The 115,343-nt window shown below is 55.3% G+C and carries 96 protein-coding genes and 1 tRNA gene (2 of these 97 running past the window's edge); 63 read left to right on the top strand and 34 right to left on the bottom strand.

The window, feature by feature from the left end:
- Together ACP7AJ_RS13180 and tgt are read right to left on the bottom strand one after the other, a co-directional pair.
- Positions 1-619, bottom strand: partial view of an LptF/LptG family permease gene (locus ACP7AJ_RS13180; RefSeq protein WP_426060676.1) — the 5' portion only. It extends 461 nt beyond the left edge of the window; 619 of the gene's 1,080 nt are visible here — the first part of the coding sequence; it begins with the start codon at positions 617-619; the stop codon falls past the left edge of the window.
- 79 nt (positions 620-698) lie between these two features.
- The gene (gene tgt, locus ACP7AJ_RS13185) at positions 699-1,829 is read right to left on the bottom strand and encodes a tRNA guanosine(34) transglycosylase Tgt (protein WP_426060677.1); all 1,131 of its coding nucleotides are present in this window, start codon (positions 1,827-1,829) and stop codon (positions 699-701) included.
- A 171-nt stretch (positions 1,830-2,000) separates the two neighbouring features.
- Here tgt and ACP7AJ_RS13190 point away from each other — a divergent pair, with 171 nt between their 5' ends.
- The 3 genes from ACP7AJ_RS13190 to rsmG all read left to right on the top strand — a co-directional run bounded on the left by ACP7AJ_RS13190 (position 2,001) and on the right by rsmG (position 4,523).
- The gene (locus ACP7AJ_RS13190) at positions 2,001-3,155 is read left to right on the top strand and encodes a glycosyltransferase (RefSeq protein WP_426060678.1); all 1,155 of its coding nucleotides are present in this window, start codon (positions 2,001-2,003) and stop codon (positions 3,153-3,155) included.
- Entirely contained in the window at positions 3,146-3,769 is a 624-nt protein-coding gene (locus ACP7AJ_RS13195; protein WP_092675865.1) for an RNA polymerase sigma factor, read from the top strand. Before ACP7AJ_RS13190 ends, ACP7AJ_RS13195 begins: the two co-directional genes overlap by 10 nt.
- Before the next feature lie 136 nt (positions 3,770-3,905).
- A complete protein-coding gene (gene rsmG / locus ACP7AJ_RS13200) occupies positions 3,906-4,523 on the top strand; it encodes a 16S rRNA (guanine(527)-N(7))-methyltransferase RsmG (protein ID WP_426060679.1) in 618 nt (205 codons plus the stop codon).
- Positions 4,524-4,537: 14 nt separating this feature from the next.
- Here the strand turns inward: rsmG and ACP7AJ_RS13205 are convergent, their stop codons facing one another.
- On the bottom strand, positions 4,538-5,524 hold the full coding sequence (locus tag ACP7AJ_RS13205) for a YheT family hydrolase (RefSeq protein WP_426060680.1): 987 nt from the start codon (positions 5,522-5,524) through the stop codon (positions 4,538-4,540).
- A 300-nt stretch (positions 5,525-5,824) separates the two neighbouring features.
- Between ACP7AJ_RS13205 and rpsT the strand changes: the two genes are divergently transcribed.
- Entirely contained in the window at positions 5,825-6,076 is a 252-nt protein-coding gene (gene rpsT / locus ACP7AJ_RS13210; protein ID WP_046245794.1) for a 30S ribosomal protein S20, read from the top strand.
- Between the two features lie 342 nt (positions 6,077-6,418).
- Here rpsT and pyk read toward each other — a convergent pair whose 3' ends face one another.
- Together pyk and ACP7AJ_RS13220 are read right to left on the bottom strand one after the other, a co-directional pair.
- Positions 6,419-7,858, bottom strand: coding sequence for a pyruvate kinase (gene pyk, locus ACP7AJ_RS13215; protein ID WP_426060681.1), 1,440 nt, complete (start codon positions 7,856-7,858; stop codon positions 6,419-6,421).
- 227 nt (positions 7,859-8,085) lie between these two features.
- On the bottom strand, positions 8,086-8,514 hold the full coding sequence (locus ACP7AJ_RS13220) for an IPExxxVDY family protein (RefSeq protein WP_426060682.1): 429 nt from the start codon (positions 8,512-8,514) through the stop codon (positions 8,086-8,088).
- A gap of 173 nt (positions 8,515-8,687) precedes the next feature.
- Between ACP7AJ_RS13220 and ACP7AJ_RS13225 the strand changes: the two genes are divergently transcribed.
- The 7 genes from ACP7AJ_RS13225 (at position 8,688) to lgt (ending at position 15,466) form a co-directional block, all read left to right on the top strand.
- Positions 8,688-8,924, top strand: a complete 237-nt coding sequence (locus ACP7AJ_RS13225; protein WP_035564218.1) for an acyl carrier protein — start codon at positions 8,688-8,690, stop codon at positions 8,922-8,924.
- A gap of 166 nt (positions 8,925-9,090) precedes the next feature.
- Positions 9,091-10,341, top strand: a complete 1,251-nt coding sequence (gene fabF / locus ACP7AJ_RS13230) for a beta-ketoacyl-ACP synthase II (protein ID WP_426060683.1) — start codon at positions 9,091-9,093, stop codon at positions 10,339-10,341.
- Positions 10,342-10,567: 226 nt separating this feature from the next.
- Positions 10,568-11,239, top strand: a complete 672-nt coding sequence (gene rnc, locus ACP7AJ_RS13235; RefSeq protein ID WP_426060684.1) for a ribonuclease III — start codon at positions 10,568-10,570, stop codon at positions 11,237-11,239.
- An 86-nt stretch (positions 11,240-11,325) separates the two neighbouring features.
- Positions 11,326-13,248 (top strand): NAD(+) synthase, encoded by a 1,923-nt coding sequence (gene nadE / locus ACP7AJ_RS13240; protein ID WP_426060685.1) that lies wholly within the window; start codon positions 11,326-11,328, stop codon positions 13,246-13,248.
- Between the two features lie 158 nt (positions 13,249-13,406).
- On the top strand, positions 13,407-14,048 hold the full coding sequence (locus ACP7AJ_RS13245; RefSeq protein ID WP_426060686.1) for an RNA polymerase sigma factor: 642 nt from the start codon (positions 13,407-13,409) through the stop codon (positions 14,046-14,048).
- A complete protein-coding gene (locus ACP7AJ_RS13250) occupies positions 14,041-14,346 on the top strand; it encodes a hypothetical protein (RefSeq protein WP_426060687.1) in 306 nt (101 codons plus the stop codon). The genes ACP7AJ_RS13245 and ACP7AJ_RS13250 overlap by 8 nt, the downstream gene beginning before the upstream one ends.
- 151 nt (positions 14,347-14,497) lie before the next feature.
- On the top strand, positions 14,498-15,466 hold the full coding sequence (lgt, locus tag ACP7AJ_RS13255; RefSeq protein ID WP_426060688.1) for a prolipoprotein diacylglyceryl transferase: 969 nt from the start codon (positions 14,498-14,500) through the stop codon (positions 15,464-15,466).
- Between the two features lie 59 nt (positions 15,467-15,525).
- On the opposite strand, the gene ACP7AJ_RS13260 is transcribed toward lgt, so the two are convergent.
- The 3 genes from ACP7AJ_RS13260 to ACP7AJ_RS13270 all read right to left on the bottom strand — a co-directional run bounded on the left by ACP7AJ_RS13260 (position 15,526) and on the right by ACP7AJ_RS13270 (position 17,602).
- Positions 15,526-16,440 carry a hypothetical protein gene (locus tag ACP7AJ_RS13260; protein ID WP_426060689.1) on the bottom strand — a complete coding sequence of 305 codons (915 nt, stop codon included), beginning with the start codon at positions 16,438-16,440 and terminating at the stop codon, positions 15,526-15,528.
- 133 nt (positions 16,441-16,573) lie between these two features.
- Complete coding sequence (gene yidD / locus ACP7AJ_RS13265; RefSeq protein ID WP_426060690.1) at positions 16,574-16,795, bottom strand: membrane protein insertion efficiency factor YidD; 222 nt, start codon at positions 16,793-16,795, stop codon at positions 16,574-16,576.
- Positions 16,796-16,867: 72 nt separating this feature from the next.
- Positions 16,868-17,602: a M48 family metallopeptidase gene (locus ACP7AJ_RS13270; RefSeq protein ID WP_426060691.1), complete on the bottom strand. Its 735-nt coding sequence runs from the start codon at positions 17,600-17,602 to the stop codon at positions 16,868-16,870.
- 167 nt (positions 17,603-17,769) lie between these two features.
- Here ACP7AJ_RS13270 and ACP7AJ_RS13275 point away from each other — a divergent pair, with 167 nt between their 5' ends.
- Both ACP7AJ_RS13275 and ACP7AJ_RS13280 read left to right on the top strand, forming a co-directional pair.
- A complete protein-coding gene (locus ACP7AJ_RS13275; protein ID WP_426060692.1) occupies positions 17,770-18,642 on the top strand; it encodes a hypothetical protein in 873 nt (290 codons plus the stop codon).
- Between the two features lie 186 nt (positions 18,643-18,828).
- On the top strand, positions 18,829-20,871 hold the full coding sequence (locus ACP7AJ_RS13280; protein WP_426060693.1) for a hypothetical protein: 2,043 nt from the start codon (positions 18,829-18,831) through the stop codon (positions 20,869-20,871).
- A 314-nt stretch (positions 20,872-21,185) separates the two neighbouring features.
- On the opposite strand, the gene ACP7AJ_RS13285 is transcribed toward ACP7AJ_RS13280, so the two are convergent.
- The 6 genes from ACP7AJ_RS13285 to ACP7AJ_RS13310 all read right to left on the bottom strand — a co-directional run bounded on the left by ACP7AJ_RS13285 (position 21,186) and on the right by ACP7AJ_RS13310 (position 30,402).
- A complete protein-coding gene (locus ACP7AJ_RS13285) occupies positions 21,186-23,135 on the bottom strand; it encodes a DUF3857 domain-containing transglutaminase family protein (RefSeq protein ID WP_426060694.1) in 1,950 nt (649 codons plus the stop codon).
- 92 nt (positions 23,136-23,227) lie between these two features.
- A complete protein-coding gene (locus ACP7AJ_RS13290; protein ID WP_426060695.1) occupies positions 23,228-25,276 on the bottom strand; it encodes a DUF3857 domain-containing protein in 2,049 nt (682 codons plus the stop codon).
- Between the two features lie 111 nt (positions 25,277-25,387).
- Positions 25,388-27,451 (bottom strand): hypothetical protein, encoded by a 2,064-nt coding sequence (locus ACP7AJ_RS13295; protein ID WP_426060696.1) that lies wholly within the window; start codon positions 27,449-27,451, stop codon positions 25,388-25,390.
- 231 nt (positions 27,452-27,682) lie between these two features.
- On the bottom strand, positions 27,683-28,918 hold the full coding sequence (locus ACP7AJ_RS13300; protein ID WP_426060697.1) for an MFS transporter: 1,236 nt from the start codon (positions 28,916-28,918) through the stop codon (positions 27,683-27,685).
- Between the two features lie 115 nt (positions 28,919-29,033).
- Positions 29,034-29,606 carry a hypothetical protein gene (locus tag ACP7AJ_RS13305; protein WP_426060698.1) on the bottom strand — a complete coding sequence of 191 codons (573 nt, stop codon included), beginning with the start codon at positions 29,604-29,606 and terminating at the stop codon, positions 29,034-29,036.
- A gap of 586 nt (positions 29,607-30,192) precedes the next feature.
- Positions 30,193-30,402, bottom strand: a complete 210-nt coding sequence (locus ACP7AJ_RS13310) for a hypothetical protein (protein ID WP_426060699.1) — start codon at positions 30,400-30,402, stop codon at positions 30,193-30,195.
- A gap of 394 nt (positions 30,403-30,796) precedes the next feature.
- On the opposite strand from ACP7AJ_RS13310, the gene ACP7AJ_RS13315 reads away from it, so the two are divergent.
- Positions 30,797-31,930, top strand: a complete 1,134-nt coding sequence (locus ACP7AJ_RS13315) for an acyltransferase family protein (protein ID WP_426060700.1) — start codon at positions 30,797-30,799, stop codon at positions 31,928-31,930.
- A 211-nt stretch (positions 31,931-32,141) separates the two neighbouring features.
- Positions 32,142-34,790 (top strand): MGH1-like glycoside hydrolase domain-containing protein, encoded by a 2,649-nt coding sequence (locus ACP7AJ_RS13320; RefSeq protein ID WP_426060701.1) that lies wholly within the window; start codon positions 32,142-32,144, stop codon positions 34,788-34,790.
- A gap of 27 nt (positions 34,791-34,817) precedes the next feature.
- Here the strand turns inward: ACP7AJ_RS13320 and ACP7AJ_RS13325 are convergent, their stop codons facing one another.
- From ACP7AJ_RS13325 to ACP7AJ_RS13335, 3 genes are all read right to left on the bottom strand, one after another.
- A complete protein-coding gene (locus ACP7AJ_RS13325) occupies positions 34,818-35,246 on the bottom strand; it encodes a hypothetical protein (protein ID WP_426060702.1) in 429 nt (142 codons plus the stop codon).
- A 94-nt stretch (positions 35,247-35,340) separates the two neighbouring features.
- A complete protein-coding gene (locus ACP7AJ_RS13330; protein WP_426060703.1) occupies positions 35,341-35,505 on the bottom strand; it encodes a DUF3606 domain-containing protein in 165 nt (54 codons plus the stop codon).
- A 264-nt stretch (positions 35,506-35,769) separates the two neighbouring features.
- The gene (locus ACP7AJ_RS13335; RefSeq protein ID WP_426060704.1) at positions 35,770-36,114 is read right to left on the bottom strand and encodes an NINE protein; all 345 of its coding nucleotides are present in this window, start codon (positions 36,112-36,114) and stop codon (positions 35,770-35,772) included.
- 619 nt (positions 36,115-36,733) lie between these two features.
- On the opposite strand from ACP7AJ_RS13335, the gene ACP7AJ_RS13340 reads away from it, so the two are divergent.
- The 3 genes from ACP7AJ_RS13340 (at position 36,734) to ACP7AJ_RS13350 (ending at position 40,089) form a co-directional block, all read left to right on the top strand.
- The gene (locus tag ACP7AJ_RS13340; RefSeq protein ID WP_426060705.1) at positions 36,734-38,608 is read left to right on the top strand and encodes an ABC transporter ATP-binding protein; all 1,875 of its coding nucleotides are present in this window, start codon (positions 36,734-36,736) and stop codon (positions 38,606-38,608) included.
- A 59-nt stretch (positions 38,609-38,667) separates the two neighbouring features.
- Positions 38,668-39,279 carry a DUF4136 domain-containing protein gene (locus tag ACP7AJ_RS13345; protein WP_426060706.1) on the top strand — a complete coding sequence of 204 codons (612 nt, stop codon included), beginning with the start codon at positions 38,668-38,670 and terminating at the stop codon, positions 39,277-39,279.
- Positions 39,280-39,528: 249 nt separating this feature from the next.
- Positions 39,529-40,089, top strand: coding sequence for a DUF4136 domain-containing protein (locus ACP7AJ_RS13350; protein ID WP_426060707.1), 561 nt, complete (start codon positions 39,529-39,531; stop codon positions 40,087-40,089).
- Positions 40,090-40,101: 12 nt separating this feature from the next.
- Here the strand turns inward: ACP7AJ_RS13350 and ACP7AJ_RS13355 are convergent, their stop codons facing one another.
- On the bottom strand, positions 40,102-41,115 hold the full coding sequence (locus ACP7AJ_RS13355; RefSeq protein WP_426060708.1) for an XdhC family protein: 1,014 nt from the start codon (positions 41,113-41,115) through the stop codon (positions 40,102-40,104).
- A gap of 221 nt (positions 41,116-41,336) precedes the next feature.
- Positions 41,337-42,743 (bottom strand): urate hydroxylase PuuD, encoded by a 1,407-nt coding sequence (locus ACP7AJ_RS13360; RefSeq protein WP_426060709.1) that lies wholly within the window; start codon positions 42,741-42,743, stop codon positions 41,337-41,339.
- A gap of 268 nt (positions 42,744-43,011) precedes the next feature.
- Between ACP7AJ_RS13360 and allB the strand changes: the two genes are divergently transcribed.
- The 6 genes from allB (at position 43,012) to ACP7AJ_RS13390 (ending at position 48,922) form a co-directional block, all read left to right on the top strand.
- Positions 43,012-44,349 carry an allantoinase AllB gene (gene allB / locus ACP7AJ_RS13365; RefSeq protein ID WP_426060710.1) on the top strand — a complete coding sequence of 446 codons (1,338 nt, stop codon included), beginning with the start codon at positions 43,012-43,014 and terminating at the stop codon, positions 44,347-44,349.
- Positions 44,350-44,353: 4 nt separating this feature from the next.
- Positions 44,354-45,607, top strand: coding sequence for an allantoate amidohydrolase (locus tag ACP7AJ_RS13370; RefSeq protein WP_426060711.1), 1,254 nt, complete (start codon positions 44,354-44,356; stop codon positions 45,605-45,607).
- Position 45,608: 1 nt separating this feature from the next.
- A complete protein-coding gene (gene allE / locus ACP7AJ_RS13375; RefSeq protein ID WP_426060712.1) occupies positions 45,609-46,355 on the top strand; it encodes a (S)-ureidoglycine aminohydrolase in 747 nt (248 codons plus the stop codon).
- A 157-nt stretch (positions 46,356-46,512) separates the two neighbouring features.
- Entirely contained in the window at positions 46,513-47,022 is a 510-nt protein-coding gene (gene uraD, locus ACP7AJ_RS13380) for a 2-oxo-4-hydroxy-4-carboxy-5-ureidoimidazoline decarboxylase (protein ID WP_426060713.1), read from the top strand.
- Positions 47,019-47,357, top strand: a complete 339-nt coding sequence (uraH, locus tag ACP7AJ_RS13385; protein ID WP_426060714.1) for a hydroxyisourate hydrolase — start codon at positions 47,019-47,021, stop codon at positions 47,355-47,357. Before uraD ends, uraH begins: the two co-directional genes overlap by 4 nt.
- 125 nt (positions 47,358-47,482) lie before the next feature.
- Positions 47,483-48,922 carry a DUF6986 family protein gene (locus tag ACP7AJ_RS13390; RefSeq protein WP_426060715.1) on the top strand — a complete coding sequence of 480 codons (1,440 nt, stop codon included), beginning with the start codon at positions 47,483-47,485 and terminating at the stop codon, positions 48,920-48,922.
- Positions 48,923-49,035: 113 nt separating this feature from the next.
- Here ACP7AJ_RS13390 and ACP7AJ_RS13395 read toward each other — a convergent pair whose 3' ends face one another.
- The 5 genes from ACP7AJ_RS13395 to ACP7AJ_RS13415 all read right to left on the bottom strand — a co-directional run bounded on the left by ACP7AJ_RS13395 (position 49,036) and on the right by ACP7AJ_RS13415 (position 55,312).
- Complete coding sequence (locus tag ACP7AJ_RS13395) at positions 49,036-49,593, bottom strand: hypothetical protein (RefSeq protein ID WP_426060716.1); 558 nt, start codon at positions 49,591-49,593, stop codon at positions 49,036-49,038.
- A 91-nt stretch (positions 49,594-49,684) separates the two neighbouring features.
- Positions 49,685-51,997, bottom strand: coding sequence for a xanthine dehydrogenase molybdopterin binding subunit (locus tag ACP7AJ_RS13400; protein WP_426060717.1), 2,313 nt, complete (start codon positions 51,995-51,997; stop codon positions 49,685-49,687).
- Positions 51,998-52,077: 80 nt separating this feature from the next.
- Positions 52,078-53,601, bottom strand: coding sequence for an FAD binding domain-containing protein (locus ACP7AJ_RS13405; protein ID WP_426060718.1), 1,524 nt, complete (start codon positions 53,599-53,601; stop codon positions 52,078-52,080).
- Between the two features lie 153 nt (positions 53,602-53,754).
- Positions 53,755-54,264, bottom strand: a complete 510-nt coding sequence (locus ACP7AJ_RS13410) for a nucleoside deaminase (protein WP_426060719.1) — start codon at positions 54,262-54,264, stop codon at positions 53,755-53,757.
- A 112-nt stretch (positions 54,265-54,376) separates the two neighbouring features.
- Positions 54,377-55,312 (bottom strand): hypothetical protein, encoded by a 936-nt coding sequence (locus ACP7AJ_RS13415; RefSeq protein ID WP_426060720.1) that lies wholly within the window; start codon positions 55,310-55,312, stop codon positions 54,377-54,379.
- Positions 55,313-55,560: 248 nt separating this feature from the next.
- On the opposite strand from ACP7AJ_RS13415, the gene ACP7AJ_RS13420 reads away from it, so the two are divergent.
- Together ACP7AJ_RS13420 and ACP7AJ_RS13425 are read left to right on the top strand one after the other, a co-directional pair.
- Positions 55,561-56,646 (top strand): MJ1255/VC2487 family glycosyltransferase, encoded by a 1,086-nt coding sequence (locus ACP7AJ_RS13420; protein WP_426060721.1) that lies wholly within the window; start codon positions 55,561-55,563, stop codon positions 56,644-56,646.
- A 194-nt stretch (positions 56,647-56,840) separates the two neighbouring features.
- Entirely contained in the window at positions 56,841-58,910 is a 2,070-nt protein-coding gene (locus ACP7AJ_RS13425; RefSeq protein WP_426060722.1) for a peptidylprolyl isomerase, read from the top strand.
- Between the two features lie 193 nt (positions 58,911-59,103).
- On the opposite strand, the gene ACP7AJ_RS13430 is transcribed toward ACP7AJ_RS13425, so the two are convergent.
- Entirely contained in the window at positions 59,104-59,445 is a 342-nt protein-coding gene (locus ACP7AJ_RS13430; protein ID WP_426060723.1) for a cupin domain-containing protein, read from the bottom strand.
- A gap of 181 nt (positions 59,446-59,626) precedes the next feature.
- Here ACP7AJ_RS13430 and ACP7AJ_RS13435 point away from each other — a divergent pair, with 181 nt between their 5' ends.
- Both ACP7AJ_RS13435 and cysK read left to right on the top strand, forming a co-directional pair.
- Positions 59,627-60,460, top strand: coding sequence for a serine O-acetyltransferase (locus ACP7AJ_RS13435; RefSeq protein WP_426060724.1), 834 nt, complete (start codon positions 59,627-59,629; stop codon positions 60,458-60,460).
- 108 nt (positions 60,461-60,568) lie between these two features.
- Positions 60,569-61,492, top strand: a complete 924-nt coding sequence (gene cysK / locus ACP7AJ_RS13440) for a cysteine synthase A (RefSeq protein ID WP_426060725.1) — start codon at positions 60,569-60,571, stop codon at positions 61,490-61,492.
- Between the two features lie 68 nt (positions 61,493-61,560).
- On the opposite strand, the gene ACP7AJ_RS13445 is transcribed toward cysK, so the two are convergent.
- From ACP7AJ_RS13445 to ACP7AJ_RS13460, 4 genes are all read right to left on the bottom strand, one after another.
- Positions 61,561-61,634 (bottom strand) — tRNA-Ala (locus ACP7AJ_RS13445).
- Positions 61,635-61,817: 183 nt separating this feature from the next.
- The gene (locus tag ACP7AJ_RS13450) at positions 61,818-65,279 is read right to left on the bottom strand and encodes a carboxypeptidase regulatory-like domain-containing protein (RefSeq protein WP_426060726.1); all 3,462 of its coding nucleotides are present in this window, start codon (positions 65,277-65,279) and stop codon (positions 61,818-61,820) included.
- A gap of 284 nt (positions 65,280-65,563) precedes the next feature.
- Positions 65,564-68,773, bottom strand: a complete 3,210-nt coding sequence (locus tag ACP7AJ_RS13455; RefSeq protein ID WP_426060727.1) for a TonB-dependent receptor — start codon at positions 68,771-68,773, stop codon at positions 65,564-65,566.
- A 146-nt stretch (positions 68,774-68,919) separates the two neighbouring features.
- Complete coding sequence (locus ACP7AJ_RS13460; protein WP_426060728.1) at positions 68,920-69,546, bottom strand: C40 family peptidase; 627 nt, start codon at positions 69,544-69,546, stop codon at positions 68,920-68,922.
- A 53-nt stretch (positions 69,547-69,599) separates the two neighbouring features.
- Here ACP7AJ_RS13460 and ACP7AJ_RS13465 point away from each other — a divergent pair, with 53 nt between their 5' ends.
- On the top strand, positions 69,600-71,009 hold the full coding sequence (locus tag ACP7AJ_RS13465) for an FAD-binding oxidoreductase (protein WP_426060729.1): 1,410 nt from the start codon (positions 69,600-69,602) through the stop codon (positions 71,007-71,009).
- A gap of 180 nt (positions 71,010-71,189) precedes the next feature.
- Here ACP7AJ_RS13465 and ACP7AJ_RS13470 read toward each other — a convergent pair whose 3' ends face one another.
- Together ACP7AJ_RS13470 and ACP7AJ_RS13475 are read right to left on the bottom strand one after the other, a co-directional pair.
- Positions 71,190-72,836 carry an amidase gene (locus ACP7AJ_RS13470; RefSeq protein ID WP_426060730.1) on the bottom strand — a complete coding sequence of 549 codons (1,647 nt, stop codon included), beginning with the start codon at positions 72,834-72,836 and terminating at the stop codon, positions 71,190-71,192.
- Positions 72,837-73,041: 205 nt separating this feature from the next.
- The gene (locus ACP7AJ_RS13475; RefSeq protein WP_426060731.1) at positions 73,042-73,545 is read right to left on the bottom strand and encodes an acyl-CoA-binding protein; all 504 of its coding nucleotides are present in this window, start codon (positions 73,543-73,545) and stop codon (positions 73,042-73,044) included.
- A gap of 193 nt (positions 73,546-73,738) precedes the next feature.
- Between ACP7AJ_RS13475 and asnB the strand changes: the two genes are divergently transcribed.
- The 8 genes from asnB to ACP7AJ_RS13515 all read left to right on the top strand — a co-directional run bounded on the left by asnB (position 73,739) and on the right by ACP7AJ_RS13515 (position 83,050).
- Positions 73,739-75,643: an asparagine synthase (glutamine-hydrolyzing) gene (gene asnB, locus ACP7AJ_RS13480; protein WP_426060732.1), complete on the top strand. Its 1,905-nt coding sequence runs from the start codon at positions 73,739-73,741 to the stop codon at positions 75,641-75,643.
- A 52-nt stretch (positions 75,644-75,695) separates the two neighbouring features.
- Positions 75,696-76,406, top strand: coding sequence for a glycosyltransferase family 2 protein (locus ACP7AJ_RS13485; RefSeq protein ID WP_426060733.1), 711 nt, complete (start codon positions 75,696-75,698; stop codon positions 76,404-76,406).
- Positions 76,407-76,436: 30 nt separating this feature from the next.
- Positions 76,437-78,035, top strand: coding sequence for a hypothetical protein (locus ACP7AJ_RS13490; RefSeq protein ID WP_426060734.1), 1,599 nt, complete (start codon positions 76,437-76,439; stop codon positions 78,033-78,035).
- Between the two features lie 151 nt (positions 78,036-78,186).
- The gene (locus ACP7AJ_RS13495) at positions 78,187-79,530 is read left to right on the top strand and encodes a UDP-glucose dehydrogenase family protein (RefSeq protein WP_426060735.1); all 1,344 of its coding nucleotides are present in this window, start codon (positions 78,187-78,189) and stop codon (positions 79,528-79,530) included.
- Between the two features lie 121 nt (positions 79,531-79,651).
- Positions 79,652-80,599, top strand: a complete 948-nt coding sequence (locus ACP7AJ_RS13500) for a UDP-glucuronic acid decarboxylase family protein (protein ID WP_426060736.1) — start codon at positions 79,652-79,654, stop codon at positions 80,597-80,599.
- A gap of 4 nt (positions 80,600-80,603) precedes the next feature.
- Positions 80,604-81,014 carry a sugar 3,4-ketoisomerase gene (locus ACP7AJ_RS13505; RefSeq protein ID WP_426060737.1) on the top strand — a complete coding sequence of 137 codons (411 nt, stop codon included), beginning with the start codon at positions 80,604-80,606 and terminating at the stop codon, positions 81,012-81,014.
- On the top strand, positions 81,011-81,952 hold the full coding sequence (locus ACP7AJ_RS13510; protein WP_426060738.1) for a hypothetical protein: 942 nt from the start codon (positions 81,011-81,013) through the stop codon (positions 81,950-81,952). The genes ACP7AJ_RS13505 and ACP7AJ_RS13510 overlap by 4 nt, the downstream gene beginning before the upstream one ends.
- Before the next feature lie 132 nt (positions 81,953-82,084).
- Positions 82,085-83,050, top strand: a complete 966-nt coding sequence (locus tag ACP7AJ_RS13515) for a glycosyltransferase family 2 protein (protein WP_426060739.1) — start codon at positions 82,085-82,087, stop codon at positions 83,048-83,050.
- Positions 83,051-83,316: 266 nt separating this feature from the next.
- Here ACP7AJ_RS13515 and ACP7AJ_RS13520 read toward each other — a convergent pair whose 3' ends face one another.
- Positions 83,317-83,448 carry a hypothetical protein gene (locus ACP7AJ_RS13520; RefSeq protein ID WP_426060740.1) on the bottom strand — a complete coding sequence of 44 codons (132 nt, stop codon included), beginning with the start codon at positions 83,446-83,448 and terminating at the stop codon, positions 83,317-83,319.
- 91 nt (positions 83,449-83,539) lie between these two features.
- Here ACP7AJ_RS13520 and ACP7AJ_RS13525 point away from each other — a divergent pair, with 91 nt between their 5' ends.
- The 24 genes from ACP7AJ_RS13525 (at position 83,540) to ACP7AJ_RS13640 (ending at position 111,561) form a co-directional block, all read left to right on the top strand.
- Positions 83,540-84,721, top strand: coding sequence for an acyltransferase family protein (locus tag ACP7AJ_RS13525; protein ID WP_426060741.1), 1,182 nt, complete (start codon positions 83,540-83,542; stop codon positions 84,719-84,721).
- A gap of 1,382 nt (positions 84,722-86,103) precedes the next feature.
- Positions 86,104-87,000 (top strand): ABC transporter permease, encoded by an 897-nt coding sequence (locus tag ACP7AJ_RS13530; RefSeq protein ID WP_426060742.1) that lies wholly within the window; start codon positions 86,104-86,106, stop codon positions 86,998-87,000.
- 64 nt (positions 87,001-87,064) lie between these two features.
- Complete coding sequence (locus ACP7AJ_RS13535; protein WP_426060743.1) at positions 87,065-88,330, top strand: polysaccharide ABC transporter ATP-binding protein; 1,266 nt, start codon at positions 87,065-87,067, stop codon at positions 88,328-88,330.
- 114 nt (positions 88,331-88,444) lie between these two features.
- Positions 88,445-89,434 carry a glycosyltransferase family 2 protein gene (locus ACP7AJ_RS13540; protein ID WP_426060744.1) on the top strand — a complete coding sequence of 330 codons (990 nt, stop codon included), beginning with the start codon at positions 88,445-88,447 and terminating at the stop codon, positions 89,432-89,434.
- 41 nt (positions 89,435-89,475) lie between these two features.
- Positions 89,476-90,084 (top strand): acyltransferase, encoded by a 609-nt coding sequence (locus ACP7AJ_RS13545; protein WP_426060745.1) that lies wholly within the window; start codon positions 89,476-89,478, stop codon positions 90,082-90,084.
- Between the two features lie 35 nt (positions 90,085-90,119).
- A complete protein-coding gene (locus tag ACP7AJ_RS13550; RefSeq protein WP_426060746.1) occupies positions 90,120-91,277 on the top strand; it encodes a glycosyltransferase family 4 protein in 1,158 nt (385 codons plus the stop codon).
- A gap of 136 nt (positions 91,278-91,413) precedes the next feature.
- On the top strand, positions 91,414-92,517 hold the full coding sequence (locus ACP7AJ_RS13555; RefSeq protein WP_426060747.1) for a glycosyltransferase family 4 protein: 1,104 nt from the start codon (positions 91,414-91,416) through the stop codon (positions 92,515-92,517).
- A gap of 46 nt (positions 92,518-92,563) precedes the next feature.
- On the top strand, positions 92,564-93,424 hold the full coding sequence (locus ACP7AJ_RS13560; RefSeq protein ID WP_426060748.1) for a glycosyltransferase: 861 nt from the start codon (positions 92,564-92,566) through the stop codon (positions 93,422-93,424).
- Between the two features lie 26 nt (positions 93,425-93,450).
- Complete coding sequence (locus ACP7AJ_RS13565; RefSeq protein WP_426060936.1) at positions 93,451-94,590, top strand: glycosyltransferase family 4 protein; 1,140 nt, start codon at positions 93,451-93,453, stop codon at positions 94,588-94,590.
- Positions 94,591-94,765: 175 nt separating this feature from the next.
- Positions 94,766-95,755 carry an NAD-dependent epimerase/dehydratase family protein gene (locus ACP7AJ_RS13570; RefSeq protein ID WP_426060749.1) on the top strand — a complete coding sequence of 330 codons (990 nt, stop codon included), beginning with the start codon at positions 94,766-94,768 and terminating at the stop codon, positions 95,753-95,755.
- 143 nt (positions 95,756-95,898) lie between these two features.
- Positions 95,899-96,954: a glycosyltransferase family 4 protein gene (locus ACP7AJ_RS13575; RefSeq protein WP_426060750.1), complete on the top strand. Its 1,056-nt coding sequence runs from the start codon at positions 95,899-95,901 to the stop codon at positions 96,952-96,954.
- A 64-nt stretch (positions 96,955-97,018) separates the two neighbouring features.
- Positions 97,019-98,131 carry a DegT/DnrJ/EryC1/StrS family aminotransferase gene (locus ACP7AJ_RS13580; protein ID WP_426060751.1) on the top strand — a complete coding sequence of 371 codons (1,113 nt, stop codon included), beginning with the start codon at positions 97,019-97,021 and terminating at the stop codon, positions 98,129-98,131.
- Between the two features lie 30 nt (positions 98,132-98,161).
- Positions 98,162-98,947: an enoyl-CoA hydratase/isomerase family protein gene (locus ACP7AJ_RS13585; protein ID WP_426060752.1), complete on the top strand. Its 786-nt coding sequence runs from the start codon at positions 98,162-98,164 to the stop codon at positions 98,945-98,947.
- Between the two features lie 105 nt (positions 98,948-99,052).
- Positions 99,053-99,823 carry a DapH/DapD/GlmU-related protein gene (locus tag ACP7AJ_RS13590; protein WP_426060753.1) on the top strand — a complete coding sequence of 257 codons (771 nt, stop codon included), beginning with the start codon at positions 99,053-99,055 and terminating at the stop codon, positions 99,821-99,823.
- Between the two features lie 145 nt (positions 99,824-99,968).
- On the top strand, positions 99,969-100,949 hold the full coding sequence (locus ACP7AJ_RS13595) for a glycosyltransferase (protein ID WP_426060754.1): 981 nt from the start codon (positions 99,969-99,971) through the stop codon (positions 100,947-100,949).
- 28 nt (positions 100,950-100,977) lie between these two features.
- Positions 100,978-102,525 carry a lipopolysaccharide biosynthesis protein gene (locus ACP7AJ_RS13600; RefSeq protein ID WP_426060755.1) on the top strand — a complete coding sequence of 516 codons (1,548 nt, stop codon included), beginning with the start codon at positions 100,978-100,980 and terminating at the stop codon, positions 102,523-102,525.
- Positions 102,526-102,664: 139 nt separating this feature from the next.
- Positions 102,665-103,867, top strand: coding sequence for a glycosyltransferase family 61 protein (locus ACP7AJ_RS13605; RefSeq protein ID WP_426060756.1), 1,203 nt, complete (start codon positions 102,665-102,667; stop codon positions 103,865-103,867).
- A gap of 50 nt (positions 103,868-103,917) precedes the next feature.
- On the top strand, positions 103,918-104,301 hold the full coding sequence (locus ACP7AJ_RS13610) for a hypothetical protein (protein WP_426060757.1): 384 nt from the start codon (positions 103,918-103,920) through the stop codon (positions 104,299-104,301).
- Positions 104,302-104,334: 33 nt separating this feature from the next.
- Positions 104,335-105,504, top strand: a complete 1,170-nt coding sequence (locus tag ACP7AJ_RS13615) for a glycosyltransferase family 61 protein (RefSeq protein ID WP_426060758.1) — start codon at positions 104,335-104,337, stop codon at positions 105,502-105,504.
- The gene (locus ACP7AJ_RS13620) at positions 105,505-106,722 is read left to right on the top strand and encodes a glycosyltransferase family 4 protein (RefSeq protein ID WP_426060759.1); all 1,218 of its coding nucleotides are present in this window, start codon (positions 105,505-105,507) and stop codon (positions 106,720-106,722) included.
- Positions 106,719-107,993 carry a glycosyltransferase gene (locus tag ACP7AJ_RS13625; protein WP_426060760.1) on the top strand — a complete coding sequence of 425 codons (1,275 nt, stop codon included), beginning with the start codon at positions 106,719-106,721 and terminating at the stop codon, positions 107,991-107,993. Before ACP7AJ_RS13620 ends, ACP7AJ_RS13625 begins: the two co-directional genes overlap by 4 nt.
- Positions 107,994-108,049: 56 nt before the next feature.
- Complete coding sequence (locus ACP7AJ_RS13630; protein ID WP_426060761.1) at positions 108,050-109,216, top strand: acyltransferase family protein; 1,167 nt, start codon at positions 108,050-108,052, stop codon at positions 109,214-109,216.
- Complete coding sequence (locus ACP7AJ_RS13635) at positions 109,197-110,396, top strand: glycosyltransferase family 4 protein (RefSeq protein ID WP_426060762.1); 1,200 nt, start codon at positions 109,197-109,199, stop codon at positions 110,394-110,396. The genes ACP7AJ_RS13630 and ACP7AJ_RS13635 overlap by 20 nt, the downstream gene beginning before the upstream one ends.
- Positions 110,397-110,490: 94 nt before the next feature.
- Positions 110,491-111,561, top strand: a complete 1,071-nt coding sequence (locus ACP7AJ_RS13640; protein ID WP_426060763.1) for a glycosyltransferase family 4 protein — start codon at positions 110,491-110,493, stop codon at positions 111,559-111,561.
- Positions 111,562-111,572: 11 nt separating this feature from the next.
- Here ACP7AJ_RS13640 and ACP7AJ_RS13645 read toward each other — a convergent pair whose 3' ends face one another.
- Both ACP7AJ_RS13645 and ACP7AJ_RS13650 read right to left on the bottom strand, forming a co-directional pair.
- Positions 111,573-112,910, bottom strand: coding sequence for a hypothetical protein (locus tag ACP7AJ_RS13645; RefSeq protein WP_426060764.1), 1,338 nt, complete (start codon positions 112,908-112,910; stop codon positions 111,573-111,575).
- 2 nt (positions 112,911-112,912) lie between these two features.
- Positions 112,913-114,166 (bottom strand): tetratricopeptide repeat protein, encoded by a 1,254-nt coding sequence (locus ACP7AJ_RS13650; RefSeq protein WP_426060765.1) that lies wholly within the window; start codon positions 114,164-114,166, stop codon positions 112,913-112,915.
- 114 nt (positions 114,167-114,280) lie between these two features.
- Here ACP7AJ_RS13650 and ACP7AJ_RS13655 point away from each other — a divergent pair, with 114 nt between their 5' ends.
- Both ACP7AJ_RS13655 and ACP7AJ_RS13660 read left to right on the top strand, forming a co-directional pair.
- Entirely contained in the window at positions 114,281-115,195 is a 915-nt protein-coding gene (locus ACP7AJ_RS13655; RefSeq protein WP_426060766.1) for a M20/M25/M40 family metallo-hydrolase, read from the top strand.
- Between the two features lie 70 nt (positions 115,196-115,265).
- Positions 115,266-115,343: the 5' portion of a sodium-translocating pyrophosphatase gene (locus ACP7AJ_RS13660; RefSeq protein WP_426060767.1), read on the top strand. 2,187 nt of this gene lie beyond the right edge of the window; the window shows 78 of its 2,265 coding nt (coding positions 1-78); the start codon lies at positions 115,266-115,268; its stop codon lies off the right edge, out of view.

Genomic DNA, 115,343 nt, shown 5'->3' on the forward strand with positions numbered 1-115,343 from the left:
GCGGCGACATCCGCCACACCTGCTTGGTCGAATCCCAATTGATGGCATCAGCCGTGAGGCGTCGGCGCAGGACGGTGCCGTCCACCGTTTCGAGCGCAAAGTGAAAGCCGACATTGTTAATGTTATCGTAGCTCTCCATGTACACGTAGTGCTTAGGCCCAATCTTGATGTGCACGTTGCGCCCCTGAAAGCGGTAAGGCAACTTGATATAAGCCCGCTCAAACGCCACCCTCGATTTATTACCAATGGGCAATACCCAGCCAATGAGCCCGAATATCAGCAGCCCCACCACCGCCCCGCCCGCAGCATAAGGCAGCATCAGACGCTTAAAACTCACCCCGCTGGCCAGAATGGCCACAATTTCGGTTCGTGCTGCCAGCTGTGCTGTTACAAAAACGACGGCAATGAAAATGGTTATTGGCGAAAGAAGGTTGGCGAAATAAGGGAACAGATAAACGTAGTAGCCGAAAATAATCTGCGACATCGACAGATTATGCTGGATAAAATCGTCGTTTTTCTCCGTGAAATCAATGACGCAAATAACCGACACCAGAATAACCACCGAGAAGAAAAACGCGGCGAGAAACTTCTTGATAATGTATTTGTCGAGGATATTCATTTTCAGAATTATAAGTTATGAATCATGAGTGTTGAGTTAGTCGAGTCGGGTACCCAAACTCATAATTCACAATTCATAATTATAACCGGGTCATCACCTGCTTCACCATCCGGTCTTTCCAGGGCCCAAACGTGCCGGCCACGATTTGCTTGCGTGCTTCCTTCACCAGCCACAGATAAAAAGCCAGATTGTGCGCCGAAGCAATTTGCGGGCCCAGCATTTCCTGGCACTGAAACAGGTGGCGCAGGTACGCCCGCGAGTAGAACGTGCTGGCATGCCCGCCCAGTTCGGCGTCGATGGGTGAAAAATCGGTGGCCCACTTCTTATTCGTCACGTTCATAATGCCCTGCGTAGTAAACAGCATGCCGTTGCGGGCGTTGCGGGTCGGCATCACGCAGTCGAACATATCCACGCCTAAGGCAATGTTTTCCAGGATGTTGGCCGGCGTGCCCACGCCCATCAGGTAGCGGGGCTTGTCCTTGGGCAGAATGTCGCAGACCAGCTCGGTCATTTCGTACATCAGCTCGGCGGGCTCGCCCACGCTCAGGCCGCCAATGGCATTGCCCTCACGCCCCTGAGCCGCGATAAACTCCGCCGACTTGATGCGCAAATCCCGGAACGTGCTGCCCTGCACAATAGGGAAAAGCGTCTGTTGGTAGCCGTAGAGGCCCTCGGTGCTGTCGAAACGCTGAATGCAGCGCTGCAGCCAGCGGTGCGTCATGTCCAGGGAGCGGGCGGCGTAGTCGTACTCGCAGGGCCAGGGCGTGCACTCGTCGAAGGCCATGATGATGTCGGCCCCAATCACGCGCTGAATGTCCATCACGCCCTCGGGCGAAAACAAATGCTGGCTGCCGTCGATGTGCGAGCGGAATTTTACGCCCTCCTCCTTGATTTTGCGGGTGTTGCTGAGCGAGTACACCTGGTACCCGCCGCTGTCGGTAAGAATGGGCCGGTCCCAGCCATTGAACTTATGCAAGCCTCCGGCGGCACGCAGCACGTCGAGGCCCGGGCGCAGGTACAAGTGGTAGGTATTGCCAAGAATAATCTGGGCGTTGATGTCCTCTTTGAGGGTTTGTTGCGACACCGCTTTCACGGTGCCGGCCGTGCCCACGGGCATAAAAATGGGCGTTTCAATAGCGCCGTGCGCAGTTTCGAGGCGGCCAGCGCGGGCTTTGGTGGTGGGGTCTTGAGCGAGAAGGTCGAAAGTCATCCTAGAAAAATACGTAGCGCAGTAGCGCAACTTTGTAGTTCGCGTCCCCAAGCCATTTGTTTGTTCCAGTGGCACGAAGACGCGAACTACAAAGTTCGCGCTACAGTACACAAAGATACCCACCCGCCTCGCGTCCCGTACTTTTGCCGGCTCCTTCACGCTGCTTCGCCGTTGCCGTTACCCATACCCACGTCCCCTTTCTTTTGGCTTCTGCTTGCGAGCGTGGTGGTGCAGCTGTTTTATGCGGCGTATTTCTTCTGGCCCTTTGCCCGCCGCGCCCCCGAGGCACCCGCCCACGCCCCGGGTCCCGATACTGAGCCCGTTTCCGTCATCGTCTGCGCCCGCAACGAGCTTCTCAACTTGCGCCGCCTGCTGCCCCTGTTGCTGAAGCAGGACTACCCCGCCGGTTTCGAAGTCATTCTCATCGACGACCGCAGCGAAGACGATACCTACCTCTACGCCCAGCAGCTGGCCCAGTACTACCACGAAAAGGTGCGCCTCGTGAGCGTGGCCCGCACCCCCCGCGGGTTTGCCCCCAAAAAATATGCCCTCACCCTCGGCGTAAAAACGGCCCGGTATCCCCGCATGCTTTTCACCGATGCCGACTGCATCCCGGTCACCAATCAGTGGCTCCGACTGATGCAGCGCGGCTTTGCCCAGGGGGGGGGGAAGCCGACATCCGATTTAGTCGTCGGATTTTCGGCCTATGCCGAAGCCCCGGGCTTTCTCAACCAGCTCATTCGCTTCGAAACCCTGCTCACCGCGGCTCAATACCTGAGCTTTGCCTGGCGGGGCTGGCCCTACATGGGCGTGGGCCGCAACCTGGGCTACACCCGCGCCTGCTTCACGGCCACCAAGGGCTACGCCTCGCACATTCGCCAGCTCAGCGGCGACGACGACCTGCTGGTGCAGGACGCCGTGCGCCAAGGCCTGCAAGTAGCCGTGGTGGCTGACCCTGCCGCCCACACTTTAAGCGAACCCGCCGCAACTTGGGCCGTATGGTGGCATCAGAAACGACGGCACTTGTCGGCCGGCCGGGCCTACCGATTGGCCGACCGTTTGCGGGTGGGCACCTTCTTAGCAGCCAACATGTTGTTCTATTTGGCTGTAGTTGTGCTAGTATTTTCCCCAAACAATTGGATACCTTTGGCGGTCGTATGCACCCTCCGAACATTGTTTGTGAGTGCCGTGTATGCCCGACTAAGCAGGCGCCTCCAACAGTCCGTAATCGTCGGATTGCTCCCCGTGCTGGACTTAGCCTATTTTGTTCAATATCTGGCCTTGGGAATTTCTTTATTCCTTAATCGCACCCTTCGATGGAAGTAAACAATCAAGATATTCAGAAGCAGTTTTCAGTTAAAGCCAAGCATGACTTTAAGCTGATTCGCGCCGCCGTGGACAACGGCGATGAGAAGGCTTATGCTGAACTGATGCAAATTTACAAGAAGCCCGTTTACCACGTGGTTCTCAAGATGGTGCGCAACCAGGACGATGCCGAAGACCTTACCATTGAGGCCTTTGCCAAAGCCTTCCGCAACCTGCACAAGTTCAACCCTGAGTATGCTTTCAGCACTTGGCTGTTCCGCATTGCCACGAACAACTGCATTGATTTTATCCGCAAGAATAAAATCAAAACGATGTCGATTGATTCCGCCATTAAAGTGGACAACGGCGACGAAATCACCATCGATTTCCGCGACAACGACCTGAACCCGGCCGAGCACGCCGTGCGCAACCAGAAGATTGAAATCATGCGCCACGTGGTGTCGCGCCTGCCCGATAAGTACCAGCGCCTCGTGTCGCTGCGCTACTTCGATGAGCTTAGCTACGAAGAAATTGCCACCGAGCTGAAAGCTCCGCTCGGCACCGTGAAAGCTCAACTGCACCGGGCCCGGGAGCTGCTCTATGACATGGTGAAGCACACCAAGCAGATTATTTAATCGTGAAAAAGCCCCGGCGCAAGTCGGGGCTTTTTTTATGCTATTGGTAATAGAAAAGAACGTCATTCAGAACGCAGCGCAACGTTCTTTTAGCAGCAAGCATGGCATTAAAGTCGCACCGTGCACCTTTGCACCCATGAACCTCCTGCAGCACTACTTCCCCGAACTCACCACTAAGCAGCTCCAGCTATTTAAGCAGCTGGAAACCGAGTTCCGGGCTACCAACGAAGCCATCAACCTGGTGTCGCGCACCGACATGGACAACTTTGTGGAGCGGCACCTGCTGCATTCGCTGGCCATTGCCAAGGTGATAAAGTTTCCCAAGGACAGCGCGGTGCTCGATGTAGGCACGGGCGGCGGCCTGCCGGGCTTGCCGCTGGCCATCATGTTTCCCGAAGTTCATTTTCACCTTGTCGACAGCATCGGCAAGAAAATCCGGGCGGTGCAGTTCATGGCCGCGGCCCTGGGGCTGGATAATGTCACGGCCGAGCAAACCCGCGCCGAGCAGGTGCGCCAGAAGTTTGATTTTGTAGTGAGCCGGGCCGTGGCGCGCTTGGCCACTTTCCATCCCTGGATTACCCACCGCTACAAGTCCCAAGGAGCGGCCGGCTCAGGGCTGTACTATTTGAAAGGTGGCGACCTGACCGAGGAAATAGCCGAGTCTGGCCTCAAAGCCAAGGTGACGAACCTCAGCGACTTCTTCAGCGAAGAATTTTATGAGACGAAAAAGATAGTATTTGTCGCAGCCAAATAGCCGGCAAGTCTTGGCTACGCTGGCACCTCAGCCGTGAGAAACTCCACGGCCCGTCGCTCCGAGTAGTATTCGCCATCGGGTGAACCTTCGGGGAAACCGACGTGCCCACCCTCGGGCGGCGTTTCCAGAAACACAAAAGGAGAATTGGCCGCTACTTCCCGTGGGAAGCAGGACGCTGGGAGAAATGGGTCGTTCTGCGCGTTTACCAATAGCGTGGGCACCTGAATGCCGCTTAGGTAACGTCCAGAACTGGCGTGTTGGTAGTAGGCATCGGCTGAGTCGAAGCCATGCATGGGCGCGGTGTAGCGGCTGTCGAACTCCTGGAAATCACGCAGGTCTTCGATGCCATCCAAATCAACTTGGCCCGGCAGCAGCTCTGCCTTGGCCCGCACTTTCAACCTCAGTGATTTCAGAAAGCGGCGCAGGTACACTTGGTTCTGAGGCCGGCTGATGTGCACGGAGCTAGCCTGCAAGTCGGTCGGGACAGAGAATACGGCGGCTCGTTTTACTTCGGCGGGCACGCGGGCAGGCTCCTCGCCCAGGTACTTCAAGGTAACGTTGCCACCGGCGCTGAACCCTACCAAATAAACGCGCTGGTAGCGTCCGGTGGCCACCGCGTGGCGCACTACCAGGTCCAAGTCGTCGGTATCGCCGAGGTGGTAGGAGCGGAGCAATCTATTCATTTCGCCGCCGCAGCTGCGGTAGTTCCAGGCCAGAGCGTCAAAGCCGGCGCGGTTGAGGGCCCGCACCATGCCGCGCATGTAAGGGCGGGACGCATCTCCTTCGAGGCCGTGCGAGACGATGACCAGGGCATCGGTAGGCGGCATTTCGGGGAGTCGGCTCCAGTCCAGGTTAAGGAAGTCACCGTCGGGTAGTTCTACTCGTTCGCGCTGGTAGGCTACGCCGGACACGGTGCGCCAAAGACTGGGTATGATGGTTTGCAGGTGGCCGTTGAATAAATAAAACGGCGGCTGATAGCGGGAGTTAGATACCAGAGGCATGGCGCGTAATTAATAATGGAGCAGCAGCGCTATGATTTGGAGTAGTGCAAGTAGTAAAGTTCGCACATAATCGGCATGCATACTAATTAGTTATCTAACTTGCTTGGGAGCACTCATGCCAGACATATTATGAACGTTATGCTTCGCGCCGTTCTACATGGCCATTCAGTGAATCGTTGGGTCTCCATCCTGCTTGTCCTCAATATTTTTGCAAACATGGTTTGATTTTACCGTGTAGGTTTGTACCTTTGCCCTCCCAAACACAGAACTCAAGCATAACGCTCCTATATATCCCAACTCATGGCAAACCATAAGTCGGCCCTCAAACGCATCCGCAGCAACGAAGCCAAGCGCGTGTTGAACCGTTACCAGCACAAATCCACCCGCACGGCCATCAAGCGCCTGCGCGAAGCCACCGACAAAACAGCCGCTCAGGAGTTGCTGAAGAAGGTGTCGTCGATGCTGGACCGTTTGGCCAAGAAGAACATCATCCACAAGAATAAAGCTGCTAACAACAAGAGCAAGCTGACAAAGCTCGTCAACGCGCTTTAGTGCGAGACGAGTTTAGTAGGGCCAGACTGCGCCGCCCCAAGGTCTGGTTCTACGCTCCTTACAGAAGCCTCACTCCGCAACGGGTGGGGCTTCTTGCGTTTGGCTTAAGCTAAATCGATTGCCTGCTGAGCCTATCGACTCGTCAACGCTCCTGCGGCTGCTCAGAAGTCCCGCATGCGCCGGCCACCTCCTCCGCGCGGGTGAGGTTGTAGCATTTATTGAGGCATATGCAAAGGAAGCGCAGATGGCAGGCTATGGCACAGCAACGCAAACAAAAGGGCTTCCCACACGTGGGGAAGCCCTTTTGTTTGTGGCAATTAATTTCCAGAGCACAGCAAGAGTTTACGCCACGCTTACCTTCACCATGTTGGCTTTGCCTTTGTCCTGAATCGGCATTGAGCCGGTGTTGATGAACACGTCGCCGACCTCCAGGTGACCCGTGGTGGTGAGCACGTAGCGAATGTCGGCTACGGTGCTGTCGGTGCTGATGAGGCGGTCGTAATAGAAGCTGCGTACGCCCCACACCAGGCTCAGGGCCGTGAGCAAGGGCCGGTTGTCGGTGAAGATGAAAATGTTGGCCTTGGGGCGGTACTTGGCCAGTTGGAAGGCCGTGTAGCCATGGTGCGTCATGCCGGTGATGGCTTTCGAGCCCGTGTTTTTGGCCAGGTGGCAGGCTGCTGAGATGACGCTGTCGGCCATGAAGTTGGGGCTAGCCGGGTCGATGGGCCACCAATGGTGGAAGAGCTGTGGGCTGCGGCTTTCCACGCTCAGAATGGTGCCCACCATGGAGCGGATTACCTCGGCGGGGTAGGCACCCACAGCAGTTTCGGCGGAGAGCATCACGGCATCGGCCCCGTCGAGCACGGCGTTGGCGACGTCGCTGGTTTCGGCGCGGGTGGGGCGCGGGGCCGTAATCATGCTCTCCATCATCTGAGTGGCTACGATTACGGGCTTGCCGGCCGCGTTGCACTTGGCAATAATCATCTTCTGGGCCATCGGTACCTCTTCCATCTTCACTTCCACGCCGAGGTCACCGCGGGCCACCATGATGGCATCGGTAACGGCAATGATTTCATCGATGTTGCGCAGGCCATCGGGGGTTTCAATCTTGGCCACCACGCGGGTCTTTTTGCCAGCATCGGCAATCAGTTTCTTGATAAACAAGATGTCATCGGCTTTGCGGGCAAAGCTGAGCGCTACCCAGTCCACATCGTTGTCCATGCCAAATTGCAGGTCTTCGATGTCCTTCTCGGTCATTGAGGGCGCCGACACTTCGGAGTCGGGCAGGTTGATGCCCTTGCGGGGCTTCACAAGGCCACCGTACACCACTTCCACGTCTACTTCCTGGTCGCGGTCGGTAGCCAGTACTTTGAGCTCGATTTTGCCGTCGTCAATCAAAATCATGTCGCCGGCTTTCACGTCGCGGGCCAGGCCCAGGTAAATCGTGCTCAGGCGCGTGGCCGTGCTGATTTCCTTCTCGCCGCACACCAGCTTGATTTTGTCGCCGGCCTTGATTTCAACGCCACCGCCTTCCACTTCGCCCAGGCGGATTTTGGGTCCCTGCAAGTCCTGCAACAAACCCACGGAGGTTCGCATGTCTTTGTTCAGCCGCCGCACGGTGTTGATGACGGACAGGTGGTCTTCGTGGGAGCCGTGCGAAAAATTAAGGCGGAATACATCGACTCCTTCGCGGATGAGTGTGCCGAGGCGTTCGTAGGTGTTCGAGGCAGGGCCTACAGTGGCCACAATTTTAGTCTTGTTGAAAGTGGGACGGTTTTCCATCTATTGGGGGATTGATTACAAAAAAACTCCCCTCCTTTTTTAAGGAGGGGACGCTGGCGCCAAGCGCCAGCTGGGTAGTGAGGTCGTTGAACCGAAGGTCGGCGTGGCCAACGACGCCGGAAAGAATCATAGGCGCATCGTTCAGGTGTCGTGCTACTAGTTCAACCACTTTGAGCCCTTAGCTCAAACATCCCCTCCCTGTCTAAGGAGGGAAATTTATTCATTCATTACAGAATCAAGTTTTCCTTGTATTTCAAAGTATTTGGGTCAAACTGACACACGTACTGCACGGCGTCGAGAGCCGTGAGTTGTTGCATTAATTCTTCGTCGGCGAGGTCTCCGCTGCCATTGCTTACGGCCAGCAGATAGTCGTACTCCTTGATATCGGGAGCTAAGAACGGCTTTTTTAAATTAGAGGGCGCAATGGACCGATTTCGCAGCAGGCGAAAAGTAAGCGTTTCGGTAGCGTACAGGTAGTGCGTGAATACCAGGCGGCCCCGACTGAGCAGGTTGAGCAGCAGCTCGGGCTGCTTAACGAGGCGCAGGCGCAGGGCCCGGTTCAGGGTCCAGGCAAGGGTATAGTCGCGGGTGCTGCTGACCAAGCCAAACAGGGCAAAGTCGCACTCGTAATCAACGTCTAGGGTGAAGGTCTTCATATAGCCACGTGTAGGGCACCCGGCGAGCGGGCAAGGGCAAAGCTAACGCTTGCAGCGGGCAGCTGCCAGGGCTGCCGCCATAATCTTGTACTCGTAATTAGGAAGCACGGGCATGGGTTAGTTGGAAAATCTCTCGTTACTTTGCGCCGTAGTTTTCCTTAAACCCCACGGAAATGTCTGAAATCGCAGAAAAAGTAAAGGCCATTATTATTGATAAACTGGGCGTTGAAGCCTCGGAAGTTACCACTGAAGCTAGCTTCACTAACGACCTGGGTGCTGACTCGCTGGACACCGTCGAGCTGATTATGGAGTTCGAAAAGGAGTTCAACGTAAGCATTCCCGACGACCAGGCTGAGAACATCGGCACCGTGGGCCAAGCCATCAGCTACCTCGAAGAGCACGCTAAATAGTTAATTCACGTTTCGGAGCGCATCAGATAATTTGAGCGGACCATCTTACCCGTCCTTTTTATTAAGCCCGGAATGAACAGTTAGTCCTGCAAATACCGGCTGGCCCGCCGCCGGCCGGTTTTGCTGTTTTATCCCGCTTCACCTTTCGCGCCATTGGCGTTTGCTTATGTCGTCCATCCGACGGGTTGTCGTTACCGGCCTTGGGGCCATCACACCGCTGGGCAATACTGCCCCGGCATACTGGGAAGGCCTGCGTACGGGCACTAGCGGCGCTGCCGCCATCACCCGCTTCGACCCGGCCAAGTTCAAAACCCGCTTTGCCTGCGAAGTCAAAGGCTATGAGCCTGACAATTTTTTCGACCGCAAGGAGCACCGTAAAATGGACCTCTTCACCCAATTTGGGGTGGTAGCAGCCGACGAAGCCATTGCTGATTCCGGCATCCTGGAAAGCGGCGTTAATAAAGACCGGGTTGGCGTAATTTGGGGCTCCGGTATCGGTGGCCTGAAGTCGTTGCAGGAGGAGTGCATCTCCTTTGGTCGTGGCGACGGTACGCCTCGCTACTCGCCCTTCTTCATCCCGCGTATGATTGCCGATTCTTCGTCGGGTAACATCTCCATCAAGAACGGTTTCCGCGGTCCCAACTTTGTTACGACATCGGCCTGCGCCTCGTCGAACGACTCCATCATCGCGGCGTTCAACAACATTCGCCTCGGCTTGGCTGATGTGATGGTGACCGGCGGCTCCGAAGCAGCTATTACCGAATCGGGCGTAGGCGGCTTCAATGCCCTCAAGGCCATGAGCGAGCGCAACGACGACCCGGCTTCGGCCTCGCGGCCCTACGACAAGGACCGCGACGGCTTTGTGCTGGGCGAGGGCGCCGGTGCACTGGTGCTCGAAGAGTACGAGCACGCCAAGGCCCGCGGCGCCAAAATGTACGCCGAGTTGATTGGTGGCGGTATGTCATCGGATGCGTACCACATTACCGCGCCTGACCCCAGTGGCAGCGGCGTAGTGCTGGTGATGCATAATGCTCTGCGCGATGCCGGCATTGAGACCACCGAAGTTGATTACATCAACACCCACGGCACGAGCACGCCGCTGGGCGACGGTGCCGAAATCAAAGCCATTGAACAGGTTTTTGGCGAGCACGCTGAGAAAATCAACATCTCCTCAACCAAAAGCATGACCGGCCACTTGCTGGGCGGTGCGGGCGGGGTGGAGGCGGTGGCGAGCATCTTGGCCATGCACCACGGCTTGGTGCCCCCCACCATCAACCTGCACACGCCCGACCCGGAAATCAACCAGGCGCTAAACTTCACCCCGAACGTGGCGCAGGAGCGCGACGTGCGCGTGGCGATGAGCAACACCTTCGGTTTTGGCGGCCACAACACATCGGTCATTTTCCGCAAGCTGTAGGGCATCAAAGCCTAGGTAAAGCCATTAGGAACGTCATGCTGAGCTTGCCGAAGCATCTCTACCGCGCAACTAATTAAAGTTAGTTTTGAGGTAGAGATGCTTCGGCAGGCTCAGCATGACGTTCTTGCTTGCTGGGTATCAAATAATCAATTACGCATTAGCACCTTCCACTTTGCTCGGTTTCGTTTCCCGTTTTTTTGGTTCTGATAAGGCATTCCGGCAGGCTGTGAGCACGGTCACGGGCCTCACGCCAACCAATGTGAAGCTGTACCGGCTGGCTTTCACGCACTCCTCGGCCGTGCGGCAACAGCCGTCCATCGGCCGGCACCAGACCAACGAGCGATTGGAATTTTTGGGCGATGCGGTACTGGGCACGGTAGTAGCCGAATACCTCTTCAAAAAGTATCCTTACGAACAAGAGGGCTTCCTGACGGAGATGCGTTCGCGCATTGTGAACCGCGAAAGCCTGAACAACATCGCGCTGAAACTGGGGCTGGACCAATTGGTGCAGTTGGATGCCGGCCAAGGCCGTGCCGCCCGCTCGCGCTCCGTGAACGGCAACGCTCTGGAGGCGCTAGTGGGCGCGGTGTATCTGGACTTGGGGTACAAAGCGGCCCGCAAGTTTGTGCTGACGCGCCTCGTCAAAGGCTTTGTGGATGTGCACACGCTGACCACTACCACGGCCAATTTCAAGAGCAAACTGGTGGAATGGGCCCAGCGCCAGGGCAAGACTCTGCGCTACGACATTACGGGAGAAGCACGGCCCGGCGGTATGATGGAATTTACCGCCACGGTGCTGCTGGATGAGGAAGTAGTAGCCACCGGGATGGGGCTGAGCAAGAAGCAGGCAGAGCAGCTGGCAGCCGACCGGGCGCTGCAGGCACTGGGCGTTTCGTAAAGCTCCTGGAAAGCCTTCAAGCGGCAAAGGGCAACCTGATGAGCTAAAAAGGAGTTGATTTGTAGAAATACTCCTTCTTCTTTCTTATGAGAATAGCCGGCGCCGCCCTCAACCAGATTCCCATCGACTGGGAGCACAACCTTCGCAACATCCGCATTGCCATTGAGATGGCGAAGGAAAACGGCGTGGAGCTGTTATGTTTGCCAGAGTTGTGCCTGACTGGCTATGGCTGTGAAGACCTGTTTCTGAGCGACTGGATGCCCGAGGCGGCGCTGGCTTACTTGCAGCAAGTGCGACAGTGGTCCGAGGGCATTTGCGTGGTGGTGGGCCTGCCGGTGCGGCTGCACAAGCGCACCTATAACACGGCCGCCGTGTTGCGCAATGGCGAGATTCTGGGCTTTGCAGCCAAGCAATTTCTGGCCAACGATGGGGTGCATTACGAAACCCGGTTTTTTACGCCCTGGCCAGCTGGTGAAACCACGACAGTGGAATGGGAAGGGGAGCAGTGGCCACTGGGCGACCTAATTTTCGAGCACAACGGCGTGCGCTTCGGCTTCGAGATATGCGAAGATGCGTGGCACCCCGATGACGTGCGCCCGGCCAGCCGCCTGGTGGGCAAGGTTGACTTGATTGTGAACCCCTCAGCCAGCCACTTTGCCATGAGCAAAACCGACGTGCGCTACCAGCTGGTGATGAAGGCGTCGCGCACGTTCAACTGCACCTACCTCTACGCCAACCTGCTGGGCAATGAGGCGGGGCGTGTAATTTACGACGGCGAGATTCTAGTGGCCCGCAACGGCCATTTGCTGTTGCGCAACCAGTTGCTGAGCTTCAAAGAAGTTGATTTGGAGTGGATGGACGTGGATTTTGAAATCGAGCTGGCGCCGGCGGCAGATATAGTGCCCTTGGCCGAGCCGGATGAGTACAAAGAGCTGAACCAGGCAATGAGCCTGGGACTGTTTGACTACATGCGCAAGTCGCGTACCCGGGGCTTTGTGCTGAGCCTTAGCGGTGGGGCTGACTCCTGCTTTTGCGCCGTGGGCGTGGCCGAAATGGTGCGGCTGGGCGTGGAAGAGTTGGGCGCAGAAGAGTTTAAGCGCCGCTGCGGCTGCTTTCCGGTAGCCGCCAAAACGGTGGTGCAGCAGGAAGGCGCTGGCGGCAAAGCAGCCCAGGTAGTGGCAGAGGAAGATACTGTGGCTCCAGCGGAACTCAGCACCAAGCAGGAACTGGTGGCCCACCTGCTCACGTGTGCATACCAGGGCACCGTGAATTCGTCGAACGACACCTTTAACTCGGCCAAAGAACTGGCCGACAGCATCGGCGCCCGCTTTCATAACTGGGAAATTGACGAGGAAGTGGCCGGCTACGTGGGCAAAATTCAGCGGGCGCTGGACCGGGAGCTGACCTGGAAAACCGATGACTTGGCCCTGCAGAACATTCAGGCACGGGTGCGGGCCCCGGCCATTTGGCTGCTGGCCAACGTGCAGAATGCCTTGCTCATCACAACGTCGAACCGCTCGGAGGCCAGCGTGGGCTACTGCACCATGGACGGCGACACGGCGGGCAGCATCTCGCCCATTGCGGGCGTCGACAAGGACTTTGTGAAAAAGTGGCTGCGCTGGGCTGAAACCGAGTTGGGCTACTCCGCTCTGCGCCACGTGAATGCCCTGCAGCCTACCGCCGAACTGCGGCCCTTGGAAGAGAAGCAAACCGACGAGCGGGACCTCATGCCCTACACGCTGCTCAACCGCATCGAGCGGCTGGCATTCTACGACCGCCTCAGCCCGAGCAAGGTGCTGGCAGCGCTCGAAACCGAAGACACTGGCTTCGACCGCGAGGAGCTTAAAACGTTTGTGCGCCGCTTCTACACGCTCTGGAGCCGCAACCAGTGGAAGCGGGAGCGGTATGCGCCCAGCTTCCACCTCGACGATTATAACGTGGACCCGCGTTCGTGGCTGCGCTTTCCTATTCTCAGCGGTGGGTTTGCCGAGGAGCTGGCGGCGTTGTAGCAGCCGCTCTGGCTGGTGTAAAGCGGCAGGAATTCAGATAACGGAAATAAAAAGCTGAAATCCGCGCAAGGTTGTCAGGCAAATGGGGCCTAAGGCATTGTAGTTCCTGCTTAGTTGATGCTCGGGCAGTTCTTTGCCAGCATTTTCGCTCCTAATTTGTGGCTTACTCTCTCCCCTTGCTGCTGACTGACGACCCACCGGCCGCGCTCTGTCTGAACAGCCCAGCGGCTGCAGCCGAGGCTGAACTGGTGTCGCAGTTGCAGCAGGGCAGCGAAGCTGCTTTTCGAATCTTGGTAGAGCGCTATCAAGACCGCATCTATCGCACGGTGCTGTCGCTGCTCCGGTCACCGGAAGAGGCAGAAGACGTAGCGCAGGAGGTGTTTGTGGAGGTGCATCAGACTATCGGTCGGTTTCGGGGCGAGGCGGCCCTGAGCACTTGGCTGTACCGGCTGGCAACGTCACGGGCACTGAAACAACTGCGGCGGGCCCAGGCAAAAAAACGGTTTGCTTATTTCACCAGTTTGTTGGGTTTCGGCAATGAAGTGCTGCACGACCTGCCCACCCACGAGCACCCGCTGGCCCTGCTGGAAGGGCAACAGCAACTCGGACTGTTGCTAGACCACCTGGCCCGCTTGCCCGACCAGCAGAAGGTGGCCTTCACCCTGCGCCACGAGCAGGAGCTGAGCTACGAAGAAATCGCGGCCGTGCTTGCCACCACCGTGCCCGCCGTGGAGTCGCTGCTGTATCGGGCCCGCAAAACCCTTCGTTACCACTTGCAACCCCATTTCCGCCATGGCTAATTCCTCCGTTCGCCCCGATTCGGACCCGGCATGGGACGACTTGTTGCACCAGCTCCGCCACCAGCCACTAGCCCGGCCCCGGCCGTTTTTCTACAGTCGGGTGCAGGCCCGCCTCGTTGCCACAGCCGCAGAGGATAAGAATTTGCTGCCCGGCTGGCTGCGCCGGCCGGCTTATGCCGCGCTGCTGGGGGTGCTGGTCCTCAGCCTGAGCGGCGACGGTTCGGGATTCCGGGGAGGCGGCACCGCTACGGGAAGCACCAGGCCCAACCAGCAACTGCCGCAGCAGTTGCAACGCTGATTTCTCTCGCCCGCCGGGCCTGCTGTGGGGGCAGATCATGCCCTTCCAACCGCCCGGCTCTTCTGAAACCAATTGGAGCAGTTGCCTCGTGCGCAAGGCGGCGAGCACAAGCGGCTGAGTACCTTTGAACCCACATTTCATTTTTGTTCGCATGCTGCCTTTCCTCGCCGCCATTTACTGGAACGTTGACCCCATCATTCACGCCTTTGGCCCATGGTCGGTGTTTGGCACCCAGCTAGGGCCGATTACGTTGCGCTGGTACGGGCTGTTTTTTATGCTGCCCTTCGTGTTGGGCACATTTGTGCTGACGCATATCTACCGCTCGGAGCGCACCTCCCCGCAGTGGGTCGATGTAATTACCATCTATATGCTGATTGGTACCATAGTAGGCGCACGCCTGGGTCACATGCTATTCTACGACCTCGACGCACTGCTGGCCGACCCCATGGTGGTGTTCCGCATCTGGCAGGGCGGCTTGGCCAGCCACGGCGCCACTATTGGCATTCTGCTGGCCTGCTGGCTGTTTGCCCGCAATAACAAGTTCGATTACCTATGGGTGCTCGACCGCATTGTGATTGTGGTAGCATTGGGCGGTGCCTGCATCCGCACTGGCAACTTGATGAACTCTGAAATTGTGGGCAAGCCCACGGATGTGCCGTGGGCCTTCATTTTTCCGCGCGACATCGAACACCTGGTAGACGGCGTGGCGGTGCCTCGCCACCCCACGCAGCTTTACGAGGCGCTGTTTTGCGTGTTTCTGCTCATCCTGCTTTACTCCATGTGGAACCGCACCAAGGAGCGCACTCCCCGCGGGCAGTTGTTTGGCCTGTTTGTGGTGTTGCTGTTCACCCAGCGCTTTTTGGGCGAATTCCTGAAGGAAAACCAAGTGGCTTTTGAAGATGGCAACCTCTTCAATCAAGGCCAGCTATTGAGCATTCCGCTGATAATTATCGGAATCTGGGTGCTGTGGCGGGCTGGCAAAGACCCCCAAAACCCGTATGGCTACGCTCCGCGCGACCTAGGTTTGGAAGAGGGAGCGCAGCCCTCGGGGCAGGTGCCACCCCAGCCCCAGGCGGGCCCAGTGCCTACTTACAACCAGCCGCGCGGGCAGAAAAAATAAGCGCTTCGCTGCGCGCTGCATCACGTGTAAGAGAGTGCTGCTTACCTTCCTGTGCTCTTTCAGGGCAGCTTGAACTCGTAGAACCCGCCTTCTTCGGTGCTGATTAGAAGGGTGTTTTCATCCTGAAAGACGGACCCTTCCGTTTGGCCGGTACCGGCGAGGTCTAGCCGACGAGGCTTGGCCTTGAGAATTTCGGCCCAGGAACTGCCATCCAGAATGAACAGCTCGCCCCGACCCAGCAGCACAAGGCGGCGCCCACTGGGACTGAGCGCCGCGTCGGTGACGCGGCCAGGAACAGCGATGCTGCCCACACGTTTGGCAGTGTGGGTGCCGGGCTGGTCGGGCACGGTATACACGTTGCTGGCTTGCTCCTGCTGGTCTTTGGTGAAAAGCCAGACCTTACCGTCTTGCCACACAATGGCTTCGCAGTCGAAGTTGCGCTGCTTTTTCTTGGGTGGAAACTCGTTTTGGTCGGGGTAGGTGAACTTGATGACGCCAATTTGCTGCGGGCTGGCGGGGTTAAAACGCAGCAGGCGCAGGTCGGTGCGGTCGGAGTTGTTGTTGCCGCAGTCGCCGATGAAGTAGGTGCCCTGCGGGTCGCGGGTTAGGCTTTCCCAGTCCTTGTTTTTGGCCCCGATGTTCAGTTGATTGGTCACCTTGCCCGTGCCATCAATTTGGTAAATGATGGGCGGGTTGCCATTATCACCAAAAGTGTAGTAGGTGCCGGGCTGAGGGCCAGGGGCCAGGCCCGAGCTTTCGGAAACGCCCTCGAGGGTGCCCAGGCGACGCAGGCCGGGCACGGCAGCATCAATCATGCGGTTCTCTAGTGATTCCTTGTCTTTCTTCTTTTTCTTACCGGTTTTGCCCTCAGGCGCATCGGTTGATGCTGCGGTTTCGTCGGAGTTGGCTTGTGAGCAAGCGGCGGATGAGAGTAGAACGGCGAGTGCTGCGGGCAACAATGGGAATAAGCGCATCGAAAGAATCAAGCAGAGGGTGAATGCAGCCTATACGAAAGCCACCTGCTATGGTACGGGCAAGCGAAGAACTGGCCGGTGGCAGGGGCTATTAAATCGGCAATAAGCCCCGGACTGCTAACTCTTCCCGGAACTACGGAACGGGGTCGAAGCCGTGGCCACCCCAGGGGTGGCAGCTGGCTATGCGGCGCAGGGCCATGCGCCCGCCGCGCCACGGGCCGTACTTGGTGATGGCCTCGGCCGCATACGCCGAGCAGGTGGGCGTGTAGCGGCAGCTCGCCGGGGTGAGCGGCGAAATAAAATTCCGGTAAAACCAGACGAGTGCAAGAAAAAGGGCGCGAAACAGCCGGGACATAGGAGTGAAGGTAAATGCCGAGCGGCTGATGAATGTGTAGGTAGTAGCCCGATGGTGCAGGTTTGGAACGGGCTACTTCGGCAGCGCATTCAGCTCTGCCTTCCACTGTTTCCAATCGGGCATAAGCCGCGTTTGCAGGTCATAAAAGGCTTTGGAGTGGTCGCCCACCAGCAAGTGGCAGCACTCGTGCAGCAGCACATAGTCGAGGCATTCGGGCCGGGCCCGTACAAGCTCCGGGCTGAGACGAATGCGGGCCGAGCGGGGTGTGCAGCTGCCCCAGCGGGTGCGCATGGCGCGCACAAACAAGGCGGGACGGGTCAGGTTGAATTCCGCAAAGCGTGGCCACACCCGCTCCAGCGAATCGGCGAAGTGAGCGCTGGCCTGGCGGGCGTACCAGGCATGGAGCAGGGCTTCGGCCTGGGCAGGCGTGGGGGTAGTGGGAGTGGCAAGCACCAGCTCTTCGCCGGCGAGGGAGACGGTAGCGCGGGGGGCTGATTCGAAGCGCAGCCGGTAAGGCTGGCCTTGGTAATATTGGGTGCTGCCGGCTTCAAAGCGGCGGGAAGGAGCGGGGGCCGGGCGGCTGGCAAAGGTGGCCTGGTGCTTCAGAATCCAGTCGGCTCTTTTAAGAACTTGCTGGGCCACCCACTCGGCCGAAATTCCGGCTGGGGCGCTTACGTGCACGCTGCCATCGGGCCGAACGGCAAAGCCGATGGTGCGGCGCGACCGAAAGACAAGGGTGTAGCTAAGGGGTTGGTTTTTATAAAGAAGCGTTTCGCGGCGCGGCGCGGCAGAGAAGGAGCGGGGCATAAGGCGGCAAGTTCGGCAATGGGGCCGAATAGCATAACCACAAACCCCAACAAAATAATTTCGGCAGCAAGCTCAGCCATTTGCCAGCAGCGTGTTACCTTCCCGGCATGGTGTACTGTGGGCCTCGGGTTCTTTTATTTTTTAGCTTTTTTTTAGGATGTTTCAACTTGGTGCCGGTTGGCTCGGCAGCGGCTCAGGGCAATGGCCCCGGCGTGCGGGGCGCCCGGGCGGCCTCGTTGGGCAATGCCTCGGTGGCGCTGGCGGGAGAGGTCTGGAGCATGGGCAACAACGCGGCGGGCCTGGGCGAGATTCAGCAGCCCACAGTAGGCTTTTATGCTGAAAACCGCTACTTCAGTCCGGCCCTGAACGTGGGCGCCCTCACGATTGCGTTGCCTGTTGGACGCACGCCGGGCGCGTCGTTTGCCACTGATGGCACGGTTCCAACGCAGGCCCTGGTTGCTCCGGCACAAGGCTGGGCCCGCCACGGTGTGGTGGCCTTCGAGGCTGTGCGCTTCGGCGGCCAGCTTTATAACGAAACCCGGCTAGGGGTTGGCTACGGCTACCGCTTCGGGCAAATCAGCCTGGGCGGACGCGTCGATTTATTGCAGGTAAGCATCGAGGGCCTGGGCAGCCGGCGCGTGCTGCTGGGCACGTTGGGCGGGCAAATTGAAGTAGTGCCCCAGCGGCTAACCTTCGGCGCCTCGCTCTACAACTTCAGCCAAACCCGGCTGGCCAGCTACCAGGACGAGCGGGTGCCCACCGTACTCAAAGCCGGCCTGGCTTACCGCCCCAGCACGCAAGTGCTGCTCGTGGTTGAAACCGAGAAAGATGTGGAGCGAGACGCCAATTTCAAAGCCGGGATGGAATATCGGCCCGTGCCCGTACTGGTGGCCCGAATGGGGCTGGCTACTCTCACCGAACAAGCCAGCGCCGGCATTGGCGTGCTGGCCGGCGCTTTCCAGATAGACTACGCTGCCGCATTTCAGCAAGCGCTGGGCTTTAGCCAGCACCTGAGCGTGAGCAAATCGTGGGGCAAGTGATTTTTAATTACTAATTCTCAATTATTAATTAAAAAATCAGAGATGATAAAACGCGCTACTTTTAATCTAAGTCAATACTTAGAGCGAATTAATTATTTGTTTAATAAATGCAGGATTCTGATTGTCGGGTTATTAATTATTAACGGCCAATTATTAATTAATAACCCGGTTTCCGCTCAGGAATATGTGCGCCGGGCCCCCGACCTGGACCGACTTACGCAGGAGTTATTTGCCGAAATACAGTCGGACCAGGTGCCTTACGAGGACCTCTACGAAACGCTGCTGCAGTATTATCAAACCCCCATCAACCTCAACACTGCTACCCGCGAAGAGCTGCGGTCGTTGCTGCTGCTGAGCGAAAACCAGATAACCACCCTGCTTCGGCACCGCGAGGCCAACGGCGACCTGCTGAGCGTGTATGAGCTACAAAGCATTGAAGGCTACGAACTGCGGACTATCAACCGCATTCTGCCCTTTATGAGCGTGCTGAGTAGCAATCAAAATGCCTCGCGGGGCTCGCTGTGGCAGCGCATTGCCAGAGAAGACAACAATGCCCTATACCTGCGCTACGAACGGGTGCTGCAGCAGCGCCGGGGCTACACGCCGCCCACCTTGTTTCAGGGACGACCCACCACGCGCTACCTCGGCTCGCCCGATAAGATGCTGATTCGCTACCGGATGAGCCACACCAAGGATTTCAGCTTGGGCTTTGCGATGGAAAAAGACGCCGGTGAGCCCCTGACCTGGAACCCGAAAAACGGGCAGTTTGGCGCCGATTATGTGTCGGCGCATTTGCTGCTGCAAGAGCGGGGGCGGCTGAAAACCCTGGCGCTGGGCGACTACCAGCTGCAGTTCGGCCAGGGCCTGCTGCTATCGTCGGGCCTGGGCGTGGGCAAGGGTGCCGAAACCATTACCACCCTGCGGCGTTCGTCGGTGGGCGTGCGGGCTTATTCCTCGCTGCTCGAAAACTCGTTTTTTCGGGGAGGCGCGGCCACGGTGCAGGTGACGCCCATGGTGCAGGCCACGGGCTTCGCCTCGCATAAGAACGTGGATGCCAACCTGCAGCAAGCACAGGATTCCTTGGCGCAGTTCGATGAATTTACGTCTGGGCTGCTCTACACGGGGTTTCATCGCACGGCCTCCGAAATAGCAAACCGTCACCAATTGGCCGAAACGGTTGGGGGCGGCAACTTGGGCTACACCAGCCGCAATGGCAACCTGGCCGTGGCGGCCACCGGCGTATTTACTCACTACGGCACTCCGCTGCTGAAGCGCGCCGAGCCTTACAACCGGTTTGAGTTCAGCGGCAAGCAAAACCTGGCGCTGTCCCTGAACTACAGCTATGTGTGGCACAACCTGTTGCTCTTTGGCGAAACAGCCCGGAGCAGCAGCGGCGGCCTGGGCACCGTGAACGGCCTGCTGGCCAGCCTGGGCCCCACCGTGGATGCGGCAGTGCTGGCGCGGCACTACGACGCCAATTTTCACACCATCTACGGTAATGCTTTTGGCGAAAACACCCGCAATATCAACGAAACCGGCGTTTACCTGGGCCTGAAAGTGCGGCCCGTGGCTAGGTGGGAAATATCGGCCTACTACGACCAATTTAGTTTTCCCTGGCTGCGCTACCGGGCCAGTGCCCCCACCCATGGCCACGATGCCTTGCTACGCCTGGCCTTTACGCCAGCCAAAGCCAGCCTGCTTTACATGCAGCTGCGCCAGCGCCTCAAGCCCCGCGACCTGCCAACGGATGGCCAGACCCGCCCCATTCCGTTGCCCGGCCAGCAGCTGCGGCAGAGTGTGCTGATGTATTACAACGTGGCGTCCACCACTTCCCTGGAATTGCGCACCCGCGTGCAGGCCTCGCGCCTGCGCGACGACGACGGCCGGGCCTGGCGGCGTGGCTACGTGCTGGCTCAGGACGTGAGCTACCGCCTTAGCCCGTCCCTCAAGCTCACGGCCCGCTACTCTCTTTTCGACTCCGACGACTACGATACCCGCCAGTACGTGTATGAGCAGGACGTGCTGCTGGCCGTATCCATCCCAGCCCTTTATGGCCAGGGCACACGGATATATGGCATTGCCGAACTACGCGTTAATCGCGCCATCAGCTTCTGGCTGCGGTACGCGGAGACGCGGTATCGGTACCAGAACACGGTGGGAACTGGACTGGAAACCATCCAGGGGCCGCTGCGCGGGGAAGTGAAGGCCCAGATGCGGGTGAAGTTTTAAGCAGACTAGATGCTGCCTTGTCATTGCGAGGAGGCACGACGAAGCAATCCGTCCTCTCAGAGCGACCAACCCTGAGAGGTGAAAAGCCCCAGCATTGCTCAGTGCTTGGTCTTTACCCACATTTTACGGTTGTCGGGCAGCGGATTGTTGGGCGCCGGAAATCGTTGCTCCGACAAGCGGTCAGATCGGAGCAACGACCTAAAAAGTAAAAAGCCCCGGCACTGCGCAGTGCCGGGGCTTTTTACTTTTTAGGGTTGGTCGCTCTGAGAGGACGGATTGCTTCGTCGTGCCTCCTCGCAATGTCGGATACGGTCCTAGCTCTCGGTCTTGAGCAGCACCGCTTGTGCCTTATCAGCAATGCTGATTTTGCGGCGGAAGTCCAGGTAGCCGGCGTAGGCGGTGCGGGGCAGTTGGGCGCGCTTTAGCTCCAGGCGGCGGGTGTACTGCACGGTGCCATCGGGCAGGGACTGGTACTGGCAGGCGTAGGTGCCATAATCGGTGCTGAACTGAACAGCGACGGGCAAGGTCTCGGCCCGGAAGCCGGCAGGCAGGTGCAGGCGCACGGTGTCGGCGTGCAAGCTGGCGCGGGGCAGCCACACGGCGGCCTGGCGCTCGCCTACCTGCGTGGGCAGGGCGGGCAAACGGCTCAATAAGTTAGCATTGATGAACACGCGCTTGCCGCTGGGCACGGCAAAGCCCGGCAGGGAAAGGCCTAGCGTTTCAACTACGCCCGGGGTAGGGCTGGCCGGCGTGGCCGCCAGGTTGAATTTGGTGAGGGTGAACGTGGGTAGCCGAAGGCGGTCGGTTACGTACTTTTTCTGTTCAGCGGGCCCCAGCTCGTGCAGCAGCTGAGAGTAGAAGTCTTGCTCCTGGCCGGTGCGCAGAGTGCGGGCCGTGGCGGTAGCCCCGCCCACAGCGTCTAAAAACAAGTCGATGCGGCGTACTTGGCGGTTTTCGGCGGCGCCGTAGCGCGGGGTAGCTACCAACTGGCCGCCCTGAGGCGTGAGCAGCAGCGCATGGCGGTTGCCGGTGAAGCTACCCATGTAGCCGAACGGGTTGGTTTGGCTGGTGCATTCCAGCCACAGCGTGTCGGGCCGGCCGGCTTGGGCCATGGGCACGCACAGTATGGCGTGGTTGAACTGGGAGCTGGGAAAATCCGGGCGCAGGTCGGGGCGGTCAGAGCCGGCACCCACCAGGGCCACGTAGGACGGCACGCCGGCCGCGGCCAGCAGCGCCTTGGTGTAGTTGCTCAGCGCCTTGCAGTCGCCGTAGCCGTTGCCGGCCACCGAGCTAGCAGGGAAGGTTTGCCAACCGCCCAATCCAAGCTGCACCGAAATGTAGCGCGTGCTGCCCTGCAGCATGCTGTAGATGCGCTGGGCGCGGGTGCGAGCATCGGGGGCGTCCTTAACCAAAGCAGCCACTTTGGCCAGGATGGCCGGCGGGAGCTGGTCGCGGCCCGCATTCAGCTCATAGTTCCACTGCCCAAAGCTTTGCCAGCTGGCGGCGGTGCCTTTGTGCCCTTGCACCTCGAAAGCGGCCGGGGCCAGCACCACGGCCGGGGAGGTGTAGGCCAATGGCGGCGCAACCTCCTCGTCGTCAAGGGCGGGCAGGTTGGCCAGCTGCCACTGGTATATTTCCTGGTTGCCGGCGGTGGTGTGCGCTACGGTAGTGCCCCCGGGCAACTGGCGCTCCTGGTAGCGCAGGGGGAGGGTAGTGGGGGTACTCACGCGGAGGGTCGCGCTTTGCACAGCAAGGCCTTCTTCTTCCTGCGGTTGCCAGTCAGGGTAGAACAGGGTGTTGTCCGATACTATTTCGTAGTCGAATTCCACCGTATACGGCCCCTGGGGCTGGCGCAAGTCGGCATAGCGCACCCGCACATCGGTCATGAAGCTGCCGCCGGCGTCGCCCATGCCCTGGTCGTGGACTTCGGCAGCGCGGAGTTGGTGCAGCAGGCGGCCGCTGGCATCGTACACGGCGCCGCGCAGGTAGCTCACGGTATTGAGGGCGTCGTAGCCTACAGAGTGGCGGCCGAAGTTGTCGCCAGCCGCGTCAAGCACGGTTATCACTCGGTGCACGGTGTGTACCAGCCGCCCCGGCGATTTAATGGTAACTACTTCGTCGTCGGCGCGGAGCACGGCGTGAGCTCCTTCGCGTAGCGACGCTGGAATGTCTTCTACGGCGTACTTCGGGGCGGGAGGGCTGGAGTTTAGTAACAGGAAGCTGCTGAGTGGCAGCGCAGCAATGAGGGGTAGCAGTGCTTTCACGGATAGGTAAGTCTTGACTATAAAAGATAGGGCCGAAAGAAAGGCGTGCTGCGCAAAGCCTAGCCCGGCGTTTGGTCTGTTTATGCAGGCAGCTATACCTTTTTCTTAGCCACCAGCTTCTCGCCATGCTTTTCTAGCATCAGGCGATAAAACTCGCGCAAATGAGTGTATTCTTCGGCCGAATAAACCGGTTTCCGCAGGTTCAGGCGGCTGGTGAGCTGCACCGTGCCGGGCGTAGTGGCCGTGACGTTGTAGAGGAAGCGGCCGCCCCCATTGGGCAGCTCAACCACGGTGGCCTTAGGCGTTTCGGCCAGCTCGTAGCCTTCGGGCAGGTTCAAGGTTATCATGGTGGTTTCGTCCCGCAGGGCACCGAAGTCGATGGGGAAGAGGCGCTCGTCGTGCCGGAACGGATTCTGCTCGCTGCTGAAATCACGCAGCGGGCTCAGGTACAAGGTGCCAGCCGTAGCGTTGTCATCGGCGGGCTGGACAAACTCATAGTCCAAAGCCAAGGGCTTGGCCACGTTGTCGCGCTCGACCACTGCAAACTTGGGCAAGGTCCAGCCGGTGTGGTGGCTGGTGAGCTCGGCGAAGTATTTTTTCTCGCCCAGGCGGCTAATCTCCTTGCGCACATCGGCGGCGGCGTAGCCGCCATGTTCTTCGTGCACCTTGCCCGCTAGCCCGCCCTCGGCGTCCAGCGTCAGATTTATTTGCTGGTAATGCACGTAGCGCTGGGTAGGGGTAAGGTCGACCCAACGCCCTTCGTTGGCGTTTTTCATGATGAGCCGGCCGGTTTGGTTGAGGCAGCGCTCGGGCAGCACACCGCAAGGCAGCAGCGGCTCGGTGGCATCCACCAGCAGCTCCTTGCCGTCGGGCATCGGCACCAGGGCTACCACGTAATTGAAGCGGTCGAGCATGGGCAGCGACTGGTTGACGCGGCCGTGGCTGCGGGTGCTCAGCAACAGGGGGTGGGCCGGGACTCCGGCAGTGCGCAGGGCCGCGATGAGCAACAGGTTGACATCGGCCGAAGTACCCCGGTGGGCTTCCAGGGCCTTGCGGAGCGGGCTCGTGGTTTTGTATCGGTCGGTGCCGTCGTAGCGCACGGCGGCCATCACCACTTGGCGCACGGCCGCAGCCCGAGCTTCGGTATCGGGATATTTCGCCACCAAGGTCACCACTTGGTCCTTGAGCAAACTGCCGCGGTCGAGCTGCATGCCAAAATCGTCGTCGCTCAGCAGCTCTGTGTTAATCTTTTCCCAGGTGCCGGCCACGTTGTTATAGGCCTGGCCCGGAAACCGCACGCCCGCCAGCTGAAAATTGAGCCGGGCCACGTAGTCTTCCGACGTGGTCATGTAGGGCTCGTTGCGGAACCCGGGCACGTCCTTCATGGCCCATTTGTAGCTCATGACGTGGGCCGTGGCAGTGGCGCTGCTGGGGCCTTCCCGGGAGGTGCTGAAGCCACCGCCAGTAGTGGTGCCCGCGTAGCGCTCCGTGAACTGCGTTAGGTTTTCTTCCTTTGTTTGCACGGCCAGGGAATGATACCCCTGCAGCAGCATCTTGTAGTCAAAATACTCCGGAATCGAGGCCCGAAACTCGCTCCAGCGCGTGGGGATATCGCGTTGAAAAGACCAGTCCTGGAAGTTAAAGAAGAAGTCCGACGTCACCGTGTAGGCGTACTCAATCACCGAGCCTTCGCGCACATCGGGCAGCGTGAACTTGCGCACCCGCACGTTTTGGGTGCGCTCCTCGGTGAAGGTGTTGCTGCTTTCCAGCTTCGTTTTCTGCACCTGCCCGTTTACCAGGTTGTAAGTAAAGCCGCGCAGGGCAGAGAGTTTTTCCTCGTTGGTGGCCCGATGATAGAGCGGCACCTGCACGGTGGCCACATCGTAGCCCGATTTTTTTAGGATTTTGATGCGGGTAATGCGTTCCGACACCAGCTTGAAGTCGTTGCTGATGTATTGGAAGGTGGCGGTGCCGTAGTCACAGAGCACCACGGCAGAGGCCGCGCTGTCGGCCACAAAGGGCGCGTTGGTGAGGTCTTTGGGGTCGGGCTTGCCAAACTTAATGGGCTCGGACTGGGCCTGTGCAGCAAAGCTGCTCAGCAGGGCTGCCAGGGTTGCGGGGTAAAGTAGAGGTACTTTCATGCAAAAGGAAAAGAAGGAGTGAGGGAATAGAAGTAAGGCGCCTAAAGCTAGGGGCAGCATGCTGAATGGCAAGCACTAAACAAAGCGTTTTCCTGCTTTTGCGGCGCGGGCTCAGCGGCTAGCTTTTTTCTGAATAGCGAGTTTTTCGCTCTGGCGGGCCAGTAGCAGGCGGTACAGCTCGCGCAGGTTGGCGTAGTCTTCGGCCGGATACACGGCATTGGGCAGGGTGAGGCGGCTAGAAAGATGCACCACCCCGGGCAAGTTGTTGCTGACACTGTAGCGGAACCGACCACCTTCCCGGGGCAGGTCGACCACGGCAGCCTTGGGCATTTCGGCCAGCTCATAGCCCTCGGGCAGGGTGAGGTTCACGATAAGTATTTCATCCTGCGCCGCGCCAAAATCGACGGCGAAGGCCCGGGATTCTCGCCTGAAAGGATTTTGCCCCGAGCTAAACTCACTAAGTGGGCTTAAGTAGAGGGGACCAGTGGCCGGCTCTCCGACCACTGGTTGGCGAAACTCGTAGTCCAGTGTCAGGGGCTTATCGGGGTTGTCGACCTGGCCCAGGGTCAGGGTGGGCAGGGCCCAGCCTTCGTGGCGCTGCCGCACTCCCGCCAGGTATTTTTTCTCTCCCTGCGTGGCCAGCTCGGTGCGGGCATCGGAGGCAGCGTAGCCCCCAAACTCCTCGTGGACCTTGCCGCTGAGGCCACCCTGGGCATCCAAGGTCATGTGCACTTGCTGAAAATGCACGTGGCGCTGGCCAGGCACCACGTCTACCCAGCGGGCCTGGGCCGGCACCTTGCTCACGAGGCGACCCACGCGGTTGAGGCAGCGCTCGGGCAGTACGCCGCAGGGCAGCAGCGGCTCGGTGGCATCCACCAGCAGGTCTTTGCCATCGGCCAAGGGTACCAGCGCCAGCACGTAGTTGAAGCGGTCGAGCAGCGGGTATTCTTTGTTCACGCGGCCGTGCTCGCGGGTGCTGAGCAGGAGCGGATGCGCCGCGATGCCTGCCTGCTGCAGAGCCGAAAGCAGCAACAGGTTCACGTCGGCGGAAGAGCCGCGATGCGCGTCGAAAGCCTTGCGCAGGGGCTCCAAGGCATAAAGGCGGTCGTGGCCGTCGTAGCGCACGGCGGCCATTACCACCTGGCGCACGGCGGCGGCCCGGGCTTTGATGTCGGGGTACTGCGTACTCAGGCCCTGCAACTGGTCTTGCAAGAAGCCGACCCGGCCAATGCGCCCGCCAAAGTCTTCCATGCCCAGCAGCCGCTCGTTTATTTTATCCCAGCTGCCGGTCAGGTCGCGGTAGGGAACGTCGGGCCACTGCTCGCCGGTCAGCTCAAAGTCCAGCCGGGCCGTGTAGTCCCGGGCGGTGGTCATGTAAGGCTCCGGCTGAAACGCGGGCACGTTTTTCAGCACCCACTGGTGGTCTTCGGTGGTGGCGCTGAGGGTCATGTTGCCCGCGCTCTGGCCGGTGCCCAGGCCTCCCTGCACGGTTCGGTCGAGGAGCAGGCTGACCGAGCCCACGCTCATCAAGTTGACATCGGGTGGCCTAATGCCTTGGTACAGGATGTTGTACTTGTAGAACGTGGGAATGCTGGACCGGTACTCGCTCCAGCGCACCGGAATGTCGCGCTGAAAGGTCCAGTCCTGAAAATTGAACAGGAAGTCCGAAGTCAGGGTGTATGCATACTCAATCACGGAACCCTCGCGCACGTTGGGCAGCGTGAATTTCTGCACCTGAAGGTGGGCCGTGCGCTTTTCGATGAAGGCACCGCTGGCCTCCAGCTTGGTTTTCTCCACGTTGCCATTCACCAGGTTGTAGGTGAAGCCGCGCAGGTTGAAGACCTTCTCCGAGTTTCCGTCGCGGTGGTACAGCGGTATTTCTACGGTAGCTTCCTCGTAGCCCGACTTTTTCAGGATTTTGATGCGCGTGACCCGCTCAAATACCACTTCCAGGCCATCGCGCTTGCCCCGCATGCGCGAGCGGCCAAAGTCGCACAGCACCACGGCAGCCGCAGCACTGTCGGCCACGAAGGGCGTGGCCGTTAGGTCCTGCTTGTCAATCTGGCCGTATTTGATGGGTTCGGGCTGGGCCCACGCGGTTCCGGCCGCCAGCCAGCATCCGAGCAGCGCGGGCAAGCTCCGCCACCAAAGGCGGAGCAGTAAAGATGCTTGCATCAGCAGAAAAAGAGAGGGGTAGACAGTCTTTGAAATGCTAAAAGTAATCTTCGAAATCCTAAAAACAAACGGGTTTTGGGCTCGATAATCATAGAAAGCAGTTATTTATTCAAGACTGAAAATAAATAACATTCGCGGCCATTGGCCAACGGGCTGCCGTGCTGTGCCACTAAGCACAACAGGCGCGGGATGGACGTGCTAATGGGTAGGCCCTAAGCCAAAGGCTTGCAACTAGACCACCTCCTCGGGCGACGGCTCGGGGGCAGGCTGCGGAATGATTTCCGCCACCATTGGCCCCGTCGATTTCACACTGTATAAGTACACCACAGCCACGAGCACGCTCGCCAGGCTCATGCCGTGTACATAGGGCAGACGGCCCGGCTTGTTGGCAAACAGCCACCCCGCCAGCAGCGCCCCCACGCCAATGCCAATTTCGAGGGCGATGTACATGGTGGCCACGCCGCGGCCGCGGCGCTCGGGGTGGCTCAGGTCGATGGTCCAGGCGTAGAGCGAGGGCGAGTTGAGGCCCATGCCCACGCCCATCACCACCGACGCCGCCAGAAACCACTCCACCGTGGGCGACCAGACCAGCAGGGCCAGCCCCACTGCCAGTATGCCCGCCGATACCCGTAGCACCGGCACCCGCCCGTGGATATCGGACGACTTGCTAGCCACGAGTCGCACCGCCAGCGAAGCCACGGTGAGAAAAACGTAGAACAAGCCCTTGGTAGACCCCTCGAGCCCTAGCAGCCGGCTCTGGTCGGGCACCACGGTGAGCATGGCGCCGTAGGGAAACAGGCACAGCATGGTGACAATGGCCGGCGACATCACGCGCGGCTCCAGAATCTCGCTCCACTTCAGCTTTAGCAAGCCTAGGCTGAAACGCTGCCGCTGGGCCTCGGGCAGGGTTTCGGTGAGGGTGCCCTGCACCAACAGCGAGAGCAGCGCCACGGCACTCGAGCAATAAAACATCGTGTTCAGGGTGAACGTCTGGGCTATCCAGGAGCCCAGGGCGGGCCCGAAGGCCAGGCCCAGTGCGCCGGTCACGCCCAGCAGTCCCATGGCCTCACCGCGCCGCTCCAGGGGCACTATGTCGGCGATGAAGGCCGCCGTGCCCGTGGGCTTGAAGCCCGTGCTGAAGCCGTGCAGCAGCCGCAGCGTAAGAAACCCCGTCACGGTAAGGGCCCAGGGGTAGAAAAACCCGCACAGAAAGCACACCAGCGAGCCGAATATCATCACCGGAATGCGCCCCACGGTGTCGGCCAGCTTGCCCGAATACGGCCGCGAAATAGCCGCCGTGAGCGTAAACAAGGCAATGATGTAGCCCTTATACTCGCCGCCGCCCAGCCGCGACAGGTGGTCGGGCAGCTCGGGCAGCAATAGGTTGAAGCTAAGAAAAAAGAGGAACGACGAAAAGCACATCAGCCAGAAGCCGATGGAGTAGGGTCGGGAAGCAGAAGTGGCCATAAGAGGCCGCAAAGGTCGGCATTTTGCCGGTGCCAATAGTATTGGAATATTATCCTGCAGGCGCAGGTTTAGCGCAGCGTGACCCGGGCCAAATGGGGGAAAGCAGAGCAGTGGGTCAGTCTTCGTCGCTAGTAGTATTGCCGTCAGACGCTTGCGCTGTACCGGGAGCTGGCTCATCGGTGGGGTTCTGGCTATTCATGCCGATGCGCTGGGCGATGCCTTCATCCGGCGGGCCGTAGTCGCCACCGCTGTAGCCCCCGGTGAAGGGGTTGCCCTCGGCATCGAAGTGCCGGCCCGACAGGTCTTCGCGTCCGCCGCTGGTGCCCAGGCCACCGCGGTGCCCGCTCTGGTCGTAGCCGCGGTCTTCGTCGCCGTTGAAGCCTGCCCGGCCCAGTCCTTCGCTTTGACCTACTGCACCGTAACCGTCGGCGGAGCCGCTGGCCCCTTGGCGGCGCAACTTATCAAATTCAGACCCCAGTTGCCCTCCCGCCTCCATATTCCCGGAGTTATTGTCGGGGGTGTGCGGGCGTGGGCCCTCGCCGTTGGGGTTGCCGTCGGCCTGGGCCATTACCGAAGAAAAATCCTTGGGGTCGTCCTCCGGCGCGGAGCCGGGGCCTTGGTCAGCCCCCAGCCGGGCCGGGTCCGTGGGGCGGTGTAGTTCGTCGTTGGGGTCCGAGGAAGCCGTCATGCTCACGCAGGAGTTAAGTGATGGAAAAAGTCGCCGTCAGAGATACTTGTCGTGCGCGGAAAGGTTATGCCGAGCTTGTGCCGGACATGTGGCGTTCAGATACGCAGCTCGTTGGTGGTGCAGCGGTGACTACACCGGGTGTGCAGAAAGTAGCCCCAATGGTGCCTCACTTTTCAGGGTTTAAGCTCAATCGTTTTCAATCTCTTTTGTAAATAAATCAAAGAAGGAATGTGCAAACTGAGCTGTGCCGGTGGAACACAAAGCGTATTTCGGTTTCATTTACCCATCGTTATCATTGACCCATCCTTGCCTGCTGCCGAATAGGCAGCCCGCGCCAAGCGCCAACGTCACGCCGAATGGGGCTTGGCGGTTGCACCGTTGGGGCAGTGAGCCCATGCGCTTACTGCTCGAGGAATTGCAGCAGTACATCGACGGAGACGTCGGGCTGGACGAACTGGCGAAGCAGAGCGTCGCGCAGGGACGGCCCAGCAAGTTTTGCAGCCGTGGCCCAGCGGGAGCAGTTTGCCGGCTAAGCCGGTGCCGAAGCGGAGTGTTTCTGGTTCACACCCACTGGCTCGGACAATAATCAGGCGTATAAGCTGCGGTGAATGTGCTCTACCTCGGCAATCACCTGCGGCAGGCTCAGGTCGCCGGCGATGTAGCGTTGGCAAAGCTCTTTCGCAAATGGCCCCAGCTCCCGGTTTTGCTTTGTGTTCCAAGCAAATGCGCGGTCCATTAGGGCTTTGCGCTGGGCACGGGTTTTTTCTTGCGGACCAAATTGAGGGGTAGTAGACATGCCTTCAAATGTTGGTAAGCGCCCACATACGGATTGTTGTGGATACTAGTTTTCGGACCGTGCCCTCTCGTTGCGCTCCGGCTACTAGGTTTCTACTGGGTGATGCTGATGCCTTCGGCAGGGCTATGGCAACGGCATCCGGCGTTAGCGTGCCCGCAGGATGATGGCCGATTTGTGCTGTTCCGTGGGGGTGCTGCCAGGCGAATCGCCCGGGCCACCACGGGCTTTTCGGTACGCCAGCAGTCTCCAAGCTGCCCTGTTAATAATGAAATATTTCCAGAGAATAGGTGAAATATCTATAAGAATTTAGAATTTATAAACTTAGTTTTAGTATATTCAAATCCCTGAACTAACCCTTTCTGCCTATTTCGCACCTATACCATCTCGCGCCTACATGAAATATATCAAGCAACTGGATGCGATGAGAGCAATCGCCATCCTGTTTGTGCTCTGCAATCATTCGCTGCCGAAGGAGCACATCCTGTTTCGCATTTCAGACAGGGTGTCCGGGCCCGACGTATTTTTTACCATCAGCGGATTTCTAATCACGGCCCTGTTGCTGAAAGACCGCAAAGCCCTGGACTTGCAACAGTACCGCAAGCGCGACGTGTTCAGGAATTTCTTTCTGAAAAGAGCGTTCCGAATATTCCCGGCCTACTATCTCATTGTGCTGCTGGATTGCCTGCTGCAAGGGGCACCCGCCGCTGACTACCGGAGCTACCTGAACTTCACCAGCAATTTTGTAATCTATCAGAACCAGCAGTGGGGACGCTTATCGCATTTGTGGACCATGGCAGTCGAGCAGCAGTTCTACCTGCTGTGGCCGTTTGCCATGGTGCTGATGCCCCGGAAGTGGCTGCTGCACACCATTATTATTTTCATTGCGGTAGGGTGCTACAGCCGGCACGTGTTGCCACCTTCCGACTTTAGACACGTGCTGCCGCAGACCTGTTTCAACGCCCTGGGCATTGGGGCCCTGCTGGCCTGGGTGATTGTGGAGAAACCCGAGTGGTTTGGCAAGGTGTATCTGGGGCTATGCGGATTGGCTGTGGCGTGTGCGGGCCTGATGGTGGGAAAAATAGCGTTTGCTATTCACCTGCCCTTTTTGAGCCAACGCACCCTGGTGGCGGTGCTCGTTACGTGGCTGATTGGCTACTTCGTGGCCCATGGCGATAAGGAAGGCGGCGCTTTGGGCGTGGTGTTCAACAACAAGTTTCTCATCCTGATTGGCAAAATGAGTTATGGCATCTATCTATACCATTTGTCAATTCTTTATATGGCGTTTCCGCTTTTAACCTGGCTGAATCGGCACCTGCCGTTTTCTGAAAATGCAGCCGTGAGCCACCGGCTGCTTTTGGCGGAGTGCATGACGCTGATTTTTGTGCTGGCGTGGTGTTCGTGGAAGTATTTTGAGATGCCAGTCAATGCGCTGAGCAAGCGCTTGGTAGTGCCGAAGAAGAAGGAGGCTGCGCCTGTACTGGTAACGCTCGAGGCAGTTCCGCCGCTGCTGGAAGGTGCCGTGGTTTAAAAGCAGAGGGTGCTGCGTTTTGCCCAATTCAGGCACGTACTTGCCAGCCCGTGGGCAGTCATGGCCCCAAAGTCCGCAAGGCTAACCGTTGGGATATGATGCCCTTGGGCAGTGCTGGCCCCGGCTGGTGCGCTAAAACCGCGGGTTGGGGTATCGCAAAGGCCCTATGCCCCGTACAGTCCCTGCACCCCAGCCGCGAACTGATTACTCAATGACCCAAGAACAACTACGCCTAGCCGAAGACCACGCCCAAACCGCTGCCTGGAAAAAATTTGGACCTTACCTGACCGAACGCCAGTGGGGCACCGTACGCGAAGACTACAGTGCCGACGGCAACGCCTGGGACTATATTACCCACGACCTGGCCCGCAGCTACGCCTACCGCTGGGGCGAAGAAGGCATTGGAGGCATCAGCGATGCCCGGCAGCGGCTCTGCTTTTCCGTGGCCCTCTGGAACGGGAAAGACGAACAGCTGAAAGAGCGCCTGTTTGGCCTGACTAATGGCGAGGGCAACCACGGCGAGGACGTGAAAGAGCAGTACTACTACCTCGACAGCACGCCCACGCACTCCTACATGAAGCTGCTGTATAAGTACCCGCAGCAGGCGTTTCCCTACGAGCAGCTGCGCACCGAAAACGCCCGGCGCACGCGCGAAGACCCCGAATTCGAGTTGCTCGACACGGGCATCTTCAACGAGAACCGCTACTTCGACGTGTTCGTGGAATACGCCAAAGCCGGTCCCGAAGACCTGCTGATTCAAATAACCGTGCACAACCGGGGGCCGGAAGCGGCCACCCTGCACGTGCTGCCGCAGGCTTGGTACCGCAACACCTGGGCCTGGGGCTACGAGAACTACCGGCACCGGCCCCAAATGCAGTCCGTGCGCTCCGGGGTGGTGGAAATGGCCCACCAGGAGATGGGCGAGTATCGCCTCTACTGCGACCATCCCCTGCCGGGCACCGCGCCGGACCTGCTTTTCTGCGACAACGACACCAATGGCGTGCGGCTCTACGACCTGCCCCGCGAGGGCCGCTACTTCAAAGACGGCATCAACGACTACCTCGTGAAGGGGCAGCGGCAGGCCATCAACCCGGCGCAGCGCGGCACCAAGGTGGCCGCGCACTACCCCCTGACCGTGCCCGCCCGTGGGTCGCAAACGGTGCGGGTGCGCCTGAGCCACGCCTCCCACGCCCACGCCGCGCCCTTTGCCGACTTTGCCGCAGTAGTGGCGCAGCGCCGACAAGACGCCGACGAGTTTTACCACTGCCTGCAGGAGCACCTGCCCAGCCCCGACGCCCGCAACGTGCAGCGGCAGGCCTTCGCGGGCATGCTTTGGAGCAAGCAGTACTACTACTACGACATGGCGCAGTGGCTCGACGGCGACCCCGACTTCGTTGCCCCGCCCAGCGAGCGCCGCCAGGGCCGCAACAGCGAGTGGCGCCACCTCTACAACGCCGATATCATCTCCATGCCCGACAAGTGGGAGTACCCCTGGTACGCGGCCTGGGACCTGGCTTTTCACTGCCTGCCGCTGGCCATGGTGGACGCGGAGTTTGCCAAAAGCCAGCTGCGCCTGCTCACCCGTGATTGGTACATGCACCCCAACGGCCAGCTGCCGGCTTATGAGTGGAACCTGAACGACGCCAACCCACCCGTGCACGCCTGGGCCACGTGGCGCGTATACCAGATGGACCAGAAGCTGAACGGCGGCAAGGGCGACCTGCACTTTCTGGAGTCAGTGTTCCACAAGCTCAACCTCAACTTTGCCTGGTGGGTAAACCGCAAGGACCGCAACGGCCGCAACATCTTCGAGGGGGGCTTCCTGGGCTTGGACAACATTGGGGTGTTCGACCGCAGCTCCCCGCTGCCCACCGGCGGCTTCATCGAGCAGTCGGACGGCACCAGCTGGATGGCCATGTACGCCCTCAACCTCATGCGCATGGCCCTGGAGCTGGCTCGCACCAACCCCGTGTACCAGGAAATTGCGGGCAAGTTCTTCGAGCACTTCCTCTACATTGTGGAGGCCATGACCAAGGGCGGCGATGGCTCCTTCAACCTGTGGGACGAGGAAGATGAGTTCTACTACGACGTGCTGCACACGCCCGACGGCACCCGCACCAAGCTCAAGGTGCGCTCTATTGTGGGCCTGATTCCGCTATTCGCCGTGGAAGTGCTCGACGAGGAAATTCTCGACGCCCTGCCCGAGTTCACGCAGCGCCTACGCTGGCTGCTCGACCACCGGCCGCACTTGGCGGCGCTGGTGTCGCGCTGGCAGGCGCCGGGCGAAGGCGAGCGCCACCGCCTCTCGCTGCTGCGCCGGCACCGCCTCACGTGCCTGCTCTCCCGCATGCTCGATGAGAAGGAATTCCTCTCGCCCTACGGCATCAGGGCCCTGTCGCGCTACCACCACGAGCACCCCTACCGCTTCCCCTCCGACGAGGCCGATTTCAGCGTGGCCTACGTGCCCGGCGAGTCCGACTCCGGCATGTTTGGGGGCAACTCCAACTGGCGCGGCCCCATCTGGTTTCCCATCAACTACCTCATCATCGAGTCGCTGCAGCGCTTCTATGCCTACTACGGCGACTCCTTCCAGGTAGAGCACCCCACGGGTTCGGGGCAGCTGTGCACCCTGCAGGAAATTGCCGCCGACTTGGCTGACCGCCTCAGCAAGCTGTTTTTGCGGGGCGCCGACGGCCACCGGCCTGCCTTTGGCACCGATGAGCGCCTGCAGACCGACCCGCATTTCCGCGACTACCTGCTGTTTCACGAGTACTTCCACGGCGAGGACGGCCGTGGCCTCGGCGCCAGCCACCAAACCGGCTGGACGGGCCTGCTGGTGCGCCTGTTTCCGCAGCCGTAGGGTTGCCGCAGCGAGGGAAGGGGTGGGCTAGGGAAGCTCTGCCAACCAGGCCTCGGCAGCGGCCTGGTTGTCGAAGAACCGGTAGGTCATGGCGGCTTCTTGGCCTTCGTGCAGGGCCAGCTCCGGTGGCAGCTGGGCAAAGACCTCCGGCGACAGCAGCACCGCCCCGTAGAGCCGGCGGCTGCGCTGCTGGGCCATCTGCAGCCAGTACTGAGTCAGCCATTCCGACTGCTCGGGCGTGAAAGTGGGATACAAACGCTGGTCGCCGAGCACCTTGTGCCAGCCACGGCGTGCCAGCAGCTGCTTGGTGTGGCCGAGCATGGTTTGCAGGTCGGCCAGCCGGTGTGGGCCGGCTGCGTACTCCACCACTACGTGACCGCCCTTGCGCCCGACGGCCTGTTCGGACACCTGACCTACAGAGCTCTTAAAGTGTAAACGAATTGGGACACCAGCCATACGCAGAAAGCAAAACGAAGCGACGAGAAATGATTCTTTCCCGCAAAGGTGGGCCAGCGCGGCAAAATGGCCCGGCTCGCTTCTCTGGGTAAGGTTAGCGGTCCAGGTAAGTTCGCACGTCGGCAGGCAGGGGGCCCACGGCCAGCACGGCGTTGCGGAGCTGGGTTTCGGAACACCTCAAGACTTGGCACCAGTAGTTCACGGCGATGGTGGACTGCAGGTTGATGCGGGTAGGGTCGACGGTGGCGGGTGGCTGCACAGGTAAGGAAATGGGTGAACGGGAAAGCAGGAGCGGGGGCAGGCTGGGACACGCCAAGCTCTTTCTCCCCACAATAATAAGGCCCACCCGCGGGTAGTAGTTCCGCTGGGGGCGCGCTGTTCGTGTACTTGCCTGCCCAACAGAGGTATCGGCGTCCTACAGTTTCTGCTGGTCCGCCCTCATTCTCACGTCTGTGCGAAGAAGTGGTTGGCCAATTGGTACCAGATGCAGGGCACGCTACTCGCCTCTGGCTACTCAGCTGAATTACTGAGCCAGTAGCCGGGCCTTGCGGGCATTGTATTCCTGCTCGGTGATGGCGCCATTTTCTTTCAACATGAATAGTTTGGCCAATTCATCACTCACACTGCTGCCCGGAGTATGGTTATAGCCCGAAGCCGGCCGCATGCCGAGGTTGTATTCGTTGTTAAAATCCTCATCCGACATCATCAGAAAAATGATGGTGTGGTACAGGCCAATGACCGAGGGAATAAATGTCCAGAAGAGCAGCAAGCAGGCGATGCCCCTGCCGGTTTTGCCCAGGTAGAAGTATTGGCCGCCGAAGCTGCCGAGGAAGAAGGCAATGAACATTGCCGTGATGCGGTCTTTCATGCAGGTAAAGGAAAAGGGTGGAGGTTAGCCGAAGTTACTTGTACGCGACTGTTGCAAGGTTTTAGGAAAACGATAGATGCAGTACGTCTGCTTGCAATTATATCAATACAAAGCTCCTTGCGCCATGTAGGCTTGCTTTGCGCATGTAGTAGGTAGCAGTATCCGACGAAAAACGAATGGAGCTACGTGCACGCTTCACAATAAGCCAGTTGTTATTAAGCGTTCCGCGAATAATGACGTACCTGCTGCTGCGTAGGGCCTGGGTGGTGCGGCTGCTTGTTGTATCCTGTAGCTGCCGATAAAGCTTGGCCGGAGCCGTAAGCTTGTGAATGGTCACATTGGCAGAGCCAGCCAATTGCGCCCACGCTGCCATCGGTAGCATTAGAAGCGATAACGGCAGTAGAGCCTTGAGCATGAGCCTTTGTTTTTGGTAGAGATTAGCGCATGAACGCGTGCAAAGCCAATAATTGAGCTCGCCGAGTACAATAATAGTTAGTGGGTCGAAACAAAAAATCAGGCTGCAAAAAGCCGAAGTAAAAAGCCTGGTTGTTAGGCAAGCACCTTCTGCCAAAACGGCCGCTTGCCGCCTTCCGGCCCCAACCTTGCCTGGCCTTCCCCCATGTTTAATTTCCTGAAAACCATCTCTGCCAAGCGCCCCGACCGCGCCGACAAGCCACCCGTGAGCGTGCGCGAGCGGGTGTCGGCGTTGCGCCACCTGCCCGCGTTTCTCAAGCTCATCTGGCAGACCAGCCCCGCGCTGGCCATGGCCAACGTTTTCCTGCGGCTGCTGCGGGCGGGCCTGCCGCTGGCCATGCTCTACGTGGCCCAACTGATACTCGACGCCGTGGTGGGCCTCACCCGCTTGCCCGCTCCGGAGCGGGTGCTCACGCCTGTATTCACGCTCGTGGCGCTGGAGTTCGGCCTCGTGCTGCTCACCGATGCCCTGGGCCGGGGCGTGGCCCTGCTCGATTCCTTGCTCGGCGACCTGTTTGCCAACCAGTCGTCCATCCGCATCATGGCCCATGCTGCTGAGCTCGATTTGGACCAATTCGAGGACAGCACCTTTTACGACAAACTGGAGCGCGCCCGCCGCCAAACCCTCTCGCGCACTGTGCTCATGAGCCAAGTCCTCAGCCAGGGCCAGGACTTCGTGACGCTGGTGCTGCTGGCTGGTGGGCTGGTGGCCTTCCAGCCTTGGTTGCTGGGGCTGCTGCTGCTGGCCGTGGTGCCCGCCTTCCTGGGCGAGTCGCACTTCAACGAGCGCAGCTATTCCCTCTCGCATTCCTGGACGCCCGAGCGCCGCGAACTCGACTACCTCCGCCAGACCGGCGCCTCCGACGAAACGGCCAAGGAAGTGAAGATTTTCGGGCTCTCTGATTTCCTCATCGGCCGCTTCCGCGAACTGTCCGACGACTTCTACCGCCAAAACAAAAGCCTCGTGCTGCGCCGCGCCGGCTGGGGCACGTTGTTCGCGGCAATAGGGGCGGCGGGCTACTATGGCGCCTACGTTTACATCATTGCCCGCGCCGTGGCTGGGCAGATTTCGCTGGGCCAGCTCACCTTTCTGGCCGGGTCGTTTGCCCGCCTGCGCGGCCTGCTCGAAGGCATCCTCAGCCGCTTTAGCTCCGTGGCCGACGGCGCCTTGTATTTGCAGGATTTCTTCGACTTCTTTGCCTTGCGGCCCCGCATTGTGCGGCAGGAAGTGAAAGGCGAAACGGCGCGGCCCTTCCCACGCCCCATTCGGCAGGGTTTTGAGTTTGAAAACGTCGGTTTCCAGTACAAGAATGGTACAAAATGGGCCATTCGGAATCTGAGTTTTAAGCTAGAAGCCGGCGAAAAGCTAGCCTTAGTGGGGGAGAACGGTGCGGGCAAAACCACCCTGGTCAAGCTGTTGGCCCGATTGTACGACCCCACCGAGGGCCGCATCTTGCTCGACGGGCACGACCTGCGCGAGTATGACCCCGCCGAGCTGCGCCAGGAAATCGGCGTCATCTTTCAGGATTTTGTGCGCTTCCAGCTGCCGGCCGGCCAGAACCTGGCCGTGGGGCGCATTGAGGAGCGCGACAACCAGCCCCGCATCGAAACGGCTGCCCAGCAAAGTCTCGCCGATTCGGTCATCGCCAAGCTGCCCGGCGGCTACACCCAAATGATAGGTCGCCGCTTCAACGGCGGCGTGGATTTGAGCGGCGGCGAGTGGCAGAAAATTGCCCTTGGCCGCGCCTACATGCGCGACGCCCAGCTGCTCATTCTTGACGAGCCCACCGCGGCCCTCGATGCCCGCGCCGAGCACGAAGTTTTTCAGCGCTTTGCCGAATTAACAAAAGGAAAAACGGCGGTGCTTATCAGCCACCGTTTCAGCACGGTACGCATGGCCGACCGCATCCTGGTGATTGAAAACGGGCATTTTGTTGAAATCGGCTCGCACGAAGCGCTGCTGGCCCGGGGCGGGCGCTACGCCGAGCTGTTTGCCCTGCAGGCCGCCGGCTATCGATAAGCTTTGATGGACAGGGAGGTTTACGTAACTTAGTAGAGTACATCCTCGTCCAACTATCCATGACTCAACTATTACGCATATTACTGACCCTCACCGTTTGTGCGGGTTTCGGCGGCTGCATGACCGCCCGTGAATCCCGCACCGAATCAGACTACAGCTACAGCGGCAATTTCCGTCGCTACCGCACCTATAACTTCATGCAGAGCCAGGGCCTCGTCGGCGACACCAGTCGCTTGGGCCAGGTGCTGCGCGAGGCCATTCACCAGCGCCTGCAGGTGCAGGGCTACCGGGAGTCGACCAAGCGCCCCGATTTGCTGGTTAACTACCGCGTGTTTGAAGGTGCCATTAACCTGCGCGGCTACAACCAGGAGGAACTTGAGCGCTGGGTGGCTGAGCACGAAGGGGACGATGAAAGCACCCCCCCCGAAAGCCGCCAGACCTACCAGCCGGTGCGTCGGCTGCTCACCGACGGAACCCTGTTTGTGACCCTGGTAGACGCCCGCTCGCAGCGGGCCATCTGGAACGGCTACACTTCCGGGGTCGACGTGCCCGACAATGCCCGCGCCGAAGCCGTGCTGCGCCGCTCCGTGCGCTCCATTTTCGACCGCTACCGCATTCTGGCCAAAGGCTACCTCCTCACGCCCGAAGCCATGGACGGCGGCGGGCACTAGTCCCGGCTGTCGGGCTCGGTTCTCCAGGCGCTTATCAGGCGCTGCTCTGAACAAAGCAGCTGTGCTGTTGGCATTCATTTTCTGGCCCACTGCGCTGCCGTTGCCTGTTATCGGTGAACTCCACACCTCGTCTTAGATTACCACACAACCTAGGCTGCTTGCTGCCGCTCAACCTTAATTCCCACCACCATGTGCCGCATTATTACCCTCCTGTGTATTGTCTGCTTCGCATCGTGCCTATCGGCCTGCATGACCACCCGCGAAGCCCGGGTAGATTCTGACTACAGCTACCGCGGCAACTTCCGCCAGTACCGCACCTACGATTTTGTGTCGGGCACTGGCCTTACCTCCGATACCAGCCGCCTGGGCCAGTCGGTGCGCGAAGCCATTCAGCAGCGCCTGCAGGTGCAGGGCTACCGCCTGGCCCGCCGCCGGCCCGATATGTTGGTCAACTTCCGGGTATACGAGGGCGACATGAGATTCCACGGCTTCGTGCAGGAAGACCTCAGCCAGTGGATAAAGCGCAACATTGAAGAAAACGACGACACGCCCAAGGAATTCCGCCAGGGTTACCAGCCCGTGCGCCTGCTGCTGGCCGAGGGCACGCTGCTGCTCACCCTCATCGACGTAAAAAGCAACCGTGCCGTCTGGAACGGCTACGCGTCGGGCGTGAGCGTGCCCGAAGGCCCCATGGGCGAAGTGGTGCTGCGCCGCTCCGTGCGCTCCATCCTCGACCGGTACCGCGTTTTCACCCAGGAATTTGCCAATGGAAAGCTGCCGCAGAGCGAAGCCATCGAAACCGAACGGTAGCCGTCGCCAGCACTACCCCGCGTGCCGCGCTTGAATGAGCTCGGCCGCCACGCTGATGGCAATTTCTTCGGGCGTCTGGCTGCTGATGGGCAAGCCAATTGGCCCGCGCAACCGGGCAATGGCCGCAGCAGAGAAGCCAGCTTCGGCCAGGCCCCGGCGGAGCTCGGCCACCTTCGCGCTGCTCCCCATCACGCCCAGGTAGCGGCAGGGCTCGAGCCCGGCACGGACCAGCAGCTGGCGCAGCACCAGGGCATCGGTGCGGTAGCCCACGGTCATCACCACCACGTACTGGTTTGGGCCGCTGGGGATTTCGGTAGTTATGTCGTCGTAGCTAACGACGCGCCGGTGGTGAGCCGCGTTGTTGGCCGCTAGCGTGGGCAAATCGGGGCGGTCGTCCAGCACGGTTAGTTCGAAGTCGAGCAAAGCCAGCACCTTCGACAAAGCCAGGCTCACGTGCCCGCCCCCTACAATGGTGACGTGGTCGCGAAAGCCCAACTGCTCGCGGTAGCGCCACGGCGGGCCTGGTTCGTAGCTGTAAAATGGAAAGCCGCCCGTAGGCATAGTGGGGCTGGCCGAGGCGACAGGCTCTGCCAGCTGCACTTGTAGTCCCGCGTCAAGGCTCAGTGACCACCGGCCATGAGTGCCAGTGCGCAAGGCCTTTTCGATGGCAGCAACCGCTGGGAGGTCGGCCGCAGTGAGGGGCCAGAGCAGGACGTCCTGCTCGCCAGAGCACATCATGCCCGAGCGGTCGGCGGGCGCTTCACGGCGATGAACCTGGGAGCGCAGCACGGGGCTGCTGTCGCCGGTCTGCAGCCGTTGCCGGGCCAGCTCGATGAACTTGTGCTCCATGATGCCCCCGCCAATGGAGCCTGCCAGGGCGGTGGCCGTCACGCCCATCTTGAAACTCTGGCGGCCCGGGCTGCTGCCGCTGCTGCTCACCACGCACAGCAACGCCACCGGCGTGCCCGCCCGGAGGCTGGCCGATGCTAGGGCCCAAACGGGTAAGTCGCGAGGAGAGGCGGGCATGCGAAGTGGTTAAGCGAAAGCCCCCTCCTTGGATAAGGAGGGGACGCGGCCGCACAGCGGACGCTGGGGTGGTTGGATTCGTTGAACGATGTTAGAACGATTTCCGAATCTATCAAGCGCGAGTCGTTCGGGTGTTGTTCAACGAATCCAACCACCCCCGTTTGAGCCGTCGGCTCAAACATCCCCTCCTTAGCTAAGGAGGGGAGTTGATGTTTTTCTTTCTATATTTTCTTCCCGCCCTGCTCAATCCAGCATTTGATGATGTCCCGCTCTTCCTGAGTCATATCGGTTTTGTTGTTCTGGGGCATGGTTTTGGTCACCACCACGCGCTGCATGATTTTGTCTTTTAGGCGAATGATGTCTTCCGGTGTGTCGTAGACTACGCCGTTGGGAGGGGATTTGAACACATCGTCGGTGGGGGAGGAGGAATGGCACTGCACGCAACGGGTCTGCACTATCATGTTCACCCGGCTCATGGTTACCTCCTCGGTGCAGGCGGCTGCGGCGGTGCCGGTTTCGGCCTTGGGGGCCGTCACGAACACTACGGCCAGCAGCAGCGCTACCGAGCCCGGCAGGACCCAGGCGTTGGACTGGTGCTTTTCGCGCAGGTTCAGCCAGTGCTTTACGCCTGCCGTGCCCAGCGTGATAACCGCCAGAATGGCCCATGGGTAAGCATGGCTGAAGGTGCTGGGGAAGTGGTTGCTCACCATCACAAACAGCACGGGCAAGGTCATGTAGTTGTTGTGCAGCGAGCGGGCCAAGGCGTTTTTGCCCAGCGTAGGGTCGAGGGGCGTGCCCTCGGTGGCGGCCTTCACCATGGCCTTCTGGGCCGGAATGATGGTGAAGAAAACGTTGCCCACCATGAGCGTGCCCAGCATGGCGCCGAAGTGGATGTAAGCGGCCCGGGCGCTGAAAATCTCGGCGTAGAAATAGGCAAACACCGTAGCAATCGCAAAGCCCACTACCATAAACCACTTGCTGCGCACCAACGACGTGCGGCACAGCCCGTCGTAAATCAACCAGCCTGCGATGAAGGAGCCTACCCCGATGCCCACGCCGGCCAGCGGCGAGATGTCCAGCACGCGCGGGTCAATCAGCATAGAGCTAGCGTTGAAGTAGTACACCACAAACAGCAAACTGAAGCCCGAGAGCCAGGTGAAATAGGCCTCGTACTTAAACCAGTGCAGGCTTTTGGGAATTTGCTTGGGTGCCAGCTTGTACTTCTCGAGGTAATAAAAACCGCCACCGTGCACGGCCCAGAGGTTGCCGGCCAGCTCGTCGCGCACGTTTTCGGTGCGGTTGAGGGCGTTTTCGAGGAATACAAAGTAGAAGGAAGCCCCAATCCAGGCGATGCCGAAGGTGATGTGCATAAGGCGCACCACGATGTTCATCCACTCCATGAGGTGGCCGGCCCAGGCCGTGTCGCGCACCAGCACGTAGCAAATGCCCACTGCCGCCACCACGGCCAGCAGAATAAGCGCGTAGGAGTAGCCTTCGAGCGTGAAACCGCTGTCGCCTACCACGCCACCATCGGGCCGGGTTTTGGCCACGCGCTGCAAGACGAAAATGACACTCAGCAGCAGCAGGAACGCCAGTAGTAGGGAAAGAAGGGTAACGTATTGAATCATAGTAACGCAGTAGGAGGAAAGAGGAGCAGTAGGGTTAGGGTGGCGAAGGGGAACACCCTTCATGCAGCTCTCGGCTGTCATGCTGAGGCGCGAAGCATCTTATCAGTTAGGAATAAATCGTGCAACTGAAATAAAATGCTTCGCGCCTCAGCATGACGGATGGCGTTTAGCATCATTGGCTACTTTGGGATGCAACCAGACGCTTCACCTCCTTGGCAATTAATTATCCCAGGAAAAAGTCCCGAATTTAGCGCCAAACTTCTCCTCCATGCCACACCTTGCCTTGCGCAGCCAACGGGTAGTCACGCCCGAAGGCGTGCGCGCCGCCACCATCCTCGTCCAAAACGGCCAAATTGCAAGCCTATTGCCTTTCGACGCGGAGGTAGGTGACGCGCCTTTAGTGGACGTAGGCACCCACGCCATCCTGCCCGGCGTGATTGACCCGCACGTGCACATCAACGAGCCTGGCCGCACCGACTGGGAAGGATTCGACACGGCTACTCGCGCCGCACTGGTCGGCGGCCTCACCACGCTGGTTGATATGCCGCTGAACTCAGCACCGGTTACTACTTCCGTGGCTAACCTTGAGATAAAGCGGGCCGCTGCCCAAGGCCAGTTGCACACCAACGTGGGCTTCTGGGGCGGCATAGTGCCTGGCAATGCGGCGGAAGTGGAAGGTCTGATTGCGGCCGGAGTAATTGGATTTAAAGCTTTCCTGACGCATTCGGGGATTGATGATTTTCCAAATGCTACCGAGGCCGACCTGCGCGAAGTGATGCCCATTCTGGCCCGTCACCAGCTGCCGCTACTGGTGCACTGTGAGCTGTCGGTAGAAGACGATAGCTGGAAGCAAAACGACCACCGCTCGTACACCAACTACCTCGCCTCCCGTCCTAAAAGCTGGGAAGACGAGGCCATAGCGCTGATGATTCGCCTGTGTGAGGAATTCCGTTGCCCCGTGCACATCGTACACCTGTCGTCGGCCAATTCTATTGCGCCCATCGCCGCTGCCAAAGCCAAAGGTTTGCCCCTGACCGTGGAAACCGGCCAGCATTACCTGTATTTCAACGCCGAGGACATTGCCGATGGCCAAACGCAGTTCAAATGTGCCCCGCCCATCCGCGCAAAAGCCAATAACGACCAGCTCTGGGCAGCTTTGCAGGCCGGCATCATCGACTTTGTGGCCACCGACCACTCGCCCGCGCCGCCTGACTTGAAGCAATTGGCCAGCGGCGACTTTACCACGGCCTGGGGCGGCATTGCCTCCCTACAATTTGCCCTGCCCGTGCTCTGGACCGCTGCCCGACAGCGCGGCGCCAGCTTGCCCGACTTGGCGCGCTGGCTCAGTGAAAACCCCGCTAAACTTATCGGCCAAAGTCATAAGAAAGGCCGCATTGCCGCCGGCTATGATGCTGATTTGATTGTGGTGGATACCGAAAAGTCCTTCGTGCTGCAGCCGGAAATGATTCTACACAAACACAAAGTGTCGCCTTACATTTGCCAGGAGTTGTGGGGCGTAGTGGAGCAAACTTTTCTGGCCGGAAAGCAAGTGGTGGAGCACGCTGCCATCACCCACCTCAACCAAGGCAACATATTAACCCGGTAGCTGAATGCAGCACGAATACCTAGCACGCGCTGAGCGTATCATGCAGCGCATTCAGCAATTGGCAGCCATCAGCGAAGACCCGGATGGGGTGACGCGCACCTTCGGCACGCCGGCTTTCTTGGAAGGCCGCGACCTGGTGCAGCACTGGCTGGAAGCCGCCGGGCTGGTTACCCGCGTGGATGGCATCGGCAACCTGCGCGCCCGGCTCGAAAGCCACAATCCCGGCGCCAAAACCTTTGTGCTGGCTTCGCACATCGACACCGTGGTGAACGCCGGCAAGTTCGACGGCCCTTTGGGTGTGCTCATGGGACTCGATTTGCTCGAGCAGCTCATTGCCCGACAGGCTGACCTGCCGTTTCACATCGAGCTGATTGCCTTCAGCGACGAGGAAGGGGTGCGGTTTCATACTACCTACCTGGGCAGCGAAGTGGTTACCGGAAGCTTCAACGACGCGCTGCTTGCGCGGACAGACGCGGCCGGCGTTACCCTAGCCGACGCCCTGGTAGCCATGGGCGCCGATGCTTCGCAGCTGGCTGCCGATGCCATTCCGGCCGCGGAGTGGCTGGGGTATTTTGAGATGCACATCGAGCAGGGACCGGTGCTGTGGGAGCGCAACGTGCCGGTGGCGTTGGTCACGGCTATTGCCGGCCAGCAACGTGTGGAGCTGGTGTTTCGGGGCATGGCCGGGCACGCCGGCACCGTGCCCATGAACATGCGCCAGGACGCCCTGTGCGCCGCCGCCGAGTTTGTGCTCACCGCCGAGCAGTTTGCCCGGACGCACGGCCAGGGCCTGGTGGCCACAGTGGGCAAGCTGGCCATCAGCCACTCGGCCAGCAACGTTATTCCCGGCGAAGTGACCTGCACCCTCGACCTGCGCAGTCCCAACGAAGCCCAGCTCGCCGATGCGTATCGTGCCCTAAGCTCCTTTGCTGAAGACCTGGCCGCCCAGCGCCACGTGGCGCTGGAGTGGAAGCAGGTGCAGCAAACCGCTCCCGTAGCCTGCGATGCCGGCCTGAACAGCCTGCTATCTCAAGCCATTGCCGAGTGCGGCCACGAAGCCATTGAGCTGGTAAGCGGCGCCGGGCATGACGCTGTGCCGGTATCGGCCGTGGCGCCGGCAACCATGATGTTTATCAGCTGCTACAAAGGCATTAGTCACAACCCCCTGGAGGACGTGGAAGTGGCCGACCTGGCCGCCGCCATCGCCGTGGCCGACCAATTTATGCACCTCCTCCGCACCCAAAATCCCACCCGCTAATATGGAAATGTCCGCCCTGACCCGTTCGGTCGTGAAGCGCAATCACGCCATCATCGCCCCCGATGGCTACATCAACAGCAACGTGCCCGGCTGGACTGGCTGCACCGTCAACGTCATCATCAACGAGCAGATGGGTGCCCGCCTCTGCCAAACCCTGATTACCCTCACCGACGCCGGCCGGTTGGTAGGGGAGACCCAGGCTTCGCAGATTTTCTTCTATGTGGTGCAGGGCAACGTTCAGGTAGCCGTTGGCGGCGAAACACGCACGCTGGGCGTGGGTCAGTACGTGTACGTTCCGGTGGGCCAGTCTTATGAGTTCACCGGCCCGGAAGCCGGCTCGCAGCTGCTCACGTTTCATAAAGTGTACGAGCCGCTGGCGGGCCACGCCACGCCGGGCGTGTTTTTTGGCGAGCGGGACTACCGCAAAGCGCCCATCTACATGAACGACGAGGCCCTGCGCATTCAGGAGCTGCTGCCAAACGAGCTGGGCTTCGATATGGCCGTCAACATCTTCACCTACGGCGTCGGGGGCAACCTGCCCATGGTCGAAACGCACATCATGGAGCACGGCCTCATGTACTTAGAAGGCCAAGCCATCTACATGCTCGACCAATGCTGGTACCCCGTGAAAAAAGGCGATTCTATCTGGATGGCGCCCTACTGCCAGCAGTGGGCCACGGCCATGGGCCAGGAGCCATCGGTGTACATTTATTACAAGAACGTCAACCGGTTCCCGACGGTGATATAGCGCAGACTTTGTAGTTCTCACTGCGCCTCTGCCATTTGTTGACGACTCTCTTCACGACTGTTATGCTGAGCTTGCGAAGCATCTTCTCACGCCTGAGCTAATCGTTTTCACGTCAGAGGATACTTCGCAAGCTCAGCATGACAGTCGTAATTAAATTATGACTCTGACCGAATTGAATTCCCTTGAAAAGCCTGCTTTAACTGAAGCATTGAGCAAATGCTGCGGCTCTACCGCATGGGTGGAAAATATGCTTGCCATATTTCCCGTCGATAATGCCGTAACACTAATGAATGAGGCCACAGCCCAGTGGAACAAATCAAGTGAATCCGACTGGCGCGAAGCCTTCACGCACCACCCCAAAATAGGCGGGGATGTGGCCGCGTTGCGCGAAAAATTCGCCAGCACCAGCACCTGGGCTGAAGGCGAGCAGTCTGCAGTGAAACAGGCTTCCCAAGCTACTTTAGAGGCTTTAGCAGCAGGAAACACGGAGTACGAGCAGAAATTTGGCTACATCTTCATCGTCTGCGCTACTGGAAAATCTGCTGAGGAAATGCTGGCATTATTGCAGGCGCGACTACCCAATAAGCCTGAAGATGAAATAATGATTGCCATGGGTGAGCAGGATAAAATCACCCGCATACGCCTCGAAAAACTATTAGCCGCATGAGCCAAATAACTACTCATATCCTCGACACTACCAAAGGCAAGCCGGCCGCGGGAGTAACCATTGCGCTATGGCAGCAGTCGGGTGATAATTGGCAGGAAATTGCGCGTGGCGTCACGAACAACGACGGTCGAATTGCAGATTTATTGCCTAAGGAAAGACAATTAGAATTGGGCGTTTATAAAATGAAATTCTTCACGAAAGAATATTTCGCGCAGGACGACACCGCTAATTTTTATCCCCTGGTAGAAATAATTTTTGAGGTAGCCACCACTGAACATTACCACGTGCCGCTGCTTCTGAATCCATTTGGCTACGCCACTTACCGCGGCTCTTGATTGCCGAACGATGTAGAGACGCGACACTTCGCGTCTCGGCGTCCGCGCCGTTGAGAATTCGTTCGCATCCCACCGTTCAACGCCAAGACGCGAATTGTCGCGTCTCTACATCCTAAATTCCCACAATGAAACTCAGCTTACCAGATTCCGATAAAGCCGCCCTGCTCGACCAATTAGGCGAGGCCAACCTGCGCTTTCAGCAAACTTACCCCGGCGATAAACCCGACCGCCAGCCCGTGCACACCGTGTATGGCGGCGCCAACCTCTTCAAGGCCGATACCTGCGTGCGCATGGGCGACATCGCCCTCAACAACCTGCAGACTTACGCCCCCAACTTCGTGGAGCTGGCCCGCGTGCTGCAGCTCAAAAACTACGAGCACCTGCCCACCCTGGCCGCCGACATCGCCGCCCTCACCGCTCGCCTCGACGCCATGACGCCCGACGAGCGCAAGCAGGAGCCCGCCTGGCTGGCTTATTCGGTTTACAACAAGATTGTGCAGAAGCTGAAGCGCGAAGCCGTGGAAGACTTCCGCGTGGACTTTGAAGACGGCTTTGGCAACCGCCCCGATGCCGAGGAAGACGAAACCGCCGTGCGTGCCGCCAAGGAAGTAGCCAAGGGCATGCAGCAGGGCACGCTCTCGCCGTTCATCGGCATCCGCATCAAGCCCTTTACCGAGGACATGAAGGCACGCGGCGTGCGCACGCTCGATATTTTCCTGACCACGCTGCTGGCCGAAACCGGCGGCAAGCTCCCCGATAATTTCGTGGTGATGCTGCCCAAGGTGACCATCCCAGAGCAGATGACGACGATGGTGCGCCTGTTTGAGCTGCTGGAAAAGGCCAACGGCCTCGCCCCCGGTGCCCTCAAAATGGAGACCATGGTGGAGGCCACTCAAATTATTATGGACGAGGAGGGGCGCAACCCCCTCATGCGCATCATCCGGGCCAGCGAGGGACGTTGCATTGCCGCGCACTTCGGCACCTACGACTACACCGCCAGCTGCGGCATCACGGCTAAGTACCAAACCATGGCGCACCCCGTGTGCGACTTCGCCCACCACATGACCAAGGTGGCGCTCGGCGGCACCGGCATCTTCCTGTCCGATGGTGCTACCAACGTTATGCCCATCGGCCCGCACCGTGGCGACAACCTGACGTTTGCCCAGCTGCGCGAAAACCAGGAATCGGTGCACAATGCCTGGCGCCAGGCCTACCACCACACCACACACTCGCTGATAAACGGCATGTACCAAGGCTGGGACCTGAACCCCGCGCAGCTGCCGATGCGCTACGCGGCCACCTACAACTTTTTCCTGAGCAGCTACGACGACGCCGTGAACCGCCTGCGCACCTTCGTGGAGCGGGCCGCCATTTCCACCCTCACCGGCGATATTTTCGACGACGCCGCCACCGGCCAAGGTCTGCTCAACTTCTTCCTGAAAGCCCTGAACTGCGGCGCCATTTCGGAGGAGGAAATCGAAGCTACGGGCCTCACGCGGGATGAAATCAACACTCGCTCGTTCTTCCGCATACTGGAAGGGCGGCGCAAGCAGGCAATAGACTAAAAAATGGAAGCACCGTTAAAAGCCGCGGCTGCCGAAATTATGGATTCAACAGCCGCGGCTTTTAACGGTGTTCCCGTGAGAACCTGTAGCTAGGTGCTTAATGCAGCTGGGTATTACATACGACGTATGCAATTCAACTCGGTCCAATGAATGAGTGGGTTATTGGCAAGCTCCGATACCCAGTGCCGCTCAGAGCCCGCTGGCACTTTAAGCATTACAGCTTTGCAGCCTTGGCAGCGGGCTTCGTCAGTAAGTTGGAGCACTTGCAGGGTTTGTAGCCAATCGGCTTGATTCGTTGGGGTCATGTCGAACAGCTTGTCGACAACGTGGATTCTTTGGTCAGCAGAATGTATACTGACGTTGCCGCTCGTAAACCCTCGCGTGTTCAGGTAAGGCTTGCTCAATAGCACGCGCTTGACGTACGCTAGGCTGTCAGTGGGTAGGCCCGATACGTAGAAGAAGCCACTCATATTATCGACACGAAAATTCAGCGAATTGGCCAGTGCAAATACTTGGGCTGCTCCCACTTCCGACTTGACGCCGATGGCCAGGTCACCTAGCACGTAGCTCCAGCAGCGTGGCCGGTCATTGGGAGAAACATCCTTATTGCTGCACGCAGCGAGCGAAAGCCCACAAAGCAGCGTGGCAGCGAACAAGCAGAGGCGGTACATAGCAATTTGAAAATAGGGGTGTGAAGCCTTGACCGGCACCTTCGGCCAAAGGTTGCGCCGTAGTTGGTGAACAAGCCAATTGTTAGTCCAACTAAAATGAAGCGGAGGTAACAGCGGTAGCTGTTGAAATCCAGGTATTCCTGTTGGCTAAAAACTCCGGATACAGCCCCTTTAGCACCTTTTCCGGCGTCATTGGCGCAGAGAAAGGCAGCTGCACCTCCGGCTGAAACGCCCGCACAGCGCCGCGCAGCGCGAAGTAGGTGCCGATGCCGTACATGAGCGGCGGCTCGCCCACGGCTTTGGACCGCAGGATGGCTTTGGGGTGGCCGGGCGTGTCAAGAAAGTGCACGTCGAGCACCTTGGGCGCGGCGTAGATGTCCGGGATTTTGTAGCTGTTGAGCGAGTTACTAAGCAGGCGGCCTTCTTCGTTGTAGGCAATTTCTTCCATGGTCATCCAGCCGATGCCCTGCACGGCGCCGCCTTCAATTTGCCCGCGGTCAATCACCTCGTTGAAGCTCTGGCCGAAATCGTGGGCAATGCGCATGGCGTCCACGGTGTAGGTGCCGCGCAGGCAGTCGACGGTGACGGTGGTGAAGGCCGTGCCGTAGACGTGGTAGGCAAAGGGGTGACCGGTATTCGTCGTGGCGTCGAAGTGCAGGTCGGGCGTGGCGTAATGCGCGTTTTCAGTGAGGCACACCCGCTTCCAAAAGGCGGAGGACACCAGCTTCTCCCAGTTGGTTTCGGTGGGAATGCCAGCCGCCAGCACTTCCTCCCCCTTTATTTCAATGCCTTCGTAGTTGAGCGTGTATTCTACTTCGGCGTGGCGCAGGAGCCGTTCGCGCAGGGCCGCGCAGGCCATTTCGGTGGCTTTGCCGTTGAGGTCGGCGGTGGCGCTCGCGGCGCTGGGGGAAGTGTTGGCCACGCGGGTGGTGTTGGTGCTTTCCACCTTCACGCGGTTGATGGAAATGCCCAGGGTGCGGGCCGCTACGCTGGCAATTTTGGTGTTCACGCCCTGGCCCATCTCCACCGCGCCGGTGCTGATGCCCACTGAGCCATCAGAGTAGATGTGCACCAGCGCCCGGGCCTGGTTCATGGGCGTTTTGGTGAAGGAAATGCCGAAACAGATGGGCATCACCGCAAAGCCTTTTTTGAACAGCTTGTTCTGTTGATTGAATTGCTCCACCTCAGCCCGCAAACTGGCCAAGTCATACTGCTGGGCGGCCGTGTCCCAGGCTTGCTCGGCGTGGCACATTTCGGCGGGCTGGCGGTAGGAAAACAAGTCGTTCTCGCGCAGCAAGTTTTTGCGCTGAATCTCGCAGGCAGGAATGCCTAATTCTTCTGCCGCTTTGGCAATGGCCGACTCAATGACAAACATGCCCTGCGGCCCGCCGAATCCCCGGAAGGCCGTGTTGGGCGGCAAGTTGGTGCGGCAGCTAAAAGCCGTAGCCGTCACATTGGGTACGAAGTAGGAGTTGGTGGCGTGGAACAGCGTGCGCTCCATCACGGCCGGCGAGAGGTCGGCGGCAGCGCCCGCGTTCTGAAAGAAGGTGACTTCGTAGGCTACGATTTTCAGGTGCTCATCGAAACCGATTTTGAAGTCGGACGAGTAGGGGTGGCGCTTGCCGGTCATGCGCATGTCGGCCATGCGGTCGAGCACCAGCTTCACTGGTTTCTTAGTCACAAAAGCCCCTAGAGCTGCCAAGGCCCCCCACGGTGTGGCCTGGTCCTCTTTGCCCCCAAAACCGCCACCGAGGCGGGTCACGTCGACCTCCACCCGGTGCATGCCCAGGCCCAGCACGTGCGCCGTGTGGCGCTGCACCGCCGTAGGCCCTTGGGTGGATGAGATAACGCGCACGCCGCCCATTTCGGTCGGGAAGGCATAAGCACCCTGCGTTTCGATGTACAAATGCTCCTGCCCACCCGACTCGGCTACGCCCTCAAACACATGCGCGCACGAGGCCCAGGCCGCTCCAGAATCACCTATTTTAAAGGTGCGTGGCGGCACAATCAGTTCGCCTTGCGCGGCAGCTACCCGCGGGTCGGTGATGATGGGCAGCGGGTCAAGCTCAACCTTGATGAGCTTGAGCGCGGCGTGCGCCTGGTGCTCATGGCGCGCTAACACCAGTGCCAGCGGCTGGCCCCTGAAATGCACATGGCCCTCGGCGAGCAGCGGCTCATCGGGCACAATGCCTCCGATTTGGTTGTAACCCGGAATGTCCTCGGCCGTGAGGATGCGCACCACGCCCGGCGCAGCCAGCGCCGCGCTCAAATCCAGGTTAAGCAGCTTGCCGTGCGCCAGCGGACTTTCAAACACGGCCGCGTACAATGTGCCCTGCTGGGTGGGCACGTCGTCGAGATACTGCGATTCGCCGCGCACGTGGCGTTGAGGGTCGAGGTGGTTCATGTAGTTGGCTGGCTAAGTAGCCGAATTATTCTTGGCCGTCATGCTTCGCTGCGCTCTGCATGACGGCCAATTTGATTCACTTAAATTAATTCGCCCAACGTCATCGACGGCGCAAACTTCAGAAAGTGCGCCAGCAGCAACTGCCGCAACAGCAGGCGCTTGTATTCGGCCGTGCCGCGCACGTCCGAAATCGGGCTGATTTCACCTTGCATTACCTCATTCGCTGCCGCCACCGTTTCGGCCGTCAGCTCGCGGCCCACCAGAAACTCGCTGGTGCGTGCCAGGTACAACGGCACGGGCCCCACGCCGCCGGCCGAAACCCGCGCCGCCTGAATGGAGTCGCCGTCCATGCGCAGCCAGGCCGCCGAGTTCACACTGGCAATGTCCAGGTGCGTGCGCTTCGACACTTTTTCAAAGTTGAAATGGTCGCGCGGAAAAGGAGTAGGAAAACTAATTTCCGTAACCTGCTCTTCGGGCGTTTTCGCCAGCTTTTTGTAGCCGAGGTAGAGGTCGGGCAGGGCCAGCTCCCGGGTATTTCCGGCGGGGTCGGCCAACGTGATGTAGGCGCCCAGCGCCAGGAACATAATGGTTAGGTCACCAATGGGGGAGGCGTTGATGAAGTTGCCTGCCACGGTGCCCATGTTCCGAATGGGGGTGCTCGAAACCAATTTGAGGTAATGCGGCAACTGCGGCAGCAAGTTGCACATCAGGTCCGACTCCAGCAGGTGACTGGCCGTGGTGGCAGCACCCAGCACCATCCGGCCGGCCACTCCCTGCCGGATGCCACGCTGCCCGGTTTGGTCAAATACCAAGCGCACAGACTGCTCGCGGAGCTCTTCGAGGCGTTGCACCAGCAGGTCGGTGCCACCGCCCAGCAGCGGATGCGCGAAAGCATTGGTGGCTCTGGACGTGTGGCCGTTCTGGCTTTGGGCGTGACCGCGGTGCGAGGTAGAAACAGCTGTTTCGTTGGATGCTGGTACTTCCGTCACTTCAGCCGCTTGAGTACCATTGTTTTTGGTCCGCAAGGCCGCCAGCTTGGCGGGCATCGCCTGGAAGTAAGCGGGCACGTACTGTTGCTCGCTGAGCCAGGCCACTGCATTCTGGGTGGGTCGGTTGGCCAGCTGCGCGGTGAGGGTGGCCGCGGCACGCTCCAACGATTTGTAGCCCGTGCAGCGGCAGATGTTGCCATCGATGGCCGCAATGGTGCTTTTCTCAGTGGCAGGCTTGTCACTCAGGCTGTGACCGGTGAGCGACATCACGAAGCCTACCGTGCAAAATCCGCACTGCGAGCCGCCTTCATCCACAATGGCTTTTTGCACCGGTGTAAGCTCGCCGGCTGCCGCGTTGATACCTTCCACCGTCACGATGTGCTTGCCGTGGGCGTTGCCCAGCGGCGTCAGGCAGCTGGTCATGCTCTGGTAATTCACCGTCTGGCCGTCGGCATTCAGCTCGCCTACTAGCACGGTGCAGGCGCCGCAGTCGCCCTCGCGGCAGCCAATTTTGGTGCCAGTCAGGTGCTCGTGGTAGCGCACAAAGTCGAGCAGCGCGCTGGCCTGTGGCTCGTTGGTGCTTACGGGCTGGTCGTTGAGATAAAACTCAATCATAAATTCAATTCATTTCAATACAATAAGCACGTCATGCTAAGCGCAGCCGAAGCATCTCTACCGCGTAAGTAATCCAATCATCGCAACGAAGCAGTAGAGATGCTTTGGCTGCGCTCAGCATGACGTGCTTTTGAGCTTAATGCCGCTCGTTTATTAGTAATCCGTTCGCCCCTCTTTCCGTTCCCAGGCCTGAAAGCCAGCCAAGGCTTCCTCGCGCAGCAGCTGCGTCATGGGCAGGCGGCGGGCGTCCATGGGGCGGTCCAGCTCTTCGTAGATAAACTGGTCGTCGAAGCCAATGGCGGCGGCATCGGCCTTGGTGTTGCCGTAGAACACGCGCCGGGGGCGCGCCCAGTAAATGGCACCCAGGCACATGGGGCAAGGCTCGCAGCTGGTATAAAGGTCGCAGCCATCGAGCTGAAACGTGCCGAGTTCCTTGCAGGCTTTGCGAATGGCATCAACTTCGGCGTGGCAGGTAGGGTCGTGGGTGCTGGTGACCTGGTTGAAGCCGCGGGCGATGATTTGGCCGTCTTTCACCACCACTGCCCCAAATGGCCCGCCGTGCCCGGCCTGCATTTTCTCAATGGACAGGCGAATGGCTTCGCGCATGAATTCGGGGTTGGGAGCTTCCATTAATATTTGGATGGTGGCGGTACAAGAATTCATTCAAAAAAACGGGCGACAAAGGACGCCACTCCGCCCCACATCTGGCCTAACTGCGGTAAGTCGGTCCCGAAAACAGTCTTCGCCAAGTTCCAACTGCTTTCAGCCTAAGATCTTAATTAAATAAGTTAGGAAGGCGCAGCTGGAAGCCCAGGGAGGGCACCACCGTGACGCCGCTGAAGGAGGTACTGGCGCCGTTGAGCAAAGCAAACTCCCCATAATTCTGGTAGAAAAGCGACACGGCCGGAATTACATAGAAATACCGATAGCCCAGCTTCAGGTTCAGAAAGCCGCCGTAGGAAGAAAAGTCCCGGCTTTGATTGGGCAGGGCCGGTATTACCTGCCTGTTGAGGTACACGTTGTTGGGGGCAAAGCCGTAGTTTACCCAGCTGTGCGCATACACCACGCCGTAGCTGATGGCACCAATCTGTTCTTCGGGTCCGAAGGACTGGCTGAAGATGAGCGGTATTAACAGGTCGTTGCGCGTGGCTCGTAAGTTCAGCACCGAGTTGATATCCGAGAGAAAGGGCAGGCTGGGCAATTTGGCCCGTTGGGTGGCAAACTGCAGGCCGATGCTGGCATACGTAGTGCCCGATGTGGCTCCCGGGCCCGGATTTTCGGGTGAGCCAGTGGGGCCCAGCAGCTGGAACTGCGCATCGAATACGTGCGAACCAAACGCGTATTTATAGCCTGCGTCGATGCGCGGAACGATGCCGTAGCGGATGCTCAAGTCGGACGTGGCCTGCACCGGGTCCAGGATATAGGCCAGCGCAGCGGCCTGCAGGTTGGTGACGGCACCGCCGTAGCCCACGGTGTCTTTGCGAGCGGCCGCGCTGGCAGCGTCCCGCAGGGCCGAGCCGGCTTTGCTGAGCGGGGCCGTAGCCACGTTGAATCCCGCGTTGTAGCCCACTCGGAATTCGCCCTGGGGCGTGACTTTGCCCGTGGCCACAATGGCACGGGGGGCGGTGCAGGAAGTAGCCAGCAGGAGGGAGGCAGCCGCCAGAAGGCCGGCCGGACGCCGAAAGAAAAAGCGTAGGAAGAGGTTATTCATAACAGCAAAGGTTAGCGGTGTGCGGCTAAAAACGAAAACCCGGCCGAAACAGCTATGCCAACCACCAACCGAAACCAGAATCTTGTTCGCCCGCATTTGCGCTGGCTCACCACTGCTAAGCAAGCCTGGGCGGAAGAACTGCCCGGCTCATAAGCTGAACCCATGGCGGAATTTCGGTTATTTGCTCCCCAAACCTAATGTAAACCCCCGCTGGCTTACCGCGCCCCAGCAACTTCCCGGCAATTCAAATGAACATCCTCTACGGAGTGCCCGGCGAGGGCTTAGGCCACGCCACCCGCAGTAAAGTCGTTATTGCTCATTTGCTGGCGCAGGGGCACCAAGTATGTGTAGTGAGCAGCAGCCGGGCCTACCACATGCTGGCGGCCGCGTTTCCGGGCAGGGTGCACGAAATTCGGGGCTTCCACCTGGCCTACCGGGGTCTGGCCGTGAGCAAGGCCCGCACCGCTGTGCTCACCCTGCGCACCGCACCCGACGACCTGCGCACCAACTTCGCTAAATACCGGGAATTGCTCTGCGATTTCGAGCCTGAATTAATTATTTCCGATTTCGAATCGTTTAGTTATCTGTTTGCTAAAATGCGACGATTGCCCATAATTAGCATTGATAACATGCAGATTATCAGTAGAGCAAAATTAGATGTAACAGTGCCTAAATCGGAGCGGGGTAATTATAATCTGGCTCAAAATATTGTGCGCGCCAAGCTGCCACGCAGTCGCCATTACTTCGTTACTACGTTTTTTAATTTACCCCTCCGCAAGCCCAATACCACCTTGGTGCCCCCTATCATTCGGCCCGAGGTTCTGGCCGCCATGCCCACGAAAGGCAGCCACGTACTGGTGTACCAATCGGCCACCACGCAGCAAAACCTGGTGTCGCTGCTGCAACAGCTGCCCAACCAGGAGTTCCGCGTGTACGGCTTCAACAAAGAAGAAAGCCACGGCAACGTGCAGCTGCGGGCCTTCTCCGAAGCCGGCTTTATTGCCGATTTGGCTAGCTGCCGCGCCGTGGTCACCAACGGCGGCTTCTCACTGATTTCGGAGGCGGTGTTTCTACGCAAGCCCATTTGCGCCATCCCAATTCCGGCGCAGTTTGAGCAGTGGCTCAACGCCGCTGAAGTAGAGCAGATGGGCTACGGCCGGCACTTTACCACCATCACGGCCGATAACTTGCGCGCGTTTCTCTACGAGTTGGCCGGTTTTGAAAATGTCCTGTCTGGTTATCAGCAAGACGGCAATCAGGAGCTGTTTGCCAAGCTAGATGAGGAGTTGGCGTTGCTAGCTACGAAAACTGAAAAAATGCCCCTCCTCAGTTGAGGAGGGAGATGTTCGAGCCACAGGTTCGCACGGGGGTGGTTAAAGTCGTTGCAGGATAGACAAACGATTTTACCGCGAGCCGTTCTGCCATCGTGCAACGCCGCAACCACCCCAGCTGCCGCTGCGCGCCAGCATCCCCTCCTCGTCTGAGGAGGGGAGTTTGCCCTTTTCCTCTCATCCCCTCAGCTTCCTGAATGACCCATTCCCTTCGCCTGTTGCCGCTGCTGCTCCTGCTGGCTGCCTGTGCCCGCACTCCCCGCCCCAGCGCTGACCAGGCCAATAAGTACCACGACGCTACCATGCGGCAGATTGGCACGGCGCAGGATGAGCGCAACACCGCCGCGCTGCTGCCCTTTCTGACCAGTGCCAACCCCACCTACCGGCGCGAGGCTGCGCTGGCTTTTGCCTCGGTGCAGGCCCCGGCGGCCGTGCCGGGCCTGATTCCGCTGTTACGCGACGCCGACCCCAGCGTGCGACGTGCGGCTGCCTATGCCCTGGGCCAAACCGGTGACAGCACCGCCGTGGACAGCCTGCGCGTGCGCACCCTTCTGGAAACCGATAACGTGGTGCGACGCTACGTGCACGAGGCCCTAGGTCGCACCGTTACGCGGAGCAGCCTGCCTGAGCTGTGGCGGGTTGAAATCCTGAACGATACGGCCCGGGCCGCGGCCTTGGCCTGGGGACTAAGCCGGGCCGCTCTGCGCGGCCTTAGCTCGCCCGAGAGCATTCGCCGGACCGTGCTGGTGCTCAGCAAGCCCAAGTTGCCGGCCCGAGCCCGGCTCTTGGCGGTAGTGGCCTTGTCGCGCACGCGCGGCCTCGACGCCGACCTGGCACGGCTGGCACAGGAAACCTTGCTGGCGGTGGCGGTGAAAGACCGGTCTTATGCCGTACGAGCCGCCGCGGCGTCCACGCTGGGCAAAATTGCGAGCCTGCCCGCACCTGTCGTCGCCCTGAAGGCTCCAAAGGCTCCGGCTAGGGCGTCGGCGGCCAAACCGGTGGTTGGCCCGGCCACTGTGCTGGCCCGCTTGGCGGTTAAGGACCGCGACTATCGGGTGCGGCTTAGTGCCATTCGCGCCTTGCCTTTTGCAGCCGCAGCCTACCCCGCCAGCCGCAAAGCCGTGGTGTACGCCCTGAGCCACGACCAGGCAGCGGTAGCGCTGACGGCGGCCGAATGGATGCTGGCTCACGCCCAAAACGAGTCGGCCGCTGCGCTGCTGGCCCTGGCCAATAAAATCGATGGTCCCACGCATTGGCGGGCCCGCTACACGCTGCAGGCGGCGGCCATCCGCGCGGCCAGCCCCGCCGATAAAGCGGCCATCAGCGCTGCTGCCTACCACGATGGGCAGTGGCATCAGAAAAAACATTCCGATTACGAAATTGGGTACCAGCTCCAGGCCCTGGGCGAGAACCCCAGCAAGGCCAGCTACCTACTCATTACAGAGGCAATGAGTGCGCACCCTCAAAGTCCGGTAGTGGCCGGGCACGGCTACGCGGCCATTCTGGCCATGTGGCGTAATCCTGCTTTTCCGAAGGAAGAGCATGGTAATTTCGATTCCTTAATGCGCCAGGCCCTGGCCAGTGGGGACGTAGCCCTGATTGGCATTGCCGCCGAAGCCATGGCCGATGCCAAGCTATATCCCGAAGCCTCGCCCGCCAATCGTGCGGCCCTCCGCGAGGCCCAGGCCAAGCTGCAGCTTCCCCGCGAAATAGAGGCCTGGCAGGGCATTCAGCAAGCACTGGATAAACTCGAAAAGGCCCCAGCGCCCACGCCGGCGCCCATTGCCACGGCCCGCCAGCACCCCATCGACTGGGCGGTGGTGCAAAGCGTGCCGCTCCGCCAGCAGGTGCGCCTGCGCACCTCCAAAGGCATTATTCTGCTGGAGTTAAAGCCTAACGAAGCTCCCGGCGCAGTGGCCAGCTTCGTAACGCTCATCAGCCAAAAGTTCTACGACAACCTGTATTTCCACCGCGTAGTCCCCAACTTCGTGGCCCAGGGCGGCGACCCGCGTGGCGATGGCAACGGCAGCGCGCCCTACAACCTGCGGTCCGAGTTTGGCGACCTGCACTACGAGGAAGGCAGCGTGGGGCTTGCCTCGGCCGGCAAAGACACGGAGAGCTGCCAGTTCTTCATCAATCACACCGCGACCCCGCACCTCGATGGCCGTTACCCCATTTTTGCCCAGGTAGTGGGTGGCCTTGACGTGGTGCATAAGCTCGAAATTGGCGACCAGATTTTGGGCGTAGAGTTGGTGAAAACGCCGTGATTTAGAGTTCAGTGTGCGCGAGGCCCACCTCGTTAAAACTTAACAGCCCTGCCCACCAACTCAGCGGCAAGCAGTGCTTGGGTCCATAAACACTGCAGCAACAGGCGACTGAATAAAGAAGGACGTCATAGGATGCCTGAATAAGCTTCCTATGACGTCCTGATAAATTTAAAGCTACTGCTCTACGAAGTCATTATTCCTCGTCGCGCCCATGCACTTGTGCTGGGGGCGAAGTGGCCTCCACAGCCGAAAAGCTCTCCAAAATCTTATAGGTGTGCTCGGCGCCTTTGGGCACTACCCACGAGTTGCCCGGCTCCAGGATAACTACTTGGCCAGCCAGGTGCAGCTCGGCGCGGCCACTGAGTACGTAGCCCACGGTTTCGTAAGCACGGGCCGCCGATTCTTTGGGCTCGCCGGGCTGCTCGTTCTCCCACATGCGCATGGCTACATGCTTGCCGGAAGCCAAATACTTTTCGCCGTCTTGGCCTTTGGGCGAGAAGCGTGAATCAACTTTGGTGATGGTGGTATCTGACATGGTATTAATTGGAAAGAAAGGAAAGAAGAGTTTTCTTGCCCGGATTATAACTGGAAAGTCACAACCCGGTACGTAAGCTAAACGGCTGATTTGCCCCAGTCGTTGTCCCTTCTGTTCGAAACCTTCGGCCGCGCAGCCGGTTGCATTCCTCAGTTCTTACCACCCCTTTTTTTCTGTCGCCGTGCTTCCTTCTTCCTTTGCTGACGACCTGGCCCGGGCCCATGCCTCCGTGCCCGATGCGTTGCCCGGTGCCGCCTTCTGTGCCCTGGCCGATGGGCTGCTTGCGCTGCTTTTCCCGCAACGCGCCGAGCGCCCCCTGCCCACCATCGATGCCGTTGCGGCCGAGCTCTACCACTTTCGGTCCGAGCTGGCAGCGCTGCTGGCTCTAGTGCCCTCCCTGCCGGCACCTGCACCGGCTCTAGCCGATGAGTTTACGGCCCAGCTACCCGCCCTGCGCACGGCCCTGCTACGCGACGCCAGCGCCATTCTAGCCGGCGACCCTGCCGCCCAGGGCCTGGGCGAAATCATTACCTCCTACCCGGGGTTTTATGCCACGGCGCTGCACCGGTTGGCGCATGCCCTGCACCAGCGCGGCTTGCCCCGCCTCCCGCGTCTGTTGAGCGAATACGCGCACCAGCGCACCGGCATCGACATTCACCCCGGAGCGCAAATCGGTGCTTCATTTTGCATCGACCACGGCACGGGCATTGTTATCGGCGAAACGGCCATTATCGGGGCCAACGTGCAGATTTATCAAGGCGTGACCCTGGGCGCCCTCAGCGTGACCAAAGGCTTGCAGGGCACCAAGCGCCATCCTACCATCGAAGACCATGTGGTCATATATGCCGGCGCTACTATATTGGGCGGCAGTACGGTAGTTGGAACCCGCAGCATCATCGGCGGCAACGTGTGGCTCACCGAAAGCGTACCCTCGCACTCCCGCGTCTACCACCGCGCCCACATCCAGATTTCCCGCAACGTAGACCCAGCCGCTGAGCTGGTGTTTTCTATTTAAAGGCAAGGAATAAATCAGGAATTTGGTGACTGATGGTATTCCCATTCGCCAAATCATTGTTCCACTGATTTGCTAACTCGCTAAATCACAAATTCACTTATCGACCCAATGAAAGCCAATACCATCCTCGATACCATCGGCAACACCCCGCTGGTGCGCCTCAACCGAATTTTTGCTGAAACCCGCCCTGACGTAGAAGTATGGGTGAAGCTGGAACGGGCCAATCCCGGCGGCTCCATTAAGGACCGGATTGCCTTGTCCATGATTGTGCAGGCCGAGAAGGACGGTATACTTACCAAAGACAGCCTTATTGTAGAGCCCACTTCCGGCAACACCGGCGTAGGCCTGGCCCTGGTGGCCGCCGTAAAAGGCTACAAGCTCACCCTTGTAATGCCCGAAAGCATGAGCATCGAGCGCCGTCGCCTGATGGCGGCCTACGGCGCCAATCTGGAGCTTACACCTCGTGAGAAAGGCATGAAAGGCGCCATCGAGCGCGCCCAGGACATTGTGGCCAGCACCCCCGGTGCCTGGATGCCGATGCAGTTTTCAAACCCCGCCAACCTGCAAATCCACGCCGAAACCACGGCCCAGGAAATTCTGCGCGATGCGCCCGAAGGCTTCGATTTTCACATCACCGGGGTGGGCACGGGGGGACATATCACTGCCGTAACCGAGGTGCTCAAGCCCCTATTCCCCAACATGAAAACCTTCGCCGTAGAGCCGGAGGCCTCGCCCGTTATCAGCGGCGGCGCGCCCGGGCCGCACCCCATCCAGGGCATCGGCGCCGGCTTCATCCCCGAAAACCTGCACACCAACATCCTCGACGGCACCATCCAGGTATCGCACCTGGAAGCCTACGACATGACCCGGCGCGCCGCCCGCGAGGAAGGCCTGTTCATCGGGGTTTCCTCCGGGGCCTCGCTGGCGGCCATTGCCAAAAAGCTACCCGAAGTGCCCAAAGGCAGCCGCATCCTGACCTTCTGCTACGACACTGGCGAGCGGTACCTCTCAGTTGAGGGGCTGTTCGTTTAGCCTAGCCCAGAGAACAACAAAAAGCCCGACCAGGAAACTGGTCGGGCTTTTTGTTATCACATCTTCAGTGGAGAATATCGGAGTCGAACCGATGACCTCTTGCATGCCATGCAAGCGCTCTAGCCAGCTGAGCTAATCCCCCGAGTTTGTGGTTGCCGCCGCGCCTATTGCGCTTTGGTTCGACAAAAGTACGGCTGGTTTGCGGTTTGGCAAGTGTACAGCGCAGTTTTTTTGGGATAAGCGCGCAAGACCCAAGAAATCAGCCACAAAAAAGAGGGCCGGAAGCAATTCCGGCCCTCTTCCAGGCTACGCCAAGCAAGAAAGCTTAATTGAAGATGTAGCGAATGCCTACCTGGGCCTGCCAACGCGAGCTAATAGCGCCTACGTTGTCGCGGAAGGTCTGACTCAGAGGAACCCCGGGGTTAACCACTGCGGGGGTAGTACCTATGGCCGGAGTAGCAATGCTCTGGTTTGTTAGGTAAGGAAACGTGAAAGCAGGCTGGCCCTGCGTGGTATAACCAGCAAAGGTCAAGGGGTTGGCGCGGTTGGTCGCTTTCAATGTTCCCCAGTTCGAGTTAAAAAAGTTGCCTACGTTGAACATGTCGAGGCTCAACTGCAACGTGTTGCGGTTTTCGCCTATGTTCTGGAACAGGTCCTGAATCAACTTCAAGTCTACTTGATGCAGCCACGGAAACTCGGCGCCGTTGCGCTCCGCGTACTCACCGCGGCGGTTCCTGAGGTATTTGTCTTGGTTGATGTAAGCATCGAAGGCTGCGTACTGCTGGTCGGCCGTGTACACCCCACCGCCTTGTGCTGCAGAGAAGGTGATGTCGCGCAGCACGATGTCTTGGCGGTTGCGTGGGATGTACATCAGGTCATTGCCTGTTTGGGCATCGCCGTTCATGTCGCCATTGTACACGTAGCTGAAGCGGCCGGCCGGGGCCCCGGTGTAGAATACCGACAACGATGTCGCGAGTCGGCCAATGTATTCGCGGCGGTAGGAGGCCACGGCAACAATGCGGTGACGCTGCAGGAAGCTGGAGTAGCTCAACGCCTCGGCATTGGGGTCGCCCGATACCTGCCGGTCACGCCAGATGGATTGGGCAATTGAGCCACCGTCGTTCACCGACTTGGCGTCGGTGTAAGTATAAGCTAAGCTGGCAAACAGCCCGCTGCTGAACGATTTCTGGAGCTGGGCGGTGAGAGCATAGGAATAACCGCGGTTTGTATTCCGCATCACGATGGCGTCCGAAATGTTGGGCCGTGCGGCTGTGTTGCCGTTTTGTAAGTTATTTGGGTTAGGATTCGGAGCTGGTACGAAACCGTAGATGCGGTTATTGGCCGTGGTGTTTACCAAGCCGGTGCCGGCGCCGGTTTGCGGCGCACCGAAGGTGTAGAAGATGGGTCGCTGGTCAGGCCCGCTGGCACGATTGACGGGGCTTTCTTCCGAACCCGGAAGGTTCACATTCTGGTGATACACCGAATTGAGGTCCCTTGTGTAAAAACCTTCAAGCGTGCCAATAATGCCGCCGGGCAGCTGTTGGTCCACGGCCACGTTGGTGCGCCAGACCTGCGGATACTTAAAGTCGCGCGCCGTAACGGCGAGGTTGTAAGCAGTGTTGGAAGTTGCTGGCCCAGCAATGGGGCCGTTGGGGTTGCCAGGCACGTAATATTGAGGGTCGGGATTGAATCGGCTAAACGTGGTAGTAATACCGGTCGCGGCGTTGTTGGCAAAGTTGGAGCCAAAGAGAACCCCGTTATTGCTGGCCTGATTCGACAGCCACACAAAGGGCACACGCCCAGTAAACACGCCCGTACCACCGCGGAGCTGTGTCAGTTTGTTGTCGTCAACGTCCCAGTTGAAGCCAATGCGGGGCGAGAAAAGCACCGTCCGCTTAGGCAGCTCGCCCGTGTTGATACGCTCCCCATTGCGAAAGGTCAGCGCTGCCGCAGCCGTGTTCTGGCCCACGTTCGATTCTACTACTGGCAGGTCACCGCGCAAGCCTACGGTGAGGCGCAAGTTGCTGATAGGAGAGTACTCATCCTGGACGTAGAGGCCAAACTGAGCGGCATTGATTTCAGCAAATGGGAACTGACCAGTGGCGTTGGCGGGGTACTGGTTCTGGAACTGCGTGGGATTGGCACGCGCATCGCCGGGAGCCAGTGGCGTTAGCGTGTTGCCAGCGCGGTTGTAAGCAAAGCCGGTGTTGCTATAAAAGTCTTCCAGCGAATTGAAGCGGTAGAAGCTGTTGAGGTTTGGCGCGAAGCCGTTACGAAACTTGTAGTATTCGTTGTAGGTACCTACCGTTACGTTGTGCTTGCCCAAGTAGGCTGTGAAGTTGTCGCCAAACTGATACACGTCCGTATTAAGCAGGTTGTTGGCAGTGAAAGGCTCGTAGCCAAATACTGTCAATGTAGCGTTGGGGGTTTGGGTACCAGTGGCACCGGACAGGCCCACACCGTTGCCAATCTCCACGAACGGAAACGCTGATGAGGTAGTAGCGCGGAAGTCGCGGAAGGCAGTGTAGCCAGCTGTCAGGTTGTTGGAAAAGCGCGACCCGAACGTGCTGTTCAGTTCGGCGATGTAAGAGTCAAGGTTGTTGTTGATTTCGTAGTAAGCCGCTAGGAAAGGCAGGCCGAAGGCCGTGCCCTGGCGGCCCGTAGCAGCTTGGTTAGTGAGGCTGCCGCTGTTGCTAGGCGGAATGTCGGCTAGTGAACGCAACAGGTTGTACTTCACATTGAAGCGGTGATTGGCGTTGATGTTCCAATCGAGCTTTACTGTTAGCTTGTCGCTATTCTGGCGCTGGCTGAAACTTTGGTAAGGTCCCGTAGTGTAGTTATAATTCGTGCTCAAGAAATTACTCAACGTATTGAGTTGACCTTCGCTGACCTGCGAGATGCTGGTGCCATTGGCTGGCCGGCCTTCGCCGCTGGCCATGAAATTGCCCGACGGTGGGTCGGTGCGACGCTCGCGTTCCCCACTTACGAAGAAGAACAGCTTGTCCTTGATGATCGGGCCACCAACACGGCCGCCGAAGTTGCGTAAGCGGAAATCAGTAACGGTGACACTTTGGTTTCCTACCTCACGACCCAGAAAATACTTGCTCTCGTTGCGGTTGAAAAAATAAACCGAGCCACTGAAGCGGTTGGTGCCCGAACGGGTAACGGCGTTGATGCCGGCGCCCGTAAACGAACCTTGGCGTACGTCGAAGGGTGCGATGCTCACCTGAATTTGCTCGATGGCATCAATTGAAATAGGCTGGGCGCCCGTCTGGCCGCCTACCGTGTTGCTAAGGCCAAAGGCATTGTTAAAAATAGCCCCGTCGACTGTGAAGTTATTGAAAGCGCCGCTTCGACCACCAAAACCCAAGCCGTTGGCCTGAGGCGTGAGGCGGGTGAAATCGGCGAACGAGCGGTTCAGGGTTGGGAGACGCTCAATTTGCTCACGCTGCACAGTGGTAGCAGCACCGGTGCGGCCAGCGTTCATAATGGGGTCCTGGCGGCCACTAACCACGACTTCGCTCAATTGGGTCGAGGTGTCGTTGAGCTTTATGTCAACCCGTTCGTTTTGGCCCAGGGCTAGGTTGATGCTTTCGCGGGTGACGTCCTTGTAGCCGACGAACGTAACGCGGACGGTATAAGGCCCACCCACGCGCATGTTCTGAATGTTGAAGCGCCCGTCGGAGTTGGTCGGTGCCACGTACTGCGTATTGGTGGGCGTGTGGACGGCGATGACGGTAGCCCCGGGCAGGCCCTCTCCCTTGCTATCCGTAATAACCCCGCTCATAGCTGCTGTAGTAGCACCTTGACTCCAGCCTAAACGGGCAGAAAGGACCATAAGTGCCAGCAAGAATATGTGGCGCCAGTATAGGGTATTCATATACTAAAAAGGCTGAGTGAAAATGGTGAGAGTGAGAAAAATCAGTACAAATGTAAGAGCAGTTGAGGCGGCTCGCATTACATGTATATTAATTGAATAGCTCCTTATAAACCGACGGTTCATTGGACACAGAGCAAAAAAAAGGGCAGGAATAAATCCTGCCCTTCTTTGGCTAAATCAACTCATTAAGATTAGTTGAATGTGTAGCGGACGCCTAATTGACCCTGCCACCGCGAGAAGAACGGAGCAATGTCGTATGCCCGACCCCTGGTTGCATTTGCAACGGGAAACGAGAAGGTCGGCTGTACGCCAGGACCTGTCGACTCAGCACGTAGCAACTCAAAGGCGTTATTGGACAGCGTGTACTGGTGACCCCAGTCCCTGTTCAACAGGTTGCCGAGATTCTGTACGTCAAACGTTAATTGAATGGTGTTTTTCTTGCCGCCAGCTTGGAAGTTGATGTCCTGAGCAACACGCAGGTCAATCTGATGAGTCCAGGGCATGCGGCCTGCAAAACGCTCTACTACTTGACCACGACGCGAACGCAGGTAAGGGTCGTTTTCAATGAAAGCATTAAGCTGGTCCTTAATTTGGTCGAGGGTGCGGGTGTCGGAACTGCCGCTCGTCGTCAGCTTGATTTGACTTTCGTCGTATACGTTCGTTGGCACGTACACTAAGTCGTTGCCTTGGTTACCATCACGATTCAAATCCGAATTCTGACCTACAATGTAGGTAATAGGCTGGCCGCCGCGGCCTTCGTAGAACAAACTGAAGGTAGTAGCCAGCGCGTCGCCTGCGTAGCGTAGCGTATAGCCAGAGCTAGCAATTACACGGTGACGCTGGTCGTTACGTGAGAAACCTAGCTCAGGGTTGTTCGGGTCAAAGGCAACTTGGTTAAAGCCGAAGTTCGACGAAGCCGTGCTGCTCGAACCGCTGTTAATTTCCTTCGATACACCGTAAGTATAGGCAGCCGTGGTGTTCAAGCCATTAGCAAAGTTTTTTTGCAACTGAAAGGTAGCGTTGTAACGGTAGCCTTTGTTGGTGTTGTCAAGTAGGTAAACGTTAGTGTAGCTGGGGTCAACGCGGCGCAATGCAGTGGTAGCAGCGTATACCGGACGCTGGTCCGGACCCGCCAAACGGCCTACGGGAGCCGTTAGGTTAATATCCCTATAGTAGATGTCGTTGAGTGTCTTAGAATAGATACCCTCTACCGTCGCTAAGACGTCACCGGGAAGACGGAAGTCAACAGCCAAGTTGGTACGCCATACCTGTGGCAGTCGGAAGTCGTCACGCACGAGGTTGATTTGGGTAGTTCTGACAGGGGTATACGAGGTAGGTATCTGAGCTGGGTCACTTTGTACAGGTAACGTAGGCGAACCAAATTGGTCTACCGAGCCCTGAATCAGGCCGCTGTTAGTATAGCTATTCGAAATCCATACAAATGGCACTCGGCCGGTGAAGACACCGGTACCACCGCGCACCTGTACTTTGGCATCGTTGTTTACGTCCCAGTTGAATCCCAGACGGGGCGAGAACAGCAACTGGCCATTAGGCGTGTTGCTGGTTTTATACTCGCTGCCGAACCGCTCAGTAACCCCAGCATTGTAGCCGGGCTTGTCAAGGAACACTGGGATATCAACCCGCAGACCGTAGGTGAGGCGCAAGTTAGAAATAGGTGTATATTCATCTTGAGCATAAAAGCCCAATTGAGCTGCTTTGAAGGTAGCTTCTCCGTTGTTGGCAGTAGGGTAGCTCGCCTGAACGCGGGTACTGCGGCCTTCCTCGAAGTTCTGAATGCCGGTGCGGAAACCTGTTGTACCTGCTGTACCAGTAGGACCGAATAGGTAGTAGCCTTGGCCGTTGTTCAGGAACAGGTTGCGGAATTTAAAGCCTTCGTTATGAGTGCCGATAGTAATCGTGTGCTTGCCGAACGACTTGGTCAGGTTGTCAGTAAACTCAACGATGTCTTGGTCAAGCGCGTTGCCAAATGAGCTACGTTCCTGGCCGAGGCTGTAGGTGACACCACCATCCGAAATCTGATAAGCCGGGCTTGTGGCACCATAGATGTCACGGAAGTCACGAATAGCTGTGTAAGTCAGAATCAACTTGTTTGAAAAACCGCCATTAAAGCGGGAGTTCAATTCAGCAACAGTGCTGTTCGTCGTGTTGTTGATGCGGTAGGCATTGTTGCTGAAGCGAACCGATGCCGCGCCGCGTGAGATGTTATCATCAAACGCCTTTACGTAATTGTGACGTAGGGTAAGCGTGCTATTGTCAGAGATGTTGAGGTCCAAACGACCAAAAATCTTGTTGCTTTCTGTACGAGCTATAATATCACCAAAGCTACCTGGGTCATAGCCACCATAAAGGCCGCCCTCGCTGGTAGGCCTACGGGCAATGGCTGCAATACGCTCTAGGTTGGCAACACTTACACGTGAGTCGCTGGCGCCAGGCGAGAAGCCTAAGGGAGTGCTATTGCGCGCTATTTCTGCATTCAGGAAAAAGAACAACTTGTCCTTAATAACTGGACCACCAACCCGAAAGCCAGTTTGGTAATTATAAAATTCCTCTGCTTTAGTACGGGGCTCAGTTACGCTCTTGCCAATGGTATTCTGATTGCGACCAAAGCCATAAATTGAAGCCGATAAATCGTTTGAGCCTGAACGGGTGATAGCATTTACACCAGCGCCGGTGAAGTTGCCCAGCGTTACATCGTAGGGGGCCAATACAACCTGAATCTGGTCGATGGCATCAAGTGCGATGGGATTAGTACCTGCTTGGCCACCGGGAGTACCCGAGCCAGCAAGGCCAAACACGTCGTTGTTTACCGCGCCGTCGATTGTAATGTTGTTATAGCGGTTGTTAGCACCACCAAACGAGGAACTGCCGCCGCCCGATGCCTGCGGAGTGAGGCGAGTGAAGTCAGTTAGGTTACGGTTGAGGGTTGGTAACTGGTTAATCTGCTCACGGCTCACATTCGTGGCAGCACCAGTGCGGCCCGCGTTAATGTTCTGGTCTGCACGGCCGCTCACTACTACTTCATTTAGCTGGGTAGTAGCGTCGTTTAGCTGCACATCAATTCGCTGGTTCTGGCCTAGCGACAGCGTAATGTTGTCGCGGTTGACGTCTTGATAACCAACAAAAGTTACTTTCATAGTGTACGGACCACCTACCCGCATCCCCTGGATGTTGAAGCGACCATCCGCATTGGTTGGGGCTACGTATTGAGTGTTGGTAGGGGTATGCACTGCAATAACTGTAGCGCCCGGCAGCCCTTCCCCTTTACTGTCAGTGATTGTCCCACTCATTGCCGCCGTAGTAGCGCCCTGGCTCCAGCCCAGGTGGGAGGTAAAGAGCATTAACGCCAACAACAACAAGTGGCGTAAACGTAAATTATTCATACAAAAAAGGTTGGTGGAAATTAAAATGCTTGTTGAAAAGCGGGACAAAGGTAAGGCTTGTTGAGAGAGCCTTACATTAAGGTAAATTTACCATTTACCGAGTGGGGCACAGTGGACCTATTAAACCGCAAAGGTACTAGCTATTTTTACAATTGGGGCCGAATTGCTCGAATAAAACGACTTAAGTAATAGTCAGATTCTAAGCTGTTTTCTACCACTCCCAGAGAGGTCGAGGCATGAATAAAGTCCACGCCTTCATCATCTACCACGGTCACGAGGCCTACATGGGTGATGGTACGGCTGCCGGGCGAGGCCCCAAAAAAAACCAAATCGCCAGGACGCAAGTCCGTGGTCCGCACGGGAATACCCCAAACAGCCTGCTCGTTAGAAGAGCGCGGAATGCTAACGCCAGCCTCGCCAAATGAAAGCTGCAGCAGGCCCGAGCAGTCGAGGCCCAAGCGGGTGGTGCCGCCGTAGCGGTAAGGAGTGCCTTGATAGGAGCGGGCTGTCTCAATCACCGAGGCTAGGGTGCCGGTGGCGTTGCCTTTGCGAAGGGGCCTTTTGGTTACAACCTTCGTTCGGGCGCCGCTGGGAGCAGTGCGTATGGTTTTGGATTTGCCCGTGGGGCGGCTACTGGAGTAGCGGCCCGCTTTTTTCAGGCGTACCATCTCGCGGGCCGAACGGTACTTGCCGTCGCGGTAATTTAGCTTGCGGTTGCAGCTGGCTAGCATGAGCAAAGTCAGCAGCAGCACCGGTAGTATCTTCGTTGTCACCCTCCCCATTGGCCGCAAATATAGTTTGTGCGGCTTGTTCAGTTTAACCGCCGATGAATTTTAACGCTCTCACCCCCGAATTAATTGTCGCGTTTGAGGCCATAGTGGGCCCCTCGCACGTCATCACCGCCCAGCGGGCCGAAGCCGATGTGTACGCCGATTATGGCCGCGACCACACCGAAGACCTGCACTATGCCCCCGATGTGGTGCTGCGCCCGGCTGATGCCGACGAAATCAGCCAGATTATGCGTCTGTGCCACGAGAACCGCATTCCCGTCACGCCCCGCGGCGCTGGCACGGGCCTGAGCGGTGGGGCCCTGCCCATCCACAACGGAGTGTTGCTGAGCACCGAGCGGCTTAATAAAATCGTCCAGATTGACGAGCGCAACCTGCAGGCCACCGTAGAACCCGGGGTGGTGAACGAAGCCTTCCAAAATGCCGTGAAAGAAGTAGGGCTTTTTTACCCGCCCGACCCGGCCAGCAAAGGCAGCTGCTTCCTGGGTGGCAACCTGGCCCACAGCAGCGGCGGCCCCAAGGCCGTGAAATACGGCACCACCCGCGACTATGTCCTCAACCTGCAGGTGGTATTGCCCACCGGCGAAATCATTTGGACGGCGGCCAATACCCTCAAAAACTCTACCGGCTACAACCTCACCCAGCTTATGGTGGGCTCGGAAGGTACCTTGGGCATCATCACCAAAGTCGTTTTCCGGCTGCTGCCCTTTCCCCAGCAGAACATTCTCATGCTGGTGCCCTTCCGGCAGGAAGAGCAGGCCGCCGAGGCTGTTTCGGCCGTATTCCGGGCCGGCATCATTCCATCTGGGATGGAGTTTATGGAGCGCGAGGCCATTGCCTGGTCCTCCGACTATCTCAAAATTCCACTCGCACTGCCCGATGATATCACGGCTCACTTGCTCATTGAGCTCGACGGCCAGGACCTGGACCAACTCTATAAGGAAGCTGAGCAAGTATATGGCGTGCTCGAGAATTACGACGTGGGCGAAATCCTCTTGGCCGACAACGCCACACAAAAGGATGAGCTCTGGAAAATCCGCCGCAACATTGGCAATTCGGTCCGCTATAACTCTGTGTATAAAGAAGAGGACACCGTGGTTCCCCGGGCTGAATTGCCTAAGCTGTTGAAGGGGGTGAAAGAAATCGGTGCTCGCTACGGTTTCAAGAGCGTGTGCTACGGCCACGCCGGCGACGGCAATCTGCACGTGAACATCATCCGCGGCAACATCGACGACGAAACCTGGAACGTTGGCCTGCGCAAGCCTATCTCCGAAATATTTGAGCTATGCGTGAAGCTGGGCGGCACCATTTCGGGCGAGCACGGTATTGGGCTGGTTCAGAAAGGCTATATCGGCATTGCCCTGGCTGAGACCAACCTCAATCTGATGCGGGGGATTAAAGCCGTGTTTGACCCGCACGGCATTCTGAATCCGGGGAAGATATTTTAACTTTTCTGGTCCTAGCAGGCGCTTCACTCCCGGCCAGGCACGTCCATTCGCTGGAGGATAAAGGAACCCTGACGAACTAATCAGAAATAAGAAAGCCCCACTGCAAATAAGCAGTGGGGCTTTCTGCTGGATAAGGTGCTCGGTAGGGAAAGGCTTCGATGCAAGCGGCTGCGGTGTTATCTACGCCACCACTGTCGGCAGCATCTTCGGTACCACTCGTTTCTTGCTAGCCTGCTCATACGCGTAGCCAAGCGCCAGCAGCTGTCCTTCCTGATAAGCTGGGCCCACGAATGAGATTCCCACGGGCAGCCCCAATACTGCCCCCATGGGCACGGTTAGGTGCGGGTAGCCGGCCATGGCTGCGGGCGACGAAAAGCTTACTCCCGTCGAGTAGTCGCCATTCACCCAATCGATGCACCACGCCGGGCCGTTGGTGATGCCCACAATGGCCGTGAGCTTATTATCCCGAAGTATCCCATCCAACGCTTTGCGCGATTCCGATACCGACTTCTGCACAGCCGCCTTGTATTTAGCGCTATTCAATCCGTCCGTTTTTTCGGCGTCAATCAGTATCTCTTGCCCGAAAAAAGGCATCGTTTCAGCGGCATGAGCATTATTGAAAGCAATGACGTCGGCAAGGTTGCGCACTTCGGCTCCTGCGGTTGCAAGATATTTATTCACACCTTCTTTAAATTCATAAAGCAACACGTCGAATTCAGCGTCGCCCAATGGATTGGTCTTTTTTACGAGGTCGACTTCCACAATAGTGGCGCCCTTGGCCTTGAGTACCGCAATGGCCTCTTTAAACAATGCAGCCACCGCTGGCGGCCCGTTAAGGTGTGCTTTTTCAACTCCAAGGCGCTGGCCAGTTAAGGCGTCCGCTTTCAGAAACGTGGTGTAGTCCGCCGGAACAGGAGAGGAGTTCGGCAGTTTTGCCGGGTCAGCTGGGTCAGGGCCAGTCAGTGCTCCCAGGAGAATGGCGGCATCGCGCACTGTGCGGGCCATGGGGCCGGCCGTGTCCTGCGTGCTCGAAATGGGAATGATGCCGCTCCGGCTCAGCAGGCCCACGGTGGGCTTGAGGCCCACCAGCGAACTGCACGACGCGGGCGACACCACCGAGCCGTCGGTTTCGGTGCCAATGGCAATGGCACACAGGTTGGCGGCCACCGCCACGCCCGAGCCAGAGCTCGAGCCGCTGGTAGAACGGTCAAGAACATAGGAGTTGCGGCTTTGGTGGCCCCGGCTGCTCCAACCACTCACCGAGCGCGTGGAGCGGAAGTTGGCCCACTCGCTTAGATTCGTTTTGCCCAATAGCACTGCGCCAGCGGCTCGCAGCTTTTGCACAATGAAGGCATCTTGCTTGGCCTTATGCCCGAGTAGTGCCAAACTCCCGGCTGTGGTCATCATCTGGTCGCCGCTGTCGATGTTGTCCTTAATCAGCACCGGAATACCATGTAGGGGGCCGCGCACCTTGCCGGCTTTGCGCTCTTGGTCCAGCTTGTCGGCAATGGCCAAGGCATCGGGGTTGGTTTCGATAACGGCACGTAGCATGGGGCCTTGTTCGTTAAGGGCCTTGATACGGTCCAGGTATTTCTCGCAGAGGCTGCGGGCGGTTTCGGTGCCTTTGGCCATCCGGTCCTGCAACTCGGACACGGTGGCTTCGTGCAGGGCGAATGAATCAGTGTTCGTAGCGCCAGCAGTCGCTTGGGCACCTCCGTCTGTCTCGGCATTGGGTTTATCGGCCGTTGACTGGCAAGCAGCGACCGGAATAAGTGCAACGGTTAGAGCGGCGCGGGTGCCGTGATTCAGAAAGTGACGACGGTCCATAAAAATTAGCTAGGGCAAAGACCCAAGGGTGCAAAAAAAGCAGCAAAGGCTTTGGCGGGCAATGATACTATGTAATCGGCAGCTCTCTCTGGCATGCTGCTGTTGCTACTAATTCGAAAGCGGAAATAGAATGCAAAAGAAAAGCCGGTCCCTTATAAGGAGCCGGCTTTCTTGATTAGGACTGCTTGTTTTTTTTACAGCAGTCTTACTTCGACTGCTGACCTTTTAGCATGTCTTCCCCGCCGTAAGGGGCGCCAAAGGTGATATCGCCTTTAAGGCCTCCTTCTGTGCTCTGGCCCGGGCCGTGGTCAGGCTGGCGGGCCGTGGTGGTATTCTCCGCATCGCTACCAGATGCACCCATGGGCGCATTCGTAGCTGCGTCGGTAGCAACAGTATTGGTAGGCGTTTCGGAGGCAGAATCGGAGCCGCCGCTGATTTCTGCTACCCGGGCTACGTAGCGCTGCTTGGCTTCTTCTTCGGGCACGCCCTTAAACTGATTCCAGGAATCCCATTGGGCTTGCGACAGGCCAGCGGGGCCGTCGGCCTGGTCGGCGTCATTGGGGTCCACCTCGCCGTTTTTCATATTCACATCGCCTTCAGTAGCTTGCTTGAAAAGACCGTAGAGCTCAGTCATGTGAGCGGCGGCAGTATCGGGCGGTAGGTTGTTTACCCGCTCGGCGGCGGCTTGAAATTGTTCTTCGATGTTCATGGGGTGGGAAGGAAAGAAATTGAATGGGGTAGAAGAGGCCTTAGCAGGGTTGAGCTAAGCCTGAAACAGGCTGGTAAAGACTTTTTAAAATTCGTAAAGGCGGCGATTTTAAGCAGATTAGCCACTGTTTGTGCCCCTCTCAATACCTCGGGAGTAGCCTTTAGGTTGCGGGGTCGTACTTTTGCGAGCTACTATGTGCGGAATAACTGGAGTATTTGCCTTTTCGGAAACAGGTCGTCAGTCCCTGAACAACCTGCAAGCGTCTACCGACGCCATCATTCGCCGCGGCCCCGACTCGGAGGGCCACTTCGTGTACGACCAGTGCGGGCTGGGCTTTCGTCGGCTGGCCATTCTTGACCTCTCGGCCGATGGCAACCAGCCAATGACGGATGCGGCCGGGCGCTATACCATCGTATTCAACGGAGAGATTTTCAACTTCCGCGAGTTGCGCGAGAAGCTGATAAAGCGCGGCTGTAAGTTTCACTCCCAAACCGATACGGAGGTTATTCTTCAGCTTTACATCACCGAAGGGCGGGGGTTCATCAAAAAGCTGAATGGCTTTTTCGGCCTGGCTATCTACGACAAGGAGGAGAATTCCCTTTTCATTGCCCGCGACCGTTTCGGCGTTAAGCCGTTGCTCATCTACCGCGACGAAGACCGGCTGTTTTTTGCGTCGGAGATGAAGTCGATGATGGCCCTGGGCGTGCCACGCAAGCTCGATTTCGTGGCCCTGAGCCAGTACCTGCAGCTAAACTATATCCCTGGCCCAGCTAGCATTTTCAAGGGCGTAAAGAAACTGCTGCCCGGCCACTACCTCTTCATCAAGGATGATAAGGTGGTGCGCAAGGCATGGTATAAAATTCCTTACGACCCCAAAAAGGTTGCTAAAAACAAGCTCAGCTACGAAGAGCAGCAGAAAAAGCTGGTAGAGCTCATGGACGGTGCCGTGCAGCGCCGCCTCGTAGCCGACGTGCCGCTGGGCGCTTTCCTAAGCGGCGGCATTGACTCCAGTGTTATCACGGCCCTCGCCGCCCGGCACACGCCCCACCTCAACACATTCAGCATCGGCTTTAAAGACGAGCCGTTCTTCGACGAAACCAAGTATGCCAATCTGGTGGCGGCCCGCCATAAGACCAACCACACAGTTTTCTCGCTGACCAACAACGACCTCTACGAGCACATCCACGACATGCTCTCGTATTTGGATGAGCCCTTCGCCGACTCCTCGGCCCTGGCGGTGTACATCCTCAGCCAGCGCACCCGCCAAAAAGTAACCGTTGCCCTAAGCGGCGATGGTGCCGACGAAATGTTTGGCGGCTACAATAAGCACATGGGCGAGTTCAAGGTCCGCCAGGGCGGCTTCAAAGCCGAAGCCGTGACGGGACTTAGCTTTCTGTGGGACGTATTGCCCAAGTCGCGTAATTCCTTTATCGGAAACCGCGTGCGGCAGCTCCAGCGCTTTTCGCGCGGCATGCAAGCCGGCGTGAAAGACCGGTACTGGGATTGGGCCTCCTTCGCCTCGGCTGCCGATGCCCGCAACCTGCTCAGTGCCGCCAGCCGCCGCAAAGTGGGCAAGAAAGCTGCCGTAAAGCGCCGCAAAGACATCCTGGAGCACCTTCACGCCGATGGCGACCTCAATGAGGTGCTTCTCACCGACATGAAGCTCGTGCTGCCCTACGACATGCTCACCAAAGTGGACATGATGAGCATGGCCAACTCGCTGGAAGTACGCACCCCTTTCCTTGACTACAAGGTGGTAGACTTTGCCTTCTCGCTGCCCGTGAGCAGCAAAGTCAATGCGCATATGAAAAAGCGCATCGTGCAAGATGCTTTCCGCTCCGAGTTGCCTGTCGAGCTCTACGACCGGCCCAAACACGGCTTCGAAGTGCCTCTGCTGAAGTGGATGCGCGGCGAGCTTCGCTCCCTGATTGAAGACGACCTGCTGAGCGATGACTTCATCGAGAGCCAGGGCATCTTCGACGTAGGAGCTATTCGGGAACTGAAAACTCAGCTATTCTCGCGCAGCCCCGGCGATGTGCACGCCCGCATTTGGGGCCTCATCGTATTTCAAACCTGGTGGAAGCAGTATATGACCTAGGAGGTGCTATGTGCTATGCTTTTACCTTTCTCTTTAACTTTTTTAAAAATAAGTGAAGCTTTCTATAGTAATACCCGCATATAACGAAGGGCCGACCATTCACGAAATATTGAATCTAATTTCCGAAGTACAATTGATTGGTGGTATGGAAAAGGAAATTATAATCGTTAATGACTGTTCGAAAGATAATACTGAAGAAGCTGTTCACCGGTATATGCACGAACATCCTGAAATGCCTATCTCCTACCATGTCCATGCTGTCAATATGGGCAAGGGTGCAGCACTGCATACCGGAATACGGATGGCAACGGGTGATTATGTTGTTATTCAGGACGCGGATTTGGAATATGACCCAGAAGAATACAATGTCTTGCTACGGCCTGTGTTAAAGGGATTCGCCGATGTTGTTTTTGGTTCGCGTTTCATGGGCGGGAGACCCCACCGTATTCTGTTTTTCTGGCATAGTATCGGCAACAAAATACTGACGCAGTTTTCTAATTCCTTTAACAATTTAAACCTAACAGACATGGAGACATGTTATAAGCTATTTCGTCGAGATATTATCCAGGGGTTAAGTCTTGAAGAAAAGCGATTTGGGTTTGAACCCGAAGTAACAGCTAAGGTAGCTAGAGTCCCAGATGTGCGTATTTATGAAGTTGGTATTAGCTACTATGGTCGTACATACGCCGAAGGTAAGAAAATTGGCTGGCGTGATGGAGTTCGCGCAATCTATTGTATAGTGAAATACGGCCTGTTCAAGTAAATTATAAATTTATAATAAATATTTTGAACTATGAAAAAGACTAATACCAATACTGAGATTGTTCTAAAAGAGAACAGGTTAGATATTGAAATATTTATTTTCTATTTTGCAATTCTAACAATCATTTTACTGCGTTCCAGCCTAATTGGTCACGGGTTGACATCATTTGTTGATGAATATCGCTATTTTTTTACTTTAGAAGCAGTAAAAAACTTCGCTGAAGGAAACCTAAAGGAAGGCATTGTTTCACTTTACTCTACCCAAGGACGACCCGGAGATGCATTTATCCGGCTTCTCCCAGCCATCATTCAGGCGGGCTTATTTAAAATATTTAATATAAATACTAATACTCCAGCATCCTTGGTAACTGCTGCTTGGATGAACTGGGTGATACTGATAATCAATACTGTATTATTCTATAGTATAGCAAAATCATTCTTCAATGATAAGTGGAGTAGAGTTGCAGTAGTTATGTACGCATCTTTGGTAAACAGCAATATCTACATACGACATATCCTACCATATGACATAAGTATTTGTTTCTTCTTAATTGCTCTACTGCTTATAGTTAAGGGTTATAAAAACGAATTCCCTGAGAAAAAAATACCAGTGTTTACAGTCGGGCTTATTTCAGGCCTTTGTTTTGTCACTTATCCAGGCTATTTTATGGCCCCCCTGATATTGGGAATAATGATGATTGAGTTCCCATTCGGTATAAATGCATTTAGAAAGTTGATATTGCGTGTTTCAGTATACATTGCGGGTTTTACAAGTATTATACTAATCTTCGAACTGATTGCAAGGCTAGGGGGGGTGAGCTATATTAATAGCAGTCAGACATTATCCGCGACCATTACCCAAGGTGACTTCTCAGAAGGGTATTCTTTTGCCGTTCTCTATTTAATTAAAGTTGAAAGGGTACTGGGTAGCATCCTTTTAATCCTGTTGCTTTTGTCATTTGTGTCGCTGCTTCGAATAATTATTAAGTTTCCAGCACACATAGATAAATTTCAAGCTCAGCGAATTCTTTTAACCATTGCCCTCATATTAAGCTGGGGCTGCTACGCCTCGTTAGTGTTCTATGGTCATAAGTTGGTGTTCTATGGTAGAACCCTGCATTTATTTATGCCGTTATTGATTTTGGTAGGCATGTACGGTATTGCCAGCGTCAATAGGGCCGGAGCAAGATACCTCTTAGTTGCCGCCAGTCTTGCCTCATTTCTGATTTTCTTTGTTGATTACTCCAAAGTGGTTTATGTTAAAGATGCAGCGTTTGCGAAGAAAATTTTCTCGCCTCTTCCCTTGCTACGAATGCGCTCCAACACTGCTTGCGGTAATGAAGAGTTCAAATTCGAGCCTTTTCAAAGTAAATACAAGAATGAAACTGGCAATTCACAATCTAAAGAAAAAAACGCTTTACTGCTTGTGAACTTCGGCTATCTGTACCCAATTCGTTGCTACAGGCCTTTGGGTGACATGCGCAACCGAGGGATATTACTCGTGCAGGGCGATTATATGGCAAAGTTTCCTGCTTATCAATTTGAGGGTTACAATAAAACCGAGCGTGATCTTCTAACAACCAAGAATTTTCAATTCCAGATTTACAGTATAAAAGGGCCTAATAAATAAACCACCCGTATGTATTTAATGTGATGATTATTTGTGCTTGCAGCGTCAATTGGTGATTAAGTAAGCTGAGGTTCTTACGGAGTTTCAAATGCATTTAGCGTAAGATTGCAACGCGCCTGATTTGATTTCACAAACCATTCTTCTATAAATAATGAAAATAGCAATTGTTGGCACTGGCTACGTCGGACTAGTAACCGGAACGTGTTTTGCCGAGGTAGGCATTGATGTAACATGCGTTGATATCGACCAAAAAAAGATTGACAATCTCCACCAGGGTATTCTCCCCATCTACGAGCCCGGCTTGGAAGAAATGGTAAGCCGCAACGTTGAAAAAGGGCGTCTGAAGTTTTCCACCAGCTTGTCTGAGGCCATTCAGGATTGCGACGTGGCATTTATTGCCGTGGGCACCCCTCCCGGCGAAGACGGCTCGGCTGACCTGAAATACGTGCTCGCTGTTGCCCGTGGCATTGGCGAGAGCATGAATAGCTACGGTGTCATCGTTACGAAAAGCACCGTGCCGGTGGGCACAGCTGCCAAGGTGCGCACCGAAATTGAAAAGGCCCTCGAAAAGCGCGGCGTCGACATTGAGTTTGACGTAGCCTCAAACCCCGAATTCCTGAAAGAAGGAGCAGCCATCGATGACTTCCTCAAGCCCGACCGTATTGTGGTGGGGGTAGCCTCTGAGCGCGCCGAAGATGCGATGAGCAAGCTGTACAAGCCGTTCCTGCTCAACGGTCACCCCATCATCTTCATGGACATTCCGTCGGCCGAGATGACGAAGTACGCCGCCAATTCGATGTTGGCTACGAAAATTAGCTTCATGAACGATGTGGCCAACTTATGCGAAATCATGGGTGCCGACGTGAACATGGTGCGCCGCGGCATCGGCTCCGACGCCCGCATTGGCACCAAGTTTATTTATCCCGGCATAGGCTACGGTGGCTCCTGCTTCCCGAAAGACGTGAAAGCCCTAATTAAAACTGCTCAGGAAAACGGCTACGACATGCAGGTGCTGCGGGCCGTAGAGGAAGTGAATGAGCAGCAGAAATCCGTGCTTTTCGACAAGGTAAGCCGGCACTTCAGTGGTGAATTGCGGGGCTTAAAAATGGCCATTTGGGGTCTGTCCTTCAAGCCCAAAACCGATGACATGCGCGAGGCTCCCTCGTTGGTCATAATTGAGAAGTTACTGGCTGCTGGTTGCATCGTTACCGCCTACGACCCCGTTGCAATGCCCGAAGCCCGTCACACCCTCGGCGACTCCATTACCTATGCTAAAGACGAGTTTGCGGCCCTCATCGATGCCGACGCTTTGCTGGTTGTGACTGAATGGCCGGACTTCCGTTCGCCTAACTTCGAGGTAGTAGGACGTTTGATGAAGCAAAAGGTTGTTTTTGATGGTCGCAACATCTACGAAGCCCACGAATTACAGGCCCTTGGTTTTGCCTATCACTGCATTGGGGTAAGAACCGAGCACAAAGAGCCCGTACAAGCTTAGTTTTGAAATGTCATCCTGAGCGCAACGAAGGCCCTTATCACGGTTGCCTCCAGGATTCCATAATACATAGCGCGGCGCGGACGTGATGAGGTCCTTCGCCGCCCCTAGGGTGACAAAAAATATGTCTGAAGAAAAAAAACGCGTCCTTGTTACCGGCGGAGCTGGTTTTCTTGGCTCCCACCTATGCGACCGGTTCTTGGCTGAAGGCTACCACGTTGTGGCCATGGACAATCTGATTACGGGCTCGCTCCAGAATATTGAGCACCTGTTTGGCAGACCCGACTTCGAGTTCCACCAGTCCGATGTCAGCAAGTTTGTATTCGTGCCCGGCAAGCTCGACTACATCCTGCATTTTGCCTCGCCGGCCTCGCCGATTGACTATCTCAAAATCCCGATTCAAACCCTGAAAGTGGGTTCGTTGGGTACCCACAATCTGTTGGGCCTGGCCCGTGTGAAAAGCGCTCGCATGCTGATTGCCAGCACCTCGGAAGTTTACGGCGACCCCGAAATTCACCCGCAGGTAGAAGAGTATTTCGGTAACGTGAATCCCGTAGGTCCTCGCGGCTGCTACGACGAAGCCAAGCGCTTCCAGGAAGCCATTACCATGGCCTACCACAACCACCACGGCCTGGAAACGCGCATCATACGCATTTTCAACACCTACGGCCCCCGCATGCGCCTCGACGACGGCCGCGTGCTGCCAGCATTCCTTTCTCAAGCCCTACGCGGCGAGAACCTCACCGTATTTGGCGATGGCTCTCAGACCCGCTCGTTCTGCTACGTCGATGACTTGGTAGAAGGTATCTATCGTTTGCTCCTCAGTGACTACCACTTGCCAGTCAACATTGGAAACCCCTCGGAAATTACCATCAAGGAGTTCGGAGAGGAAATTGCCCGCCTGACCGGCGTGGAGTTTAAGCCCACTTATCAGGCTTTACCTGAAAACGACCCTATGAAGCGCCGACCCGATATAACCAAAGCTAAAGAAATCCTGGGCTGGGAGCCCAAAGTAGACCGGGCTGAAGGTTTGCGTCGCACACTGGAGTATTTCAAGGAACACGTTAAGTAAAGTAATGCCAGACCCCTATCTGATTAAGTTTCCTAAATTAGGTGCTCCTGAAATCGGCTACATATCGGTGACCGAGCAACACAGGCTAGTGCCCTTCACCATCGAGCGAATATTTTGGACATATTACACACCCGAAAGTATTGTTCGTGGTCGGCATGCACACCACAATACCGAGCAGGTGCTAATTGCAACTGCTGGCCGTATTACTGTAACAACCGAATTGGCAAACGGCAGCATTCAGACTTTTAAGCTGGAGGACCCTAATGTCGGCCTGTACGTACCACCGCATGCTTGGCATACCATGCAGTATTCTCATTCGGCTGTCCAATTAGTGTTGGCTTCTCAGCCTTATGACGAAGCTGACTATATCCGGGAATACGAAGCATTCCGTCAGAAATGGAATCAACAAGTTTGAAAACGCTGATTGAGGCACGTGCTACCGAATTAGCCTATTATTCCCCATATTATTTTCTGCGTCAGCTTTCCGCTGCCACCCAACAAGAGTTATACGGCACGGGCGCGGCTATGCGTTGGAGTCAAGTATCTGGGGCTCAAATCCATAGTAATATCGGCGGGCCCAAAAGCATTCATTGGCTTTTGCAGCATTTGCAGTGGGACTCAACATATTTTGAAACCCCTGTTTTTCGTTTGTTTACTGGGCTATTCGATGACACTGCTTCCGACGCCGACTTAGCAAAGGCTGCTGCAGCACTAGGGCCGCAGCTAGCAGCGCAGAATGGAGCTTTCTATGCATATAGCGTAGTACCCGCCGAAGATGTGAAGCTTCTACAGGGCCTCACCGCTGGTGGCTGGCGATTGGTTGAAACGCGCCTCACATATTACCGAGACAAGTTGGCAGCGTTCGACTACGAACGTTTTCCTGTACGGGCTGCGAAAGCAGCGGAAGGAGTTCTGGTTGGCCAAATTGCGGCCTCCGCTCGCAATCCTTATGACCGATTCCATGCCGATGCTTGGTTTGGAGAAGTGTGCGCCGATGCATACTTGGCGCGCTATGGTGAAAACACTGTAACTACCAAGCTTGCCTCCACTGTGCTTGTGCCCGATAGCGTCGAACTGCCTATTGACTCTTTTTTAGCTATTAGCGACCTTGTCAGTGACTCTTCTGCTTTGGGTAAGCAGCTTTCACGAGTACTTCTAACAGCTGTTGGTGCTCAGAATCGGGGTTGGCATGTGAAGCTTATGGCAGAGACGCTGCACCGCGCCAAAGACTTGGGCCACGAAGCTGTGCTGATGACCACGCAAGCAACCAATCACGCAGTGTTCAGGAGTTGTGAAAAACTAGGTTTTCATCTGGGTTCTACCTCCCATGTGTTGGCCTACCATGCTAGTTGATTTACTAACGTTGCGTGAAAGCTCTACTTTGCAAATAGGGGCAATCATAGATTTATCAGTAGCAAACTCACTTACGTAACAACCTGCCAAAAACCTTTTGCATATTAAAAGCTGCAAATAAAACTTCCTCTCATGCCCAAACTCTCCGTAATTATTCCTTGCTATTTCAATGAGGAAAATATTCCGGTGACGACTCAGGAGTTGGTGGCGAATGAAGTTAATTTCCCCTCCGAAGTCACCTTCGAATACGTATTTGTCAATGACGGTTCAGGCGACGACACGCTCGGTGCCCTGCGCCATGCGCAGGGCCACTACCCTGGCCGCATCCGAATCGTGGACTTGGCCGGTAACGTCGGGTCGTACAATGCCATCGTTGCGGGCATCGCACATGCTACCGGCGACTGTTTGGCTGTCATCACTGCCGACCTGCAAGACCCGCCTGAGCTGATGGTGCAGATGTACGCGCATTGGAAAAAAGGCTTTAAGCTGGTCATTGGCAGCCGCCAGAACCGGGAAGAAACCGGCCTCTCCGTGACGCTGGCAAAAGCATTTCATTGGCTGATGAAAAACCTGGCCCTCGGTAACATTCCCGATGGAGGCTTCGATTTTGTGTTCTTTGACCGTCAGGTAGCCATCGAAGTCACTAAGATGCACGAGCGCAATTCCAACGTCTTCTACCTTATGGTGTGGCTGGGCTTTGCGTATGTCAGCATTCCATACACCAGGCGCAAGCGCAAAATAGGAAAGTCGCGCTGGACGCTCAATAAGAAGATTAAGCTTCTGGTCGATTCTCTGCTGGCATTTTCCTTCTTGCCAATTCGGGCTATTTCAGTCCTGGGACTGGGGCTCGGAGCCATTGCGTTGCTATATGGCGTCTACGTCATCGCGCTCAAAATAGCCAGTCCCAACGAACCCGCTGGCTGGACTTCCCTAATGGTGGTCATGCTATTCGTTTCCGCTTTCCAAATGATAGCGCTTGGGGTAATTGGCGAGTACGTTTGGCGGGGACTGGATGCGGCACGCCAACGGCCTTTGTACGTGGTAAACCAGACCTATGAGGACGCAACTCCCGAACAGGAAATAGCTGCTGGCTCATGATAGGCCAGCAGTAATTTACCTTAAGATGATACTGCAGCCCCCATTACCTAAAAGCCCGTTTTCCATAGAGACGACGGACTTTCCCTCTTTTCAGGGTATACGTAATGGTACATTGGTGTACTTAAATTGAGCTAGTTCATCCACAGTCGCCCGAATATTTAGAACCGGTGGGTCGCAAACGCATTGAAGTAGTGCGCCTTCCCGCAGAAGGTGAGCACGTGCACCAGCGAGATGCCTTCGGCACGGTTCTCAACCACGCGCATGGCTTATTTGCGGCCCTTCATTGGCCAGTCGCCGCGGTGGTTCGCTGTGCAATTGTCGGCAACGATGCAGACAGCGTAATCGATAAGCGGTGCCGAGCGCGTGGCTTCGGCCAGGGTGTGGGCAGCTACTTCCATATGAGAGGGGTTCGGCCGGTAAGATACTTAGTGGAACTTAACATGGTTCCCAGCGTAGTTTTGTGGGATGATAGCCAAATACCGTAAACGCTTGGCCGAAGTTTCGGGGCTGCCCGCCACGCTTACTCCTCCTCCCCAGACCAAGTTTTATTACCCGGCCCTGACCGGTGTTCGGGCCTTGGCGGCCTATGCCGTGTTCTTTCACCACTTCAACCCATTTAAGGACGCCACTTCGGAATTGGGCATTAGCCTGTACGAACTAACCCACCAGCTACACATCGGCGTTGCCGTCTTCTTTGTGCTCAGTGGTTTTCTGATTACCAGTCGCTACAGCGCCGGACTGAAGTTGTCCTGGAACTGGGCAAAGCGCTATATTCAAAACCGGTTTGCCCGCATTTACCCGTTGTATTTTGTGCTCACGGTGCTCACTTTTCTGGCCGCAACGCGGAATCCGAGCTATGATATCAGTGGGCTGTGGGGACGTGCAGCTAATTACCCCGGAGAGAAAGCCCTAATGGTCGGCCTGAACCTAACTTTCTTGCGAGGTTTTTTCGAGTATTTCAAGTTCTCTGGAATTATGCAGGGCTGGACCTTGACGGTCGAAGAGTGCTTCTACCTGTCTGCTCCTCTGCTCCTCTACGGCCTGCATCGAAGTCGCAAGTTCTTGGCCTTTTACCCGTTGCTGCTGCTGGGCATCGGCTTTGGGCTGGTCCTGATTTGCCAATCGTTGCCCGTTGCTGCTCTCTCCCGCTTCGGATTATTTGGCTCCCCATCGTTCATGCTGCTCCAAACATTCTTTGGACGGTCTACAGAATTCATCGCAGGCATGGGCTTGGCGCTACTGTTGCAGCGAAGGACCCGGGTTCGACACGGCTTTTTGATACTAACCGTGGTGGGCACTGCCTGCATTGGCGCATGTATGCTGCTGCTCACGCAGGTTTCGTTGCCTGGAGCCAACATCACCGGATTCGTGGCCTATCAGTTTGCGCTCGTTAACAACCTGCTGCTTCCGATAGGCATCGTCCTGCTGCTATGGGGCCTGATTGCCGAGCCGTCATGGCTGCGGGCGGGTCTTTCCACCCGGTGGGCCGACCTGTTGGGCAAAAGCTCCTATGCATTTTACCTAATTCACATGGGCTTTCTGAGCGTGTTTCTGCAAACCCATGTTACGGAGAACCTGGGGTTGTTATTTGCCATCATGGTATTGGTTTCCATTGCCCTGTATAAGTTTATCGAACACCCCTTGCAAGTGCGATTAGCAGCCCACAAATAGCAGAAACCCGATTAGGTGGCTGAGGCTTTTGGATAAGAGTTTGGGGTTTCCTTAGCTTGCCAGGCAGCTAGTGACCATTGCCACGGTTGTTGTGCTACGGCAGTCTTATTATATGAGTGTCGCTTTTTGGCTACCAAGGCCTTGGGTTGGATGAAGTAAAAAGCCCCATCCGTTGGTACGGACAGGGCATTACTTATGTGAAGAAGCAAAGGCGGTGCTATTTGCAATCCACCTCTTTATAACGCGACAAATCCGGTTATACGGCGTATTGGGCCAAGTAATCCCTATTGTTTGTTAAGGAAGTAGAAAGTTGACATTGTGACTGCGCCGGTGACCTCCGTAGTGGTATTGTATTCAAATGTATAGCCAGCATCGGTTGGACTAGAGCCCGGTACTGTATACGAAGCTTTGTGGACCAACCTGGTGGGGGGAGGGCAGGAAGCTTGGCCGGTCCATTTGGCAAATTCGCTTCCATTTTTCGGATCAGTAATCCTGACAACAATCATGTCTACTGTGCAATCCAAGCCCGTAACTGCGGGTCCCTGAGGCCATGTTGACCCTACTTCAATATTGAGTGGATTAGGCTGCGCAGCCGTTAGAGTAGCAGGAGCGACTGAATCAGCCTCCTTGGCACAGCCCATTAAAAGGAAAGCCGCAGCCAATACAGTGCCGCTGATGTGGAAAAGTAGAGGTTTCATAATATTTTTAGGTTTAATGTGTGATTGGTTTGTGTTTTTGATTGATAATCAAAGTTAGCTTAAATTTTCTTTTTTGCAACATGTCAATAAATTTTTGAACAAAAAATTTAATCGGTAACACTGTGATGTGGTGCGGCCTCGTTTTGGAGCATGGGAGAGGCCTAATGCCAATGCATTAAACTGTCAACAGGTCAGCAGTGCGGTTCTCGTGAAAATCGGGCCCGGATTAGCCCGGCAGTTCGACGTATGCGCATGAAAAAGCCCCTGCCTCAAGGCAGGGGCTTTTTCATGTTTTCTGGTTTTTCCTCAGCTAGGCCAGTAGCTGGTGCTCGTATTCTGAGGTGGTATAGCTATAGCCGAACGAGACAGAAGGACTTATCCTTCTGTCTCGTTCGGCTATAGCTATACCACTCACTGCGAAAAGTGCGCGGCTTACTTTCTCGCCGCACTCGAAAGGGCTATGAATGTCCACATACTCTCATAATATGTTAAGATAACCCATCATTTGGGAAATAGTCCGTTTACTAGCCAAAACTCATGAGATACTGGCCACTTAAAATGTAGACGCCGACTCTTGAGTTCTGGCTATCTTTGCATAATCAATAGGCGTGTCCAATAACAATACGGTTAAAAACGTGAGCATTACGCAAGGTGCTGCTTGTGATTACTTCTAATTCGCTATCTGTGCAAACATCCGAAGTTCTACGCAGTCCGTCTCCCATCGCCCCCGATGCGTCGCCCGATGACAACTGGACCGAAGTCATCCAGCCCCGCACCCGGCTCCTTGACCTGGGACTGCGCGACGTGTGGCGCTACCGCGACCTGGTGATGCTTTTCGTACGGCGGGATTTCGTATCTACGTACAAGCAGACGATTTTGGGTCCTATCTGGTTTTTCATCCAGCCACTACTCACCACTATCACCTACATGATAGTGTTCGGCGGCATCGCCAACCTTTCCACCGATGGCCTGCCGCAGCTGCCCTTCTACTTGGCCGGCGTCACCATCTGGAACTACTTCGCCCAAACCCTGACCAGCACCTCCACGGTGTTCACGGCCAATGCGGCAATTTTTGGCAAGGTGTATTTCCCGCGCCTCACCATGCCCCTGTCCATCGTGGTGTCCAACCTGATTCGCTTCGGCATCCAGTTCGTGCTGTTTCTGGCCGTGTGGATGTACTACCTGACCACTCAGGATAGCCTGCACCCTAACCTGTATATCCTGCTCACACCCGTGCTACTGGCCCTAATGGGCTTGCTTTCGTTGGGTCTGGGCATGCTCTTCAGCGCCCTCACCACTAAGTACCGCGACTTGGCCATGCTGCTCACCTTCGGGGTGCAGCTGCTCATGTACGCCACGCCGGTTATCTACCCGCTGTCGAAGCTGCCGCTGAAGTACAAGCCGCTCATCATGGCCAACCCGCTGAGCTCCATCGTCGAAACCTTTCGATACGGCTTTCTTGGTTCGGGCACGTTTAGCTGGGGGGCACTGGGCTACAGCGCAGCCGTTACCCTGGCCATTCTAGTGGTGGGCACGGTGGTGTTCAACAAGGTGCAAAAGAGTTTTACGGACACTGTTTAGCGGCTGCTTGCCAAGCGAGCGGCTGGCCTGATTGGGCCGCCGGTACCATTAGTTGAGGGAGAGTATGAGCAACGTTGCTATTAAAGTGGAAGACCTGGGCAAACTGTATCGCTTGGGCGAAATCGGGACCGGCACGCTGAGCCACGACCTTAACCGCGCCTGGGCCCGCCTGCGTGGCAAGGAAGACCCGTTTGCAAAAATCGGCGAGACCAACGACCGCACCGCCAAGGGCGGCAGCGACTTTGTATGGTCGTTGAAGGACGTAAACTTTGAAGTACAGCAGGGCGAGGTGCTGGGCATCATCGGTCGCAACGGGGCCGGCAAATCCACGCTGCTCAAAATCCTATCGAAGGTAACAGCGCCCACTATGGGCCGCATAAAGGTACGCGGCCGCATTGCCTCGCTGCTCGAAGTAGGCACGGGCTTCCACCCGGAGCTGACCGGCCGTGAGAACATCTTCCTCAACGGAGCCATCCTAGGCATGAACAAGGCCGAAATCCGTAGCAAATTTGACGAAATCGTGGATTTCTCCGGTGTGGAACGCTACATCGACACGCCGGTGAAGCGCTACAGCAGCGGCATGTATGTGCGGCTTGCCTTCGCCGTGGCGGCCTTCCTGGAGCCCGAAATTCTGATTGTGGACGAAGTGCTGGCCGTGGGCGACGCTGAGTTTCAAAAGAAATGCCTGGGGCGTATGAAAAACGTGAGCGTGAACGATGGGCGCACCGTCCTGTTTGTGAGCCACAACATGGCTGCCGTGAAGCAGCTCTGCAACCGGGCCCTGGTGATGCAACAGGGCAAAAATATTTTTGAAGGCACCCAGTTGGAGGCCGTCAGTTTCTACCAGCAGTCGGGCGATACGAATTCGTACTTCGAGCACCTCGGCCCCGTCGAAACCGCCCCAGGCAACGACAACATCCGCCTGCTCAAATTCGAAGTTACTGCCCTGCAAGGGGAGCTGCTAACGGTTTCGTCCGGTATTCGATTTGAAGTAACCTTCTTCAACGCCAAACCCGGCATCAACCTGGACGTGACCTTCGAATTGCGCAACACCGACGAAGTCGTGGTGTTTCACCACGGGGCCCTGATTAGCCAGCACGATGATTCCCGCCGCGGGGTGTATACCGTGGCGGGAACGCTACCAGCACACACACTGAATGCCGGCAACTACGAGTTTAAGCTAATATTCGGAGAGAATCAGCGGTATGCTCTGCTTGTAGCGGATGACGTAGTAGGTTTTGAGGTATTGAATGAGAGCTTAGGAAGTAATTCCAATATTCTGCCTGGTGTTATAAGACCAGATTTGAAATACAAAATTAGTTTTTTATAATATTAATAAGGCAATCTGCTATTAACACCTGACAGGAAATGTCTTATTGGGACCCTCGTTAATACTAGGTGTGTCAGTAGTTATTTTATTATTTTTTTCTGAAAAAATAGTGGTATGAGAGAAAATCCTTTAGTTTCGATAGTAGCCATCAACTACAATAACTTTAAGTATGTGCTCAATACGCTAGAAAGCATTGCGAATCAGACTTACAGTAATATTGAATTTATTATTGTAGATGATTTTTCAACCGATGGGAGCTTAAGCTTAATCAAGCAATGGATTGCCGATAGTAATATTGTGGTTAAACTTGTGTGTCATGAAAGGAATTTGGGCGTATGTGCTGCTTGTAATAGTGGCTTGTATAATTCGAAAGGAAAATACGTTAGTTTGATAGCAACGGACGACGTAATGATGTTCGATAAAATTGAGGTACAGGTTGAAGCTTTAGAGTTGTCTGAAAATTCAGTGTGTGCAGTGTATTCTGATATGGAAGTTATTGATGAGAATGGCTCTGTCATTTATGAATCTTATAACGCTCTTATAGGACTCAATAGCGAAATTATTAGTGAGTTTTATTCCAAAGATATTCCAGGACAAATTGCTTTCTTGATAAATAAGAATATTTTTCCTGCGCCAGCAATGTTTTTTAAAAAGGAGGCTTTACTTAGTATCAACGGATGGGATGAGAACTTATACTTTGATGATTTAGACTTAAACATGCGCCTTGTACATTCAGGTTATCAATATTTGAATTCAGAGAGCAAGCTTGTTAAATATAGATTGCTACAGACATCAATGGCGCGAAAACCCAATCCACGGTATTGGGCCAGTTACCTTATTCTAATTTCTAAATATAGGGGGATGTCGAAAGAGGTTGATTTAGCTATTAACTCTAAGATTAATGAACTTTCACCATTAATATACCAATTGAATGGCAAAGATTCCTTGCATTGGTTAAAAGAAAATTTCCGAATTCGCTTAAATGCAAAAAGCTTTATTTATATGGCGTGCTCATTTATGGGTGTAAGGGCTGAATGGTTGAAAAAGCTAAAAAATGCATTGATTATGTATAAGGCTTCAGGTCATGCAATTATTAAAAAGTAAAAATTAAATTTTCTCATAGGGGTTTTAATTGGTGAAAAAAAATGAGAAAATATTTAATTAAAATCAAGCAAGTTTTAAAAAACTTGTTGTTTATGCTTGTGAAATGGTGTTTGAATTTTATTGAAAATAACAGGGCAGCTTATTATAAATTTCTGTATCCACGCCAAATTGATTTTGGACAGGGAGTAATGATGGCGTCAGGAACAAGTATTTTAATGGTATATGAAAATAAAATATCTTCACTCAAAATAGGAAGTGCAACTAATTTCCGAAGGTTTTGCACGCTAACTCTAGATGGCAAATGCGAATTAAATATCGGAAATAACAACTTTTTTAATAATGGGTGTTCCATCAACTGCTTAGGATACGTGAAAATTGGGAATTATAATTTGTTCGGGGAAGGAGTGAAGATCTATGACCATAATCACCTTTTTAGAGATAAAAATGTGTTGGTACAAAATCAGGGATTTAGTATTGGGAAGGTTGAAATTGGCAATAACTGTTGGGTAGGAAGCAATACTGTTATATTAAATAATGTTATAATTGGCGATAATGTTATAATTGGCGCGAATAATTTAATTTATAAATCTATTCCTTCAAATTCTATAGTTAAGTCTAATACGCATGGCGTAGTTGATTATTATATTTAAATTATTGGGATTACACTTTCATTGAGTCAAGTTCCATGGCTACCCTATTATTTGTAGGACACGAAGCCTCCCGCACCGGAGCCCCCTTTACCCAATTGCACCTCATCAATTGGATAAAAGCCAATACCACTCACGACATAGTAGTAGTTATGCTGTGGGGTGGAGAGCTTGAGGCCGAGTTTGCCAAAGTAGCAAGGGTACATGTGCTGGACAAAGGCAAGGTGCCTAAAACTATTAGCGAACGGGCTTTGGCGAAACTCAATAGGATAACACAATATGAGCGCAAGCAGATTTTTAAGAAAATAGCCGCGAGCAACCCGGTTGCTATTTTTGGGAATAGCGCCATGTCTTTGCCATTGTCGGTAGAGTTAAAGGTCTTATTAAAGGTTCCATTGGTATTTAATGTGCACGAGCTTGAGAACACTTTTTTCTTTTTTTCAAAGGATAATTTTGCTCGCGACTCTGCACACATTGACTATTTGATTCCCGGTTCCTTTGCGGTCAAGGAATACATGGAATCTTTCTGTTTAACGCCCAAAGAGCGAATTGGAGTGGTTTACGACTTCATTGAAAGTGAACCGCAGGGCAATACCACTGCCGAAGAAATTCGTCGATTGCACCAGATTCCGGCCACGGCCCGGGTGGTTGGCGCCATTGGTTCGCTGGTATGGCGGAAAGGCGCCGATATATTCGTGCAAGTGGCACGAACCATTCTCGAAACAGCGCCCGACACCTATTTTATTTGGGTGGGGGGCAGCCCCGACAGCTATCAATACAAGGAGATGGCGCGCGATGTCCGGCTGATGGGACTGAGCCACAGGGTCCTGTTTGTGGGAGGCAAGAGCGACTTACGGGGCTATTACGAAGCATTCGATGTGTTTCTGCTCACTTCCCGGGAAGACCCTTTCCCGCTGGTATGCCTGGAGGCGGGGCTGGCCGGCACCCCAACGGTATGCTTCGCGGATGCGGGCGGAATGCCAGAATTTGTGCGCGACGACGCCGGAGCAGTCGTCCCGTATTTAGACGTGGCGCAAATGGCCGCCGAAACCCAGCGACTTCTTCAGAGCCCTGCCTTGATTCGGCAACAGGGCCTGATTGCACAGCAACGGGTCAAGGAGCACCACACCATCAAAACAATTGGCCCGGCGATGTTCGCCATTATTGAGCAGATGATTGCCCAGTCCCGCACGTGAAGTAACGGGGCGCAGCAGCAACGGACTTGCTGAGTAGCCGCCGGACGGCAGAACGTCCGGGTTTGATAAGCTTTCCAGCATGAATAGAAGAATCGTATTTATATCGCATCAGGCTGGCCGCACCGGTGCCCCTATCGTGCTGTTGCACCTGCTGCGTTGGCTGAAACAACACACCTCCTTCGAGCTCACGATAGTGCTGGGTGAAGGGGGGGAGTTAGAAGGCGAGTTTCGGCAGATAGCCGAAACGCACGTATGGCAGCTGCCCGCTCCGCATAGCGTTTGGCAGGGCCGCTGGCAACGGATGGCCGGGCGGCAAGCTGCCCATGAGCGCCGGGTACTGAACCGCTTAAAGCAAGTAGCTCCTGGTATTATTTATGCTAACACAATAGTGGCAGCTCCGCTTGGAATTAAGTTAAAGCAGCAGTTGCAATGCCCGTTGGTTTGCCATGTGCATGAGCTAGGCGTGGTTATTAATGAATTTATTGGCAAAGATGCATTTACTAAGCTGAGCACTGGCATTGATTGCTTTATTGCGGTGGCCGGAGCTGTGGCGGCAAATTTGCACCAGCAACACCAGATACCGTTAGCTAAAATCAGCAACGTATATGAGTTCGTGCCTGTGCTCGACGCCCAAGCCTTCTTGCCCGCACGCCGCCGCGTTCGGCAAGAGTTGGGAATCCCCGATAATGCATTAGTCGTGGCCGGGGCTGGTACAATTGATTGGCGCAAAGCCCCGGATTTATTTATTCAGGTGGCCCAGCACGTGGGTGAACGACAAGGAATTCCTACTGTATTCATTTGGCCGGGTGGCAACCTTAGCTCCGTGGACGGGTGGCGGGTGCAGCACGACGTGAGGCACGCCGGCGTGGAAGGTCGTGTACATTTTTTGGGGGCCAAACCCAACCCCTACGATTACCTGAGCGCCGCCGATGTATTCCTGCTGACCTCCCGTGAAGACCCGTACCCGTTGGTATGCCTGGAAGCGGCTTCCTTGGGAAAACCAGTTATTTGTTTCGCCGACTCGGGTGGAATGCCGGAATTCGTGGAGCAGGACTGCGGCTTTGTGGTTCCGTACCTCAGAACCGACCTGATGGCCGCTGCTGTGTTAAAGTTGCGGGACTCAGCGATTCTACGACATACACTTGGTGAGAACGCTGCTCGAAAAATGCGTGCCCGCCACACTATTGATTTGGCTGGCCACCAAATAAACGAGCTACTTACTAAGGTAGCGCAACGGTGAATCGTTAGCCTCCCTATATCTGTAAGGAAATGTTTAATATCTATTTATGATTTCTCTTATTATTTGCACTCGAGATGCAGTTGCTTTAGCTGCCGTAAGCCAGAATGTTGCAGCTACAATTGGCATACAGTATGAAGTTATTGCTATTGATAATAAGAACGGTCAGTACAGTATTTGCGAAGCGTACAACTTAGGTGCCAGTAAGGCGAAGTTCGGATTTCTTTGCTTTATGCACGAGGATATCCGGTTTCATACTCAGGGCTGGGGAGCAATAGTTGCCGACTTGCTGGCCGACCATACCATAGGGGTGTTGGGAATTACGGGTGGCATGTGGCAGGTGGCTGCGCCTGCCGCGTGGTGGGGTTGTGGTTTATCCTTATGCCGCGAAAACGTGCTAAATGTCTTCGAGGACGGCCATACCGAAATGGAATTGCATAATCCTGAAGGCGCTACTCTGACCGATGTGGCTGTGGTGGATGGTATGTGGATGTGTTCTCGCAAGTCAGTGTGGCAAGAGCATCCTTTTGATGACCGTACGTTCACAGACTTTCATTTTTACGACGTGGATTATTGTACCGAAATTTTTTCCCATAACCTGCGTGTATGTGTCACATTTTGTGTATTGCTGGAACACCATTCACGGGGGTCGGTGAACGAAATGTGGGTGCATAATGCTCTGAAATATCAGCAAAAACGACGTGGGCAATTGCCATTTGGAACAGTTGAATTAGCTGCTGCTGAAGCACATCATTTGGAGCTGAAAGCATTACAGGAGTTTGCAGGTCGCCTTATTCAGGGTCAATTTCCCCGCTGGTTAGCAGCTGGATATCTTGGACGTTGCTTTATGCTTGGGCCATTTAATCGCGACAATCTGTGGCTGGCTAAACAGTGGCTGCGCAAAGGTTAAATCATCCAAATAGTTAAGTGAATAAAATGCGTATTGCCTTCGTCTCTTTAATGTACGATGCTCCATGGGGTGGGAGCGAGGTGCTCTGGTCACAAACGGCAGCCAGGGCTTTGGCGGCAGGCCACAACGTATTTATTTCTACGCATGAGTGGCATGAGAAACCTGTTCCCCTGCAGGAACTGGAAGCAGCTGGTGCGTCATTTTATTTCCGGCCGCGGTACCAGCCAACGCTGCGATTTCGAACTGCTAACCTGTTTCGCCGATTGCCCCGCGGAGGTGTATTGCCTGAAATTGTCGCGCTTAGGAGCTTCGCACCCAATGTTGTAGTAGTGAGCCAGGGAGGGTGGAATGATTTGCTATTTCATCAACAGTTGGCAGATTGGCTACATAGTATCCCTTTTCTGCTTATTTGTCACAATTATCACGACCCGGTCCGCCAAGATGATAAACAGCGCGAACGCATGATTGCGCTATTTAGTAGGGCTAAGGAGGTATTAATGATTTCTAACCAACAACTCCGGGTTCTATGTCGGCAATTGGCGGCGCCTTTAACTAACGCACGGGTTGTACAAAACCCTCTTAACCTCCCGGCAGCATACCCTTTGCCGTATCCAGAATTATTAGCTGATACTGTGCCCCAGCTATCAGTAGTAGGCAGCTTTGATGTTGACCGAAAGGGACAGGATGTGCTGCTTGAAACGTTGGCAACGCCTACATGGCAAGGCCGCCATTGGCACTTGAACCTATATGGCAGAGGGCCCGATCAAGCATATTTAGAACGATTAATTTCTATGTATGGCTTACAGAGGCGCGTGTCCTTGCACGGGCATGTGAGCGACAGCTCCGTCATCTGGCGCAACACTCATTTATTGATTTTACCGTCCCGAATCGAGTCGGGACCAATGGTAGTACAGGAAGCGCTACTGTGCGGCCGGCCGGTGCTTACGGCTAATGTGGGGCTAGTGCAGGACTGGGTTCAAGAGGGGGAGACGGGCTTTATCGCGGATACAGCATCGGTAATAGCGCTTGGTCAGGCCTTAGACCGCGCCTGGGCTCGTCGGGCTGACTGGGCCTCGATGGGACAAGAGGGTGCCGCGCGGGCGACAGCTTTGTTGATTCCAGACCCTGCCGGAGATTTTTTACAGCATGTGCAGGCCTCAGTTTAAGATGCTATGTATGTAGGGGAAAGGGCAACTATTTGACTAGCTTTGCTGCTTAAATCGAGCAAGTCGATTCATCTTGGGAAGCTAAAAGTGGGATAAAACATTATTTTTGTGTGATTTACCTCTGGTGCATATTTGCACTCCTATCTGTTAGTCTTATTCCTGATTTACTTGGTTTATGTTGCATCGCCCCTCGTCTGCTACTTCAATTACTACGTGTGTCATCGGTGGGGCCGGATTTATTGGCCAGGCAGTTGTGTCTGAGCTAGTAGCGCTCGGGCGCAAAGTAATTGTAGTTGGTCGAAGAGATTCCTTTACTGGTCTGCCAGAAAGGGTACGGTACTTAGGGAACTCTGTAGGGGATAATTTGGAAGTAATAAGAGAGGCTATGCTGGCTTCTGATGAAGTCATTGATTTGGCATATGCGACAAGTCCAGGAACTAGCTTTCAGGACCCCGTGAATGATATTCTGGTAAACGTTCCCGAAACGGTTCGGCTGTTTGATTTGGCTTCCACCATGCCACACCTGCGCCGGTTTGTCTGGATTTCATCGGGTGGAACAGTTTACGGTCGCACTACGGAAGAAGTAATAAGCGAAACACACCCCACGCTACCACTTTCACCATACGGCATTACGAAGCTAGCTTTAGAAAAGTATGCCCATATGTATTTTGAAACCCGTCAGCTACCTATCGTATGCGTGCGGCCTGCCAATGCATACGGAGAAGGCCAGCGACCTTATGCATCGCAGGGCTTCATTGCAACAGCCATTGCTTCTATCTTAGACCAGCGCGAACTGGCTTTATACGGCGAGAATGGCACGATTCGCGACTACCTGCACGTATCCGATATGGCCGCTGGCATAGTAGCCGCTTTGACAAGCGGGGAGGCTGGCGAAGTCTATAACTTGGGTAGCAGCCATGGCCTAACCAATCGGCAAGTGCTGGATATACTTGCCCCTTGGGCCGAAGCACAGGGATGCTCGGTAGATGTGCGAGTATTACCAGAGCGTCCATTCGACGTGCCAGCGAATGTTCTTAATTGCGATAAGTTACGAAGCATTAGTGGGTGGTATCCTCGGTTAACTATCACTGACGGACTAGCTCAAACTTGGGCATGGTACGCCGCTCGTCCCTTAGCGGAAGCTTATTCCCATATTGTTGCCTAATGCAGATTGACTCCCGGCCCCGTATTGGGTTCCTAACCAGTACCAACCCCATGGACCGACGTTCCTGGTCGGGAGTACACTACTCTATATTCCAAGCAGTTGAGCGTAACCTCGGTCCCGTCACGGCGTTGGGGCCAATGCCCATGGCATGGCCTTTGCGGATTGGTGATAATATCAATCGCCGGCTTATCATGCCTCTTACCGGCAAACGATATCAATATTCATGGAGCGTGCCAATATCTTGGCTATACGGGTGGCGATTTGCGCGCCGTTTACGTTCGCAGCAGTTTGACCTGCTGCTAGCTCCGGCATCGTTCACCGAAATTGCCTATATCGAAACTGATACTCCCATTGTTTACTGTGAGGACTCAACACTGCTTCAACTCATAGACTTTTACCCAGGATTGACGGGTTTGCTCGATGCCTCCAAGCGAGAACTGAACCACATCGAAAAAAGGGCTTTGGATAAGGCAGCCCTGGTGTGCTACTCTTCAGAGTGGGCCGCACAGTCTGCCATTGAAGACTACGGTGCTGACCCAGCCAAAGTGGTAGTAATTCCATTTGGAGCTAATTATCCTTCGCCGCCTGTATTTGCCGAAATAGAAAATAAACCCCGTACAGGCATATGCAGGCTGTTCTTGCTTGGCGGCGAATGGGGACGTAAAGGAGGCGACATTGCCTACGAGGCCATGTTGGCACTTAATAAGATGGGGTTGCCTACCACGCTCACCGTGGTAGGTTGCGCCCCGCCAGCCGAAGTCGCGGCTCAGTACCGGCACCCCGGGTTCATCACCATTCCGTATCTAAATATGGGCAATCCCACGGATTTGGCTCAATTGGATGAGTTATTTCGTACGGCTGACTTTTTCATTTTGCCCTCTCGTGCCGAATGCGCGGCTATTGCCTTCGCCGATGCTAATTCTTTTGGTCTGCCGGTCGTAACGACGGACGTTGGCGGTATCGCTAGTTTCGTGGAGCAAGGGAAAACAGGTCTCATGCTGCCGTTGAGTGCCACAGGAACTGATTTTGCCACCGCCATCCTTCGTTTATACAAGGACGAGGTCGCTTATCACCAAATGCGGATTGCCGCACGACGGCACTACGAAACCGTATTGAACTGGGACCAATGGGCATTGCGCCTGAAACAAGAATTAGAAGTTCGTAGCCTGTGGCCCTCTACTGTTCATGGTGCTCGCTAACGGTTCAGGCTACCGGTTTGGTAGGCTGCTGCCGTATCTTTGTCCTTTGACTTCTTGACTGCTCATGCAAATTCCATTCCTTTCATTTACCCCCCAGCATCAGCCCATCCGCGAAGAAGTGCTGACTGCCATGGCCCATGTCTACGACAATCAGTGGTACGTGCTGGGGCAAGCCGTTACTGATTTTGAAGGCGCCTATGCTGCCTATAACCAAACCTCCCATTGTGTAGGGGTAGCCAATGGGCTGGACGCGTTGCATTTGGCCTTGCTGGCCTTGCAGGTAGGACCCGGCGACGAAGTAATAGTGCCTTCTAATACGTACATCGCTACGTGGCTGGCAATATCCTACGTAGGCGCAACGCCCGTACCCGTGGAGCCCAACCCGAACACGTTCAATTTGGACCCCACCTTAATTGAGGCTGCTATCACGCCGCGCACCCGGGCTATCATGCCCGTTCACCTCTACGGCCAGGCCTGTGAGATGACGGCCATTATGGACATTGCAAACCGGCACAAGCTGTTGGTGATTGAAGACAACGCCCAAGCACAAGGCGCCACTGCCGATGGCGGCGTAACGGGCAGTTTCGGTCAAGCCAATGGCACCAGCTTTTACCCGGGCAAAAATCTGGGCGCGCTTGGCGACGCCGGCGCCATCACCACCAACGATGCCGAAGTAGACCGCCGCCTACGCTCCCTGCGCAACTATGGCTCGCAGAAGAAATACTTCAACGAAGTAATAGGCTACAACTCGCGTCTCGACGAGATGCAGGCTGCCGTTCTGTCGGTGAAGCTCTCTCATCTGGGCGACTGGACCAAGCAACGGCAGCAGGTTGCGGTGCTGTATGACCAGCATTTAGCTGGCCTTGGCGACTTGATACTTCCGGTTATTGCCGAAGGCAGCACGCACGTCTACCATTTGTACGTGGTGCGCACGGCTCATCGCGAAGCCCTCCAGCAACATTTGGCCGCCGAAGGCATTGGCACCCTCATTCACTACCCCGTGCCTCCGCATCGGCAGGAAGCGTTTGCCCATCTCAACTTGCCAGCCGGGCAGTTCCCAATTGCCGAAGAACTGGCCGCCACTTGCCTGAGCTTGCCCATGTGGCCAGGCATGCAGGAGCACCACGTAAAGAGCGTGGCCGATGCGATACGCCGGTTCTCGGGTTTTTCCTCATAAAGCTAACGTCAGCATCTATAATTATTGGCTATGACCAACACGTCAACTATTCTTGCCGAGCTTCGTTTAGATGGCATTTTGTGCCTTACCATCAATCGGATAGCGCAACTCAATGCGCTTAGCATTGCGACGATGAACGAGTTGGAAATGCTACTGAAACAGGCGCAGGAAGAGGAGCAAGTCAGAGCCATTCTTCTCACCGGTGCTGGCGAAAAGGCATTTGTGGCGGGAGCCGACATTGGCGAATTCACCCAACTTGATGCCAGCGAAAGCCGAAGCTTTGCCCAGCGCGGGCAGCGCATTCTTCGTCAGTTGGAAGCGATGTCGGTACCGGTGCTGGCTGCTATCAATGGTTTTGCATTGGGTGGCGGGTGCGAGTTGGCATTGGCTTGCCACTTGCGGGTAGCCAGTGAAAAAGCATCACTTGGGCTCCCGGAGGTGAAACTAGGCATCATTCCCGGATATGGGGGAACCCAACGGCTAACCCAGCTAGTAGGCAGGGGCAAAGCGTTGGAGTTGATGCTAACCGGCAATCCCGTGCCTGCGGCCGAAGCCCTGCGCATTGGTTTGGTAAACCATGTTGTTTCGGCAGACCAGTTGCTGCCTTTTAGCTTAGGGATTCTCCAGCAGATAGTTGCCCGAGCTCCAATCGCTCTCGCCAAGGTCATTGAAGCCGTAGCAGCTGCACAGGATGGCAATGCAGAAGGCTATAATGTAGAAGCAAGAGGCTTCGAATCATGTTGTCATTCCGCTGATTTTCGAGAGGGAGTAGCTGCTTTTCTTGAAAAACGTCCGGCTGCTTTTGATGGCCGCTAAAGTTGTTGCGCCTTTAGTAAAAAGAACCCATTCAATAAGTCCAACCGAATGTTTCCGCCAGATGAAGCGCCACTAGGCAAACCGATAAACTTAAGAGAATAAAGAATGAAATTTAACAACCGTAATATTCAGTTAGGCGTCAACGTCCGGATTGGTAAGAATGTCCGAATTGGCGATAACACCACCATTTACGACAACGTTGAAGTTGGCGACAATACCATTGTTGCTAACGATTGTGTTATTGGCGAACCACAGCAAGCTTATTATTTTCAGGCTAATTATACAAATCCAGAAACGAAAATTGGTGCAAATTCCTTTATCCGCTCTCACGCTATAATATATGCGGGAAGCACATTTGGTGAAGGACTTACTACCGGACACCGCATCACAGTGCGGGAAGGAGCCCACTTTGGTACGAACTGCCTGATTAGTACAATGGTTGATATTCAGGGTAATGCTACTTTTGGCAACTATTGCCGTTTGTATAGCAACGTGCACATCTGCGAATTTTCGCGGCTGGGCAATCATGTCTTTATTTTTCCTTATACTATTTTTACCAACGACTCGCGCCCGCCTTCGAATGTGTGCATCGGGCCCACGGTAGGCGATTACACAATTATCGCGGTGCATTCGGTGGTATTGCCGGGGGTGAATATTGGGAGCAATTGCTTGATTGGTTCTAACTCGGTAGTAAGCCGTGACGTTCTGGATTACAGCTTTGCGGTAGGCAGCCCGGCTAAAGTAACACGAGACATTCGTGAAATAGGGTCCCGCGAGAAAGATGGTTCTCAGTATCCGTGGATGTACAATTTTGAGCGAGGCATGCCTTGGCAAGGGATTGGCTTTGATGCGTGGCTAAGTCAGCAGCAAAAGTGATTTCACTCTTCTCAAATTAACAAAGAATTTGCATTCTGGCCGTTAAGCGGTGCTGTTAATTAAACAAGTGCTTTGGGGTATGCTTTTATTATTCAACCAAACATGCTGATAACAGGAGTACCAATAGCAAGTGGCAAGGCACGAAATGACTGAAATGACCACGGCGAGTAAGTCACCATCGTTTACCCAACCTCCTTCAGCGCTGCCTCTGGTAAGCCTTGGGGTAGCTTCTTATAATAACGCTCGATATATCTATGAAACTCTAGATAGTATTTATTTGCTTTGCTATGCTAATAAAGAATTAATCATTGTAGATGACGCTTCAACTGACAATTCAGTAGAAGTTATCGAATCGTGGATTGCTGCTCATCCAGGGTTTCCGGCCCGACTGGTTCGTCATCTCTCCAATCGGGGCCTCTGTCAGGTGTGCAATCAACTTGTGAGCGAAGCACGGGGAGAATTCATTGCCATGATAGGCTCGGATGACCTCTATAAGCCGCACATGGTAACAGAGGCAGTCGCTGAAATGCAGCGCCGGGGGGCCAAATGTGGCGCAGTGTATGCCGACTGTGAAATGATTGACAAAGCCGGTGCCGTGCTGGCCCCTAGCTTCCTAGAGCATTTCGATTCTCGATTCGGTCCTGATTACCCGACGGGTAATATTCGTATTCCCCTATTGCGGGGCTTCTACCTGCCTGCAGCTACTGTTCTTATTCGCCGAAGTGTATTGCTACAGGTTGGTCCTTATGATGATAGGCTGCTGGCGGAGGATTTAGACATGTGGCTGCGGTTGTGCCTGCACAGTGAGTTTGCGTTTGTACCTATGGTTGTTTCTGCTTATCGGGTTCACGGCCTATCAATTACGCAGTCCAACAAGCCGGGGTTGAATGAGACTTTTTTTCACATATACAAAAAGACGCAGTTTTCTTCAGGTCCTGAAATAGAAGCCGCCCAGCATATGCTGGCCGACCATGCCGAGCATTACTACTGTAGCAAAGGAACGGCTGCTGCGCCGATGCTCTGGTACACATTCCGGGAGACCAAAAGCCCTAAGATGTTTGCTTTTTGGCTGCTTGCTCGGTCTGGCGTTACATACGCTACCCTTCGGCGTTTAGTACGCCGATAGATTTCAAGCTTACGTTTAACCCTTTTTCATGTCTGATATTTCTCGTACCAAGAGTGCCTTTTGGGGTACTATTTCTACGCAAGCGTTTACCATCATTTCCATGGTGGTGTCAATTGTAAGTACACCTTTAATGGTGAAGTATTTAGATAAAGATGCCTATGGATTATCCATTATATTCTTTCAAATTGTTAATTACCTGGCTCTTTTTGATTTCGGCCTTTCTTCTGCAGTAATTCGTAATCTGGCCTTAAACCGTGGTGACGACGAGGAAAACCGTTTGATGGTGAATAAGATTATGTCGACGGGTGTAATCGTTGGGGTGGCTTTTGGGGTTCTCGTTGCAGTTGTTGGGATAAGCTTCGCGCCTTTTTTACCGCGCGCGTACGACCTGCGGCCTGCTTTGGCTGAGCCGGCAGTGCCCATCATAATTACCCTGAGCTTGTTGGTTGGAGTACAGTTTGTACAACGGGGGTTGGGAGGTATATTTTTTGCACATCACCGACAAGTTCTAATTGCAACTCCCCTTTTTGTGTTTAACCTGTTAACCATTGGTTTAACCCTTGTTTTACTTGCCCAGGGAGTAGGTCTGTGGACGTTTGTTTACGCCAACATCTTTCAATTGGTAACCGGATTTGTTGTTCAAGTTGTCCTGCTGCGGATGTATTATCCAAAGTTGAAAATCGGGGTAAAGTTTTACGACAAGGAATTAACGCGGTCCATGTTGGGCTACGGATTTTTTATGTTCCTACAGGGACTGGCTACTCAGGTTATTTTATACACGGACCGGTTAGTTATTGGTAAAATATTGTCACTAAGCCTAGTCGCTGTATTCTCCCTTACCGTTCGTATACCTGAAGTGGGCATGAGCCTGCTCAGCCGCATTACGGATAATGCCTTGCCTGCGGTGGCCGAAATTGTGGTACACGAAGGGTCTACACGCGCCCGTGTTTACTTTCATCGCATGATGTTGCTAATTGTTGTGTTGAGCATGGCTGCATTTTGGCTTATGTTGGCTTTCGATGAATGGTTTATCCATTTATGGGTTGGGGTGGATTTCTTTGCCGGTAGGCAGGTGTTGGTGCTAGCCCTTATCATTATGGTCCAGCAGACGGTGACACGGACTGGTATTTTCTTTCTTAACGCCAAGGCCATTGTTCGTCCGCTCAGTTTCGTAGCCATAATTGAAGCTATTCTAAATTTGGCGCTGTCTATTTCATTAGGGCACTGGCTAGGCATGCCAGGCATCTTGCTAGGTACTATATTTGCCTCGATGCTGACGTCAGTATGGTATGTTCCCTTTTTGCTACGCAGGCATTTGGATATACCCTTTTACGATTCAATGATACGGCCAGTGTTGAGCCCAGTCTTGGGTATTAGCGCAGCCGGTGGAGGCATCTATTTACTAGTGCAGTTGCTCTACAATCAGGCCATGTTCAAGCATTGGCTTTGGTTTCTGCTAATTGGAGCAGTGTTGGCTGGGTTAATGGGTATATTCGTATGGCTAGTGTATTTGCGAACTGTGATGGGCGAATACGTGCCGGCCCGCTTTCGGCGTTACTTATTGGTGCCACTCTAATTTTGCTTGTTTAAGCAGCATTAATTGCCTCGCAACCCGCACAGTTACATGCGAACATTACAGTTCATGGCTATTGGGTCTGCTCAATGCTGCTAAATAGATAAATAGAATAACCCCCAGCTGTACAATTCTTAATAGAATGAACATAAAAACGAGTATTGAGGAACTTCGCCATATTTCCTATCGCTTTAAAGTTAGGTTGATTTATAATTCGGCTTTTGGGAAGGCGCTGCGCAAAACTACTTGGAAAATTGCTGGCCCAGACGACGGTGTCGTTGTTACATATTCAGACAAACATCATGTATTTGATAAACACACGACGAATCATATTCAGGACGCTCGCATAATAGAAAAGTTTGCTTGGGAAGTAAATAGGTGGAGTTTGCAGAGCGACGTAATTTTTAAACTGGAAGGTGAAATTACGGTTGAGCCCAAAAATAGCTTGGCATATTTATCCAATAATCGATTTTTCAAGCCTACCCGAAGCAATGCGCACGAATACCTGGTCCCAGAAATAAGTAAAGACCTGCTGCACCGTGCATTCAGTCGTAAATACACACATTATGATGCACTGATTCACCTTGACGGATTTATCGGTAAAAATTTATATCACTTCTTCGATGAGTCGGTGAATGCCTTGCTGCTGTTCCAGAAAGTTGATAATACTGATTTAAGAATTCCGCTGCTAATTAACGAGAAGGTATATACCCATTCCTATGTGAAATACTTGCTTGCTCTGCCCGAGTTTAAGGATTTGCAGATTGTGGTGCAGCGTGCTGATGAGTGGATAAAAGTAAAGAAATTGTATAAGGCAACACCTAGCTATTCGCTATGGGCGGATTGTTATGTAACTATGGCCCGGCACGTGGTTAAGAACCCGCATCGCCGCATTTTTCTTAATCGTAAGCCGCAATTTCAGCGCCGCCTGACCAACAACGCGGCGATTGAGGCCATCGTGAAGCAATATGGATTTGAGGTGATTTACGCCGAGGATTTGACTTATGCTGAACAGGTCGCCATGTTTGCCGAAACGGAGTATTTTATTGGCTTACATGGTGCTGGCTTTACAAACTTAATTTTTTCAGACCTGAGCCGTGTGCACGTGCTGGAGATTTTTTCAGAAAGCTTGGTGCACCCGCACTATTATTGGTACCTCGAATTACTTAAGGTGAATTATTACGATGCCATTATGGGTTCTGTGCTCGATGTTAACTGGAATTATAGCCTCGATGAGGCAATATTTTCGGAACAGATGCGGCTGATGATGCAGGAAAACAATACGCTAGGTCACCACAATAGGCCGATACCCATTGCCGGCCCAGGCATGGAAAAGTCAGTTTGATAATTGAAAAGGAATATTAGGGCATTGCCCGCTCGCTGAGCTTTGCGGCCATGATAGAAGAAGCTACACTCAATTTTACTCTTTTCAACCCGTTAAGCCGATGGCTGGGCATGCCCGGAATTTTGCTTGGAGCCATGGCTGCCCTGTTCGCGTCGATGTGGTACGTTCCATTACTTTTGTGTAAACAACTTTGTATTTCATTTCGTGAATCAACTATTCGCCTAATTTCTGGGCCAGCAATCAGCGTGAGTGGGGCCGGGGTGGCGGTATTCCTGCACAAAATCCCTATGCTTAACCATTGGCTCTGGTTTTTGCCAACAGGTGCAGTGGCCGCTGGAATAACAGGAATCTTTGTTTGGCTGGTGTACCTGCGCGAGCTGATTCGCGAATACGTGCCCGTTCGTTTACGTCGCTATTTACGTGTGCAAGGTTAATTCTGATGGTTAACAATTATTGCAATAAATAGCATGGCATCTGTACCCGCCTTCCTCAATAAAGTAACCCGTTCTATTCTTTGGCGCACTGGAATTGGACACTGGTTGGCCGCTAATTACTGGCAGAGCCAAGAAGATGGAGAGGGTTTTCGCTTTCTTTGTCAGGATTCCAGAGAAGTGTTTGCGAACATTCCGGCTAGGTTTGTTGACCTGCTGTACAGTGGCTTCATCGGCGATGAGAGCAAGCGGTGGAGCTTACAAAAAAGCTTTGTTCTGGAAGTGAGCGATGTGCTACTCGAGCCCGAGCGGTTGCTGGGGACTCGCTCGGGCATGAAGCTGGTTCAGCAAACCGTAATCTATAAGTATGCCCGACAATTCCCTTTTATTCTACCGCACCTTACGCGCCCAAATAACCCAACAAGGTTTGAGAAAGCCATTTGGTATGATGGGTCGGCTACGCGAAACTATTACCATTATTTAGTCGATGCCCTTATAAACCTGCAGCAAAGAGAGCGGAGCGGATTGCCGGATGATACGCCAGTACTCATCACGCGAAAGATGTACGAGCAAATATATTTTCAAAACTTGTACCAACTTAGCGCCGAAATGCAACAGCTTAATTGGTATGTTGTAGGCGATAAGGAATGGGTGCAAGTAGATAAGCTGTACAAGTTTCAAACAGCGCCATTTGATGCAGAGTCCTGGCAGAGAATGCGCGCAATGTATGTCCTGCCCAATCGAAAGCCTTGGCGTAAAGTGTTCCTAAATTGCGACCGAAAAAAGTACGGCCGCTACCTGACCAATGAGAACGAGGTGGTGCATATGCTGAAAGAACTCGGGTTTGAGGAGGTATTTGCCGAACACCTGACAATTGACCAACAAGCGCAATTGTTTCAGGATACCGAGTACTTAGTAGCCTTAACCGGGGCTGGTCTAATTCAGCAATTCTTTATGAATTATGACCACGGCCATGTAATCGAAATCATGCCCAGGAACCGCTTAATGCCGGAATACTATTGGCAGGCATACACCCTAGGGATGAAGTACTACCACGTGGTCGTCGGCGGCAACATGCGGGATGGTAAAGATTACCCGGTCGAAACGGAGGCGGTGAAATCTGCTGTAGTAAGAATGCTTGATAACAAGCAAGCCGGCAAGGTCTACGGGCTGACGGAACTTCCGATGGTTCACTTCTCGTCATAAATGATGAATATTCTAATTGTGTTGGAAGACCTGCGTACGGGCGGCGCGCAGACTTTTGCGCTTCGCCTGGCACAGGCATTTCACGTGGCTGGCCACAAAGTGCACCTCTATGACCATTATGCGCACTTGGTCAATAGGAATTTAATTCGGCAGTTAGCTCCAGACGTCCCCGTAATTTCCTACGGCTCGGACTCTCCGCTCCAAGACTTGCTGCTGCGAAAAGCCGATGGCCTAGGCCGGCGCCTGAACCGGCCCGACTGGCTGCGCGAATCCCTGGTTATCCAGCATTTGCGCCACACCATTCGGCGCTTGCAGCCGGATGTGGTGAACAGCCACACCATCAAAGCCGATTATGTGGCGGCCAAAGCCCTGCAGGGACTGGGTATTCCATTGGTCATCACCATGCACGGTTGTTACGAACTGTTTTTGCATAAAGCCGACGCACCGGAGGTTACTCCGAAAGGAAAGGCTGCGCTGCAGCAGGCCGCCGCAGTGGTCTATCTTACCGCCAAGAATCTGGAAATATTTGACCAGTCCGACGTCCGACCATTGCATAGCCTGCTGCATCAGCAGATTTATAATGGCTTTGATGGGCAGTCCTCGGACGAAAAGCCGCAGCATAGTCGCCATGCACTTTCCATTCCCGACGATGCCAAGGTCTTTGGCATGGTGGCGCGCGGTATTCCAGAGAAGGGGTGGGGCCATGCGGTGAATTCGTTTCTCAGTCTTGCCGCAGCCCATCCTGAAATGCACCTAGTGTTAGTGGGCGAAAGCGAGTACCTCACCGATTTACAGGCCCGGTATCCTCATCCCCGGCTGCACTTCACCGGGTTCTCTCGCAACCCGATTGATTGGGTTGAGGTGTTTGATGTCGGCCTGCTGCCAAGTTACTTCCACGCCGAGAGTCTTCCCAATTCCATTGCCGAATACCTTTCGTGCGGCAAGCCGGTTATTGCCAGTCGCATTGGGGAGGTACCCACCATGCTGGAGTCAGCCGATGGGTTGGCCGGGGTGATTATTGAACAGGCAAATTGGCAACTCACGAATCCCGTACAGCTAACGGAGGCCATGTACGCCTATTTAACCAACGCCGGCCTTCTTGCCGAGCACCAGCGGCGGGCCTTGTTGGCTTTTGAAAAATTCCGCATGAAATATTGTCTGGCGGCTTATGAGAGCCTTTTTGAACAGGCACAAAAGGTTCATTTGCAGTCGATATGAGTTCTACGCCTGACAACAGGATACGCCGTAATATTCTGATGCTAATTCCTAACCTAGGGTTGGGAGGAGCGCAGCGGGTATTTCACGACCACAGCGTGGAGCTGGCCAAGCATTACGCTGTTACGGAAGCCGTATTCAACCTGGATGGCGGCGACTTGTATCCCAGCGGCAACCCCGTGGTGAGCTTGGCCGTAGGTGGGGGGGGAGGCGCCTTGGCCAAGCTCCAGAATTTCCGTCGGCGCATCAACGAATTACGCCGCTTGCGCGAAAAGCTGCAGCCTGAGGTAGTCATCAGTCATTTGGAAGGAGCCGATTACGTTAACCTCCTGAGTGGAGGGCCCGGCAAAATCGTACTCTGTGTGCACGGTTCCAAGTTGCACGATGCCAACATCCGAGGCGTCGTGGGCTGGTTGCGTAAAAAGGTGCTGATACCCGCGCTTTACAACCGGGCCGACCGTATCGTTACCGTCAGCCGCGATATCATTCCCGAACTCGTGGATGGTTTTGGGGTCAAGCCCGAAAAGCTGTTGACCATCAATAATTTTTTCGAAGTAGCGCAAATCGAGGCGAAGAGCCGTGAACCGTTGTCGGCGGAAGAGGCTTCGGTGTATGCCGCGGCGCCGGTGCTGGTGACGTCGGGCCGGCTGACGCTCCAGAAAAATCAAGCCCCATTGCTTGACGCCTTTGCCGCGCTGCTTAAGCGGCAGCCCGCAAAACTCGTCTTCGTTGGGGATGGGGAGTTGCGCGGGGAGTTGACGGACCGGGCTCGGGCCTTGGGCTTGCGGGTGTACGCCGCCTGGGAAAGCAGCGCTACCCCGACGCCCGACCAAGACGTTTACTTTCTCGGCCTGCAGCAGAACCCGTTTAAATACATTCGACCGGCTTCGCTGTTTGTCTTTCCTTCGGCCTGGGAGGGCTTCCCCATGGCGTTGGGAGAGGCCATGATTTGCGGCGTTCCGGCCGTGACGACGGATTGCCCCACCGGCCCCCGCGAGATGCTGGCGCCTGATGCAGGCATTCCTTCAGTTGCCATTAGAAAAGCCGAAAAGGCTGATTTCGGGGTGTTAATGCCCATGCTGAACCAGCCCGCCAGCCTCGCAGCCGACCAGCAAGTGTGGACAGAGACCTTGAACTCGCTCCTTGCTGATGCCCCCGAGCGTGAGCGGTTGGGGAGGTTGGCAAGCCAGCGAATGCAGGATTTCACCCGCGAACGAATATTTAGCCAGTGGATGGGGCTATTGCATAATGTGGTGGCAAGTTCAAGTAAGTAGTTGGAGTTTCCAACCCCAGATAACAAGCGCCCCCAATCCTATAGTGCCTCGCCATTATGAATTCTATTTCTGCTCAAATATCTCCTAGCCCGGTTGCTACTAAGCCGCCGCGGATTTTTTTTCCTAATCTGGACGGCCTGCGTTTCCTGGCTTTCTTCGCCGTGTTCCTGTTCCACTCATTCTATTCCCCCGACGCAAGCGTTAAAGCGAGTTTGGTATATCAAGTACCGTATAGCATAACCCGCGATGGCTATCTAGGGGTTAACTTCTTTTTTGTCCTAAGTGGTTTTTTAATCACCTACTTACTCTTAATTGAAAAGCAACTAACTGGGCGCGTTGCAATTGGTGCTTTCTACATGCGTCGCATTTTACGCATCTGGCCCTTGTACTTTGCAGTGGTATTGTTCGGGTTTATTATTTACCCCTGGCTTAAAATGCATTTTGGGCAAAGTGCAATACAGGAGCCGGCACAACCCCTCTACTATCTACTGTTTTTGGCGAATTTTAATGAGATATATTATGGGTGCGAAACCCCTAGCTTGGCGGTGTTGTGGTCGGTAGCCGTCGAAGAGCAGTTCTACTTGGTCTGGCCGTTGTTAGTTGCCGCAGTGCCAATGCGCCGTGCCGGGTGGCTTTTTATAGGAGTGATTTTACTAAGCATGGTTTTTCGGGCATTTAACCTTGGTAGTAATTTGGTGCTCGGTCTGCATACGCTCAGCGTAATTGGCGATATGGCTATGGGAGGGTTAACGGCTTGGCTGTGCTTTCGCGACGACCGCCTGATAAAAATGGTTAAAGGTTGGTCCCGGCGGGGTATTGTTACCGGATACATCGCCGGGGTGTTATTTATTCTGGCTCGGAACCTGCTAGTCGAAATACCACCGTATTTGATTTTTGACCGGCTGCTTCTCTCCGTGTTTTTTGCTTTTATCCTGCTGGAGCAGAACTATGCTGAACACTCAGTGGTAAAAATGAGCCAGTTTCGCTTTTTGTCTTACTGGGGCACGTACACGTACGGCCTGTATTGCTTGCATTACTTGGCGCTCTTGTTTGCCATTCAAATCATGCATCGCTCGGGTCTGAACAGCACGCCCTTGGGCGTCGTAGTGGGCGACAATGTGGTGGCCCTCCTGCTGGCGTTGGCGGTAAGCTGGGTCAGCTACAATTTTTACGAGAAGCCTTTTTTAAAACTAAAGAACCGCTTTGCCTTCATCACCCGCTAATTCTAAAAAGCTACCGGTAATTCTGCTGGTTGATAATTCCCGGGCCATTACGGGCGCGCTCAACGCGCTTCGTCATGCTACGGGGCCGTTACGCGAGCAATATGGGTTTGTCTACGTGCTGCCCACGGGCAGCACTGGCCGGCCGGTACTGGAAGCCGATGGCTATCGCGTACACGAATTGCCTTTTGTCGAAATCAGTCGTCGACCATTTGATTTATTGCGCTACTTTCCACTATTGCTACTCAACGGCTGGCGTCTTCACCAATTAGCACGCCAAGAGCACGCTAGCGCCTTGCATCTTAATGATTTTTATAACTTAACTGGATATGTTGCTCGCTGGTTGAGCTTAGGTAAGATTCCCGTGCTTACGCATGTGCGGTTTCTACCACAAGCGCTCCCCCAGCTTTTTAGTAGGCCGTGGCGGTGGCTGGCTGAACACGCCGCGCAACAAGTGCTATGCGTATCAGATGCTGTGCGCGCATATTTCACATCCCGACACAATCGGGTGCAAACGGTATATGACCCTTTACCTGCAAGTGGAGAAAAATTGCCTGCCTATACCGTTGCAACCGAACAGACTAGTGCAGTGCGATTGCTTTATCTGAGCAACTACATCCGTGGTAAGGGGCAAAACTTTGCCATCGAAGCCTTTCGTATCGCTCATGCACAAAATCCGAACATCCATTTGCATTTTGTGGGTGGGGACATGGGTATGGTTAAAAATCAAGAATTCCGACGTGAGTTAGAGGCGGCTGTACAAGCTGCAGACATGACTATGTCAGTCGATTTCAGCGATTTTTCCACAGATACAGAAGCGACAATCAAAGCACATGATATAGTTCTCAATTTTTCAGAGGCAGAGTCATTCTCTCTCACATGCCTTGACGCGTTATATTATGGTGTACCATTAATAGCTTCTGATTGTGGCGGCCCTTCGGAGCTATTTGAAAATAACAAATCGGGATTGCTAGTACCGAATCGAGACGTTGTAGCTATGGCGAATGCCATAGTGAAACTGACTGCCGATAAGGATTTGCGGCATAGATTTTCTGAGTCAAGCCGTGCTTATGTACGAAGAAAATTTTCGCCGGAACGAACATATAATCTGCTAAGAGACAGTTATAATAGGGTCATTCCAGATGCTCATCAAATTGCAAAGTTTACTCATAAAGGTGATTAAAGTTTCTGCAGCCTCTACCTTTGTATCCCATGTTTTAACTACGCTAATAAATTAGCTTTTATTGCAAGAGAATTAAATTACAAAACTATCGATTGTGCGCATTTTATTTTTGGTCCCATATCCTATTGGTAGCGCTCCTTCGCAACGCTTTCGTTTCGAACAATACTTGGGTGCACTTACAACTCACGGCTATCAGTACCATTTAGCGCCGTTTTTGTCGCCAGCCACTTGGACTATTCTCTATAAGCCTGGGCACACGTTAAAGAAAACGTGGGGCATCTTAGAAGGGTTCGCACGGCGATTCCTATTGCTTTTTAGGGTACCAACTTATGACTTTGTGTTCGTCCATCGTGAAGCTGCACCCATTGGCCCACCGATATTTGAGTGGATTATTGCTAAAATCCTCAAAAAGAAAATTGTCTACGACTTTGATGATGCTATATGGCTTGCAAATACCTCTGAAACAAATAAAATTGCAGCAGGTATCAAGTGGAACCAGAAAGTAAATAACATTTGCCGATGGGCCTATAAAAATAGCTGTGGTAATGCCTACTTGGCTGATTATGCACGGCAGTTTAATCCTTGTAGTGTGGTGAACCCGACGACAATTGACACTGTGCGGCTACATAACAAGGTGCGCGACCAATCCGTATCAGGCCGCCTTGTTATTGGGTGGACCGGTACTCATTCCACTCTAAAGTATCTTGACCAAGTAGTTCCAGTATTATCCAAGTTAGAGGCCGAAGGGTTAGAATTCGAGTTTCGAGTTATCTCTAACCAGCCCCCTGCTATGAGGTTGCACTCATTAGTATTCTTGCCTTGGCAAAAAGACACTGAAATTGCCGACCTGTTAGGGTTTCATGTGGGATTGATGCCATTGGAAGATGACCTTTGGGCGAAAGGTAAATGTGCGTTCAAAGCATTACAATACATGGCACTTGGTATCCCCGCGTTGGTATCCCCTGTTGGTATGAATACGGAAGTTGTAAAGCCCGGTCAAAACGGGTTTGTCTGCGCCACACCTGACGAATGGGAAGTTAGTCTAAGATACCTTTTGACCGATTCTAATCTGCGACAAAAAATTGGTTTAGCTGCCCGCAACACAATTGAACAACGTTATTCAGTGCAAGCCAACACACCTAATTTTTTAAGCTTGTTTACCTAGACGTAGAAGTATTACCGAACTGTGCCAGCGATTTGCCGCATTCTAGGAGCGGGCACAACGAGGCTTTGAAGAATATATAAGCCACTCAGATAGAAAGGCATAAGTGGAATTTTATAGCGAACCAAGGTGCCGAAATTGCCGCTAGATATTCCTACTGAAATCGCGAAAATTAAGCTGAAAACAAAGCAAAGAGTCAGTGCTGGCGTTTTGCTGATTGCAGCAAATGTTTTAACAACACCCACACGCCATAGTATGCGGAGTGTCAGCACCAAGAAATAAGTTGCTTCCAGCGCCGACAAAGCCATTGTGGGATTTCGGGCTTCCCACAAAAAAGGGCGAAACAAAGCAACTACGAGTGCCTGAGGTGCTAGCTTGGCCATCCCCCCTAAGGTGCCATCTTGCGTGCCAATATTGTAGCCAGACCCTCGTTCCGTTGCACTGACCTGCTGCAAATAATCTGCTGTCAACTTGCTTTGCGCTCCGATGTTTTCTATATCGAAACGCGCATCGGCAGCAGAAATTTGAACAAATGTGTAGCCTGCAACCACAACACCTGCTCCTAAAAATAGGGGGGTGACCAACCAACGTACTGCTGTATTACGGATGTTTCGGGTATGCTCGTTGAATACCCATAACAACGCTGGGGGTACGAAAGCTAAAAGGATGTAAACCTTCATTGCGAAAATTACACCTATTGCACACATGCCTATCAAAGCACAGCGTAGGACATTACGCCGCTCAATGGCTCCACGGTAGAAAGTGTAAAATAACCATCCCAACGCTCCTAAGCATAGGGAGTCTTTGAGTAGCCCCGACCCCCAAAAGAATACTGATGGAAGAAAAAATACAGCAATTGCCAATTCCTTATAGGCTTGTGGCCGAATCTTGGCAAAAGTCATATACATGACCCACATACCTGAAAAAGTAGCTGTGGCAAAAAGCACAGCAATGACTGTGTAAGTATTGAAGGAAAGCAAAGCAAATACTCCCGCCACGCGTATTACAAAATACTCGTTGCTCCCACGTCCAAACCACCACATTTGGTCTGTGTACTTTTGAATTGCAGGGGTAACGTCGCCTGCAGTTGTTACAAGTTCAAAGCCAGCGGCAAACGACTCTCCAAAAGCACGGTAGATAACCCCAGCGTGCGTATAGTAATTATTGGTATCCCCCCCGTAAAGAGTATGGTAAAGGATGCCTAGTGCGATAGCACCAATTACCTTAACAGTCAGCGCCGGTATAAAATATTTTCTCGTATAAATGTTAGTTACACTAGGGCGTAGCTTAAACGCTACTAAATAAACAATAGCAATATAGATAGGGGTAATGAATAAGTCTTTTAATTCCATTGCTATCCTCTTCCGTTTTTCTTTAACCACGCCTTCGCCTCTTTATGTTGCTCCGACTTACGCTCAGCCTTGTTAGCTACAACTTCGTAGTAACGCCTTGCCGCTACTGCATCCTTATCTTTAACGGCTAAGCGAGCTAAGTTCATATTAGCATACAAGTAAAACCCGCCGGAAGTATCCCCAGTACTCTCTGAAAACACGATGCACCGCTGGTAGTAGTCCTTGGCTTTGGCCAGGTCGCGGTAGCGGTTCTGCATTAGGTAGCCCAGGAAGTAGCTGGCATAGCGACCGCTGATGCCTTCGTAGCCGGGCATGCCCTTATTTATCTTATCAAGGATTTCGCGGCTTACCCGCTCGCAGTCGGCAAAATCACCTTGGTCGTATGCAAGGTGGGCGTAGAAGCGTTGGAAGTAGCCGTTGTCGGGGTAGGTGGTGGCTAGGTAGCGAGCCACGGGCAGAGCCTCTTCGGCGTTGTTTTCTTCATTCTTGAGGATGCGCATAAGGTATACGCGTGCTTCAGTAGCCGTGTAGAAGCCGTTGGTGGCCACACTGCGGAGCTGCTGCAAGCCCAGCTTTTTGTCTCCCCTGGGAAAGAACAGAAGCACTGGTTTCAGCAAGGGGTAGTTTTCGCTTATCCAAACGGCGTAGTAGTTGAGCAGGGCCTGGCCAAACTGAAACTCAGGGCTGAGGCTATTGGCTTCCTGGCTCTTCTTTAAAAAGTTTAGCGAACGCCGGGAGTTAACAGTGGCTTTGCGCCAGTCGTGTCGCTCGCCGTGCATGCGAGCGCTGAAGCCGTAGGCGGCCGAAAGGAAAAAGCTTGCCTCGTAGTTGTTGTTGTCGGCGTCGTAAAGCTTTTGGGCTTTGGTGACGGCCGTGTCCATGTAGGCGAAAAAGGGCTTGTCGTACTGCTGCGTCTGGATGTTAGTAGGTACAATTTTCCACCACGTGCTCAGGCCCAGCAGGAAGTAGGGCATGGGGTGGTTGGGGTAGCGGCGCCGTAGGGAGCGGAACTGCTTTTCAGCCTTCTCGTACTTAAAATTATATATGTTGTAGACAGCGCCATCCAACTCGAGTTGAATATCCTTGTCCAGTAGTAGCCAACCTTTGGTGTCGATAGCGGAAGGCAAGACACCTACGGAATCGAGTGCCACCGTCTTCATGGGGGGCGGAATGCGCACTGTATCCGGCTTCTGGGCCATGCTAAGCAGCGGCAGGAATAGCAGCCCCAAGCAGATACAAACCAGCGAACGCAGCATAGATAGAATTTCGAAAGCGGACCCGAACCTCGTCCTATCCAAAATTAGGGTAGGGTAAACGGGCCTGCTAAAGTACGGACTTTGGCCTAGCTTTGGGCGTAATCCCCTTAGTCTATGCAACTGTTGCACTCCCTTTGCCGCGTGCCGGCCCCCGCCGGCAATGAAGTAGCCCTGACTCGTTTTGTGCTCGATTATGTGCGGCGTGAGCAGGCCAATTGGCAGCATCAACCCTCTATTATCGCCGATGACCGGTTTCAAGACTGCATTCTGCTGGTGTTTGGACAACCCCGCACCGCCGTTTTTGCCCACCTCGACAGCATTGGGTTCACGGTGCGCTACGGCCGGCAGTTGGTGCGCATAGGTGGGCCCCAAGCCGAAGTTGGTTACCGCTTGGTAGGGCACGATTCGCAAGGGGATATAGACTGCACGTTAACCATAGACGAAGAAACCGGCGAATTAGGCTATGCGTTCCACCGCGATATCGACCGCGGTACCGAGCTCACGTTCTACTGCAATTTTCGCGAAACCGAGACCACGGTTCAAAGCTGCTACTTGGACAACCGGCTGGGTGTCTGGAATGCTCTGCGTTTGTGCGAAACCCTGGAGCATGGCATCGTGGCCTTTTCATGCTGGGAAGAACACGGCGGTGGCTCGGTAGCTTATCTGGCAAAGCATATCTACGAAGCGTATGGCGTGCGCCAAGCCCTCATTTCCGACATCACCTGGGTGACCGAGGGGGTGCATGCAGGGCAGGGCTGCGTCATCTCGCTACGGGATTCCCTAATTCCCCGCCGGGCCTACGTGGACCACATCCGGGCTATTGCCGCTCAGTCGGGCATTTCGCATCAACTAGAGGTAGAGGGCAGTGGCGGCTCCGATGCCAAGGAGTTACAACACTCCGCTGCGCCTTGGGATTGGTGCTTCATCGGAGCACCCGAAGACCACGTGCATTCGCCCGACGAATTGGTCGATAAGCGCGACATAGCCAGTATGCTAGCGCTTTATCGGGTTTTGATGCAAGAATTGTAGTGTATCCGTATATCTTTGGCACACTTGCTTGTCCATTACAAATTCCTCCACCTAACCTTCATTGCATCTTATGACCCCATATCTTTACGCAGTGCCCGCGTTGGGACTATTTGCGTTGCTGTACACTTGGTTGCGCGCCGGTTGGGTG

This window comes from Hymenobacter sp. B1770, from assembly GCF_049896385.1.
Taxonomy (GTDB): Bacteria; Bacteroidota; Bacteroidia; order Cytophagales; family Hymenobacteraceae; genus Hymenobacter.

Coding starts and splice junctions, on each gene's coding strand:
- ACP7AJ_RS13310 (WP_426060699.1), bottom strand. CDS start 30,402: ATGTCTACTACCCCTCAATTTGGTCCGCAAGAAAAAACCCGTGCCCAG.
- ACP7AJ_RS13410 (WP_426060719.1), bottom strand. CDS start 54,264: ATGAATTCTTGTACCGCCACCATCCAAATATTAATGGAAGCTCCCAAC.
- ACP7AJ_RS13610 (WP_426060757.1), top strand. CDS start 103,918: ATGATAGAAGAAGCTACACTCAATTTTACTCTTTTCAACCCGTTAAGC.
- ACP7AJ_RS13390 (WP_426060715.1), top strand. CDS start 47,483: ATGAAACTCAGCTTACCAGATTCCGATAAAGCCGCCCTGCTCGACCAA.
- ACP7AJ_RS13315 (WP_426060700.1), top strand. CDS start 30,797: ATGAAATATATCAAGCAACTGGATGCGATGAGAGCAATCGCCATCCTG.
- ACP7AJ_RS13595 (WP_426060754.1), top strand. CDS start 99,969: ATGACTGAAATGACCACGGCGAGTAAGTCACCATCGTTTACCCAACCT.
- ACP7AJ_RS13590 (WP_426060753.1), top strand. CDS start 99,053: ATGAAATTTAACAACCGTAATATTCAGTTAGGCGTCAACGTCCGGATT.
- ACP7AJ_RS13490 (WP_426060734.1), top strand. CDS start 76,437: ATGAAAAAGACTAATACCAATACTGAGATTGTTCTAAAAGAGAACAGG.
- ACP7AJ_RS13320 (WP_426060701.1), top strand. CDS start 32,142: ATGACCCAAGAACAACTACGCCTAGCCGAAGACCACGCCCAAACCGCT.
- ACP7AJ_RS13270 (WP_426060691.1), bottom strand. CDS start 17,602: ATGCCCCGCTCCTTCTCTGCCGCGCCGCGCCGCGAAACGCTTCTTTAT.
- ACP7AJ_RS13345 (WP_426060706.1), top strand. CDS start 38,668: ATGACTCAACTATTACGCATATTACTGACCCTCACCGTTTGTGCGGGT.
- ACP7AJ_RS13300 (WP_426060697.1), bottom strand. CDS start 28,918: ATGGCCACTTCTGCTTCCCGACCCTACTCCATCGGCTTCTGGCTGATG.
- ACP7AJ_RS13455 (WP_426060727.1), bottom strand. CDS start 68,773: ATGAATAATTTACGTTTACGCCACTTGTTGTTGTTGGCGTTAATGCTC.
- uraH (WP_426060714.1), top strand. CDS start 47,019: ATGAGCCAAATAACTACTCATATCCTCGACACTACCAAAGGCAAGCCG.
- ACP7AJ_RS13430 (WP_426060723.1), bottom strand. CDS start 59,445: ATGTCAGATACCACCATCACCAAAGTTGATTCACGCTTCTCGCCCAAA.
- ACP7AJ_RS13425 (WP_426060722.1), top strand. CDS start 56,841: ATGACCCATTCCCTTCGCCTGTTGCCGCTGCTGCTCCTGCTGGCTGCC.
- ACP7AJ_RS13325 (WP_426060702.1), bottom strand. CDS start 35,246: ATGGCTGGTGTCCCAATTCGTTTACACTTTAAGAGCTCTGTAGGTCAG.
- ACP7AJ_RS13550 (WP_426060746.1), top strand. CDS start 90,120: ATGGCTACCCTATTATTTGTAGGACACGAAGCCTCCCGCACCGGAGCC.
- ACP7AJ_RS13580 (WP_426060751.1), top strand. CDS start 97,019: ATGCAAATTCCATTCCTTTCATTTACCCCCCAGCATCAGCCCATCCGC.
- ACP7AJ_RS13630 (WP_426060761.1), top strand. CDS start 108,050: ATGAATTCTATTTCTGCTCAAATATCTCCTAGCCCGGTTGCTACTAAG.
- ACP7AJ_RS13655 (WP_426060766.1), top strand. CDS start 114,281: ATGCAACTGTTGCACTCCCTTTGCCGCGTGCCGGCCCCCGCCGGCAAT.
- ACP7AJ_RS13225 (WP_035564218.1), top strand. CDS start 8,688: ATGTCTGAAATCGCAGAAAAAGTAAAGGCCATTATTATTGATAAACTG.
- ACP7AJ_RS13540 (WP_426060744.1), top strand. CDS start 88,445: ATGAGAGAAAATCCTTTAGTTTCGATAGTAGCCATCAACTACAATAAC.
- ACP7AJ_RS13505 (WP_426060737.1), top strand. CDS start 80,604: ATGCCAGACCCCTATCTGATTAAGTTTCCTAAATTAGGTGCTCCTGAA.
- ACP7AJ_RS13450 (WP_426060726.1), bottom strand. CDS start 65,279: ATGAGCGGGGTTATTACGGATAGCAAGGGAGAGGGCCTGCCCGGGGCT.
- ACP7AJ_RS13415 (WP_426060720.1), bottom strand. CDS start 55,312: ATGAATAACCTCTTCCTACGCTTTTTCTTTCGGCGTCCGGCCGGCCTT.
- ACP7AJ_RS13220 (WP_426060682.1), bottom strand. CDS start 8,514: ATGAAGACCTTCACCCTAGACGTTGATTACGAGTGCGACTTTGCCCTG.
- ACP7AJ_RS13400 (WP_426060717.1), bottom strand. CDS start 51,997: ATGAACCACCTCGACCCTCAACGCCACGTGCGCGGCGAATCGCAGTAT.
- ACP7AJ_RS13250 (WP_426060687.1), top strand. CDS start 14,041: ATGGCTAATTCCTCCGTTCGCCCCGATTCGGACCCGGCATGGGACGAC.
- ACP7AJ_RS13645 (WP_426060764.1), bottom strand. CDS start 112,910: ATGGAATTAAAAGACTTATTCATTACCCCTATCTATATTGCTATTGTT.
- ACP7AJ_RS13650 (WP_426060765.1), bottom strand. CDS start 114,166: ATGCTGCGTTCGCTGGTTTGTATCTGCTTGGGGCTGCTATTCCTGCCG.
- ACP7AJ_RS13570 (WP_426060749.1), top strand. CDS start 94,766: ATGTTGCATCGCCCCTCGTCTGCTACTTCAATTACTACGTGTGTCATC.
- uraD (WP_426060713.1), top strand. CDS start 46,513: ATGACTCTGACCGAATTGAATTCCCTTGAAAAGCCTGCTTTAACTGAA.
- ACP7AJ_RS13350 (WP_426060707.1), top strand. CDS start 39,529: ATGACCACCCGCGAAGCCCGGGTAGATTCTGACTACAGCTACCGCGGC.
- ACP7AJ_RS13575 (WP_426060750.1), top strand. CDS start 95,899: ATGGCATGGCCTTTGCGGATTGGTGATAATATCAATCGCCGGCTTATC.
- rpsT (WP_046245794.1), top strand. CDS start 5,825: ATGGCAAACCATAAGTCGGCCCTCAAACGCATCCGCAGCAACGAAGCC.
- ACP7AJ_RS13205 (WP_426060680.1), bottom strand. CDS start 5,524: ATGCCTCTGGTATCTAACTCCCGCTATCAGCCGCCGTTTTATTTATTC.
- ACP7AJ_RS13535 (WP_426060743.1), top strand. CDS start 87,065: ATGAGCAACGTTGCTATTAAAGTGGAAGACCTGGGCAAACTGTATCGC.
- ACP7AJ_RS13355 (WP_426060708.1), bottom strand. CDS start 41,115: ATGCCCGCCTCTCCTCGCGACTTACCCGTTTGGGCCCTAGCATCGGCC.
- ACP7AJ_RS13335 (WP_426060704.1), bottom strand. CDS start 36,114: ATGAAAGACCGCATCACGGCAATGTTCATTGCCTTCTTCCTCGGCAGC.
- ACP7AJ_RS13465 (WP_426060729.1), top strand. CDS start 69,600: ATGAATTTTAACGCTCTCACCCCCGAATTAATTGTCGCGTTTGAGGCC.
- ACP7AJ_RS13625 (WP_426060760.1), top strand. CDS start 106,719: ATGAGTTCTACGCCTGACAACAGGATACGCCGTAATATTCTGATGCTA.
- ACP7AJ_RS13620 (WP_426060759.1), top strand. CDS start 105,505: ATGATGAATATTCTAATTGTGTTGGAAGACCTGCGTACGGGCGGCGCG.
- cysK (WP_426060725.1), top strand. CDS start 60,569: ATGAAAGCCAATACCATCCTCGATACCATCGGCAACACCCCGCTGGTG.
- ACP7AJ_RS13615 (WP_426060758.1), top strand. CDS start 104,335: ATGGCATCTGTACCCGCCTTCCTCAATAAAGTAACCCGTTCTATTCTT.
- lgt (WP_426060688.1), top strand. CDS start 14,498: ATGCTGCCTTTCCTCGCCGCCATTTACTGGAACGTTGACCCCATCATT.
- ACP7AJ_RS13340 (WP_426060705.1), top strand. CDS start 36,734: ATGTTTAATTTCCTGAAAACCATCTCTGCCAAGCGCCCCGACCGCGCC.
- ACP7AJ_RS13600 (WP_426060755.1), top strand. CDS start 100,978: ATGTCTGATATTTCTCGTACCAAGAGTGCCTTTTGGGGTACTATTTCT.
- ACP7AJ_RS13545 (WP_426060745.1), top strand. CDS start 89,476: ATGAGAAAATATTTAATTAAAATCAAGCAAGTTTTAAAAAACTTGTTG.
- ACP7AJ_RS13565 (WP_426060936.1), top strand. CDS start 93,451: ATGCGTATTGCCTTCGTCTCTTTAATGTACGATGCTCCATGGGGTGGG.
- fabF (WP_426060683.1), top strand. CDS start 9,091: ATGTCGTCCATCCGACGGGTTGTCGTTACCGGCCTTGGGGCCATCACA.
- ACP7AJ_RS13560 (WP_426060748.1), top strand. CDS start 92,564: ATGATTTCTCTTATTATTTGCACTCGAGATGCAGTTGCTTTAGCTGCC.
- ACP7AJ_RS13290 (WP_426060695.1), bottom strand. CDS start 25,276: ATGAAAGTACCTCTACTTTACCCCGCAACCCTGGCAGCCCTGCTGAGC.
- pyk (WP_426060681.1), bottom strand. CDS start 7,858: ATGGAAAACCGTCCCACTTTCAACAAGACTAAAATTGTGGCCACTGTA.
- asnB (WP_426060732.1), top strand. CDS start 73,739: ATGTGCGGAATAACTGGAGTATTTGCCTTTTCGGAAACAGGTCGTCAG.
- ACP7AJ_RS13585 (WP_426060752.1), top strand. CDS start 98,162: ATGACCAACACGTCAACTATTCTTGCCGAGCTTCGTTTAGATGGCATT.
- allE (WP_426060712.1), top strand. CDS start 45,609: ATGGAAATGTCCGCCCTGACCCGTTCGGTCGTGAAGCGCAATCACGCC.
- rsmG (WP_426060679.1), top strand. CDS start 3,906: ATGAACCTCCTGCAGCACTACTTCCCCGAACTCACCACTAAGCAGCTC.
- nadE (WP_426060685.1), top strand. CDS start 11,326: ATGAGAATAGCCGGCGCCGCCCTCAACCAGATTCCCATCGACTGGGAG.
- ACP7AJ_RS13395 (WP_426060716.1), bottom strand. CDS start 49,593: ATGTACCGCCTCTGCTTGTTCGCTGCCACGCTGCTTTGTGGGCTTTCG.
- ACP7AJ_RS13420 (WP_426060721.1), top strand. CDS start 55,561: ATGAACATCCTCTACGGAGTGCCCGGCGAGGGCTTAGGCCACGCCACC.
- ACP7AJ_RS13495 (WP_426060735.1), top strand. CDS start 78,187: ATGAAAATAGCAATTGTTGGCACTGGCTACGTCGGACTAGTAACCGGA.
- yidD (WP_426060690.1), bottom strand. CDS start 16,795: ATGTCCCGGCTGTTTCGCGCCCTTTTTCTTGCACTCGTCTGGTTTTAC.
- ACP7AJ_RS13470 (WP_426060730.1), bottom strand. CDS start 72,836: ATGGACCGTCGTCACTTTCTGAATCACGGCACCCGCGCCGCTCTAACC.
- ACP7AJ_RS13500 (WP_426060736.1), top strand. CDS start 79,652: ATGTCTGAAGAAAAAAAACGCGTCCTTGTTACCGGCGGAGCTGGTTTT.
- ACP7AJ_RS13195 (WP_092675865.1), top strand. CDS start 3,146: ATGGAAGTAAACAATCAAGATATTCAGAAGCAGTTTTCAGTTAAAGCC.
- ACP7AJ_RS13515 (WP_426060739.1), top strand. CDS start 82,085: ATGCCCAAACTCTCCGTAATTATTCCTTGCTATTTCAATGAGGAAAAT.
- ACP7AJ_RS13360 (WP_426060709.1), bottom strand. CDS start 42,743: ATGATTCAATACGTTACCCTTCTTTCCCTACTACTGGCGTTCCTGCTG.
- allB (WP_426060710.1), top strand. CDS start 43,012: ATGCCACACCTTGCCTTGCGCAGCCAACGGGTAGTCACGCCCGAAGGC.
- ACP7AJ_RS13605 (WP_426060756.1), top strand. CDS start 102,665: ATGAACATAAAAACGAGTATTGAGGAACTTCGCCATATTTCCTATCGC.
- ACP7AJ_RS13260 (WP_426060689.1), bottom strand. CDS start 16,440: ATGCGCTTATTCCCATTGTTGCCCGCAGCACTCGCCGTTCTACTCTCA.
- ACP7AJ_RS13295 (WP_426060696.1), bottom strand. CDS start 27,451: ATGCAAGCATCTTTACTGCTCCGCCTTTGGTGGCGGAGCTTGCCCGCG.
- ACP7AJ_RS13405 (WP_426060718.1), bottom strand. CDS start 53,601: ATGATTGAGTTTTATCTCAACGACCAGCCCGTAAGCACCAACGAGCCA.
- ACP7AJ_RS13520 (WP_426060740.1), bottom strand. CDS start 83,448: ATGGAAGTAGCTGCCCACACCCTGGCCGAAGCCACGCGCTCGGCACCG.
- ACP7AJ_RS13370 (WP_426060711.1), top strand. CDS start 44,354: ATGCAGCACGAATACCTAGCACGCGCTGAGCGTATCATGCAGCGCATT.
- ACP7AJ_RS13305 (WP_426060698.1), bottom strand. CDS start 29,606: ATGACGGCTTCCTCGGACCCCAACGACGAACTACACCGCCCCACGGAC.
- ACP7AJ_RS13475 (WP_426060731.1), bottom strand. CDS start 73,545: ATGAACATCGAAGAACAATTTCAAGCCGCCGCCGAGCGGGTAAACAAC.
- tgt (WP_426060677.1), bottom strand. CDS start 1,829: ATGACTTTCGACCTTCTCGCTCAAGACCCCACCACCAAAGCCCGCGCT.